Raw genomic sequence first — 115,343 nt, forward strand, 5'->3', positions numbered from 1 at the left:
AGCAGATTTTTAATAATAATTTAGTTGATGAATTGCAGAGTACTAACGATATTGAAGGTGTAAAAAGTTCTAAGGAAGAAATTAGTCAAACTTTTGAACGACTCAAAAAAGTCAAGTCGGCAAGGAACGTTTTTCTGGTTTAGTCAAGCTTTATGCTAATTTTGAGGAAAAGAAATACAACACAATTTCTTCTGTTAAAGATTTCCGAGATATTTGGGACGAGCTAGTTAGTCAAGAAATTAGCACTGAAGATCAACCGGATGGGAAGTTGTTTAGAAAGGCTAATGAGGTTATTCAGACCAGTGAAAAGGTTATTCATCGTGGTGATGAGTCAGAAGAGGAAATTACTAATGATCTAAGTAAGCTTGTAGCTGAAATGAATAATCCGAATATACCTTCGCTGCCAAAGTGTTTTTTGGCCCATTATTATTTTGAATATATTCATCCATTTTACGACGGCAATGGGCGGACAGGGCGCTTTATCGTTTGCTCCTATCTCTCACGTAAGCTAGATCGAATGTCAGCTTTGCAGTTTTCAACGGCAATTGCGAAGAATCGAAACTCTTATTATAAGGCATTCGTTGAGATGTCCAACGTTTATAATCAAGGCGAGGGGACCAAGTTTGTGATCAAAATGATGCAGCTGTTGATCTTTGGGCAATATAACATTATCGATAAATTAGATAATGGAATTAAACTTCTAGAAAATGCGAAGCGATTAATCGCCAAATTAAAGTTGAACTCTAATGAGAAGGAAATTATGTTTGCTTTATGTCAAAAAGCTATATTTGGCCCCTACGTAGGAACAATCACTGATACTGATTTGAGCAATACTTTAAAGATAAGCCGCTATTTGCTAAATAAAGCATTCGAAGTATTAATCGCCAATGATTTCGTTGAGGTCGCTAGTTCCAAGCCGTTGTCGCATGTGATTACAAAAAAAATTCGGGATCAACTATTTTGCCTAGAAACGTTCTTGTAAGATAAACAAGCCTTATCATAAAACTTTAAGGAAGGCCTTTATTTTAAAGATGATAGCGTTTTAATAAAAATTATTTCAACTAAACTAACATTATTTTTGTAAAATTCCGGTTAAGATTCTAGCAAATATCAGCAAATAGTGTTATTATTTTGAGTGGTTGATAGGGCTAAAGATTTTCTAATCGCTTAAGCTTAGGTTCGATAGCATTGGGTTGTTAGCAAATAAACTTTTGAACCCTATATTTAGATATATTTCCTAAGGAGGAACTGTTAAATTATGACAGTAAAAATTGGTATTAACGGATTTGGCCGAATTGGTCGTTTAGCTTTTCGTCGCATTTTAGAATTGGGCGACAAGAGTACAGATATTGAAGTGGTTGCAATTAATGACCTTACTTCTCCTGCACTTTTGGCTCATTTGTTGAAGTATGATTCAACTCATGGCACGTTGAAAGCTGACGTCAGTGCAACAGATGATAGCATTGTTGTAAACGGCAAAAATTATCGTGTATATGCAGAACCTGATGCAAGCAAAATCCCATGGGTAAAAAATGATGGTGTAGACTTTGTTTTGGAATGTACAGGATTCTACACTTCAGAAGAAAAAGCAAAAGCTCATTTAGATGCTGGCGCTAAGAGAGTATTGATCTCAGCTCCTGCTGGTAAGATCAAAACGATCGTTTACAGCGTAAATGATGATACTTTAACTCATGATGATAGAATCGTTTCAGCTGGTTCATGTACTACAAACTGTTTAGCTCCAATGGTTGATGCACTTAACAAAGAATATGGCATCAAAGTTGGTACAATGACTACAGTTCATGCCTTCACTTCTACACAGATGATCCTCGACGGACCAGTGCGTGGTGGCGACAAGCGTGCTGCACGTACTGCTTCAAACAGTACTATTCCTCATTCAACTGGTGCTGCTAAAGCTATCGGTTTAGTTGTTCCTGCAGTTGATGGCAAATTACAAGGTCATGCACAACGTGTACCAGTTATTGACGGTTCATTAACTGAACTTGTTTCAATCTTAGACAAGGGTAACGTTACTGCAGACCAAGTTAACGAAGCAATCCACAAATATGCAAATGACAAGAATGATTCATTTGGCTGGAATGCTGATGAAATTGTTTCTTCTGATGTTATTGGTGATACACACGGTTCATTATTTGATCCAACTCAGACAGAAGTTACTACTGCTCCTGATGGCTCACAATTAGTTAAGACTGTTTCATGGTATGACAATGAATACGGCTTTACTTGCCAGATGGTTCGTACACTTCTCAAATTTGCTACTCTTTAATAGAGTGTGGATTAAGACGGGTAGTTTATTTGGCTATTCGTCTTTTTTTATTGAATAGGAGATTAAAATAAATGGCTAAATTAACAGTTAAAGATCTTGATTTAAAAGACAAAAAAGTTTTGATGCGGGTTGACTTTAACGTTCCTATTAAAGGCGGCGTTATTGGTAACGATAACAGAATCGTTGCAGCACTTCCTACAATCAAATATGTAATGGAACAAGGCGGCAAACTAATTCTTTTGTCTCACTTAGGAAGAATCAAGTCTGACGATGACAAAAAAGAATTAACACTTGCACCAGTTGCTAAACGCCTCAGTGAATTATTGGATAAACCCGTAAAATTCATGCCAGTTAACGAAGGCAAAGAACTCGAAGATGCAGTTAATGAATTAAAAGACGGTGACGTTCTTTTAATGGAAAACACTCGTTTCCAAGACATTGACAATGATTTTGGCAAACGCGAAAGTAAAAACGATCCAAAACTTGGCGAGTATTGGGCAAGTTTAGGTGATGCTTTTGTTAATGACGCATTCGGTACAGCTCATCGTGCCCATGCTTCTAACGTTGGAATTGCTGAAGCAATGAAGAAAGACGGCAAACCAGTAGCAGCTGGTTTCTTAATGGAAAAAGAAATCAAGTTCTTAGGTGACGCAGTTGATAATCCAGTTCATCCATTTGTGACAATCCTTGGCGGTGCTAAAGTATCTGACAAAATTGACGTCATCACTAATTTGATTCCAAAATCTGATTATATTTTAATCGGTGGTGGAATGGCTTATACCTTCCTTGCAGCTCAAGGCAAAAAGATTGGTAAATCATTGTTTGAAGCTGACAAAGTTGAACTTGCTAAAGAATTATTAGCTAAAGCTGGTGACAAAATTGTTTTACCAGTTGATCATGTGGTAGCACCTGAATTTTCAAATGACGCTCCAACAAGTGTTGTTGAAGATAATATCCCAGATGATCAAATGGGTCTTGATATTGGACCTAAATCAATTAAATTATTTGTTTCTAAATTACAAGGCGCTAAGACTGTTGTTTGGAACGGACCAATGGGTGCGTTTGAAATGAGTCACTTTGCTGAAGGTACTTTAGAAATCGGTCGTGCGCTTGGTGATCTTCAAGGTGCAACAACAATTGTTGGTGGTGGCGATTCAACAGCTGCTGCTTTCCAATTGGGAATTGCTGATAAAATCACTCATATTTCTACTGGTGGTGGCGCATCCTTAGAATACCTGGAAGGTAAAACTTTGCCAGGAATTGCTGCAATTTCAGATAAATAGGAGGAAATTATGAGAATACCATTAATCGCTGGTAACTGGAAGATGAATAAGAACCCTGAACAAACTCGCGAGTTTGTTTCAGCTGTTAAATCAAAACTTCCGCAATCAGGTAAAGTTGAAACTGTTATTGGTGCTCCAGCCGTTGATCTGGAAGCTTTAGTTGAATCTTCAGCCGATACCCAATTAAAGCCAGCAGCAGAAAATTGCTATTTTGAAGATGCTGGTGCATTTACAGGTGAAAATAGTCCAAAAGTACTTTCAGAAATGCACATTCCATATGTAATTATTGGACATTCTGAAAGACGTGAATATTTCCACGAAACTGATGAAGATGTAAACAAGAAAGCTCATCAAATTTTTAAAAACCGGATGACTCCAATTCTTTGTGTTGGTGAAAGTCTTGAAATTCGTGAAAAAGGCGAAACTAACAAATGGGTCGAAGATCAGGTTAAAGCTGGTATCAAAGGCTTAACAGAAGATCAAGTATCACGCTTAGTAATCGCTTATGAACCAATTTGGGCAATCGGAACTGGCAAAACTGCAACTTCAGAACAAGCTGAAGAGGTTTGTGCTCATATCCGTAAAGTTGTTGAAAAACTTTATAGTGAAGGCGTTGCTGAAAAAATGCGCGTTCTTTATGGCGGATCTGTTAAACCAGAGAACATTAAAGAGTTGATGGGTAAGAAAAACATTGACGGCGGTCTTGTCGGTGGTGCTTCACTTGAACCTGAAAGCTTTTTGCAATTAGCTAATTATAACGACTAAGCTATATATTTTTAATTCTAATTTAGATAAAATAAGAGTGTCAGATAAATAAAGGAGATATAATTAATGTCTATTATTTCAGATATACTTGCTCGTGAAATTCTTGATTCACGTGGAAATCCTACTGTTGAAGTTGAAGTTTATACTGAAGCTGGTGGCTTCGGTCGTGCTGATGTTCCATCAGGTGCTTCAACTGGTGAACACGAAGCTGTTGAGTTAAGAGACGGTGATGCTAGTCGTTTTGGCGGACAAGGCGTTTTAACAGCAGTTAATAATGTAAATACAAAAATTACAGATGCCATTGTTGGAATGGAAGTTACTGATCAACGTGCAATCGATCAAGCGATGATCGATCTTGACGGTACTCCAAACAAAGGCAAATTAGGCGCTAATGCGATTCTTGGTGTTTCACTTGCTGCTGCTCGTGCTGCTGCAGATGAATTAGGTCAACCATTATATGAATACTTAGGCGGTCCTAACGGACATGTTTTACCAACTCCAATGATGAACGTTATCAATGGTGGCAAGCATGCATCAAACAACGTTGACTTCCAAGAATTTATGATTATGCCAATTGGTGCAAAATCAATTCGTGAAGCTGTTAGAATGGGTGCTGAAACTTTCCATGCACTTCAAAAGATTTTAAAAGGTCGTGGCGATACTACTGCTGTTGGTGATGAAGGTGGATTTGCACCAGATCTTAAAAACAACGAAGAACCATTTGAAGTTTTAGTTGAAGCTATTAAAACTGCTGGTTATAACCCAAGTACTGCTGGTAACCCAGGAGATATTGCTTTAGCATTTGACTGTGCTTCTTCAGAATTCTACAACGCTGAAACTCACAAATATGAAACTAAAGCTGACGGTCGTTCATATTCTGCTGAAGAATTCACAACTTTACTTGAAGGTTTAGTTGACAAATACCCAATTATTTCAATCGAAGATCCTTTGGATGAAAACGAATGGGATGACTGGAAGATGTTAACTGCTCGTCTTGGCAAGAAAGTTCAATTAGTTGGTGATGATCTTTTCGTTACTAACACTTCTTACTTGAAGAAGGGAATTGAAATGGGCGTTGCTAACTCAATCTTAATCAAAGTTAACCAGATCGGTACTTTGACAGAAACTTTTGAAGCGATTGAAATGGCTAAAGAAGCTGGCTATAGTGCAGTTGTTTCTCACCGTTCAGGTGAAACTGAAGATACAACAATTGCTGATCTTGTAGTAGCAACTAATGCTGGTCAGATTAAGACAGGTTCAATGAGCCGTACTGATCGGATTGCTAAATACAACCAATTGATGAGAATTGAAGATCAATTGGAAGGCGCTGCTGAATATAAGGGTGTTAAATCATTCTACAATATTAAAAAATAGTTAGTGCTAGCTAAAAAAGTCTAATCCTTACAGGGTTAGGCTTTTTGTTTTGCAAGGTCTATTGCAATTCTTAACGCAGTTTCTAAATAACTTTTTTGAGTCGGTGTTGCAGGTTGACCCCAAAACTCATAATAATTATCATCTACAGATTTTTTAAGTAAATCTTCAGCCATTATTCCAAGATCATTTCTATGATCATTTTTGTTATTTCCCAAAAGATAATCAATTGAAACGTTTAGTAATTGAGCAATATTAATCAAAATCAAGAAATTGGGTTGCCGTTTGCCAGATTCATATGCAGAATATGCAGCTCTAGTAACACCGATTTCTTTAGCAACATATTCTTGTGTGAAGTGTAGTAGTTTACGTTGACTTCTTAGACGTTCGTTAAACATAAAAATTCCTCCTAAAATCCATAGTAACATTTTGTTACATCAAATAATGTCACATTTCGTTGCAATATATATTGACAAGAAACAAATTGCATCATATTATAGGACAGGAAACTATTAGTTACACGGAAGGAGAAACTAATACTTGCGATATTGGTTAAAAGAATTGAGAAAAGATTTAAATATGTCGCAACTTCAAGTCGCTCAATTGTCGGGAATTCATCGGGTTCACTATACTTTTATTGAGAATGGACGAAGACGTCCTAGCCCTCAAGTTGCCCAAAGAATTGGCAAAGTTTTAAATTTTGATTGGACCCTCTTTTTTATTGACTAATGAAACACTTTTACTTATTGAATAAAAAATATTGATAAATTTTTGTAGTATTTAATTTCGTGAGAATTTTGGATATGTCAAAAGAATAAAGCATCAGCTTTGATACTGTCTGTTGCTGAAGTGTCATGAAATTGAATTTTACAAAAATAGAGAATCCTATTTAGATACTAATAAATACTAAAAGTTTGTTGTTATCAAATATGTATTTTTATTGGTCAAATGACGATGGGCTTACATTTGTACGAACGAACCATATTAGGTTAATCGTTTAACTAGAGTCAGATAACTAAATCAGCAAAAATTTTAGCAAGATTCAAAGCATGGTCACGACCGGAGATACTGTTGCAGCGGAGGCTTTTTATTCATTTAGGGAAGTCCTTGTATACAACAAAAAAATTTTCATTAATTTAAAAAAACCTGTTGTATAATTGGACTCTTAATCAATATTTAAATATTCTTTTGAAATAACTTTCTTATATCGCCATTATTTGATATAATAAAAATCAAAAATAAAAAAGGAATCAGATATGATTAAAAGATTAACCCCAGGTGAAGAAGAAGTAATGTTTATTATTTGGAAGGCGAGTGAACCATTATCAACCAGAGATATTACTAATAGTAAAGATCGCCTCAATCAAAATGTTGTCCAGTCAGTTGTTAGAAGACTCTTGGAAAAGAAATTTATTAAGGTATGCGGGATTGCACATAGTGGACCTTCAATAACTAGACTGTATAAACCAGTAATTCGCGAAGTAGAGTACTTTTCAAATGTTGTTCCTAAGGATACTTTGAAAAAAGTTGTCAGACATTACTTGAGTAAAGTTAATGATGAAGAGGAACTCAATGATTTAAAGCAAATTTTGGTTTGAGTTTTTTATAAGCTGGTAATTAATCAGTAAACCAGAAATCTGATTTGATTTTTTCTTAAAGAGCCATGAACTCCATTTTTGGAGTTTTTTTTCGATTATTCTAGTTACTATCAATTTAATGTTGTATGATTAAGGTATGTTAAAAATTCAAGAACTCTCAACTTGTACTTCTCAAAATAAACTAATCGAATCAGGTGCTGATTTGCTAAATGAAGTAAGTTATGATGATTTGGGAAAATTCTATGCAGTTCATCGCTCGGCTGTTGAAATTGATGAAAATGCCCGTAATTTTATGGTGCCTGAGTTGGTTCCCCAACGAATCCAACGAATGCGAGCATCGGCATTTGCTTATTTTAGGGGTTGCGCTAAATTAATGTCGATGGATCTTTTGGAACAAAAAGATACTGATATTAAAATTGTGGTGTGTGGAGATGCCCATCTCGGTAATTTTGGTTTCTATGCATCACCAGAACGCAATTTGCTTTTTGATTTGAATGATTTCGATGAAGCAGGGTACAAAAATTGGGAATGGGACGTTAGAAGGCTTTTGGTTAGCATTTTCCTCGCTGGAAGTTGCAATGATTTTAAACGCAGTAAGCTTAATTTAATTGCCCAAAATGCTTGTAAATCTTATCGTAATGGTTTAAGAGACATGTTCGAAGGTTCTGCGTTAACTCGATTTTATCGCCAAACCGAATTTAAGACAGCATTCAATCATTTGAAAATTAAAGAAAAAGATGCAGAGCTCTTTCAGTCAATTGTTGCAAAGGCCCGCAATCGAACGGCAGAGCAAGTGCTTGAAAAGTATACTCAAACAGACAAAAAAGGCAATTTACGTTTTAACGAAACACCTCCACGAAGAGTTCATGTCGATCAAGCAGATTATAATCAAATTGTTGAAGGAATGAAAGAATATCTTTTGACAGTTCGTACGGATGTGGCAGTTCTTTTATCTGAATATCAAATCATTGATATCGTTCGTCATAGTGTTGGGATCGGAAGCTATGGGACTCTTTGTTATTTAGTTTTGTTAGTTCATAGTGATGGAAGTCACTTGATTTTGCAAATCAAAGAAGCGCTGCCGACGATCGGTGAAACTAGCCGCGATATTTTGCACTTTAAATCTGACCAATGCGTTAGTGAAGGGCAGAGAATTACTGCTTCTCAGAAAATAATGCAAAGTGCCTTTGATCCATTTCTTGGTTTTTTTGAAATGGGGGGAAATAGTTTCTATGTGCGCCAATTTCGTGATATGAAAGAGTCAATTGATTTAAATAAGTTAAATGTTCGGCAATTTGAGCTTTACACTGAAATTTGTGGCTATCTTCTAGCGGCAGCTCATGCGCAAAGTCCGCTTGCAGCTTGTATTTATGGTTATGCAGGAGGCTCTGACGAATTTGATGAGCAGATGGTTCATTGGGCACAGGCCTATTCCGCTCAAGTTCAAATTGACTATACTCAATTTATGCAGTCAACAAATAAATTTGAAGAAAAATCAAAGAAAAATAAAAAATTTGCGTAATCTATTATGAGGGCATATAATAGAACAAATGTTCTAAATCAACCTCAAAAAAATGGAGAATTTACATATGGAAAATGAAAAAAGGCAAGCAGCCTTAGATGCTGCACTGAAAAAGATTGAAAAGAACTTTGGAAAAGGTTCTGTAATGCGGATGGGAGACAATGCCGACCAGGAAATCAAGACGGTTTCTACTGGATCACTTGCGCTCGATGTTGCTTTGGGTGTTGGTGGTTTCCCGCGCGGAAGAGTAGTTGAAATTTATGGTGCAGAAAGTTCGGGTAAAACAACTCTCGCCCTTCAAGCAGTGGCTGAAGCGCAGAAAGCTGGTGGAGTTGCAGCTTATATTGACGCGGAAAATGCGCTAGATCCTTATTATGCCGAAAAATTAGGAGTTAATACTGATGATTTGCTTTTGTCACAGCCGGATACGGGGGAACAAGGCTTAGAGATCGCTGATGCATTAATCACGAGTGGGGCAATCGATATTGTGGTTGTCGATTCAGTTGCGGCTTTGGTTCCAAGAGCAGAAATTGAAGGTGAGATCGGGGATTCGCATGTCGGCTTGCAGGCGCGTTTAATGTCACAGGCACTGCGTAAACTTTCAGGCTCACTTAGTAAAACAAATACAACGGCAATTTTTATTAATCAGATTCGAGAAAAAGTTGGAATTTTATTTGGTAACCCCGAAACAACGCCTGGTGGACGGGCCTTGAAATTTTATTCTACGATTCGTCTTGAAGTAAGACGTGCTGAGCAGATCAAAAATGGAGCCGAGGTGCTTGGTAATCGGACAAAAATCAAAGTAGTCAAGAATAAGGTTGCTCCTCCTTTTAAAGTTGCTGAAGTTGATATGATTTACGGTGAAGGAATTTCTCAGACTGGTGAACTGATTGATATGGGAGTTGATCAGGATTTAGTCGAAAAGAGTGGATCTTGGTACTCTTATGATGGCGAGCGAATCGGGCAAGGGAAAGAAAATGCTAAGAAATATTTGCTTGAACATCCAGATAAGAAACAAGAATTGAATCAAAAACTTAGAGCAATTTATTTTCCGGGTTCAATAGTTGAGGAAAAACCAAAGAAGGAAAAAGCTAAAAGTAAAAAAGATAAAACACCTGAAAATAACGAAGAAACGGCCGTAACTCCGGATAAACCGATTTAATTAACTCCAAAAAGTGGAAACTCTAGCCTTGACACTTCGCAATTTTCTCCTTACTATTTAATTGGCCTTAAAGTGCCAATTATTTTACAAACGAAGGAGAGATTGGTTATGCAAGTACCACCGCAGCCGCCAGTCTTTGTTATATTATTCACGATATTAATTTCAGCCATTGTTGGCTTAATCGTGGGGGTTTTGGTTAATCGTTATATATCGAATCGAAATCTTGATGATGCTCGCAATAGTGCTGAAGGAATCATCGAAAATGCTAAAAGAGAAGCAGATAGTTTAAAAAAAGAGCTGCTTTTAAATAGCAAAGAAGAAAATAGTAGATATCGTTCTAAGATTGAAGATGAGTTACATTCTCGTCGTGTTGTCCTCGTTGAACAAGAAACGCGTTTAAATAACCGAGAGGAAAAAGTTGACCGGCGTGAGACCTTGCTTGAAAAAAAGGAGGAGCAGTTAGCTCGCCTAGAAGAGCGGGTCGAAGATGAGCAGCAAAAAGTTGTTGAATTGCGAGACGAAGCTAAGAAGTTAGTTGAAGCACAGCAGCATAAGTTCAATGAAATTGCTCAGTTGAGTCCCGACGAAGCAAAAACGATTATTATGACTCGGTTAAAGGATGAGTTGGTGCGAGAACGTGCGCAAATGGTTCGTGAAAGCGAATCACGAACACGGATCGAAGCAAAAAGAATTGCTAAAGAAATTGTAGTTCAAGCAATCGAGAGAAGCGCCGCGGACATTGTAGCTGATGTGACAGTTAGTGTCGTCAACTTGCCAAATGAAGAAATGAAAGGTCGAATCATTGGTCGAGAAGGCCGAAATATTAGGAGTTTTGAGGCTTTGACTGGTGTGGACCTAGTTATTGATGAAACGCCAGAAACGGTAATTTTGAGTAGTTTTGATCCAGTTAGACGTGAAATTGGTCGGATCGCGCTGGAAAAATTAATTATTGATGGGCGGATCCATCCAGGCAAGATTGAAGAAATAGTTGATAAATCGCAAAAAGAATTTGATGATCACTTACGCGAACTGGGAGATCAAACTATTTTCGATTTGGGATTGCATGAAATGCATCCAGAATTGATCAAATTGGTTGGTCGACTTGCATATCGAACAAGTTACGGGCAAAATGTCTTGAGTCATTCGATCCAAGTTGCATTACTCACTGGTACGATGGCAGCTGAATTGGGAGAAGACGAAGTTATGGCTCGCCGGGCCGGTTTACTGCATGATATTGGTAAATCAATTGACCATGAAACTGAAGGATCACATATTGAAATTGGGGTTGAATTGGCTAAACGATTTCATGAACCTGAAGAAGTTATTAATACAATTGCTAGTCATCATGGAGACGTTGAAGCTAAATCAGTAATCGCAGTTTTAGTTGCTGCAGCAGATGCGGTTTCTGCTGCGCGGCCAGGAGCTCGTTCAGAGTCGCTTGATAGTTATATTCGACGCTTAGAAAAATTAGAATCATTGGTAAATGAATTTAAGGGAGTTAAGCAAAGTTACGCGATTCAAGCAGGGCGAGAAATTCGAGTTATTGTTTCACCAGCCCAGGTTGGTGACGACGATACAGTATTGCTTGCCCGTGAAATCAAAGCTAAAATTGAACAAGAATTATCTTATCCAGGACATATTAAAGTTTCCGTTATACGTGAATTTAGGGCGGTAGAAATTGCTAGTTAGAGATGGAAGAAAGTCAGAAGACTTTCGTTTCATCTCTTTTTTGTTTAAAATATAAGGAAATAAATTCGGGAGGTCAAAGGGCCATCATTTTTAAAACTATTTTTTTCCTTTTCGCAACAGGACTCGTTTCGCTGTGCATTACACCGTTTATTAGGAAACTTGCTTTTACCCTAGGTGCGGTAGATAAGCCCAATAAAAGAAGGGTTAATAAAAAAGCAATTCCCACAATCGGAGGATTAGGAATTTTTGTTGCTGTTAATATCTCGATGATGCTTTTTTTGCGTTATAATTTTCCGACTCACACGCTTTTTTCGGTTTTCATTGCTCAATGTGTGATTATTGTGACCGGTATCATTGATGATATTAAAGAACTTAGACCACGTCAGAAATTAGTCGGGATTTTGATTGCAGCCTTAATTGTTTATTACTTAGCAGGAATTCAAATGAATTCCTTGACATTGCCTTTAATTGGGCGAATTCGTTTTGGCTGGTTAAGCATGCCAATTACCATTTTCTGGATTTTAGCCATTACCAATGCAGTGAATTTAATTGACGGGCTGGACGGTTTAGCGACCGGAGTGTCTTTTATTGCGCTTTGTACGATGGGAGTAATTGCGTATTTCTTTTTGAATATTCAAAATCCTAGCATCGCTATTTCAATTTTTATTTTGGCTGCAGCACTGTTAGGTTTTTTACCGTATAACTTTCACCCAGCTCGGATGTTTCTTGGTGATACGGGCGCGCTTTATATTGGATTTATGATCTCAGTTATGTCCTTGCAAGGCTTAAAAAATGTTACTTTTATTACGCTTTTGATTCCGGTCATTATCTTGGGAGTTCCAGTGACCGATACTTTCTATGCCATTGTAAGGCGCTTATTAAACAAGCAGCCAATTTCGCAAGCTGATAAACATCATCTTCATCATCAGCTTTTGCAGATGGGATTTACGGTTCCGCAAACAGTTTTCGCCATTTATGGAATCGCCTTAATTTTTTCTTTTATCTCCTTGATGTACCCACTCTCGTCTCTCATCGCTAATATTTTTCTAACCGTTTTTGTGCTCTTGGGCTTGGAACTTTTTATCGAGGCCATCGGTTTATTAGGCGAAAATCGGCGCCCCTTTTTAAATTTGATTCGAAAATTCGCTCGACGAGTAAATCGAAATCGCCATTAAAATTTTTTTAATTTTTTTCGATTTTTCGCGTAATTTATAGGTATGGCAGATGAAGAATTATTATTTGGTCGGCAACTTTTAGAATTTCAATTGCCGGCTGTAAATCCAGCACAACTATTGAAACGCCCCGCAATGACAACCACGTCGGAGGAGGTAATTTGTATGCGTTGCAATACGCATTTTTCTAAAAATGACGTGGAACTTCCAGATAGGAGCTATTATTGTTCTAACTGTATTGCTTTGGGGCGAGTTACAAGCTCAGATTTTTTGTATCACTTACCTGAACCCCACTGGTTTGAACAAGTGTCCAATCCTTTAGTTTTTGAAGGCCAGCTCACTGATTTACAAAATAAATTGGCTCAGCAAGTAATTGATGTAATCAATACGCATCAGTCGCTTTTACTTTGGGCAGTGACGGGTGCAGGCAAAACCGAGATGATGTTTCCGGGGTTAAATTCAGCATTTAATAAAGGTTTGCGCGTTTGTTGGGCAACGCCAAGAGTTGATGTGGTAATGGAATTGGCTCCGCGGCTGAAAAAAGTTTTTCCGACTGTTTCACTCGCTGTTCTTTACGGCGAAATGACAGCGCCGTATACATATACGCAATTTGTAATTTGTACAACTCATCAGCTTTGGCGATTTTATGAAGCGTTCGATGTTTTAATTATTGATGAGGTTGACTCTTTCCCGTATACAGGGGATGTAAGCTTAGAATTTGGCGCCGATCAGGCTGTTAATAAAGAATCGAGCAGGATTTATTTGTCCGCGACTCCGGCGGATGAACTGACAAAAAAAGTAAAAGTTGCTTACTTGCCTCAAAGGTTTCATGGGCATCCTTTACCCGTTCCAAAAACGGTCTATCTTGAGTGGCGCCCCAAGCTCACTCGTAATCAGCTTGCGCGAAAATTAAAAAAAGAAATAGCAAAAGGCCTTAGAAACCATGAGCGTTACTTGATTTTTGTCAGTGAAATTCGGCTTTTACCTAAGTTTGTCAAGGCTTTTCAACGAGATTTTCCTAATGTTACTTGTCAGGCTGTTGCAGCTAGTGATCCGAAACGGATGCAAAAAGTGCAGGATTTTAGGTCAGGTGAGACCACGGTGTTATTTACGACCACTATTTTAGAACGAGGTGTCACGATTTTTCATATCAACGTGCTCGTGGTTGGTGCTGAAAGTCGGGTATTTAATTGGTCATCTTTGGTACAAATTGCTGGACGGGCTGGCAGAGCAGCCGATCATTACGAAGATCGGGTAATCTTTTATTTTTCGGCGTATACAAAAGAAATTAAAAAAGCGGTTCGTCAAATAAAACATTTGAATCATTTGGCAGGTTTTGATGACTAAATGTTTATTATGCCAGGCAGAAATTGTTCCTCGGGTTGATCTGCAACTTTTGCTGACGTTTAAAAAAATTTATCCGCCTACCATTTGCGATCGTTGTTTAAAGAGTTTTGTACGATTAAATCAGCAGCATTGCCCGCAGTGTGGACGAATTCAAGAAAAATCGGTTCTTTGTTTAGATTGTCAAAAATGGCGTCAAATTTATGGCTCGGATATTGTTGTTAACCAAGCCCTTTTTGCCTATGACACCCAGATGCACGATTATTTTCAAGCTTTCAAAAAAATGGGCGATTATCGACTTCGCAGCGTCTTTTTAGGAGAAATAGCCGAGTGGCTAAGAAAACAACCGCAAGCAGCTAATATTTTGGTCCCAACGGGCAAAAGCCACTTGGCCGAGCGTAAATTTGATCCAGTAATGGCAATTTTTGGTGATTTGATCCCGGTTACCAGCAAAATGGACAACATTCTAGAAGTCGAACACCAGTCTTTAAAAAATCGGCGCCAAAGGTTACAAACAGAACAAACTTTTTATTTTAGCGCGGAAAATGCATCAAAGCTTCAAGATTTTTCATTAATTAGAATTTTTGACGATATTTATACAACTGGCGCAACAATTTATCGAATGCGTGATGCACTTCGCGAGCAAAATATCAAGAAGCCAATCGTCAGTTTTACGCTTGCTCGTTAAAAAAGTAAATATTTACAAAAAATCCGAGCTTTAATTGATCAAATAACTTATAATAAAAGTGGACCAAATAATGAAAGGAGCATCAAAAAATGTTTCGTTACAATATTCGTGGAGAAAACATCGAGGTTACTGAAGCAATCAGGAATTATGTTCAAAAGAGATTAGACAAATTGGATAAGTATTTTACTGATGAGTTGAGTGGCGAGCCGAGTTGCAATGTAAATTTGAAAGTTTACCCTGAAAAGAAGGCTAAAGCCGAGGTAACAATTATAATTCACTCGTTGGTTTTAAGGGCTGAACAAACGACTAATGATCTTTATCAAAGCATCGATTTTGTTTCAGAAAAATTAGAGCGTCAGATTAGAAAGTACAAAACTCGAATTAATCGGCGAAATAGAGCCAAGGGCTTTGTTGAACCAGAACTCATTGTGGATAGTCAACATGATAATTCAGAAGATGAAGCAACACCACTTGTTCGAACGAAACGTCTTTCGCTAAAACCGATGGACGCCGAAGAGGCAATTTTGCAAATGAATTTGTTAGGTCACGATTTCTTCATTTTTGAAGATGCTCAAACCAATGGAACCAGCATCGTTTATCGGCGCCATGATGATAAATATGGTCTAATTGAAACCGATGAATAACTAATAAAAACAAAAGAGATCCTTTCTTAACCGAGGGGTTCTCTCTTTTTTTCGCCAATGCTGACTTTTTAAGCGAAAAATTGTATAATAGTAATTTGTATAAATCCTAGGTTTTTTAGGGAAGGTTAAATGGTTAAAGAAAAAGACGCAACATTAAATAAAGTTAAGGATCCAGAAATGAAGGAAAACACTGTTCGGGCTCAGGCTACGGATACCATTGATATCAATAAACGCCCAGGGGCATTTAATTTTTTAAGACGCTGGGTTGAAAGTGATAAAAGAGAAGTTAATCGGATGGGCAAGATCGCCGATAAGGTGATTGGCTATGAAGATGAGTATAAACAACTCTCAGATGATGAATTAAAATCTAAGACAGAAGAATTTAAGGAACGCTATCAAAAAGGTGAGACGCTTGATCAATTGCTGCCAGAAGCCTTTGCAACGGTGCGAGAAGGCGCTCGTCGGGTGTTAGGGCTCTTCCCTTTTAGAGTTCAAATTATTGGAGGAATTTCCCTACATGAAGGAAATATCTCCGAAATGAAAACTGGTGAAGGAAAGACTTTAACAGCAACAATGCCAGTTTACTTAAATGCTTTGTCTGGTAAAGGGGTTCACGTAGTAACTGTCAATGAATATTTGTCAGAACGTGATGCGACTGAAATGGGTGAGTTGTACAACTGGCTTGGCCTAACGGTTGGACTCAATTTAGCTAGTTTGTCTTCAGATGAAAAACGTTTGGCTTATCTTCAAGATATTACATATTCAACTAATGCTGAACTTGGTTTTGACTACTTAAGAGATAATATGGTGGTCTCTAAAGAGCAAATGGTTCAGCGTGGCTTAAATTTTGCGGTGGTTGATGAGGTGGATTCAATTTTAATTGATGAAGCTAGAACACCGTTGATTATTTCTGGTCAAGCTGAAAAATCAAATGCTTTGTATATTCGGGCTGATCGTTTTGTTAAAACTCTTAAAGAAGAGGATGATTACAAGATTGATTGGTCAACGAAAACAATCAGTTTGACAGAAGCAGGAATGCATCGAGCTGAAGAAAACTTCGGTTTAGATAACTTATACGATATTGAAAATACAGCGTTAACTCACCATTTGGAAGAAGCTCTTCGTGCAAATTACATCATGTTGAAAAACATTGATTACGTAGTTCAAGAAGGTGAAGTTTTAATCGTTGATCCGTTTACTGGTCGAGCCATGGATGGTCGGCGCTGGTCAGATGGCTTGCATCAGGCGGTTGAAGCTAAAGAAGGCGTTGAAATTCAAGATGAATCTCAAACTGTCGCAACAATTACTTATCAGAACTATTTCAGAATGTATTCTAAACTCTCAGGAATGACCGGTACGGCTAAAACTGAGGAAGAAGAATTTATTGAAATTTATAATATGCGGGTTATTGAGGTTCCGACTAACCGACCAATGGTTAGACAAGATCGGCATGACGTTTTGTATGCAACTTTACAAAATAAATTTGCGGCAGTTGTTAATGATATTATCGAACGTCACGAAAAAGGTCAGCCGATCTTAGTTGGTACTGTTGCAGTTGAAACTTCTGAATACCTTTCGCAGCTTTTAAATGAAGCTCATGTTCCACACGTGGTTTTGAACGCTAAACCAGAAAATATTACTCGTGAGTCAGAAATTATCATGAATGCAGGCCAAAAAGGTGCGGTAACGATTGCTACAAATATGGCAGGCCGTGGTACTGATATTAAATTAGGACCTGGTGTAGCTGAATTAGGCGGCTTAATGGTCTTAGGAACTGAGCGGCATGAATCTCGGAGAATTGATAATCAGTTGCGTGGACGTGCAGGGCGTCAGGGTGACCCTGGAGAATCACAATTTTATTTGTCGCTTGAAGATGATTTGATGAGGCGTTTTGGCTCGGAACAGATGAAAAAACGCTTGAAGATGCTCAAGATCAATGATAATGATTTAGTGTTAGAAAGTCGGGTCTTTACGCGTCAGGTTGAAGGAGCTCAAAAACGGGTTGAAGGCCAAAACTATGACGCCCGGAAACAAACGCTTCAATATGATGACGTCATGCGTGAACAGCGCGAAGTCATTTATAAACAGCGTCGCCAGGTAATTGATGAAGAAGAAACGCTCAAACCAGTGTTATTTGGAATGGCTGAACGTTCCATTAACCGAGTTGTTAATGTTCATACTCAAGGTGATGATAAGAGCAAATGGGATCTTGATAAAATTATCGATTATGCTAAGAACTCCTTGGTTGGAGATGATGAAATTAGTACTGATAATTTGAAAGATAAGTCGGCAGATGAAATCAAAACTTATTTGATGGAATTTGTTAAGAAAAATTATGATAGTAAAGCTGAGCAATTAGTAGATCCTGAACAGATGTTAGAGTTTGAAAAGATCGTTATTTTAAGAATTGTTGACGATCGTTGGACTAACCACATTGATGAGATGGATCAGCTGAGAAATTCCATTGGCTTAAGAGGCTATGGGCAGATGAATCCGCTGGTTGAATACCAAGAAGAAGGCTACAATAGCTTTGAGATCATGGTGGCAGATATTGAAGACGGGGTTACAAGACTCTTCATGAAGGCAGAAATTCGTCAGAATGTTGCTCGTTAAGATAAAATCGCTGCGGCGATTTTTTCTGTGTAAAGGAGAATTATGGAACTTGGAACAATCAAAAAGGAACTTGATACCATTGACACCAAAATAAATCATTTCAGGGGGTCTCTTTGACCTTGAAGGTTTAGAAGCACAAATTGCTTTGAATGAAAATGCGATGCAGGCCGCCGATTTTTGGTCTGATTCCAAAAAAGCGCAAGATTTGATTAACGAAAATAATCAGCTAAAGGAAACTTATAATAAATTTAATGAATTAACTGATCAGCTAGCAGAGTTGAAAGTATCTTATGATTTATTATCAGTTGAAGCCGATGAAGAGTTACAAAATGACTTGGAAAATGGGCTTTCTACTTTGCAAGATAATCTAAAGCGTTATGAAATTCAGCAGCTTTTAAGCGGAAAATACGATAAATTGAATGCAATTTTCGAAATTCATCCTGGTGCAGGTGGCACTGAATCGCAAGATTGGGGTGCCATGCTTTATCGAATGTATAATCGATATGCAGCACTCAATGGTTTTGATTTTGAATTAATTGACTACCAAGATGGGGATGAAGCTGGCTTAAAGAGTGCAACGTTTGTCTTGAAAGGATATAATGCATATGGGCTTTCTAAATCCGAAAAAGGAGTTCATCGGTTGGTAAGGATTTCTCCTTTTAACGCACAAGGTAAGCGTCAAACTTCCTTTACTTCGGTCGATGTAATTCCTGAAATTGATAATTCAATTGAAATTGAGATTCGACCAGATGACTTGAAGATCGATGTTTACCGCTCAAGCGGTGCAGGCGGACAGCATATTAATAAAACTTCCAGTGCTGTTAGAATTACTCATCTACCAACGGGGTTGGTAGCAGCTTCGCAGGAACAGCGTTCACAAATTCAAAATCGTGAAATGGCAATGACAATGTTGCGTTCGAAGCTTTACCAGTTGGAAAGAGAGAAAAAAGAGAAAGAGATGGCTCAAATTAAGGGAACACAGCTGGAAAATGCCTGGGGTTCCCAGATTCGTTCATACGTTTTTCATCCTTATAATTTGGTTAAAGATCATCGTACGGGTTATGAAACTAGTGCAGTGACTGGGGTGATGGATGGTAAGATCGAAGGTTTCATTTATGCATACCTACAGTGGAAGATAGATCAAAAAAAGGAACAAGATATTGATTGAATTAAAGAATGTGATAAAAAAATATCCGAATGGAATTGTGGCGTTAAAGGGAATTGACCTCAAAATTGAACAAGGTGAATTTGCCTATATTGTTGGACCTTCGGGGTCTGGTAAATCAACCTTGATTAAGACACTTTACCGCGAAGAACGGGTGACTTCTGGGATCATTAAGGTTAATGAGTATGATTTGATGCGGATGACTCATAAGCAGGTTCCGTATTTACGGCGAGAATTGGGAATCGTTTTTCAGGACTTTCGCTTGTTGCCGCGCTTAACGGCTTATGAGAACGTTGCTTACGCAATGGAAGTAATTGAAAAAAGGCCCGAAGAAATTAAAAGCCGCGTGATGGAAGTTTTGGAAATGGTCGGTCTAAAAGATAAGATCCGTCGTTATCCTAATGAACTTTCCGGCGGGGAACAACAGCGAGTAGCGATTGCACGGGCAATTACTAATAAACCTTCGATTTTAATCGCAGATGAGCCAACGGGTAATCTAGATCCGGATACTTCAAACGAAATTATGGACATTATTGAACGGATTAATCAGCAAAATACGACAGTAATTATGGCAACCCATAATCAGTCGATTGTAAATCAATATGTTCATCGAGTTTTGACCATCCAACAAGGACGTTTGGTGAGTGATCAAGAAGAAGGAGGCTACCGCTATGAAGATTAGAACGGTAAGAAGGCATTTTATTGATAGTTTTCGCAGTATCAAGCGTAATGGCTGGATGACTTTGGCAGCAGTTAGTGCGGTGACGGTTACGCTCTTTATTGTAGGGGTGCTTTTTACAGCAATCTTTAATGTTAGCCACATCTCAAGTCAAATCGAAAAAGATGTCAAAATTCGAGTTGAGGTTGATACAAAAGCGAATAAGTCACAAGAAGCTAAGTTAAAAGAAAAAATTCAAAAACTTGAAGATGTTAATAAAGTTACTTTTTCTAGTAAATCAAAAGAGCTAGCTAAAATCACCAAAACATACAATAATAAATTCAAAATGTTTTCAGGGGATGCCAATCCTTTAAGTGATGTCTTTGTAGTGGAAACTACAAGCCCAAGCAAGACCATTACCGTTGCTAAGAAAATTCGTGATATGAATAATGTTACTCAAGCACAATATGGTGGAGATCAGACCAAAAAACTCTTTAGTTTTATGAACGGAGTTCGTTTTTGGGGCGTAGTTTCAATTGTGATTTTAGTGGCCATTGCGCTGTTTTTAATTTCTAATGTAATTAGATTGACGATTCTTTCTAGAAGTAATGAAATTCAAGCAATGCGTCTTGTTGGTGCAACTAGTTGGTATATTCGCTGGCCGTTTCTTTTAGAAGGGGCTGAAACTGGGATTCTTGGCTCAATTATCCCAATTATTATAATTAATTGGGGCTACAATATTATTTATAGTCAGACAATGCAGAGTTTATCAACGGTTGGATATTCACTCTATGCTCCTGGCGGATTCCTCTTCCAAGTGGATTTATTGTTGATCTTATTAGCAATCGTCATCGGTAGTTTAGGTTCACTTGTTTCCATGCGTCGCTTCTTGAAAATTTAAAATCCTCTACTATCGGGGGAAGGGATAAATTTTGAAGTATAAAAAGTTATTATCACTTTTAGTTCTTCCAATTTTGGCTGTGAGTTTGAGCTCTTGTCGGATAAAAATTAAAGGCGAACAGTTGACAGTGGTTGGCTCAACGGCCTTGCAGCCGTTAGTGGAAGCTGCCTCTGATGAATATATTCAAAGTCTTGATGGAGTTTTTGTCAATGTACAAGGAGGTGGCTCAGGAACAGGTCTTTCGGAGATTCAGCAAGGTGCCGTTGATATTGGGATGAGTGATTTATTTGCTGAGGAAAAAGCAGGGATTGATCCGAAGAAATTAGAAGATCATCGCTTGTTAGTAACAGGAATTGCCCCAGTTGTGAATAAAAAGGTTAAAGTAACTAATTTGACCTCTAAGCAACTTAAAGATATTTTTACTGGCAAAGTGACGAATTGGCGGGATATTACTGGGCAAGATTTACCAATTATTATTGTAAATCGAGCTAACGGCAGTGGAACTCGTTATAATTTTGAGAAAATTGTTTTAAAAGGGCAAGACGCAAAATCGGCTCAAGAGCAAGATTCCAGTGGAATGGCAATTTCGATTGTTAGTTCAACTCCGGGAGCAATTAGCTACGTTTCGTTTTCTTACTTGAAAGATAGTGTTTTACAGCCAAAAGTTGACGGCGTTAAGCCGACTCAGGCTAATGTGAGAAACAATCGCTGGAAGATCTGGTCTTACGAACATCTATATACTCAGAAAAATCCCTCAGCTTTGACTCGTAGTTTTCTAAATTATTTAAAGTCAGATGAAGTTACGGAAATGATCAAATCAATGAAATATATTCCCACCAGTGAAATGGAAGTTTCGCGCGATGTATCAGGTCACGTTAGGGGAGCTAAATAATGGATCCAATTCGAGAGAGTTTACTGAAAACTTCCAAAAAAACTAGACGCGAACGGCGGGGCCGCATTATCACATTTGCATGCATTTTGCTAATTGTTGTGATGGTGGCGGCTTTGTTGTTGTTTGTTACATTTAAAGGGCTAGCTACTTTTTTTGTTAATCATGTTAACCCAATTAGTTTTCTTTTTGGGACTAACTGGAATCCCGGTCAAAAAAATCCGCAGTTAGGAGCTCTGCCAATGTTTTTGGGCTCGATTCTGGTTACGATTTTTTCAGCGATTGTTGCGACCCCTTTTGCGATTGGCGCAGCAACTTTTATGACTGAAATCTCTCCGAGGACGGGGAAGAAATTTCTTCAGCCGGTAATGGAACTTTTAGTCGGGATTCCGTCAGTGGTTTATGGTTTTATTGGACTCACGGTTTTTGTACCATTGATGCGTAATTTATTTGGCGGTTCTGGTTTTGGTATTTTGACGGCAACATTGGTTTTATTTGTAATGGTTTTGCCCACAATTACTTCCATGACAACCGATGCGCTAAATTCGGTGCCGAGAAATTACCGGGAGTCTTCGCTGGCGCTTGGAGCCACAAGATTTCAAACAATTTATAAAGTTGTTTGGCGCTCAGCAACGCCAGGGATTATGACAGCAGTAGTATTCGGAATGTCAAGAGCCTTTGGCGAAGCTCTTGCAGTTCAGATGGTGATTGGAAATGCTGCATTGATGCCCCATAGTTTAATTAGTCCAGCGTCAACGTTGACCTCAATTTTGACAATGGGGATTGGCAATTCAGTGATGGGGACTTTGGAAAATAATGCTTTATGGTCCCTTGCATTACTGTTACTACTGATGTCATTACTGTTTAATATGTTGGTTCGTTGGATTGGTCGTAGGAGTTCATTGAAATGAAAAATGGGAAAAAAGTGCACGACAGCCAGTTGAGTGATCGAATTGCCAATTATGTTTTCTATGCAATTGCACTAGTTATCTGTCTAATTTTAGCTGCTCTTTTGATATACATTCTAGTTGCCGGATTACCGCATGTTTCATGGCATTTTTTAACTTCACCTGCTAAATCATTTCAAGCAGGCGGGGGAATTGGTATTCAGCTTTTTAACTCGTTTTACCTTTTAGTTTTGACGATGATTATTTCGATTCCAATTTCCTTAGGAGCAGGAATTTGGCTCTCTGAATATGCAAAAAAGAATTGGCTCACCGATGTTATTCGGACTTCCATTGAAATTCTGAGTTCGTTGCCTTCAGTCGTTGTCGGACTATTTGGTTTTATCTTGTTTGTTTTAGAGTTTAATCTGGGATTTTCTTTACTTTCAGGGGCGCTTGCCTTAACAATTTTTAGTTTGCCACTGTTAACAACTAACGTAGAAAATGCGCTACAGTCGATTCATTTTACCCAAAGAGAAGCAGGACTGGCGCTAGGATTATCAAGAATCGAGACAGTTTGGAAAATCGTGATCCCAGCAGCGTTACCTAATATTTTAACAGGGATTATTTTGGCTTCCGGTCGGGTTTTTGGCGAGGCGGCAGCTCTTATTTATACTGCTGGTCAAAGTGCACCGCGTTTAAATTTTGGTAATTGGAATATTTTTGATTTATCAAGTCCACTTAGTCCTTTTCGCCCAGCGGAAACCCTTGCGGTACACATCTGGAAAGTAAATTCTGAAGGTCTTGTTCCAGATGCGGCTTTAGTTTCGGCGGGTGCTTCGGCAGTTTTAGTGCTGACAGTATTGATCTTCAATTTTGCAGCGCGTTATCTTGGTAATCGACTATATCAGCGAATGACAGGAGGACAAAATTGATCTCCGATAATTCTCAAACATATTTGCTCGATTTAGCTAGCGACGGTAAAGAAATTGCTTTAAGTACTGATGATTTGCACGTTTGGTATGGTGAGCATGAAGCAATCCACGGGGTAAGTTTAGCCTTTGAGCGTTTCAAAATTTCGGCTTTGATTGGAGCGTCGGGCTCTGGCAAGTCAACGTATTTACGATCTTTAAATCGGATGAATGATAATATCTATGGAACGAAAGTTTTTGGCAAAATAATGTATCGAGGTCTAGATATCAATTCAGATGAGATTGATGTTTATGAAATGCGACGTCATATTGGAATGGTATTTCAGCAGCCGAATCCTTTTGCTAAATCTATTTATGACAATATTACCTTTGCTTTAAAACAGCATGGTGAAAAGGATCAAGAAAAATTAGATGCTGTCGTTGAGAAGACCTTGAAACAAGCGGCTCTTTGGGATCAGGTCAAAGATAAACTCCACACCAGTGCTTTGGCTCTTTCTGGTGGACAAGCTCAAAGGCTCTGTATTGCAAGAGCGATCGCGATGGAGCCAGATATTCTCTTAATGGATGAACCAGCCAGCGCCCTTGATCCAATTTCGACTCAGGCAGTTGAAGATACGATGATGGAGTTAAAGGATCGCTATACGATTATTATAGTTACGCATAACATGCAGCAGGCCGCACGGATTAGCGATTACACAGCGTTTTTCCATCAAGGAGACGTCTACGAATATGATGTGACTAAACATATTTTTATGCAGCCGCGTATTAAGCTGACCGACGATTATGTATCAGGACATTTTGGTTAAAAAGATGGCATTAATAAAATCAACAGATTTAAAACTTTATTATGGTAAATTTGAGGCGCTGCACGGGATTTCCATTGAATTTAAAAAAAATCAGATTTCGGCTCTAATCGGTCCTTCTGGTTGCGGGAAGTCGACTTATTTGCGCACTTTAAATCGCATGAATGATTTAATTCCTAATGTTTCGATAACCGGAGAAACGGTGATTGGAGAAACCGATATTTACGCTCCATCAACGAATGTTACAGAATTAAGAAAGAGAGTGGGGATGGTTTTCCAGCAGCCCAATCCGTTCCCTTTCTCAATTTTTGAAAACGTAGTTTATGGTTTGAAAATTGCCGGAGAAAAAGATAAGGCTAAGTTAGAAGAGGTCTGCGAACGCTCGCTAAAAGAAGCTGCGATTTGGGACGATGTAAAAGATAAATTGCATTCCTCGGCTTTAGGACTTTCTGGTGGTCAGCAGCAAAGAGTTTGTATTGCTAGAGTACTGGCAGTTAAACCAGAAATCATTCTTTTGGATGAACCAACGAGTGCCTTGGATCCGATTTCTACTAATAAGATAGAGGATTTATTGCTTTCGATGAAGGAGCATTATACGATCATCATGGTAACGCACAATATGCATCAAGCATCGCGGGTCGCTGATATGACAGCTTTCTTTTTACAAGGAAATTTGATTGAATTTGATAAAACAACAAAAATGTTTCTCAATCCAGAGCATCAAGAAACACAAGACTATATTTCAGGGCGGTTTGGTTAGAAAGGAATAGAATTCGTGAGACAAACTTTTGATCAAGAATTAGAAAAATTAAATGAAAGTTTTACCTATATGGGAAAATTGGTGAGTAAGCAAGTTGAAAATGGGATCGGCGCTTATTTGAACCAAGATGCAGAACTAGCTAATGAAGTAGTGAAAAATGATCAAGCAGTTAACGATGAACAGATGAAGCTTGAGAAGAAGAGCTTAGAGTTAATTGCTTTACAGCAGCCAGTGACGGCTGATTTAAGATTAATTGTGACAGTTTTAAAAGCCAGTGCGGACTTAGAGCGCATGGGAGATCATGCAGTTAGTGTCGCTAAATATTTTCTCCGTCAACAAAAAATTTCGCGAGTGGTGCCGATTGAACAACTTGTTGCTGAAATGGGCATGGGAGTTAGAAAGATGTTAGAAGATGTTTTGCTGGCTTTTACCAAAGAAGATCAAGCTAAGGCTATTGAAATTGCGCGATCGGATAAGAAAATTAATGAAGATTCGTTGCAGATTTATAAAATGTGTATTAAATGTATGAAAGAAAAACCAGAAGGCATTGAATCAGACACTAACTATATGATGGTTGCTAATACAATTGAGCGGATCGGGGATTACGTTACCAACATTTGTGAATGGATTGTTTATTTAGTTGAAGGAAAACTGGTCGACCTAGATACAGACAATATGTCCTAGGCTGAAGTAAAATCAGCCTCTAGACTTATGATAAAAATCAGTCGATTGGGGATAATAAGAGAGTAAATAAGTTGGAGGTAATAATCCATGGATGAACGTAAAAGAATCATGGAGCTGGTAAAAAAGGGCGTGATCACTTCTGAAGAGGCAATTGTTCTCTTAGAGAAGCTGGGCCAGAAAAGTGCAGAGGGCACAAGTGAAGATACCTCTGATCACGACAAAAAGAGAACCGCTTTTCAAGAAGATGAATCCAGTGACTATGTTGATAAATTAAAAAAACGGATTGAGCAAGTTAAAGAACGTCTAACAGTTTTAAACACCTTGGATGATTTTGAACGTTTATCAGACGAAGAAGCAGATGAACGGGAAGATTTGCAAAGATCTTTAACTGAACTTGAAAACGAACTTGAAAGCGTTGAGTTACAAAGAAAGAGACGCGATAGTTCTAATAATATTTTTGGGATTGACTTTGATTTTGATACTGAGGGACTAGAAGAGCAAGCAAGAAGTTTTGCAGCGAAAGTTAAGGATTCAGTTAAGAGTTTTTCAGATAATTTTGAATTGCGTGATTTTAACGTAAAAGTACCCGGTTTTGCCCGCTCTAAGAAAATAATTAATACTTATGAATATTCAGCTGATGACCTCAAGGTTCTAAATATTAAGAATTATAACGGCAATATCGTAATTAGAAAAAGCGTCGATTCGCGCATTCATGAGCGGATTACATATCGCGTTTATGGAAATGTTAGAAACAGTAGCGCCGAAGATTTCTTTAAAAATAATACAGTTAACGAATTAAGTGGGAACACTTTGAATCTTAAGATGCATCCGCGAATTGAATCTTTAATTGAATTCTCTTTCCCGGCTGGCTTTGATTTAACTAGTGCGCGAATTCACAGTAAAAATGGTAGTTTTGAGTTTAATAATCTTAAAGTTGATGATTTAAGTGTTTCTTCGACTAATGGTTCGGTTGAATTAAAAGATTTAACAATTGATCATTTAGAGATTAATAATGTTAACGGCTCAATTAGAATTGAAGATTCAATTCTTTCAAGTGGCACAATTAATACGGTTAATGGGTCAATTAAGAGTCTTCAAAGTATTAATAATGTAGAATTATCGAGCGTTAACGGAAACATTATTTTAAGTAATATTAGCAAAGATAGTGGTGACGCTGAGGCTCACGTGGTTAACGGTAATATCAAAATGTCATTGCCGCCAGAGCTTGGTTTTTTGATTAAGGCTGAAAGCAAAAATGGGTCAATCAATAACCGTTTAGCTAGCGCTACTGTTAATTCAGTAGACAAGCATCATAAATCCATGGAACTGGAGAATGTTGGTGCAGGGAATGCAAAATTTCAAGTTAGTACGATTTCGGGTTCAGTCTATTTAAAGGATATTAGCCCGGAGGAGGGGCAATAATGCTTAGTTTAATACTTTCGATTTTTGTTATGCTGGTAGTTTTCGGAGTTATTTTCTCAATCCTCGGATTCTTTTTCGGCATTATCTTCAAAGTTTTCGGCGTTTTTGTTGTAATCGCTGTGATTGCATGGTTGATCGATTTACTCACCGGCGGCAGGCTTTTTACAAACAGTCGCCATCATCACTACCGAAATAATCGTCACCATGATTGGTATGTAGTTAATAAGAAGAATCGTCATCGAGATCATGACGAATGGAGTAATTTTTAGTAACTAATATGGCAAAATTTTGTTTAAGAATTGGAACAAATATTATCGTTTTTCTGGCAGCAGCATACCTATTTCCAGGTATGCTTTTTGTTAATTCGATTCAAATCGGGATCATTGCAGGCTTTTTTTTGGCAATTATTAATACGATCATTAAGCCAATTGTTTCCTTTTTTTCTTTTCCGATTACTTTTATGACACTAGGACTTTTTTTGGTGGTGATTAATGCGGGGCTACTAGAACTGAGTGCAACTTGGGTCAATAATTTCATGCATGGGGAATTTATAGCGATCAATGGCTTTGGCAGTGCGCTAGTCTTAGGTCTAATTTTTTCCACGGCAAATTTATTGGTGCAAAACTATTTTCAGCGGCGCGGCTAATTTTAGGTATAATAGAAGATAACTAGGAGGAGTCATGTCAGAATTTGTCACCATTAGTGAAATTGTACAAAAATTAAAATTTACCGTTAAATCAGGAGTGGATTTCATCTCTAAACGGACGATGATCAGTGATTTGTCGCGGCCGGGCCTTGAATTAACCGGCTACTTTGATTTTTACCCAAGCGATCGAATTCAAGTTTTAGGTCGCACGGAAATTAGTTATATTAAGTCGATCAGCCATATGAATCGAATGGCAATTTTTGAGGAAATGTGTCAAAAAGATACCCCAGCTTTCTTAATTACTAGAGATTTAGAGGTGCCGCCAGAATTGATGGCAGTGGCGACTTCTAACGGAATTCCGGTCATCTCAAGCTCAATGCCGACCAGCCAGGTTTCTAGTATGCTTGAGCAGTATTTGAGCGATCGGTTGGCGGAGCGCATCTCTGTTCACGGAGTTTTTGTAGAGATTTATGGCTTGGGAGTCTTGATTACTGGTGAATCGGGAATTGGTAAAAGTGAAACTGCTTTAGAACTTTTAAAACGAGGACATTTACTGGTAGCAGATGATCGAGTGGAAATTCATCAGCTTAATCAGAGTTCTTTGATTGGTGAACCACCAGAAATTCTTCTGCATCTTTTAGAAATCAGAGGCCTTGGGATCATTGATGTGATGAGTCTTTTTGGAGTTGGGGCAGTTCGCGATCGAGCTGATATTAATTTAAAAGTTGAACTTCTAAACTGGGATGATAACAATCGCTATGATCGAATCGGGGCCCAAATTGAAGGTGATCAAATTTTGGGAATCGAAGTTCCACGGGTGAAGGTTCCAGTGAGAGTTGGGCGAGATATTCCCGGGATTATTGAGGCGGCGGCGATGAATTATCGCGCCAAGTTAATGGGTTTTGATGCAGCAAAGAAATTTGACGATAATTTAAGTCGCTTAATTGCTAAAAATTCTGCTCTTGATCAGGAAAATGAAACCGCCGAGCAGCGAAAAAAAGATCATGAAGCGGCTTCAAAAAAATCATGAAATTTAATTTATTAACTTTAAATCCAATTTTTGTTAATTTTTTTGGCATTGAAATTCGCTGGTACGGGGTAATTATTACTGCGGGAATTGTAGTCGCATTTTTGATGTCATTACGTGAAGGTAAACGTCGTGGTCTGCCTGAAGATACATTTTACGATATTCTTTTGTTAGCAGTCCCGCTGTCTTTGGTGGGAGCACGTCTTTATTATGTTGTTTTTGATTGGAAAGATTATCAAGATAATTTGCTGTCAATTTTCGATATCCGCCAAGGTGGCATCGCGATTTATGGCGGATTAATCACCGGTTTATTGGTGATTTATTTGTATTGCCGTCATCAGAGGCTTAACATGTGGCAGATTCTTGATGTTGTGACGCCAGGAGTATTATTGGCCCAGGCAATTGGTCGCTGGGGCAATTTCATGAACCAAGAGGCCCATGGAGAGGCGACAAGTCGGGCATTCCTACAGTCTTTGCATCTTCCAAGTTTTATTATTGATCAAATGAGAATTAATGGAGTTTACTATCAGCCAACTTTTCTTTACGAGTCGGCTTGGAGTTTAATTGGAGTAGTGCTGATTTTAGCGTTTAGGCACCGCAGACATTTGTTTAAAGTAGGAGAGATTGCATTAAGCTATGTGATCTGGTATTCAGTAGGCCGTTTTTTTGTTGAGGGAATGAGGACAGATTCCTTGATGCTTGGACCGCTAAGAATTTCTCAGGCACTGGCGCTAGTTTTGGTCGTAGGCTCACTAATTTTGATGATTTTGCGTCGCCGCAATCCTTCACTTAAATGGTATCTGGAATAACAAAGAGGTAAATATGAGTAAAATTACGGTTTTAGGCACGGGTTCCTGGGGTACGATCTTGGGAAATTTATTAGCAGAAAATGGACATGAAGTTCATCTGTGGGGTAATAATCCAGCGGTTATTGATGAAATAAATCAAAAACATACGAATAATCACTACTTAACTGATTTTACGATCAATCAATCCTTAGTAGCTGATCACGATTTAGCGGCAGCTTTAAAGGACACTGAGGTGGTTCTTTTCGTGGTACCAACTAATGCAATTAGGTCAGTAGCAAAAGAAATTTTGCCTTATTTAACAAAATGTGAGAATCCGCCAATTTTAGTTCATGCCGCTAAGGGAATCGAGTTAAAGACAAAGTTAAGAATTTCTGAAGTTTTAAAAACAATTTTACCGACTGAAAAGTTTGGAGAAGTTGTCGTCATTTCTGGCCCTTCACATGCAGAAGATGTTGCAAAAAGAGATTTGACTGCTTTAACAGCGGCTTCAAAAGATTTGAGTCGCGCTCAAAAAATTCAGCGTCTATTTGGTAATGAATATTTTCGACTCTATACCAACACAGATGTTGTTGGGGTCGAAATCGGTGCGGCCTTAAAAAATGTCATTGCAATCGGGGCAGGAATTGTTCATGGCCTTGGATACGGCGATAACACCAAAGCAGCTTTAATGACACGCGGTCTTGCGGAAATTACCCGTTTTGGTGTTAAATTAGGAGCCGATCCCTTAACTTTTAGCGGATTATCAGGAGTGGGCGATCTAATCGTTACTTGTACAAGCGTTAATTCTCGCAATTGGCGGGCTGGAAATCAACTTGGTCAAGGGCAAAAACTTGCTGATGTGCTCGAACAAATGGGACAGGTGGTCGAAGGGGTAACTACTGCCCAAGCAGTTCATTTTGAAGCAAAAGATTTAGGCGTTTCAGTGCCGATCACCGATAGTATATACGAGATTCTTTATGAAGGACAAGACCTCAAAGAGGGCATTGTTAAGTTAATGAACCGAGATTTGAAAGCAGAATTTAATTAAGTAGCTCAACGTGGTATAATTTGCTTACTTATTGTAAGTGATAAAGGTGGAATAAAGATGGCAGATAAAGAAAATTTTGACGTAATAATTATTGGAGCAGGACCAGCTGGGATGACAACAGCAATTTATGCAGCTCGTTCTAATCTAAAAGTTTTGTTACTTGATCGGGGGATTTATGGCGGTCAAATGAACAATACAGCTGCAATTGAAAATTATCCGGGATATGTCAGCATTCTTGGCCCTGATCTAGCTGAAGAAATGTATCAAAGCGTTAAGAAGTTTGGTGCGGATTATCGTTACGGCACTGTTAAGACGGTTAATGATTTGGGAAGTTTTAAAGAAGTAGTTACTGACGAAGGCACTTATCAGGCCAAGGCGGTTGTTTTGGCAACGGGTGCTGAGCATAAGAAAATGAATATACCTGGAGAAGAAGAATATGGCGGACGCGGCGTTTCTTATTGTGCAGTTTGTGATGGAAACTTCTTTAAAGACCGTGATATTGTGGTGATTGGCGGTGGTGATTCTGCTGTTGAAGAGGGAATCTATTTAGCTAATTTAGGCCGATCAGTAACGATTATCCATCGAAGAGATCAACTAAGAGCTCAGAAAATTTTACAAGATCGTGCATTTGCCAATGACAAGATCCATTTTGTCTGGAATGCCGAGGTTAAGGAAGTTGTAGGCGACGGTGAAGCGGTGACTTCAGTAAAATATCGCGATAAAGTTAACGATGAAATTAAAGAAATTGCTGCCAGCGGTGTTTTTATCTACGTTGGAGTGCTTCCAATGACAGATGCTTTTAAAGAGCTCGATATTCTTGATTCAAACGGCTGGATTATTAGTGATCCAGAGGTGATGACAACTAAGGTTCCGGGTGTTTTTGCGATTGGCGATGCTCGAAAAAAAGAGCTGCGACAAATTGCTAACGCAGTTGGCGAAGGAGCGATTGCGGGTAAAGGGGTTTTTGATTACTTACAGAATCTATGATCGAACGCAACCAAATATTAATATTTTTTTCCCTTCATTAAGATTATAATTTATGATAGATAGTGCAATGTTTGGAGGAAAAAAATGAACTATAAAAGAGAATATAAAAAATGGGCTGAATTTGAAGGTTTAGATGAAGAGTTGAAGACGCAGATGCAAGAGATGTCAGAGGATGAAAAAGCCGAAGCTTTTGGCTATCCAATGGAATTTGGGACTGCAGGGATGCGCGGCTATCTGGGACCTGGCGCTGGTCAAATGAACATTTATACAGTTAAACAGGCAACTGAAGGGCTTGCACGTTTCATAGCTCGAACCGGAGATCCTGCTAGAAGGGACGGAGTTGTAATTAGCTATGATTCTCGCTATCACTCGCGGGACTTTGCTTTTTGTGCTGCAGGAGTTTTGGGCGCTCACGATATTAAAACTTACCTTTTTGATGATATTCGCCCGACACCGGAGCTGTCATTTTCGCTTCGGGAACTTGGTGCTTTTGCAGGTATCATGATTACGGCAAGTCATAATCCTAAGCGTTATAATGGGTACAAAATTTATGGACCTGATGGCGGCCAAATGGGGCCGGATAATGTGTCGATCGTTACTCAGTACATTCGTAAGGCTAAAAAAATTTTTGAAATCCCAGAAAAATCGATCTATAAAATGCGGGACGAACATTTGCTTCAAATGATTGGTTTTGATCTTGATGAGAAATATTTGGCGCAGGTTCAGACCGTGAGTGTTGACCATGAACTAATTGCTAAATGGGCAGATCAGACGAAGATTGTTTATACTCCGCTTTATGGGACTGGCAAGGTTATTGGTTACAAGGCATTAAAAAATGTGGGCTTTACGAATTTTAGAATGGTTGAAAAGCAAGCGATTGCTGATCCCGAATTTCCAGGTGCTCCGACTCCGAATCCTGAATACGAAGAAACTTTTGTAGCTGCCAAAAATATTGGTCATGAGATTGACGCAGATGTCTTAGTTGCAACTGACCCGGATGCCGATCGATTAGGCGTTGAAGTGAAAATGCCTGATGGTAATTATAAGCAAATCACCGGCAATCAGATTGCGGCAATTATTCTTAATTATATATTGACAGCCAAAAAAGCTCAGGATAAATTGCCTTTTAATGCTGTAATGATAGAATCAATCGTCTCAAGTACGTTACCTCAAAAAATTGCAGCTGACTTCAATGTGAGAACTATTCAGGTTGAAACTGGGTTTAAGTTTATTGCTGAGAAAATTCGTAGATTGGAACGTGATTGTAATGGGACTTTTATTTTTGGTTTTGAGGAAAGCTATGGCTTTTTGCTAAAGGGGTTTGTGCGCGATAAAGATGCAATTCAGGCAATTACGATCATGGCTGAGATTGCCGCTTATTATAAGTCGCAAGGCAAGACGATTTATGATGGTCTACAAGAAATTTTTGCCAAGTATGGATATTTCGTTGAAAAGACAATCTCTAAAGAATTCGAAGGAGCTGCTGGTAAAGAACAGATGGAAGCAATCATGACGAGACTAAGAAGCGAACACATTCATGAATTTGCGAGCATTAAAGTGGAATCGATCGAAGATTATGATAATAATTTGCGCACTAACAGTGACGGTTCTGTTGAAGAACTCAATATGCCGAAATCGAACGTTTTGAAATACATTCTAGCAGACGGATCTTGGATTGCAGCCAGACCATCAGGTACTGAACCGAAAATCAAATTTTACTTTGGAACTCAAGGTGAAAGCCAACAGGAAGCACAGGAAAATTTGGATCGCCTAATTAAAAATCTCAATGCGCATATTGAATAGAAAGGAATTTTGTGGGACTTCATCAGTATCTTAGTAGTTTAAACGATTTGGAGAAGATTTACCGGGCTCCGGGATATTTTAAATTTGAGCAGCATTCGGTCGCAGCGCATTCTTTTCGGGTGGCAGAGGTGGCTCAGCTTTTGGGTGACTTGGAGAGTTTGGCGGGCATTTCGGTTGATTGGCGCATGATTTATGAGAAGTCACTTAATCACGATTATACCGAGCGTTTTATTGGAGATATCAAGACGCCAGTTAAGTATGCTTCAAGTGAACTGCGAAAAATGTTGTCGACAGTTGAGTCATCAATGACTGATAACTTTATTGAACACGAAATTCCTTCCCAGCTTCAAGCAACTTTTAGAAGACGTTTGTCAGAGGGCAAGGATGACAGTCTTGAGGGTAAGATTCTTTCGGTGGCTGACAAATTGGATCTGTTGTATGAATCTTTTGGCGAAATTCAAAAAGGGAATCCTGAAGATGTATATTTCTCAATGTTTGAAGAGAGCCTTACGACAATTTTGAAATTTCAAGAACTTTACTCGGTTCGTTACTTTGTTCACAAGATATTGCCAGAATTATTGGCAGAAGATTTTCTTTATCATGAACGTCTAAGCAAAATCGCCACTACAATTATGGATTCAGTAGAGCTTGACGAGCTTTAATTATATGAAATAAGTATGCTCATGGAGATTATTGACCTTTGTGAGCTTTTTACTATTTGCGTAATCTAGAGCAAGAGCATATAATAGAACAAATGTTCTAAGATATACGGAAAGATTGTTAAATAAGCGTTGCAACCGGGAAAACGTCTTAGATCAAAAGAGGTATTTTAATGATTGAAAGAACAACTGATAACAAATTTGATTTAGTGACCGATTATAAGCCAGCAGGCGATCAGCCTCAAGCGATTAAGAAGATTACTGAAGATTTTAAAAAAGGTGTCAAAGAGGAAATTCTCTGGGGAGCAACTGGGACTGGCAAGACTTTTACAATGTCTGAGATCATCGCCAACCTGAATCGGCCGACGTTGGTTTTATCACACAATAAAACCTTAGCAGGTCAGTTGTATGGTGAGTTTAAAGAATTCTTTCCGCACAACGCAGTTGAATATTTTGTGAGTTACTATGATTATTATCAACCTGAAGCGTACGTGCCTTCAAGTGATACATACATCGAAAAAGATGCTTCAATTAATGATGAAATCGATAAATTGCGCCATTCTGCCACTAGTGCGCTCTTAGAACGCAATGATGTAATTGTGGTAGCTTCGGTCTCTAGTATCTTTGGGCTGGGAAGTCCGGCTGAATATCGTGACCATTCGGTTTCGATTCGACCAGGAATGGAAATTTCGCGTAATCAGTTATTAAAAGAATTGGTTGGCATTCAATATGAAAGAAATGATATCGACTTTCAGCGCGGGCGTTTTCGAGTTCGTGGCGACGTAGTGGAAATTTTTCCAGCATCGCAAAGCGAACACGCTATTAGAGTCGATTTCTTCGGTGACGAAGTGGATTCGATCACAGAAGTTGATGCACTTACAGGCGAAGTTTTAGGCAAACGTAATCATATTGTGATTTTTCCGGCATCGCACTTTATGGTTAACGAAAATCAGATGGATATCGCCTTAAAGGGCATTGAAACTGAACTCGACGGACGATTGAAAGAGTTAAAAGATGATAACAAACTCCTAGAAGCCCAACGTCTAGAACAGCGGACCCATTATGATTTAGAAATGCTTAAAGAGATGGGTTATACTTCGGGAATTGAAAATTATTCGCGGCATATGGATGGGCGTCAAGCCGGAGAACCACCGTATACCCTAATTGATTTCTTTCCAAAGGATTTCTTGATCATGGTTGACGAGTCGCATGTGACCATGCCCCAAATTCGCGGGATGTACAATGGAGATCGCGCTCGTAAACAGACTTTGGTAGATTATGGTTTTCGCTTACCATCCGCGCTTGATAATCGACCGTTAAAACTCCCTGAGTTTGAAGGGCACGTCAATCAAATTCTTTACGTTTCGGCAACTCCGGGACCTTACGAGTTAGATCGAACGACAAATATTACCGAACAAATTATTAGACCAACTGGACTTTTAGATCCGATTATTGAGGTTAGGCCAATTATGGGCCAGATTGATGATTTAGTCGGGGAGATCAATAAGCGGATTGAGCGAAATGAGCGGGTTTTTGTCACGACTTTAACGAAGAAAATGGCAGAGGACTTGACAGATTATTTGAAAAACCTGAATATTTCTGTGAGATATCTTCATAGTGATGTCAAAACCCTTGAAAGGACCGAGATTATCCGTGATCTGCGACTGGGTAAGTTCGATGTATTAGTTGGGATTAATTTACTTAGAGAAGGTCTTGATGTGCCGGAAGTATCGCTCGTGGCGATCCTTGATGCTGATAAAGAGGGATTTTTGCGAGCTGAGCGTTCTTTAATCCAAACGATTGGTCGGGCTTCAAGAAATGAGAATGGTCGAGTAATCATGTACGCCGATAAAATCACTGATTCGATGCAAAAGGCGATCGATGAAACGAAGCGGCGACGGACGATCCAAGAGAAATTTAATGAAGAGCATGGGATTACGCCACATACGATCATTAAACCAATTCGGGATAATATTTCGGCGGCGGTTTTAGAGGATGAAGCCAAAAGTCAGACCGATAGCGTCGATTATCAGAAGATGAATAAGGCTGAGCGGAAAAAGGTACTTGAAAATTTGAGAAAACAGATGAAAGAAGCGGCGAAAAAGTTGGATTTCGAAGATGCCGCACAATTGCGTGATTTGATCTTAGAATTGGAGGCGCAAAAATAGGAGGATTAATGGTAAACCGGGAAAATCGTAATATTGTAATTAGAGGAGCGCGGGAAAATAATCTCAAAAATGTTGATTTAACAATTCCCAAAAATGCGTTGGTGGTTTTTACAGGTCTTTCCGGTTCGGGTAAAAGTTCACTCGCTTTCGATACGCTTTATGCTGAGGGGCGAAGAAGATATGTTGAAAGTTTGTCGAGCTATGCCCGACAATTTTTAGGAAAAATTGAAAAGCCGGATGTTGATAGTATTGAAGGCCTTTCACCGGCAATTTCAATCGATCAAAAGACCACTTCGAAAAATCCACGTTCGACGGTTGGAACAGTTACGGAAATCAATGATTACTTGCGGCTTTTGTGGGCCCGAGTTGGGCATCCCATCTGCCCTAATGATGGGACGGAAATTACCAGCCAGTCAGTCGAACAGATGGTTAATCGAATTTTAGGTCTTCCTGAAGGGCAAAGAATTCAGATTCTAAGCCCGATTATTCGGCAAAAACGTGGACAGCACCAGAAAGTTTTCGATCGCATCAAAAGAGAAGGTTACGTTCGTGTGCTTGTAGATGATGAGGTTCACGATATTTCTGATGATTTTGAGCTGAGTAAAAACAAAAAGCACGATATTTCAGTGGTAGTTGACCGGATTGTGGTTAAAGACGGGATTAAAAGTCGACTTTTTGATTCGCTTGAAGCGGCGCTGAGACTGGCTGATGGTTATGCAGATATTGATGTGATTGGATCTGATCCTTTAATTTTCTCTGAACACTATGCTTGTCCGCTTTGTGGGTTTACGGTTGGCGAAATAGAACCTCGGCTACTCTCGTTTAATGCACCTTTTGGGGCGTGTGAAACCTGTGATGGGCTTGGAGTTCAACTTCAAGTAGATGAAGATTTGGTGGTTCCTGATCGAAGAAAGACCCTAAACGAAGGAGCACTAGCTGCATGGAATCCGATATCTAGTAAATATTATCCCGAAATGCTGCGGCAAGCATGTGAGCATTTTGGAATTGATCTGGATACACCGTTTGAGAAATTACCTGCTAAAGATCAAGATTTGGTTCTGCATGGTTCAAAAGGTCAAACTTTTCCGTTTCATTTCGTCAATGATTTTGGCAATATCAGTGATGGAGACTTTGCTTTTGAAGGGGTGATGAATAATATTGATCGGCGCTACCACGAGACCAACAGTGAATTTACACGTTCAGTGATGCATCAATATATGGACGAGATTAAGTGCTCGACGTGTCACGGGGCGCGCTTAAATCGTCAAGCACTAGCGATTAAAGTTAACGGTAAAAATATCGCCGAAATTTGTGAACTCCCGATCAAAAAAGAGCTTGATTTCTTTGAAACTTTAACTTTTACACCGCAAGAAAAGACGATTGCCACGCCGATTTTAAAAGAAGTGAATGATCGGTTAACGTTTTTAGTGAACGTCGGCTTAGATTATTTGTCATTGAGTCGAGCAGCAGGGACACTCTCAGGTGGAGAGGCTCAGCGGATTCGATTGGCAACCCAAATTGGTTCTAATCTTTCAGGAGTTTTGTATATTTTAGATGAGCCTTCGATTGGTCTACATCAGCGTGATAATGATCGTTTAATTGCCTCATTGAAGAATATGCGCGATTTGGGCAACACTTTAATTGTCGTCGAACACGATGAAGAGACGATGCTTGCAGCTGACTATTTAGTGGATATCGGCCCAGGTGCAGGAGATCACGGCGGGAATATTGTAGCTGCTGGGACGCCAGATGAAGTGAAAGCTAACCCGAAATCGCTGACTGGTCAATATCTTTCTGGAGCAAAGAAAATTCCAGTCCCCAAAACAAGACGGCAAGGTGACGGGAAAGAAGTAATTTTAACTGGTGCGAGTGGTCATAATCTAAAAAATGTTGACGTGACAATCCCCCGTGGAGAGCTCGTTTTAGTGACAGGAGTTTCAGGTTCAGGGAAATCGACCTTAGTTAACGGAACGCTTAAAAGAGCAATGCGGCAAAAACTTCGCTTATCGACTAGTAAACCGGAGCCATATCAGAAGATTTCAGGTCTAGAAGGCATTGAAAAGCTCGTTAGTATCGATCAAAGTCCAATTGGCCGGACGCCTCGTTCTAATCCTGCAACGTATACCGGAGTTTTTGACGATATCAGAGATCTTTTTGCCCAGACTAACGATGCTAAGATGCGCGGATATAAGAAAGGTCGATTTAGTTTTAATACTAAGGGTGGCCGTTGTGAGGCGTGTCACGGCGATGGGATTTTAAAAATCGAGATGAATTTTTTGCCGGATGTTTATGTTACTTGTGATGTTTGCCATGGACAGCGTTATAATTCAGAGACCTTAGAGGTTGCATATAAGGGCAAAAATATTTATGATGTGCTAGAGATGCGAATTGAAGAAGCGGTGAACTTCTTTGAAAATCATGCTAAGATTAAACGTAAATTGCAAACGATTGTCGATGTCGGCCTTGGTTATTTGAAGTTGGGGCAAAGTGCGCTTGATCTTTCTGGTGGTGAGGCGCAACGAATGAAATTGGCCTCGGAGCTGCAAAAGAAATCAAGCGGGAAGAATTTTTATATTTTGGATGAGCCGACAACCGGACTTCATACCGATGACATTGCCCGGTTATTAGATGTGTTGAATCGCCTTGTGGATCAGGGAAATACAGTTTTAATCATTGAACATAATTTAGATGTCATTAAGTCGGCGGATTATGTGATCGATCTTGGGCCAGTCGGTGGAGACCGTGGTGGCGAAATTATTGCCCGCGGGACGCCGGAAGAAGTTGCCAAGGTTAAGAAATCATTTACAGGACAGTACTTAGCTCAAGTACTTAAGAAAGGGTAAAACGTGGAAGACGATATTGAAGTAGTAATCATTACCGGCATGAGTGGGGCAGGAAAGACTGTCGCTGCTCAATGCTTTGAGGATATGGGATATTTTTGTGTGGATAATATGCCTCCTGCGCTATTTTCAAAGTTCTGGGAACTAATTATTAAGAATTCTTCAATCAAAAAGATTGCGCTGGTGATTGATTTACGTTCAAATGTATTCTTTGAGCAAGTTACTTCATTTCTAAATTTTCTCGCAACAAAAACCCATCAAGTCAAAATTATGTTTCTTGATGCCACGGACGATATTTTGGTAGCACGTTATAAAGAAACACGCCGTAACCATCCTTTGGCGCCTGAGGGACGGTTAATGGACGGGATTGCTCGTGAGCGTGAATTATTAAGAGAGGTTCGCAAACGTTCCCAGCTTGTGATTGATACAACGAATTTGAAACCGAATGATTTGCGACAACAAATTTTCCACAATTTCAAAGAAGGTCACGAACAGCCCTTCTTTATTGAAATCATTAGTTTTGGTTTCAAATATGGAATTCCAATTGATGCCGATTATGTGATTGATTTGCGTTTCATTAAGAACCCTTTCTATGTTGAAAAATTGAAACCTTTGACGGGCCTTGATGAGCCAGTGCGTGAATATGTGATGGAACAGCCAGAGACAGAATCTTTCTATGAAGGATTTTACAATTTGATGAAACAAATAATTCCGGGTTTTAAGAAACAAGGCAAGCAAAATTTGACCATAGCCGTTGGTTGCACAGGAGGCCAGCACCGTTCGGTCGCCATTGCTCAAAGGCTTCATGATGATTTTGCTAAAGATTATTCAGTAGATATCACTCATCGTGATATTCATAAAGATGTGCGGGTCGACTCAGATGAATAGAGAAAATAAAATTGTTCGGGTCATTAAAGGCCGACGGCCAAATATTGTCGTGATTGGTGGTGGCACTGGCTTACCAGTAGTTTTGCGCGGCTTAAGAGATCTTAATGCTAATTTAACGGCAGTGGTGACAGTCGCTGATAACGGCGGCTCATCTGGCATTATTCGCAATTATATGAATGTTGTTCCGCCTGGAGATATTCGTAATGTGCTGGTTTCGCTATCAGATTTGCCGAAAGAAGAATTGGAAATTTTTCAGTATCGTTTTCAAAGTAATGATTCTTTCTTTTCGGGTCACGCGATTGGCAACTTAATTATTGCAGCACTTTCTGAGATGCGCGGGGGGATTTTTACCGCGATTCAGATTCTTTCCCAGATGATGCAAGTCGATGGGCACGTTTATCCCGCTTGTAATATTCCATTGACCTTGCACGCAGAGTTTACTGACGGGAGCCAGGCAGTCGGCGAAGCAGAGATTGTGAAATCAGGCAAGCAAATTGCTCGGGTGTGGGTTAAAGAAATTAATAGCGATGCTGAGCCTTACGCAGTTGATGACGTGATAGATGCGATCATGAACGCTAAAGTAGTTGTTTTAGGTCCGGGAAGCCTATTTACTAGCATTTTACCTAATCTCATGATTTCTAACTTGGGAGAGGCGCTAGTAAAAACTAAGGCCCAGGTTGTTTATATCTGTAACTTGATGACTCAAAAAGGTGAAACTGAGCATTTCACGGATGCGATGCACATTGAAGTCCTGAATAAGCATTTGAAGCATGATTTTATTGACACTATTTTGGTTAATGACGGCAAAATACCAGAACGTTATTTGAAGCATCCAACAGGTGATGGGTATTTAGAAACAGTGCCTGACGATTTTCAAAAGCTGCGAGATTTAGGTTTGAAAGTTATCATGGATGATTTTCTTGATTTGAGAGAAAATGGGGTTTACCATAATGGGAACAAGATTGCCAAGGAAATAATAGATTTATCACTGTCCAATTGATAGTCAACGAGGTGAAAGATGTCATTTGCCCAAGATGTAAAAAAAGAGTTAACCCTTTGTTCCATTGATGAACCTGCTGCAGATAGTGAGCTGATAGCACTTTTAATGCTGACAGGTTCGATTCATATTATTGATAAAAGGTTGGTTTTGGAATTAAAAACGGAGAATTCAGCGACCTCCCGCCGAATTTATTCGTTGTTTAAAACGATTTTTCAGTTGAAGCCGACGGTAATTGTGACCGAAAAAAATAAGCTGCAGAAAAAACCGCAGTTTATTATTCGGATTATTGAAAACTCTCAACAAGTATTAGAGCGATTTAAATTGTCGCTGGATCATTTTGCGCAGGCAGCGACCACTTTCACCAATACCCCAGAGAAGAAGGCCGGTTTTTTGCGAGGAGCGTTTTTAGCAACCGGTAGTGTTAATAATCCAAAGCAATCCAGTTATCATTTAGAGATTGCAACTCAATATGAAAATCAAGCCCAACAGCTTCAGTATTTGATGAAGAAGCTTGATTTTAATGCGCGGATTACCAGCCGTCGCAATGGCTATATTGTTTATTTGAAAGAGGCTGAAAAAATTAGCGACTTTTTGCAGATTCTTGGCGCCACCGAAGCGATGCTTTATTTTGAAGACGTTCGAATTGTGCGAGATATGCGAAATTCGGTTAATCGGGTGGTCAATTGCGAAACGGCAAATATGAATAAAGTGATTATAGCTGCGCAGCAGCAAATCGATAATATTAAATTAATCTATGAAGTGAAAGGAGAACAATCTTTTCCTGATCGGCTGAGAAGCGTTGCTGAATTGAGGCTTAAATATCCAGAAGCCTCAACTGAACAGTTAAGTAGATTACTTCAAGAAGAGATGGGAGAAGTTGTTAGTAAGTCCGGTATCAATTATCGCTTGCGTAAGATTAATACTTTAGCTCAACAAATCAGAGGTGTACAAAAATAGCACAACTACGATTAAACAAGTCGCAGTCGTGCTATTTTTTATTCAATAACTAGGTTTTGGCTAGTTCCGCTTTGAAGTACTTCATTAAAATTATCATAGCTAATGCTAATCATGTCTTTTAACGCTTCAACGGTGTAAGATCCGATGTGAGGAGTGATAATTACGCGCGGATACAAGGCCGTGAGCTCTCTTAAGGTCGGATCTTTAATCTCGTCAACTTTTTGACCGAGATAATCCTGTTCGTGATCAATGACGTCTGTGGCAAAACCACCAATTTTCTGATTTTTCAAAGCCGAAACAACAGCATCGACATCAACAATCTCTGCTCGAGCAGTGTTGACCAAGATTGCATCTGGCTTCATTTTGGCAATTAATTCAGCATTAATGAAGCGATCATTCTTTCCCGGAAAGTAAGGAACATGCAAGGAGACGATGTCAGCTTGGCTGAATAATTCGCCTTGTTCAACAAACTGAACCACTTCTTTGGCAGCATCAGATTGATAAACATCGTAACCTAAAACCTTAGCACCTAAAGTTTTGTAATTATTTGCTTCGACAACTCCAATTCGACCAGTCCCCACAATCCCGATAGTCAGATCGCGAATTTCGCGACTGAATTCTTCTGGCTTAACCTGAAAATCTTTTTGATAACTATTGAAGCTTGCCAAACTTACATGTCGCGCTAAAGTCAGGCCAAGGGTAAAGGCCAAATCAGCGACGGCATGAGGTGAATAGGACGGAACACGCGCTACTAATTGCTGGTTAGCTTTGGCGGCAGCTAGATCAATGTGATTGTAGCCAACAGTTCTTGTGAAAACGTACTTAATGCCCCATTTCTTCATTAAATTTAAATTTTCGGCATCGGCAATACAGTTTGCCCGCAATAACACAGCATCCATTCCCTTCGCAGTTTCAATGTTTTCGTGATTTAATAATTCGGGCAAAAGCTTCAGCTCATAATTATATTTATTGAGTTTTACAAAATAGGGTTTTTCATTTTCTCGCACCCCATAAGCGACAATTTTAAAAGTCATCATTGATCTCCTAAATTTTTTTAAAATATCCCGGCGGCACCAACGACGCTAATTACGACGATCCAAATTGGAATCATGACTACCGACCCGATTGTTGAAAGGAACGATGCGTTTGAGGTCATTACTGCTTCACGATCGAACCCGATTGCATAAGATGAAACAACCGCAGCAGTTGGGGTAGCCATCATAATAATCATTGTTGCAACAGCTGTTAGGTCAACTGGCATTAGATTAGTTATTTTGAGGACAAATAATAAAACAAAAGTAATCAAAGGAACTACTAAAGTTTTCATAAAAGTATAATACCAAGCAGTTTTGTTGCTGGCAGCATCTTTGATACTGATTTCACCTAAGGTTGCACCGATTGCCAGCCATGCTAATGGTGAAGAGAGACTCGCTAAATAGGTCAAAGGTTTATAAAGCCATGGAGCGGTGACATCAATGCGGTAGAAAGCCACTTCGACGGCTGCCTTAGTAGTCGGGCTAATTCCAGATACTTTAGGCATTGAAGGTTGGATGATCCACAAAATCAAGCCCAAGAAAGTGGCAATCACAACTGGATTGAGAAACATCTGCTTGACGTTTTTCTTGTCCATTTTGAGACCGCTCATCACAATATAAGCGTACGAATACAGAAATATCCGATATCCGATATTGAATATTGAGGCATACATCGTCCCTTTAGGTCCGTAAATGGCCGCAACAATTGGAATTCCAAAGAAAGTGGTTGAGCCAAATGTCGTCAAAACACTAAGAACCGTTTTTTTGTCGCGGTCATAATGAAGATACAGTAACGGAGTTACAAAAATTAAAATGATGTAAATCAAAATCCCGAAAATTAAGACATTGATTCCGTGCTGCAAAGTTTTCTCATCGATGGGGACCATAAATGAGTTAAAGGCAAGTGCTGGTAAAGAAACGGATAAAACAACTTTAGTCATGATCTTGCCGAATTTATTATCGAAAATCCCCCTTTTTCTTAGGATAAACCCCAACAGGATAATGAAAAGAGTCGAAGAAATCGCACTAATAATGTCCATGTTGGTGAAAGTTTTTTGTAAAACTTTCGCTAAATTCATATTTTATCTCCCTTTTTTGCAATTTTAAAAAACCAAGGATTATTATAGCTGATTACTTTGATTAATTAAAGAGAAATAATAGCGAAACCAATTGTTAGATAATTTTTTTTTGTAAAATAGTACGCCATTATGTCATTTACTTTCACAAAAAATATGAAACGGAGCTTCATTTATTTCTCGCTTTAATTTCGAGTTAGCCATTTTCAAAAAATTATTTACCTAAAATTATATAGCCTTTTAATATTAAAATAAGATAAAGAATGCAAAAAGGAATTAATCAGCTATCAGTCTGAAATAATTCATTTTTTTTAATCTTTTTTATAAAAAGCGAGCGAAATTCTATTGTTTATTTGGTATAATGAAAATAAATAAGTTAATACCAACAACAAGAGGAGCTGGTGATGAAAATATTTAAGAAACTGAGCTATATTTTGATAGCTCTGAGCGGAATTTGTGTTTTAACATTTGCTTTAAATTTCAAGCAGAATAGTAGAGCGGCAGATTTTCCACATAATTTGACCAATGAAAACAATGGTAGCGATTTCAGGGGGGGGGGCATTTAGCTAATCCCTTCAAATCTGATTTAAAAGATTCTAGTATCAGTACATTTGATAGCGGCACGACAGTTAGCACAGGCGATTTTAGAATTACTTCGGCTGAAAGTAGTTACAATGGTAATCAGGGTTCAGTCAACTTAAAATGGAATGAAGTTCCATTTTTAATTGATGGCTATGTTGTTCAGAGGTCAGATACAATTAGTACGCCTAACTGGTCAAATCCACCTACCAATTATGGCAAGATTGTTAATATCCTGAATGTCCACACAGCCAATGGGAATCATTTAAAGAATTGGATGGATCAAATTGATCCCAACACTGGTCAGCCAGTTTCGATGAATTTAATCAAGGTTACCTCAGTGTTGTTAAGTGACTTTAACAGCAATGCAAATGCTTATTTAAAAGATGTAAATGGCAAGTATAAATACGACGGAATTTATTTTGGTTCGGAAGATTCTAATGGGGGCTGGACTCCCGGGGTTAATGACTTAACTGCAGCTTCTCAGCCGGTAGTAGCAGCATTTGCCAATACAGGTCGTTCAGTTCTATTGGGACACGATACAGTAGCCCAAGTTCATGTATCTCATGAATATTTCAATCGCTTTGCCCCTAAACTGGGACTTAAGTTTTATGGGGATTTACAGACGGGCGGAGGAACAACAAGTGGCGGTCTCATGGATTGGCGAGGTTCTAATCAAGTAGCATTTACGAACAGAGGAATGTTAACTCAGTATCCCTATGTCCTAGATTCAACAGCGAAATACCAAATTTCACCTTGCCACACTTTGGGACAATATTATATGTACAATGATGGTGGAGTTCGTTGGATGGAGTTCTCAGGTGGAACACCTGTTGTTTCTGACATCACTCATTATGCTTATGATAGCAACGGACAGGTTATTGGAGATGATAATTGGTATTTGGTGACGAAAAACAATTATGCGATGATTCAAACGGGACATTCGAATGGTCAATGTACCCCTGATGAAGCAAAGATTATTGCCAATTTGGTTTACTATACAAGTACCTTAAACACAACGACAGAAGCTAATGATTTTACAGCTAAAGACATAACTGCACCAAACGAACCGACTTCATCTCGTGTGTCAGAAGATCAGAACGGCGCGAAGATTAAAATTGACGCCTCCGATATTGGTACAAACTATTATTACCGAGTTCAAGCCAACACAACAAGTGGCATGAAGTACTCCGACACGGTAAAAGTTCCGATAACAAGCGGCATGAAAGGGTACGTCTATTCAATTGATGACAATCCAAGCGGGACCGTCACAGCGACTAAAGATCCCGTGACAGGAGACGTCAATAATATCAACTTAACGACGACCTCAGATACAGATAGTTCAAATACGATCAATCTGACCCGTAGTGCTCACGCTGGGAAGTATCTTCATATCGTATCTGTTGATAAGGCAAACAATGTGTCGGCCGTGAAGACAATTAGTTTGGCTGAATATTTGTGGTGGAACGTTGATAGCAGTGATGTCTTGACGATTTATCCGCATGAGTTGAATTCTAGTGCCGATTCGAACCCTTTTCCAAATCCTAACAATCCTTATTATCGAGATTGGCCGTGGTATCCTTACCGAGATCATATAACCAAAGCGGTGCTTAAGCCAGGAGTAACAGCAAGGGGAGGGTTATCAGTTTTGTTTCAATGGCAGCCATTACTGACGACCATTGAAGGATTAGAAAGACTAGATACTAGTGAAGTCACTAATATGTATGGAATGTTTTGGGAATGTAAATCGTTAACAAACCTTAATGTGACTAATTTTGATACGAGCTCAGTTACAAATATGAATTCGATGTTTAGTGGATGTAGATCTTTAACAGATATAGATGTCACTCATTTTAATACTAGTAATGTCTATAGTATGCAAGGAATGTTTGAAAATTGTAGTTCATTAACGAGTCTTGATATTACAAACTTTGACACGAGTAAAGTGGAGTATATGTTTGGGGTGTTTAGTGGTTGTAGTTCATTAACAAGTCTCGATCTCACGCACTTTAATACCAGTAGCGCAAAATATATGGGTTCTTTGTTTAGCGATTGCACATCGTTAAGAAGTCTTGATTTAACAGGATTTGATACCAGCAAAGCAGAAGAGATGTATTATATGTTTGATGGTTGCGAACAATTAACAGATGTAGATGTCACGAGTTTTGATACTAGTTCGGTTACTAATATGATGTATATGTTTAGGGGCTGCAAATCCTTAACAAGCCTTGATTTAAGTAGTTTTGATCTGACTAATGTAACTAACACTTCAGATGGCTATGGTCGTATTAATCATGGTTACCATGAAATGTTAAAAGATACCGACAAGCTTTGGAAGTTGACACTTGGACCAAACACCAAATTTCCTGATGTGACTGTTGATGGACTTGAAGTCTCGGTAAAATTGAAAGATCCAACGCCAGGGAAACCAATTAACGATCTCGCTAAACCGGTACCGCCTAATTCGCAATACTTCGCAACTGATGCTCAGTGGCGTGAAGCAAGTACAGATGATTTTCTTCATGAGCCAGACGGAGAGGCGAAGACGGCAGACGAGATTATGAGTGAATCGGCTACAGCTAATCGCAAGCGGACGTACGTTTGGGATCAGCGTGGACGCGTGTTGTTAGAAGCGCCGACTGCGATTGATTTTGGGACTCATCGGGGATCAGTGCGAAGTCACAACTACAAAAGTGAAGATCACAAGTTTAAGGTTACTGACAACCGCAACTCTCGTAAGAATAAGAAGTGGCGAATAGAAGCTGCAATGACGAAACCTCTGACTAAAGGGACTAAACGAATTACGGGCAATCCTTTGCACCATAAGAACGGTTCGGGAGTGGAAACTAATTTGACACCAGTAGCGGTGCAACTAGCTGAGAAGGTAATTCCAGGCGTCATTTATGAAGATACCTGGGAAGAACCGTGGAATATGCTTTTCAAAACGACAGCGAATGAGATTCCCGAGGCAGGCAGTTACAGTGGCGAGGTGACTTACACATTGCTTGATTCGACGCCTTAAACAGTTTTCAAAACTTTATTTACTAAGATCTATATATTTTTAATATAATAAAATAATTTAAAGGAATCGAAAACGAATTAAACAGCTACGTAGATGGGTTAATTCGTTTTTTTTTTAATTTTTTTAAAAATAATGATCAAAATCAGATTATTGATTTGGTACAATTGATACAAATTGATGGCAAATAGGAGATGATGATGAAAGTATTTAGGAAACTGGGCAATATTTTGTTAGTTCTTAGCGGAATCATGGCTTTAATATTTGCGTTAAACTTTAAACAGGACAGTAAAGCGGCAGAGTTTCCTGAAAATGTTTCTATGAAAGGCTTACAAAGCAATCTTGAATTTGGAAATCGCGTTTTTGAACAAATTGAGCAAAATCATCTCCAATCGAGGTCGAAGATTCAACCACAAGAACTTTCGACAATAATTACACCAGGAAATTTTCGTTTGAAAGCTGAAAGTCAGTTTGTTTCAAACCAGAGTTCAGTAAAGTTAAACTGGGATGCTCTACCAAATGTAAAGGAAGGGTACGTTGTCCAGCGGACCACTGATGGGTATTCTTGGACAGTTCCGCCAACGACTTATGGTCAGAGAGTTGAAGTTTTAAATGTCTACCCAGGGACGAGCAACTTCTTAAAGAGGTGGATGGATCAACTCGATCCTAATAGTGGCCAACCAGTTTCAATGGGGTTGATCAATGTTACTCCAGTTTCGATATCAGATTTTAATAGAAATCCTAATTCATATTTAAAAGATTCATTAGGAAACTACAAGTATCACAGTGTGTATTTCGGCTCGGAAGATAGCGGCGGTCAAGATTTAAATTATTCTTCTTATCAAGCAGTAGCAGCTTATGCTGAAACTGGACGCTCTCTTATTTTTGGTCATGATACAATCGCTAGGAGTTTGCACCCATACATGAAACAATTCGCTAGTAAGTTAGGTTTTGTTATTTGGGATGCATTACCTTCAGGAATGACAGTGAGTGGCAGAAATTTAGTAGGAAGTACACAAATTCAAATCACAAAAGATGGTTTTTTAACTCAATATCCTTATCGATTGGATCCTAACGCAACTTATAACATTAAAATGGCTCATACTACGGGGCAATTCTTTGTAAACAATAGCGGTGCGACTCGTTGGATGTCGTTTAAGAATCCATCTTACAATGGAACGATTGTCAATTCTTTGCGTAACAACTATGGGCAAGTTATTGGGGATAACAATCACTATTTGGTGACTAAAGATAACTACGCAATGATTCAAACTGGCCATACGACAGGGGCTTGTACACCAGATGAAGCAAAAGTCATCGCAAACATGATTTACTATATCGGAGCATTAAATACTAATAATTCAGGGGAAGATCATACGGTGTTGGATCAGGCAGCACCTAATTTACCCCAGATTAATCTAACAAATCAAAATTCAAACCAATTAGGATTTGGAGTCAGCACTACTGATAATGCGACTTTTTATCAATACCGAGTAAAAGCTAATACTTCTGCTGGAGTTTCATATTCAGATACGGTTAGAGTCCCGCTTTCTACTGGGATAAAGGGCTATGTTTATTCGTTAGATTCTAATCCAAATGGAACTCCTTCAGTTGTCAAAAATTCTAGTGGTGAAGTAACAAATATTAATTTAAATCCAACGTCTTCTTCAAATCCTTTAGCAACACTGCTAGTTAACCGAAATGGATTAGCAAGTAATTATTTGCATGTTGTAGCAGTTGATGGTGCGAACAATGTTTCTGCTACTAAGACTGTAAAATTAACTGATTATTATCAGTGGTGGGAATATAATTCCGGAACTTTGACAATTTATCCGCATCAGTTAAATTCAAATGTAGATGCAACAATTATTGGTAGTGGGACAGCGACAATCGTCAAGTGGCCTTGGGATCAATATTTAAGCCAAATTAACAATGTAAAAATAAATCCAGGAGTAACTGCAACCGGATCATTGTTCCAATTATTTGCCAGAATGACAGCATTGACTTCTATTCAAGGATTGGCAGGTTTAGATACGAGTTCTGTTATCGATATGAGGGGAATGTTTCAAGATTGCAGTAGTTTGACGACACTTGATCTTTCTGGATTTAACACCGCCAATGTTATTAATTTCTATCGGTTCCTTCGTGGTTGTACAAATCTCACGAATGTTAAATTTGGACCAAATTTTTTAACAAGTAATGTAGTTGATTTTGGTGGCATGTTTGAATTCTGCGGGTCATTAACAAGTCTTGATGTAAGTAAATTTGATACAAGTAACGCAACTCAATTTGAAGCGATGTTTAGTGGCTGTTCCAAATTGACAAAGCTGGAAGTTGACCGTTTTAATACTTCAAAAGCGACTAACATGGATTGGATGTTTCTTAACTGTCATAATTTGACTACCCTAAATATTACGAACTTCAGAACACCCATGTTAACAAGTATGCAATCGACTTTTTCAGAATGTCGGCGTTTGACCACGTTAGATTTAAGTAATTTGAATGTTTCCAAGGTCAACGATTTTTCTTACTTATTTGAAAATAGTTATAGTTTAACTGAACTAGATCTTTCAAATTTTAATATAAAAACCACAGCTGATACCACAAAAATGTTTAATAAAACCAACAGCCTGTGGAAGTTGAAGTTAGGAGCAAATACAAAACTAGGGACGTTGACATTTTTAGGTAATCCAACTCAAGGGACAGTTATTAATGACATTTTTAATCCAACTCCAGTATATTATGCGACAGGAAATACTTGGAGAGAAGTTGCGACGGGGAGTCCTCATCTGCCTAATGGTGCAATTAAGACTGCCGCTCAAATAGCAGGAGAGTCTCAGACAAGATCTGACGATCGAATTTACGTTTGGGATCAAAATGGGATTCAAACGTTAGAGTTTACTCCTGGCAGCATTGATCTTGGAACTTATGCGGGACATTTAAAGAATAAAGAGTACGTTAGTGCGTCTCAAAATTTGAAAATAACTGATAATCGTAATGACCGCAGCGGCAAACAATGGCGCGTGGAGGCAGCAGTGACTAAACCGTTTAAGCATACAACGGATCCGACAAAAGTAATTAGCGGTGATCCGCTTTATCACCACGACGTAAATTCCAACATGAAGATAAATTTGAGTGCAACAGCGCGAACACTTTATAACGGAACAGCAACTAGTGGTTATCAAGAAATCAAAAATTTTCCTTTTCTTATACGTTTCAAGGCAAATCCAAGTGATATTCCTGCAGCTGGAACGTATAAGGCAACAGTAACCTATACATTAGTTAATCCACTACCTTAGAAATGGGGAGCTTTAGCGCAAGTTAAAATAGATAATTATATTTGTATTTAAGCAAGTGGGATTTTTTGTTTAATTCAGCAGGGAAGCTTATAATTTTTAAAATTAGATATTTAATTTTAAGAATCGTAATATTGAAAAGTCAATAAGCTTGTTATAATAGCAATAGAGAATTAAATCAAGAAGGGGTGAACAGTGAAGCTATTGAGAAAGCTTGGATTTGTAGGTATAACCTTAGTTTGTTTTGCGTTTTTTTTGATTAATAATCAGCAAAAGAAATTAAGCAGTCGTGCAGCAGATTTTCCATCACAAATATCATTAATTGGTGATAGCAAAAAAACAATAGCTAATCAGGGTGGATCTGGGTTCAGTGATCCTACCAGATTGTTGAAGATTCAACCCCGCGGCATCTCTCAAGTTAACAATTCTACGACGGTTTCTACAGGAGCTTACCAGATGACAGGGCAAAGTTACTGGAATGATACTGATAATCGTAACGAAGTTGATTTAACTTGGAATCAGGCTCCCAACCTCAGTGGGGGCTATCATGTTGAGCGCGATACCAGCAACTCCTTTACTAGTGCGACTGATATTGGAACCAATTATGGTAAACGTTTTAAAATTTTAAATGTTGCTCCCGGAAATGCTGCTTATTATCAATGGTTTAAATCTTGGATGAAAATGCAGAATGTTGCGGGAACAGGACCAGTGGATCAGGGGCTCTTTGATATTACGACTGTTGATTTTGGAGCTTTTAACAATAATCCGGGAATGCTCAAAAATCCCGATGGCACCTACATTTATGACAGCATTTTTTTTGGCGCGATCGACTGGAATGATAACTATGATTTAAATGAAGCATCCTATCAAGCTACGAAAGCTTTTGGTGACACGGGAAGAGCGGTGACTTTTGGGCACGATACAATTGAAGGTGCTCATTATGATCCAGTGACCTGGTTACCATATCCAGGAGAGCCTTCTCATCCGTACTTTAATCGCTTTGCACCATTGCTGGGATTACAAGTTTCTTCTTCTTATCGACCGATCGGGAGTACTAAGATAAAAGTCGCAACTCCCGGATCATTGACCAAACAGCCATATTTGATGGATCCGACGAAAATTTATGATGTTCCGATGTCGCACAGTTGGTGCTCATATTATATGTATGGTTCAGGTGCGATTCGTTGGCTTAAGTATGATGAAAATTCGCTGAACTGGCGCGATGGGGATACTTTTGTTACCTATCTTAAAGATGGGGCAGGTCAAAACATCGGTGATAACAACTGGTACTTGGTTTCAAAAAATAATTATGCGCAGATTCAGACGGGTCATTCAAGCGGGCAGTGTACTTCTGCCGAAGCTCAGATTATTTTTAATATGATTTACTATACTTCAACTCTTAATACAGGTACGACGGGTAAAGATATTACCGCTACTGATCAGGCAGCTCCCATTGCTCCAACGGTGAGTTCTAGTAATCTGTCGGAGGATAATTTAACGTTAAATATTGATGCGGTAGATAACGGAACTGATTACTATTATCGTAACCGAGCTGATACTTCGAGTGGTTCTCAATATTCAGATATCATCAAAGTCCCGGTGATGAGCGGGATCAAAGGGTATGTCTATAGTGTTGATGATAGTGCTGCAGCGACACCGGCGGTGAACAAGGATCCAGCAACAGGTAATGTAACTAATCTTAATTTGACTCCAGGCACGCCGCTGAATTTTACGCGGCTTGCTCATGCTGGAAAATACCTGCACATTGTGGCGGTTGATAACAATAATAATGTTTCGACAGCAACAAATATTAATTTAAGTGAATACTTGTGGTGGAAGTACGACAGTGGAACCTTAACCATTTACCAGCATGAACTTAGTTATAACGATACAATTGGATATGCCGTGGATGGTAATGTGCCAGAATGGTACTGGCTGTGGCCGTGGAATCAGTATAAGGGAAACATTACCAAAGCTGTCATTAAACCAGGGGTTTCGACGGCTGATCGGCTTGATCACTTTTTCTATGAATTTACTAATTTAGAAACAATTGAGGGCTTAGCAAACCTTGATACGTCCCGTTCGACGAGTTTTATGTCGATGTTTTGTCGTTGTTATAAATTGAAAAGCCTTGACCTAAGTAATTTCAACACGGCAAATGCGACCGATATGAAGTTTATGTTTAACCAGACGACCTCGCTTGAGAGTCTAAACGTTTCAACATTTAATACCAGCAAAGTTCGGAATATGCACGCAATGTTTCAAAGTGCGACCCAAATTCCAGAGCTTGACCTTTCTAATTTTGATACTTCGGCGGTTACGAACATGGGCTATATGTTTTATGGTACGACAGCTCTCTGGCAACTGACCTTGGGGGTCAAGACGAAAATAATTCCTTCAGCTATTTATCCGATTGGCTTAGGGAATCCCAAATCTGGTGCAGTAATTAATGATCCCGCTGATCCAACGGGTGATTACTTTGCGACTGTACCGCTTTGGCAAGAAGTGGGAACAGCACCAGGGGCAACGGTTCACGATCCAAAGGGTCCAACGAAAACTGCTAATGAAATTTTAACCGAATCGCAAACTCGGACTGACCGTCGGACGTATGTTTGGTATCAAAACTGGTGGTACATCGATCCGCAAAAGACCCTGAACATTTATAAACATAATATCGATTTGAATCCGACCGGTCCCGCTGATTGGCCATGGGATTCTAGGCGGACTGAGGTCGAGAAAATCTCAATTAATCCAGATGTGACCACTAAGTCTTTGAGAAATATGTTTAGCGGGATGACGAACTTGAAGACCGTAGCTGGGCTGGAGAATCTTGGGACAGCACAAGCCCAAGACTTTAGCCAGATTTTTCAAAATTGTAGCAACCTAGAAGTTTTGGATTTGAGTAAATTAGATATGCGCACGGCTCTCCAGACACGTTACATTTTAGATGGAGCCACCAAGCTATCTCAGCTAACATTAGGACCGAACACGAGATTTCCAGAAAACATTAGTAATATTATGGATGCACCAGGCAATACTAACGCCAATCCAACGACTAAGTGGCAAGCTGTAGCCAGTGGTACAGTTAGTGCACCACGTGGATCTTCAATTACGGCCAGTGACTTAGTCGATAAATATAAAAATGGTGCACCCCAAGAAACCTATGTGTGGGATACCGTTTGGTGGACTTATGACAGCGGGGTTTTGACAATTTATCCGCATGATCTGGATGCAGCAGGTGATTCAATTGGTACAACAGTTGATGTTTGGAATCATGACCAACAATATAATATCTGGCCATGGTATCAATATCGGGATCAAATTACTAAAACAGTTATTAAACCAGGAGTTGCAATTAAAGGATCTGCTTGTGGTATGTTTGCTGATTGCAATAATTTAGTGGAAATCGAAGGGCTGACGAACTTCGAAACAAGTCAGATGACCAGTATGAAATACATGTTCAGTCATAATACAAGCTTAAAGTCTTTGGATCTTACTAGCTTTGATACTGGGCAAAATACTTCGATGGATGGAACTTTTCTTTTCTGTACATCGATGACGGATTTAAAGTTGGGAGCCAATTTTACCACTAAAAATGTGACTGATTTTACTCGAGCTTTTGAAGCTTGCTTTGTATTAAAAGCTTTGGACCTCACAAATTTTATTACATCAAAAGCGACTTCAATGGAAGCAATGTTTAATAATTGTCGTGCACTCACAAAGCTTGATGTGAGTGGATTTGATACCAGTAACGTTACCAAGATGGATTGGATGTTTGAAGATTGCGAAAAATTAGTCAAAATTGATGTGAGTGGATTTAACACCTCTAAAGTGCAGCGAATATACAGAATGTTTAAAGACTGTTTATCGCTTACAACGCTTGATTTAAGCAGTTTTGATTTGACCCAAGTTCCTGATGTATTATGGGATAGTTATATTGGAAGTGTTGGTAACATGCTGCTAAATACCCCGAAACTTTGGAAGTTAACGCTTGGGCCTAATACGAAGTTAACTTTTAGTTACGGAACCGTGGGGCTAGTTGATCCAGGGGCAGGAACCGAGATCAGTAAACTTGATGATCCCGATAATATCACTAATCCTCAAAAGAACTATTACGCGACTGATACAAAATGGCAAGAAATCGGTTCAGGTGGATCAGCTCATGACCCGAAAGGGGCGGTGAGCTCAGCGAATCAAATAATTGCCGATTCGGCTACCCGCACGGATAAGCGAACTTACGTCTGGTATCAATTAGGCAGACAGACGCTTGCTGCTTCAACTAATATAGATTTTGGAAATCACCGAGGTTCGATTAGAAATCATGAATACAAGAGTCCTAATCAAACGATTAATATTACTGATAATCGTAATGACCGCAGTGGCAAAACTTGGCGACTGGAAGCTAAGGCGGGACCATTAAGCAAAACAGCTTCAACAAAGGTGATTAAGGGAAATCCGCTAATTTATCAAAGCGGGGGGATTAATTATCCTTTGAATGCGACGGCGTGCTCTATATATAGTGGATCAGGTGGCAGTAGCTATCAAGATATTTTGAATTTAAATTGGAATCTTCTTTTTAAAGCTCGAGCGACAGATATCCCTGAAGCTGGACAATATCAGGGAACCGTTACGTTTACGCTTGTTAATTCAATACCTTAAATAAAAAAGTGTTGATCAATTCGATCAGCATTTTTTTATTTAATAAATTTTTGGTACGCAGCGTCTTCTGATGTTTCCTGGACTTTAATCTTCTGGTAATTTGGCAGTTCGAGGTCAAGAATGTGCGTAATCGTGGCGTTTCCGATCAATTCCATCCAGTATTGCTGCTCGTCATTATGCACGCGAGTCTGAACAAAACCGCCCGGATTGGTGATAGTTAGGAGTTTGTTAAAAGCATCATATTCAGGATAGTTCAGTGCAAAAGCTAAGCTAGTCGCTGACATCCCAGTCCCGCATGCGTTCGTAAATCCGACGCCGCGCTCGAAAGTTTGGACGAAAAGGTGCCGTTCATCAATAATTTTGGCAAAATTGACGTTCACACCTTCTGGAAAGTAAGGGTTTGGGCTGTTTAATTTGGTGCCGAGATTTTTCAGCAGGTCGCTATCTAGTATATTTTGATCGACAAAGCTAATTAGATGAGGATTTGGCACGGCGATTGCACTAAATTTAAGATCTGGCGCAAAATCGGTGACCTCGGCATTGATTAGTTGCTCGCAGTCGAGATTATCAAAAGGGAGTGTAGTTCGTTCAAAACTAACTGGGCTAATTTCCACGCTCATGCAATGGACATCAGGTGCCCAGTCAGGTTCCTTTTTGACTTGAAGATCGGCGTTAGCGGTCTCGACTAGAAATTGATCCTCATGAAATTTGTCGGCTAAATAGCGAGCTACAGTGCGCAATCCATTACCGCACATTGAAGCAATGGAACCATCAGCGTTAATTACCTGCATTTTTCCTAAAGCGCCTGGATGAGTGCTGGGACTTACGACAAGGAGACCATCAGCGCCGCCTAGAACATTTCTGGTTAAATCTTTAGCGAGGTCGATTAGTTGAGTTTGTGTTAGTGGTTGCTTGAGGATAGTTTGATCGAGCAGGAAAAAAGAATTTCCTGATCCATGAACTTTTTGGATTTGGACCATATTTTACTCCTTTGATTCAAAAAATTGTTGATAGATTTTCTTAACAGCTGTTGAGGCGTCTGCCTGCTTGGTTCCCAGCATAATTGAGATTCTGGAAGCGCCTTGGTTGATCATGTGAATTCCAATGTTTGCTTGCGCCAGCGGATCGACAATTCGCTTTAAGACGCCGATTTTATTGCGCATGCCTTCGCCAACGACCATGATAATAGCGTAGTCATCGATCCATTCTAGTCGATCGGGACCAAGGGTTGCGCGAATCTCCTCACACATTTGTTCTCGGAGATCTCCATTGAATTGATTTTGATCAAAAATTACTGTCAAATCGTCAATTCCTGAAGGCATGTGTTCGTACGAGATGTTGTATTTGTAGAAAATTTCTAAAAGTTTTAACGTAAAACCGACCTCTTTATTCAACATGTAACGATGAAGGTAAAGTGCTGAAAAGTGCTTAGAACTTGCGACTCCGGTAATGGTGTGCTGAGGCTTAAAATCTTTTTCAGGGACGACGAGGGTGCCCGGTAAATCTGGATGATTGGTATTTTTTACATTGATAGGAATTTGCGCTTCAATTGTCGGGATCAAAGCTTCGTCGTGAAAAACAGAAAAACCGGTATAAGATAGTTCTCTGAGTTCACGGTACGTCATCAACTTGATGGGAATTGGATTTTTGACGAGCTGGGGATTAACTGCAAATACTGCATCCACATCGGTAAAGTTCTCATATAAATCGGCGTGCAGGCCTTTGGCCATGATTGCTCCAGTAATATCAGAGCCACCACGTGAGAAGGTTGCGATTTCCCCGTCCTCACTTCGACCATAGAAGCCAGGAACGACCAAAATTTTATTTGGGTTTTGAAAATCTGCGAGCCGATCATAAGTTTGGGGCAAGACGTGGGCGTCATGCGGATTATTAGTCACGATGAGGCCTGATTTTTCAGGATCGAAAAACTCAGCGGGTTTATTTTGTTCCTGTAAGATGATTGTCAAAAGCTGAGCATTAATTTTCTCACCATGAGCTTTGAATGCCGCGAGTAAGAAATCGCTATTTGAATAATTCTGCTGCGGCAAGTTTTCTAATTCTGATTTTAAAGGTTGCAGAAGTTCTGCGGGAACTTGGAAAAAATCAGCAATTTCTTGATAGCGCGCCCAGATTTCTTCGACAATTGTTTTGCGGTCTGGGTGTTTGGCATATTTAATTAATAAATCTGTCACCTTGGTGTCAGCGTCATTACGCTTTCCCGGAGCAGATACGACGACAACGCGTCGATCAGGATCTGCATTTATGATCTCGATGACTTTTTGAAATTGGGCGCCGGATGCTAACGAACTTCCGCCGAATTTAACAACTTTCATTTAAAACCTCTTCTTAAAATTAATAAAAAAAAGAACCCTTTGAATCGAAAGAGTTCACGCCCGGATTTAAAAATTAATCTGCCCAAAGCGCTCCGCAAAATATTTCTGCGACAGTTCGTAACTTGTTCAATTACGACCCAGCTAATTAATCAGTGCATTGATTAACGCTTCGGCAACCGCCCCTTTGACCTGAATCTAAGCCCTGCACAAGCTCATCAGGTTACTAATGTTGGTTGCAACCTCTTTTGATACCATGAATCATATTATTAATTGAGTTTTAAATCAAGTCCTATTTTAAAATTAAATTGTTTTTTGGTAGGGGCCAAAGCTTGAAATTAGCTTAGTTTCAATTACCCTCTTAGAAATTCGCCACATTTCGTTCAAAATTTTTCGATAAATCGTGGCAGGTAAAAACTGGAGAGAGTCAAAAATGTAGGCAACATCGAATTCGTTATCGGCATAATCTGATAATAAGCCGACCGCATTGATAATCGTTTTGTTGTAAACCTGCTTTTTGTAACGCTTTTCATGAGGATCAACAATAAAAAAAGTATTGAAATTTAGTGATTTAACTTCACAGTCAAGACGGACTCCGAGGGCCAAACTTTTTTGAAAAGGTTCAATTTGTTGATTAATTTCGTTTATTATTTCGTCATTTAAATTAGTATTGAACAAGTAGCATTGAGTTATTTCACTCACGATTTTATCAATCAGAAAAGTGGGATAAAAAAGCGTCAATTCTGTTGCGAAGCTAGGAAATTTCTGGAAAAAAAGTTTTTTGTTACTTGTTGTTGAAGGGCTGTTGACTTGTGAAACGTGAGGAATATGAAGACCAAAAGAATCACGATCGACAACAAATTTTTGGCCCAATTTAAATAATCGAAGAGAGAAATCGGTGTCTTCAATTCCCCAATCAGTAAAATTTTCGTCGAATCCATTTATGGAATTAGCGGTCTCACGATTAACGGATAAGACACTACCCCAAGCAAAAGACCATGGAGTTAAGGACTTGTTTACATCATCTGTATGTAATTCATATTCAGGTTCACGGTAATCAAGTAAATCTTTGCAAGAGAAGTCAAGGTTTTGGAATGGATTAGGTCTTTTAATCAAGGCAGCTAATTCATCGTCATTTTGAACCTTGTAGCCGTACAAATAGTGGATGCCAATGACGTTATCGTCGATTTTTTTCAGAAAGTTTTTCACAAAATCTGGATTGATCATCACATCACAATCTAGGAAAAGGACTTTCTTGCCAATAGCCTTTGAGAGTCCGAGGTTTCTGGCGCGGGAACGGTTAAAATCTTTGGCCTGATCAGTAACAATTGTAGTTTTTATTTTGGATTTGTTATGGTCATCAATCCATTGAAACGTTATTTCCTGGTTATTTAAAACAGAAATGATAACTTCGACGTTGGTTAAAGTTTCATAATCACCATTTTGATGATAAATACTATTTAAACATTTTTTAAGATAATCTTGGCAATTATTACTAATAATGATGATACTTAGATCCATTTTTGGTTCCTCCGATTACATCGCAAAAAAGAAAGCGCTATCAAATTCTTTTAATTGTAACCGAAATAATTTTGTTTGTCAATAACTGAACTATCAAAGCTAATCTGTTAAAGGCTTCAATGGGCGATAAGTTTGATGCTTTGCTTCATATTCACTGACTTTTTTCATTTTTCCATGCTCGAATTCTATGATCGAGACGCCGTCGAAATCGTATTCCGAATCTTCGCGCGCATGAAAATACCATTCAACGACTCTGATTGAATCATTAACTGGCAAAATTCGCTTGATTTTCCAGGCGAGGACAACTTGCCGTTCTTTCATTTTGTTCATCCAGAGCTGAACTTCTTCAAGCCCTTCATACACTGGTCCGTAGCATTCGCGATATTTTATATCGGCGGTGAAATATTTTTCGGCAGGGGCAAATTTGTGTTGCTCCCAAGCGCTAAAATAAGCACGGATTAATTCGTCAGCTTCCATGATTTTATTGTACAGCAAAATAAACTGGCATTAGTTTACAATTGTAGATACAAGAGGTATACTTGAAATAAATCTACAGTTGTAAACAATAGGAGGCGAAGATGATTAAGGTGGCAGTTTTAATTATTTCATTATTGTTAATCGGCTTTATTGGTTGGTGGTTCTTTGCACCTAGAAAAGAGATTGCTGTCAATGCAAAAGAAACAAAGGATCATCTGCAAAACGTTGAAGTGGTAGTTGATGGAGGCTATAAGCCAAGTACGGTTGTGGTTAAACAAGGTGAACCCGCAGAAATCACTTTTAATCGTAAAGATCCTTCAAGTTGTCTAGATCAGGTTGTTTTTCCTGATTGGGGGATTAATGAATTTTTGCCAGAAAATGAAGTTCATGAAGTCAAAATTGATACCAGTAAGCCGGGAGTTTATCAATATACTTGCGGGATGGACATGTTCCACGGCAAAGTTGTAGTTGAGTAGGAGGCTTCAAAATGCAAAAAGCAAAAATTCTTATCAATAAAGGTTATAAACCAGATACAATTGAATTTCATCGAAGTGATCCAGCAGAAATAACTTTCGTTCAAGAAGATTCTTCTGTTTGTTTAAGACAGGTTCAGTCCAAAGATTTAAATTTTCAAATTGATCTGCCCGTTGGGTCTGAAAAGACGATTAACATTAATACTGATCAAACTGGAGAGTTTAATTTTAGCTGTGGGATGGGCATGTTTCACGGGAAAGTCATCGTTAAATGAGTATCAAAAGTCGTTTTATTTTTTCGTTGATTGCGACAATTCCGATGTTGATTAACATGGTTGGAATGCCTTTTGGCTGGATGCTCCCGGGTGGCGATTGGTTATCTTTAGTTTTAACTACGGCAATTATGTTAGTTTCGGCGCGTCCTTTTTTACACAGCGCTTGGGCTGCTTTTAAAAACCATCACGCCAATATGGATACCTTGGTTGCAATTGGAACAGTAGTTGCTTATCTGTATAGTATCTATGCGATGATCAATCATCAGGGCGTCTTCTTTGAGAGTGCTGCTTTTATCATTACTTTCGTTTTGCTGGGACAGGTGTTAGAAGAAAAAATGCGGCATAACGCGTCCAGTGCAGTAGAAAAGTTACTCGATCTTCAAGCAAAATTTGCCACTGTAGTACGTGCTGGACAATTTGTGAAGGTTCCTTTGGCTGAGGTCCAGACCGGTGATATTATTCAGGTTAAGCCGGGACAAAAAATTGCAGTTGATGGGGTGATCACTGAGGGTTCGACCACGATCGATGAATCCATGGTTACCGGCGAAAGCATGCCAGTTACTAAAAATGTTGGGGATCGAGTCATTGGTGCGACAATCAACAAAAATGGTACTTTTTTGTTTCGCGCTGAAAAGGTTGGCAGTGAAACAATGTTGGCTCAGATTGTGGAGACAGTCAAAAAAGCTCAAACAAGCCGGGCACCAATTCAAAAGACAACTGATCAAGTCTCAAATATTTTTGTACCAATAGTTTTGATCTTGGCGATTATTACTTTTGTAGCATGGTACGTTGTAATTGGCAGTCCATTAGAGCGAGCGATGATGTTTGCTGTTTCGGTCGTCGTAATCGCATGTCCTTGCGCCTTGGGGCTTGCAACGCCGACTGCGTTAATGGTTGGAACGGGACGCAGTGCCAAAATGGGTGTTCTAATTAAAAATGGCGAGGTCTTAGAAGCTGCTGATAACATTAAAACAGTAGTTTTTGATAAAACTGGAACGATCACCAATGGTAAGCCGGAGGTCACTGACATAATTGGTTCAACTCAAGAAGTTTTAAGTCTGGCTTCTGCTTTAGAAGCAGATTCTGAACATCCGCTCGCTGACGCAATTATGCAAAAAGCGCAGGAAATGAAAATAAAGAGTCAAGCGGTCACTGATTTTCAAGCAATTGCTGGTGAAGGCGTGATCGGGCACGTGAACGGTGAAATGGTCAAAGTCGGAAATGAAAAACTATTTTCAGATCAGTCTCTTGATTCAGAAATTCAAAACCAAATGAAAAAGCTGCAAGATGAAGCAAAAACGGTTGTTATTGTTGGCACAGAAGCAAAAGTTAAAGGCTTAATTGCAATCCAGGATGCGCCAAAACCAAGTTCAGCGCGGGCAATTAAGGCTTTAAAGAAACAGGGTCTCAAAACGGTGATGTTAACGGGGGACCATCAACGGGTCGCAAATGCAATCGCTAAACAAGTTGGAATTGACCAGGTATTAGCTGATGTAATGCCAGAAGATAAAGCCAAAAAAGTACAAGAGCTTGAGCAGGATGGACCAGTCGCCTTTGTGGGGGACGGAATTAACGATGCACCTGCCTTAACGATCGCTAACGTCGGAATTGCGATGGGCGCAGGAACGGATATTGCTATTGAATCAGGTGGCATTGTCCTGGTTAAAAATGATTTATGGGGCGTTGTTGAAGCTCTTGAACTTAGTAAAAAAACTTTCAACCGAATTAAGCTCAATCTTTTTTGGGCATTTATCTATAATGCAATTGGCATCCCAATTGCTGCTGGTTTTTTTGTTGGGATCGGGTTAACTCTTAGTCCAGAATTAGCAGGTCTGGCAATGGCTTTAAGCTCGATTTCAGTTGTATCCAGTTCCCTGATGTTAAATCGAACTAAGATAATAAGTGAAATTTAAAAGAGAGGAATTTTTCTTTATTTTAAACATTTGTGGAATTTTCGCGTAATTTATTATGCAGGGGTTGATGCCTCGATAATAAATAAGGGAGTTTCATCAATGAAACAAAGATTATTGCCCAAGAATGATAAAATTTTTAAGATCATTTTTGGGCGCAAGGAAAATTCCTGGATTTTTAAGGAATTCGTTCATGACTTGATTGGGATTGAGGTTAACGAGGTTACATATCTCGATCCAACCAAGATTTTTTCAATTCGACATTCAAAAGAAGAAGAGGTCAAGAAAAAAGCTGCATCTAAGACTCGAATAGTTGATATTCTAATGGAAATAAATAATCAGACGATGTTGACTTTGGAGATGCAAGTTCGCAAGACGAACTATTTTCTAGAACGGATCATGCTATACATCTTAGATGTCTACGGTTATAATTACGGTAACAAAGAGAAGATGCGGGAGCCTAACAACAAGTATAGTGGGCTCGAGCCTGCAATTCAGATCTGTATTTTAGATTATAATGAATTTGATGATGACAAAGCGATTCATCAATTTCATCTAACTGGTGAAGATGCGGTTGACGGGGTGAAACGACTCATTACAATTGTGACGTTCGAGTTGCATAAACCGATTATCAATGTCGAAGATCCCGTTAGTAGAGATAATCTAGAAGCTATGAGGAGTATCTATATTGATGGAGTGCTTGACAGTGATGCTCCGAAGTATGTCCAGGCAGTTTATAAGAAATCAAATTATTACAATTTAACGAAGGAGGATCAATTAGAAGTGGATGCAATAGAAAGTGCAATTGACCAAAGAGAAGCAGAGCTTAGTTATGCCAAAATCGAGGGTAAGAACGAAGGTATGATCGAAGAAAAATTTGAGGTCGCCCAGAGTTTACTCGCACAAGGGATCGATCTTAATATAATTATTAAAGCAACAAAACTTAGTGCCGAAGAGATCGAGAAATTGAAATAGTTGGCATTAAATCAGTCTTACGCGTCACCAAATTTTCAGCCATTAATTGGGCTGATTTTTTGTTTTTATACTTATAGATAATTTGCTGTCATTAAATCAAACTTAAATGTTTATTTAACCGTTTTATGTTATCCTTATTTTACTAATTATTAATAAGGAGTTACGGATGAAAACAATCGGATTGCTTGGTGGAATGAGTTGGGAGAGTACAACGGATTATTACCGACTAATTAATGAAACAGTAAAGAAAGAATTAGGCGGGCTTCACTCAGCTAAATGTATTTTATACAGTGTCGATTTTGAAGAAATTGAAAAATACCAATTTGCCAATCAGTGGGATGAAAGCGCCCGTGTTTTAGGCGATGCGTGTCGTTCGTTAGAGCGAGCGGGAGCTGATTATATTGTGATCTGTACGAATACCATGCATAAAATTGTTGATCAAATTCAAGCCCAAGTCAAAATTCCCATTATCCACATTGCTGACGTAACTGCCCAGGAATTAAAAAGGCAAAAGATTGATCGAGTCGGTCTGCTTGGAACTAAATTTACAATGGAAGAAGATTTTTACAAAAATCGACTGATCGAAAAAGGGATTGATGTCATCATACCTAACCACGATGATTGCGAGAAAATTAGTGCAATAATTTATGATGAACTGTGTCTCGGTCAAATTAACGAAGATTCAAAGCAATTTTATCTTAAAGTAGTCGATGAATTGCATCAACAAGGAGCCCAAGGCGTAATTCTGGGCTGTACCGAAATTGGTGAATTGATTCAGCAAAAAGATACCACAGTACCTTTGTTTGATACAACGCGCATTCATGCCGTTAAAGCGGCTGAGATGGCAATTGATAAATAGAAGTTAAATAACCAGCTTTGTGGCTGGTTTTTATTTTGGAATAATTTTCATAATTAGTTCCATCATCTGATCAGGCGGCAGTGGTTCATCACTACTAAGCCAGGTCGCAAGAATATTGCTTAGTCCTCCAAAAACAAAGCTCGCTTGGAATTTATTTTCCAAAGGATCATTAGACTTCCAGGTGGTGTTGTAATCCAAGTAGCGATTAATTGCTTGCTCTTGCCAAACTTCCATAAATTTTTGATAGATTTTTTTTCTCATTAAAAGTTGAATAAATGGTTTTTGTTCCCACCAAAAATTAACAAACAGTTCAAGTGAATGCTCCGCTGTCCTTTCAGTAAGCGGAATTTTTACCATCTCATGAATGAAGTTATCTATAATTTTGAGATAGCCGTATGCCAGAAGCTCATCTTTGTTTTTAAAAGAATTGTAAAAAGTCTTGCGCGTCAAATCAGCGTGTTGAGCAATTTCGGTGATCGTAATCTCGCTGTATTCACTAGTTTTTAATAATTTAAGCAATGATTCCCAAAGCCAAACACGTGATTGTTCGGCGATTTTTTGTTTTCCGTTCATTAATTTCTCCATCGGTGACAAATATCTAAATTTGTATCACTTGTTCAAAAACTATTTTATTTCGTCCTTTTACCAAGTATACTACAAAACGGAATCATAGGTAACAGATGTATAACATTTACTCATCTGGATATGGAGGATAAAATGAAATTTATTGAAGTTAATGAAATGGTTAAAGAGTTTAGAACGGGCCATAGTGTAGTTCGGGCTTTAAATGATGTAAGTTTTTCGATTGATGAAGGAACATTTAATGTCATTTTAGGTCCAAGTGGTTCTGGCAAAACCACGATGTTGAATATGATCGGGGGAATGGATACTTTAACTAGCGGTTCGATGAACATTGATGGTCGTGATGTTTCCAATTTGAGTGATGCGCAACTGACAGATTATCGGCGCAATTATGTTGGTTTTGTTTTTCAATTTTATAACATTATCCCTTCACTTAATGTTTTTGAAAATGTTGATTTAGTTAAAAATTTAGGTGGATCAGATTTTAATACAAAAGAAATAATCGAATCCGTTGGGTTAGGTGATCGTATGTATAATTTTCCTCAAGATCTATCGGGTGGGGAGCTGCAGAGAGTATCGATTGCCAGGGCCATTTGTAAGAATCCTAAAATTTTGCTTTGTGATGAACCTACGGGAGCTCTAGATACGAAAACGGGACAAACGGTATTACAGATCTTATCTTCAATGGCGACTAAATATAAGAAAACTGTCATTGTTGTTACTCATAATTCGAAAATTGAAGCGATGGGTGATCAAGTCATCAAGATAAAGGACGGAAATTTAGAGGACGTTATTCAAAATAAGAATCCTAAAAAAACAACCGAGATTGAGTGGTGATGATTATGTTTAAAATTTTATTACATAAAAACTTAAAAGATTTTAAAAGTAATTTTTCAGAATTTTTTTCGATCTTTATTCTTTCGCTAATTAGTATTTTAGTTTTTGCAGGATTGTATTCGGCGAGTAATGGAATGAAGCATGAATTTAATTCATGGGCTCAAAGCTCTAAGATGGCAGATGAGTGGGTAACGGTTAAAGGCACAAATTCTAATGATATTCACAAATTATTAAAGAAAAAAAGTGTTAATGATGTTCAAAAACAATATGTATTTAACTCTTACACTGGGTCTACAAAATCAAAAAAGATGTTACAAACAGTCGTCATCAACAATAACAAGATTTCTAAGCCCGATATTGTATCGGGAAAGAAGATTTCTTTTGAAACAGAGGGTGTTTGGCTTGACGAGGAGTTTGCAAAATCAAATAAATATCATGTTGGTGATTATATTGAATTAGATTCGGGGAATGGAAAAGAATCTTTTGAAATTAAAGGACTTGTTGTTAGTCCAAATTATATTGGTTATACTGGCCCTAATAATATAATTTCAGATCATAAGAAATATGGTTATGTGATAACTAACACTAAAACAATGCCAGTATCCCCTAAGAAATTTAATCAAGTATTGGTTACAAAAAACAAGGGTTATTCAGAGGAAAGGTTACAAAAAGATACCAGAAATTCTTTGTCAACAAAAGTAATTTCTTTGGTCGACCGAAACTCTTTTAATAATGTGTCTAAATTCATCAACAAGTATAAAAGCATAAAAAAGATGGCAGTAATGTTTAGCCTGATATTATTCATGTTGGTATTAATGGTGACTCAAACAACGATTTCAAGATTGGTCAGTAATCAAAGAAATATTATTGGACTTTTTCGGGCATTAGGACTAAAGAAGATATCGATAGTTGCTCACTATAGTGTTTATGGAGTTATCAGCACTTTTCTTGGTGGACTAGCTGGGGCATTTTTAGGAATGGAATTCATTTCAAAGCTAATTTTAAGTAAACAAGAACCGCTTTTCGGTATTCCTGTGTGGCAGGCGAGAAATAGCAACTTAACATGGATAATCCTAGGGGTCTTAGTTTTAATCAGTTTGATGGCATCAATTTGGAAAGTGATGCAGATTTTAAGAAGCAAGACTGCTGAAATATTGCAAAAAGAAACGATCGCCAGTTCTTCAAAGAATATTTTCGAATATTTTCCAAATTTTTGGAGCAATCTGCGTTGGAATTGGAAATGGGTTTTAAGAGATAAATCAAGGGCAAGATCGAAGGAATTAATTGGAGTGATTGGAATTGTTGGATCTTTGATTCTTTTGATTGCTAGTATTGGCATTCAGCAGTCTTTGAATAAAACTAACCATGAAACCTATACAAATGTTTTTCAATATAAGACAGAATTAAAGGTTTCTCCTCTCAAACATCAAGAAGCTTTTAGAAATTTGAAAAATAAGTTGGGTGATGATTCTCAAGAAATTGAACAAACTGCATTAAATATTCGAACATCGCAGGGAGAAGTTGTGAACTCAGGCAATATAATTTCAAAAGGAATTTATTTAAAACTACCGCTAGAAAGTAATCGAACCGTTGATCTTCAAGCCAAAAAAGGGGTATATGTGACTAATTTTGTAGCAAAAAAATTACATATCAAAACTGGCGATAATATCGAGATTAATAGTGCAGCGATGGGTAACAAAAAAATAGTTCCAATTTTATGAATTATTAAAATCAGTTCACCGCAAGGAATTTATTTAAGTAAAAATTATTGGGAAGATCTTAAACAGCCATTTGTTCCGACCTCAATTTATACAACTCACAACATTACTAAATCGATCAGGAATAATAAATCCGTTGATCAAGTAAAAACTATTGATGAAAATTTAAATGACACTAATAAATTGTTAGATTCATTCAAAAGTATTATAGTATTGTTAATCGTGTTTTCACTATTCTTAAGCTGGTTTGTCTTGTATAACTTAGGAATGTTAACCTTTACTGAAAGGTATCGCGAATATGCAACAATGAGGGTATTGGGCTTTAGATTGAATGAGATTCGGTCAATAATAGTTAAAGATAATTTGTTAACTTGGGTGGAAGGAACTGTAATTGGTATTCCTTTAGGATTAGCATTTTTGAAGGTTTACGTTTCGATTGCGGACAGTGATACAAGTGAATTTTTCTCTTATATAAGTATCGGAGGTCTAGTGATCGCTGGTGGGATTCTATTCGTTAATGTAGTATTAATTGCATGGTTAATTTCACATCACATCAAACAAGTCGACATGGCATCGGCGCTTAAGAGTATTGATTAGATTGTTGTATTTGAGATTTTAATTAAAAAATTATGGTTATTGTTCATATAAAAAAATTAAGTATTCATTCAATTCAGTAAATTTAAGGAATGCTAACTCATCAGTATAAATTCTTCTATTTAGTAGCATTAATAGCATATTTTGTAATGCTTTAGGGGAGGTTTACCAAATGAAAAAAATGAAGTTTGAAGTCTTGATGGAGAAATATCCCACTAAGTACACACCGATAATGAAAATGTATTATTGGTTAACTTTCCCTTTGATGTTTATAGACCTAATAGTAAAAGTTATATCATTAATAAAACTCGATTTATATATTTTTAATGAATTGATGCAGTTTATCAGCGAGATATATCTACTGAGTTATATAGTGATTATAAAATTAGATTGTAATTTACGGAAAAACAAAAACCAAAATTATAAATATTGGGATACGCTTTAATTATGTATAAATAATATTGACTCTCACGAGAGAGCCATTGGGTAAACGAATGAATAAAAAAAATGCAGAACAATCAAAAATTCAGCTTTGGAATTCATTAATTGAACTGTTAGAAACAAATAGTTATGCGGAGCTTACAATTAAAAAAATTGTGCAACATTCCGGTTTTAGTCGAAAGACTTTTTACAAGCATTTCAAAAGAAAAGATGATCTCTTTGATTATGGTTGCCGCAGAATGTTTAATTTATTCATTCAAGATTATACTCAGTCTTTACCTGTTCGACAGGATAGGGATTATTATTTCAAATTGTTAATTGATTTTCATTGGAAACAAAAATTGATTATTCGGCTCTTGATTAAAAGAAAAATCTACCAACGATTTATTGAAATTTTGCAGAACCAAGTTACTGATTTCAACTTAGATTATCAAATCATTAGCAATTCTAGGGACCCGTTGAAAAACAAATTTCGGGTAAGTTTTATTGTTGGAGGAATAAGCGGTACTCTCGTAACATGGCTTAGCGGGATTTTGGTCACGGAGAATTGATCAAAAAAATCGTTTAGTCTACGCCGTGACCTCAGACCGAATTCAAATAATTCAATTGAAATACCATTACTAAACAAAAATCCAGCTGTCAAAGGCTGGATTTTTAAATGCAATATTTATTTAAAAGAATTTTCGTAACCTTTAGGAATTGATTCGCTCCAAGTCTTTCCGCCATCAACCGAGTACATAGTCTTACCGTCTTCGGTTTTAACCCCGATGCTGGATTCGTCTTTCACTTCGGCTGAGTCGTCAGGTTTAGGCGCTTCGCCAGCATTTCCTGTGCTGATTGAAGTGACGCCGCTTTGATCCTTAGTGACTTTAGTTCCGGCAGGCGCTTTGGTGCTCCAGTTTTTCCCGTTGTCGGTGCTATACTTCATTTCGCCTCTGTCGCTGATAGTCCCTTTAAGATCATTAAAACCCGTTGCAGCAAAAACAGTTACGCCACCAACAGAAAGCATAGCAGCACTTATAGTTAAAATTACAATTTTTTTCAAAATATTTTCCTCCATAAAATTTTTATCGATTGATCAATCAATGTAACTAAGATAATTGATGAACCTTTATTCAAACTTTATTAGACCGTTAAATTGCAGTAAATAATTCGTTATGTTAGAATTGCAACCATGTGAATAAATATCAAAAAGTAAATGTTACTGGTAATGCAGGCAAGACTTGATTGACCCCTTAATATTTAACTGGGATTAGAGAATCTTTCCTGTTTTTTTATTAATTAGGTGCGTAGATATTTGATCATTCATAACAACCCAATAAAAGGAGAGAAAATTGAGTTCAAACAAAGAAGTTACCGATCAAATCATGAAATATGTCGGCGGGGTCGAAAATGTTACCAATCTTTATCATTGTGCAACCCGGCTGCGCTTTAATTTGGTCGACAAAAGTAAATTTGATATTAAGGCGCTAGAAAACATACCCGAGGTATTGAGCGCTGTAGATTCAGGCGATGAAGCTCAGATTGTGATTGGCGGCAATGTTGGCGCTTATTACCAAGAAATCATGAAGAATTACCAGATTCAAGAGCATGGCGATAATAACAACGATTCAAAGGAAACAAATATTTTTAAACGAATGCTAAACGCAATCGTCAGTATTATGTCACCAATTATCGTCGCATTAATTGCAGGCGGGATGTTTAAAGTCCTTTTGGCAATTTTGGTTCTTTTTGGCTTAAACAAGGAGAGCGTTAATTATCAGATTTTGAATTTTATGGCCGATGCTGCATTTTATTTTCTGCCATTTATGCTTGCTAGTAGTGCAGCCAAAAGATTCCGGACCAATCAGTACTTGGCAATGATGATTGCTGGGGTGATGCTCCATCCGAGTTTTACAGCAATGGTCACGGCAAAAAATCCAATTGCCCTCTTTGGCATGCCAATTCGGCTTGTGTCATATGGCAGCAGCGTAATTCCGATTATTTTGGTAGTTTGGTTTATGAGTTATGTCGACCGTTTTGCTGAAAAGTATATTCCAAACGTCGTGAAAACGATGCTTAAACCGCTTTTGATCGTTTTAATTACAGCACCGGTTGCACTCATTATTATTGGACCGATCGGAAGCTTGTTGGGCGACGGCTTGTTTGAGATCGTCAACTTCCTTAATAAGTACGCACCGTGGCTGATTCCATTGTTAATGGGAGCATTTAATCCACTGTTAGTAATGGTTGGAATGCATATTTCGCTGCTCCCTATTGCGACGACACAGTTTGCTAAATATGGATATGAAAATATTTCTGGCCCGGGATCACTTGCCAGCAATTTAGCCCAAGCTGGAGCAGCATTGGCAATTTCTTTTAAAGAAAAAAATCTTAAAGCACGGGAAGTGGCAATTTCAGCTACGATAACTGCATTTTCCGGGATCACTGAACCTGCACTTTACGGGATAACTTTAAAGTATAAGCGAGTTTTAGGATGTGTAATGGCAGCTGGTGGGATTGCGGGCTTATATGCTGGAATCACTAAAGTTGTTCGTTATGCTTTTGGCGCTCCGGGCGTCTTTACGTTACCGATCTTTATTGGAAAGAATCCTAATAATTTCCTTAATGCTTGCATTACGGCAGTTATTGCGGTTGTGCTCTCATTTGTTTTTACTTACTTCTTTGCAGTTATAGAAGAACCTGAACATAATCAAGAGTTAAAACCAGTTGTAGAAGGTACGATTATTCCATTGTCTGAAGTTAATGATCAAGTTTTTGCCAGTGAGAGCCTCGGCAGTGGGATTGCAATTGAACCAAGCAGCAGTATAATTACGGCGCCGGTTGCAGCTAAAATCACGATGATTTATCCGACCGGTCATGCGATTGGTCTGACTGATGACAAAGGCCAGGAATTCTTGATTCATGTCGGGATTGATACAACTAAACTCAAAGGTAAGGGTTTTAAAACTTTGGTGAAAGAAAATCAACGAGTTGAAGTCGGTGAACCGCTCATTGAAGTTGATTTTGATTTAATCCGAGAAGAAGGATATGACCCGACGGTCATTCTAATTGCCATCAATACCAAGCATGATCAAATTGTGTTAAATGATCAAAATAAAGTTAGTTTAATCACTGAATAATTGAAAGCCTCGCATCGATGAGGCTTTTTTTTAGGCCTTTAAAGTATAGATGAGAGTTTGACATATTTCTTTTAGTGATAAAGTTTGCACATTCTTACTTTATTCTGTATACTTTAGAGGTAAGCGTTTTATTTAATTGGTTAAGAAGTCTGAACTTTTGACTGGAGGATGCGATGCATTTAATAAATAAGGTTAATAAACTTTTAGAAGAGGGATTTGGGGAAGTAGATTTAATAATTTCTTTCACAGATGGAGAGTCAATCAGCGTAAATGACTTTAGTGAGTTAAAAAAAGTAGGTGATTGGTTAATTTCATCTGGGTCTAGTTTGAGAGTAGAAACCACTTTATCGCCAGAACGATTGAAGAAATTAATAATTGAAACTACTAAAATCAGCGAGAATAATATTTCAATTTGCAACGCTGCTGGATTTTACATCCCGTTTGTTTAATTAAGGAGAACAAAATGAGAAAATTTAAAGGAGCATTAACGAGTTTAATGCTATTAGGAGCGCTGACTACGGCAGTTGGATGTTCATCTAAATCGAGTGCCGAAAGTAAGAGTTCTAGTCAGTCTTCAAGTTCAACTAAGAAGTCTGTCAAAAAGACTTCTTCAAAGAAGAAAAAGGCTGCAGCCAAAAAATCGAGCGAAGTACCCAAGGAAGCGTCTGCAAGTAGCGAGCCAAGTCAAGTTAATCCTAGTGAAGCTCAAACTACTCAGGCTCAAAGTGCTGCGGTCACACAAGTTGCAACTTCGCAGCCAGCAAGTCAACCAGTCCGTGCCACGCCCGTAGAAAAAGCTCAACCTCAAAAATCCAGTGCGCTATGGAGCGACGAGAAAAATCAGCGCCTATCTGCGTTTATGAAGAAATGGCAAGCTGAAATGGGTCAAACTTATGTGGCGACTTACGACGGACAGGAAGTTAATCACTATGGATTCATCTTTCCAGCCGATATTAACAATCAAAACCTGCGGGAAAGAGTAACGTTGAATGGTCAACCGATTAATTTGACTTGGTCGAATAACGGAAACAATGGATCTGAGTATCAAGTGGTTGCAGCAGCGATTAGACAGCCAGTGAGTATGCACATGATTACTTACTTGTTTACGCTTCATAATGGCAAGCCAGCGGTGTATTATACTCCAACAACAAATGGAGGAATCTTGCGTCTTTTTGACACAGAAAATGCAGTACTCCAAAATGGTTTCGCAAATATTATCAACAGTTAATACTTGTTTTTGGATAAATATTCAAAAAAGCGTTGACATTAAGTGCTTTTTATATTAAACTACTAAACATTCAATAAAGTCAGGAGCAAAATTTGATGTTTACTAATGAGCCAAGACAATTGAATAGTTATTTGTACTTTCGTTTCTTGGGGTAGTGTTTGTACTTATCGATTAGGTAGGTGCAAGCACGCCGATGAGTGTTTGACACCTGTAGGAACGAAAGCTTATTTAAATGAGCAATTTAGCCTGACAGGTCCCAGAATTAGAATCTGTTTGGTCACAAGAAAGAATTTAGAAGTAGCCTAACAGATCAAAAACCTGTTAGGCTTTTTAAATTAGAAAAGGAGAGATGCATGAAGTTTATTTTGTTTAGTGTTCGTGATGATGAAGTACCAGCGATTAAGGCTTGGGAAAAACGTCATCCGGGTTCCCAAGTTGATATTAACGAAGGGGAACTTAACATGGAGACAATCGATCAGATCAAAGGATACGATGGAGTTGTCATCCAGCAGCGTGGTGTAATTGAAAGTGGCGTTTATCCCAAGCTCAAGGAGATGGGATTTAAACAGTTGACCACTCGAACAGCGGGCTTTGATAATTTTGATTTGAAGGCTGCGAAAGAGAATGGTTTGAAAGTCACTAACGTGCCAGCTTACTCGCCTCGTTCAGTAGCAGAACTCGCTTTGACCCACACAATGCGCTTAATTCGGCAATTGCAGCAATTTGACGCCCGGATGGCTGAACAAGATTTTCGCTGGGCGGGCTTGCCGTCAACGGAAATTCATTCATTGACTGTTGGTATTATTGGTGCAGGACGGATTGGCGCGACTAGTGCTCAAATGTTTAATGCTTTGGGTGCAAAAGTAATTGCTTACGATGTTAAACCTAACCATAAGTTGGATGATATTTTGACTTTTAAATCCAAAGAGGAAGTTTTGCGGGAATCTGACGTGATTTGCTTGCACGTTGATTTGAATGAAACTTCGAAGAATTTGATTGATGCTGAAGCGTTAAGCATGATGAAACCAACGGCTTATATTGTCAACGAATGCCGCGGACCGGTTATTGATACAGATGCACTTATTAGCGCTTTAGAAAATAAACAAATTGCTGGAGCAGCTCTTGATACGCTGACCGGTGAAGAAAACTTCTTCAATTTTGACTTGCGAGGCAAAGAATTGCCAAGCGAGCAGCTTAAGAAATTGCGCAGCATGGTCAATGTTATTTTGACGCCGCACATTGGTTTTTATACTAATATTGCGGTTCAAAATATGGTGGACATCTCGCTCGATGATGCTTTGAGCATCATCGAAGGCAAAGGGAGCGAACATATCGTTAATTGATTTTCATTAGGGGAAAATTATCATTATCGGGGATTCATGTCTGATTAGCTTAGAGAAACGAAAAATTCAAAGCTTAACTTTAAGGAGTTGAGCTACAAACTGAAAGTCGTGCCTGAAAAAGTGCGGCTTTTTAAATGGAGGGTTGAAAACAATTGGTCAAACATCACCTTTATCAAATGCGCGCTGAACTGTTGGGATTTGAGCCAAAAATCTGGCGCACTTTTACCATTAACGGTGAAAAAACGCTCGCTCAACTCGGATATACTTTAATTGCAATGTTTAAAATGAAGAGCTCCCACTTGTTTGAATTTATGCAGGAAATCGAAGATGCCAAGGCGGGTAAAACGAAATTAAGATATACTTTACAAGAAGATGAGTATCCTGATTTGATGGACGATATCTGCTTGGATGTGTTCACCTGGAAACTCCATAATTGTCTTGATGAAAAGCGCGACCACCTCTTATTTCGCTATGATTTGGGTTGCGATTGGGAAATATTAGTAACTGTTGAAGAAGCATCCTACGAAGAAATGTCAATCAGAGGATTGCCACGGTTGAAGGATGGTGCGGGCTATGGCATCATTGAAGATATTGGCGGAGTTGGTGGATTGGCTGAATATTATCAGGTGTATCAAAATGGGCCCGCTGAAGAACGTGAGTCTTATCGGCGGTGGTTGGGAGAACTACCTGATTTGAATTATTTCTATTTTGCGGAGTGTGATATTTTTTTGTCCGACCAAATCCGGGTTAGCAAACAGGCCTATGAAGAGGGCTTTCTTTAACATCCCTTTGACAAAAACAAATTGGCGTGTTAGATTAAGAAAAAAATCTAGATCAATAAAGCGGTGATGAAGACGAGTACTCACGAAAATAAGTTTAGCGAGTTGAGGATGGTGGAAGCTCAATCAAAGTTTCGTGAGGAAGAACCCTTCGGAGTTTCTAACTGAAAAATGTGTTTAGTAGGCTTAGACGTAACCAAGACGTTACCTGGTAAGAGGATTTGTCCTCTTAATGAGAGGTTTATTTACTAAACAAATTAGGTGGTACCGCGAAAACAGCTTTTCGTCCTATGAATTAGGATGAAAGGCTTTTTATTTATCTAAATAAGGAGTGGAAGATGGAACAAGTAGTGATTAAAGATTTATATGAAAAGAAAGAACATGGTGAGGAGACTGTCACTGTAACGGGCTGGCTCAAGACGATCAGAAGTACGAAACGGTTAAGTTTTATTGAAATGAACGACGGATCGTGTTTACAAAATGTGCAGGTGATTGCTGAAGCTGATCTTGAAAATTACGAAGAAATCTCCAAGTTAACGATCAGCACAACAATTCAAGTTACAGGAACTGTCGTTGATACGCCAAAAGCTCAGCAGCCGTTTGAAATTCATGCCAGCGCCGTTAAAGTTGTTGGTCAATCTGACGAAGACTATCCGTTGCAGAAAAAACAGCATTCTTATGAATATTTGAGAACGATTGCTCATTTGCGACCAAGAACTAAGACTTTTTACGCAGTTTTCAAAATCCGTTCTTTAGTTGCTTTTGCAGTTCATCAATACTTGCAAGAACATGGATTTGTTTACGTTAACACGCCAATTATCACGAGTAGCGACGCCGAAGGTGCGGGCGAAATGTTCCAAGTGACCACATTAGATCTCGATAACGTACCTAAAGATGATCAGGGAAAAGTCGACGAGAGCAAGGACTTCTTCAAGAAAGAAACCAATCTGACGGTTAGTGGTCAATTAACGGGCGAAGCATTTGCGCTCGCATTACGCAATATTTATACTTTTGGTCCAACTTTTCGGGCGGAAGATTCGCATACGACTCGCCACGCTGCTGAGTTTTGGATGATCGAGCCGGAGATGGCTTTTGCGGATCTACATGATGTAATTGAAGTGATTGAAGGATTGTTACAGTCGGTCATTAAATATGTTTTGAAAAATGCACCAGATGAAATTCAATTTCTAAATGATCACGTGGATTCAGAACTAATCAACCGCCTTGAGGCGACAGCGAATAATAAATTCGAAAAAATTACTTATACGCAAGCGGTCGATTATTTGTTGGAATCAAAAGAATCGTTTAAGTATCCAGTGAAGTGGGGCATTGATTTTCAAACAGAACATGAACGCTATTTATGTGAAAAAGTGTTCCAGAAGCCAGTTTTTGTGACGGATTATCCAAAAGAAATCAAAGCATTTTATATGCGCAATAACGATGACGGCAAGACGGTTGCAGCAGTTGATCTCTTGGTTCCCGGCATTGGTGAGTTATTGGGCGGAAGCCAGCGTGAAGAGCGAGTAGCCCAATTAGAACAAAAAATTGCCGATTTTAATTTAGATCCTGAATCTTACAAGTGGTATCTGGAATTAAGAAAATATGGCGAAACGGAGCATTCTGGGTTCGGAATTGGGTTTGAGCGGTTGTTGATGTTTGTCACCGGGATGGAAAATATCCGGGACGTGATTCCTTTCCCTCGGACGCCAGGTAATGCCGAATTCTAAATTATTGAAAGTCCTCATGTGAGGGCTTTTTTTAGTATTATCACAAGTTTAAAATTTATTTGCGGGTTGCATGCTATTTAACAATAACGCTACGGTAACAGCTTAAAAGTAGTTGAGCAACTTTATTTCAAAATCACCTGAAGGGGGTTGCTTATGAGCATAAAAGATCGTTTTGATAGCGCTTCGATAATTTTGATGCGCTAGGGGGATAAATTCCTGTAAGTTTCTGACCTGAAAATAGCTTGATCAACTGCCAATTACCAATAAATATAAATGAACCAATCGCACCTTGCTATTTTGCGGCATTAGCACTTAAAGCTTAATATAGATTCACACCAGTAATTATGTTATCATTAGTATAATATATAGCAGAGATTAAAAGTTCTTTTTTCGTAATGAAAAAGTTATCTAAATGGCACATGCTACGTATATTGGTTATCTTGACGGTCCTCTTGTTCAGAAAAAACATTTTGAAGGCGTCAACTTTGATTAGAGTGGCGTGCTTGCAATTTAACAAGGAGATATTAAATGGCCAATCATTATGTTTACCGGTTTAATTCTAAGCTGGTGGGTTGTAAACCTAAAATATGGCGAAATTTTAGAGTTGATGGCGACAAGCCATTAGATCAATTAGCATATGTAATTATGGCATTGTATGAAATGGATGAAGGCCATTTGTTCAATTTTGAAGATCGGACTGATGGTGAATTAATTAGTTATGAGATGTCTCCAGGAACGCGCGTTGATTTGTGCTCAGATGCTACGAGGTACAGTGTATTTGATCGAAAGATTCGCTCAGTCATTAATGAAGATAACCCTCAATTGATGTTTGTTTATGATTTTGGTTGCAATTGGGAAGTTTTAATAGAATTGCAACATTGTGAAATAGTTGATGATTTAACTCAAGAAATGCCACAAGTTGAAGAAGGTGAGGGATATGGAATCATCGAAGATTTGCAGGGAGTTGAGGGTTTAATGAGGTTCAAACAAATGTTAGAGAGTGCAGACAGTAATGATTATCAGTATTACTGTGATTGGTTTGAAGGACAATTGCCTGATCTTTCGAATTTTGATTTGGCAAAGTGCAACTCTAATTTGCATGATAAGATAACGAAGTTAGAAAATCATTATCGGATCGGAGATTACTAAGTAAAAAGTTTACAGTTTTCTATTTAAAAAAATCTGCAAAAACGGTTTGGGATTGCAAATTGATTTTCTAGGAAATAAAAAAAGACCATAAGGTCTTTTTTTAAGTGTTAATTGATCGTGATAGTCTTTCTAAAAGATACACCACCGGGATTTGAGTTGTTAAGTTCAAAGTACTATTAACTATTTTTGATTCCAATAGATAACAGAAATTCAAATCAGATAAATTAGCGATGGTGTTATTGGAACTGTTGGTGATGCTGACAACTTTTGCTCCTTTGGATTGGAAGCTTGTCATCGGCTCAATAACTTGAGGAGTCTCACCGCTAACGGATAAAACAATTAGTGTTTTACCCTTACAAGATCCATTACTTCTTTGAATGGGGTAAAAAGGGTCATGAATTACAAAAGCGTTTTGTCCGTTATTAGCAAATTGGCGAGCCCCGTAAGATGCTAAGTCAGAAGAACTGCCAATTCCAAAGAAAAGGTAATCAGTACTATGGGCAGCTATTTCTTTAAAATCTTTGATCTGTTGATCGTATTTAGAAATCATTGGTTGGTTGAAATAATACTTAGCTTGGTAAGTAACATCATCCACGACATCGTCTAATTGATTCTCTTTTCTGATCTGAAGACACAGGTCATCATAATGTTCAAATCCCATTTTCTTCATTGTTCTTACGACAGATGCAGGTGCAACCTTCAGCTTGAGCGCTAACTGGCGCAGACTATACGAAATGACTTGTTTTTGATGAGTGAGGATATATTGATAAATTTTCCATTCAGTTCTTGTGAACTCTGTTTTTTCATCCATAGTTAAACTTTCTATTTTTGGGTTCGTTCATGAAGATAAAGTTTAACATTTGAACTGAATAATTCCAAACGTTCGCTAGAAAATTAAAAGCTTTTTAACATTACTAGGCAACAGCAGAAGCCGCTTGTTCTCGTTGATATTTTTCCTTATCAGAACTCTTGAAGAAAGCATAGTAAATCGCAATATCCATAATTATTTCGATGATTTGAAGAACTGCTCCTGAGATATGGTTAGTAGACAAAAAGCCTGAAATAATCGGTGGAGTTGTCCAAGGAACATAGACGCCAGATGTTTTAGCAACGAGGCCAAACTTCATCGTTGAATAAGCTAAAGTGATGTTTGCTAGCGGGGTCAAAATAAATGGAATTGCCATCTTGTAATTCAAGACAATTGGTAAACCAAAGACGATTGGCTCATTAATGTTAAACACTGCAGGTCCAATAATTAATTCTCCCAAAGTCTTGAACTCTTTACTCTTAGAAGCAAAAACAATCAAAATTGCGAGTCCTAAAGTAGCACCACAGCCACCAATTCTGACGAAATTGTCAAAGAATGGCTTAGTAACGATGTTTGGCAAAGATTTACCAGCAGCATGAGCTGCGGCATTTTGAGCCATTGTTGCGTATAAAATTGGATCAACAACGCCAGAGATCGCATTTGCTCCATGGATCCCGAAGAGCCATAAAATACAAACAACCAATTCAATAACAAACGCACCAGCTAAGGTATTACTTACATGACCTAATGGACCTGCAAGGAAGAAGGTGATAACGTTTGGAATACTCTTCATTGGAGTTGCTTCAACACCTAATCTAATAACCCAGACTAAAAGTAAGGCGATTGCTCCGGGGAAAAGAGCTGCAAATGAGTTACTGACAGCAGGTGGAACGGTGTCGGGCATTTTGATTGTTAGATTCTTGTGGATCAGCCATACGTATAGATCTGTAATGAATAATCCAACAATCATTGCGATAAACAAACCAGCAGAATCTAATTGGTTTAAAGGAACCCAAAGGGCACCAGCTTTATCAGTCTTTAAAGGAATTGTTAAAATAAATGCAGCAATTCCCACGATCATTGCAGAGAATGCGTCGACCTTATAACTTTTAGCCAAGTTATAAGAAATTCCAGCAACTGCAATTAAACCCATAATATGAAAAGATGCATTTGTTGGGTATTGAACGATTGTTGCCCAATTTTTACCGAAAGTATTTGCCATGAAATCTTGGTAACCTTGAATCGGAAATTGAGCAATGATCATGAAAACAGAACCGATAATAATCATCGGAACTGCAGCGGTCATTCCATCGCGTAATGCTACTAGATGTCTAGAAGCAGCAATTTTACTAAAGAATGGAATTAACTTTTGATTTAAAAAATTATTTGATTTTTCAGACATATTATTAACCTACTATAAATTTTCGCCGTTTGAGCTGATCACTTTTTTGAACCAGTCGAACGAATCTTTCTTTGAGCGTTCCATTGTTCCGTGACCTTCATCGTCTTTGTCGACGTAGATGAATCCGTAACGCTTAGACATTTGGCCAGTTCCCGCTGAAACTAAATCGATGCAGCCCCATGGAGTGTAGCCGATCAGATCAACACCATCTTCTTCAACTGCAAGTTTCATCTGTTCAATGTGTGATTTCAGATAATCAATGCGATATTGATCATGGACACTGCCGTCAGCTTCTTTTTTGTCAACAGCACCGAAGCCATTTTCAACGATGAACTGAGGAATATCATAGCGATCTTTGAACCAATTCATCGAATAACGTAAGCCCTCAGGGTCAATTTGCCAGCCCCATTCCGAAGCTTTGACATATTTGTTAGGGACGCTATCTTCCTCTTCACGGTAATGATAGTTTAACGGTTCGTTGTCTTGAGCTTGAACACAGCGAGACATGTAATAACTGAATCCAATGTAGTCGACAGTTCCTTGAGCTAAATCTGACATGTCCTCTTTAGTGATGTCCATTTCCCAATCTTGATCTTCTTGATATTTAGTCAGCCAAGCTGGATATTTACCAGTCGAATGAACATCTTGGAACCAATAACGGCTCTGCATTGCGCGTTCAGCTTTCATGATGTCAGCTGGTTTTGGTGAAGCTGGATAGAGCGGAACCATTGCAATCATTGAGCCAATTTGGAAATCAGGATTGATTTCGTGACCGATTTTTACGGCTTTTGCACTCGCAACTAACTCATAATGAGCAGCTTGGTACATTGTTTTCTCAATATTTTCACCAGGCTTTGGTACAAGACCCGAATTAGTGAAAATTGCAAAACTATTTTTGTAATCGGTTTGGTTGTTGATCTCGTTAAAAGTCATCCAATATTTAACTTTATTTTTGTAACGTTTGAAAACGACTTCTGCAAAATTTACAAAGAAATCAATTAACTTACGGTTACGCCAGCCACCATAATTTTCAACTAAATAATATGGCATTTCAAAGTGCGATAAAGTGATTACAGGCTCAATGTTATATTTGAGACATTCATCAAAAAGATCATCGTAAAACTGGAGACCTTCTTCATTGGGTGTTGCTTCGTCGCCTTTTGGAAAAATTCTAGTCCAGGCAATTGAAGTTCTAAAGCACTTAAATCCCATCTCCGCGAAAAGCTTAATGTCTTCAGGGTAGTGATGATAAAAATCAATCGCTTCGTGGTTGGGGTAGTTTAAGCCCGGTTTGACACCGTCAGTGATTTGACGTTCAACACCGTTTGCTCCGGCAGTCATCACATCAGCAACACTGATTCCTTTGCCCCCTTCTTGCCAAGCGCCTTCTAACTGGTGAGCAGCAACTGCGCCTCCCCATAAAAAGTCACTTCGTAAACCTTTTTTTTGGTTCATGTTTTCCCTCCTTGGTATCGGTTTCATTCTTAATTTATCATAATTTGTCGACGTTTCAACCAAGCTGCAGTGATATGCGTTTCAGAAAAAGAAACACTTTTTTTCAAGAAAAATAAGTGATACTCTTTTGAGATCAACCGTATCAGGTAATTTCAAAGGGTTTGTAGAGAACAAAATTTATGAAAAAATATGAAATCTATGCAAAAATATAAATGCAAAAATCTGCGAAAAATTGGTTTTGAAACAGAAAATTCTTTTTTAGAAACACTAAACCAGGGTTTTGACTCCAAAGGATAACGGTGTTATCCTGTTGTGCGGGAGGTATCCATGGCTGGAAAAACTAATTATACTAAATGCAAAATTGTTGAAACGACAATTATCGAATTGCAAAACGCTGATTATCACGATCTATCGTTAAGGAAGCTAGCTGGTAAGGTTGGATTAACGACAGGAGCTTTTTATAAGCATTTTAAAAGTCGCGATGAGCTTTTTACAGAGGTAACGGCGGTTATTTCAAATCGAATTGACCAAAATATTGAACAGGCAATAAGAGAAAATAGTTCTACTTCTGCAAAAGAAAAAATTTTGATCTTTGCTAATCAATTATTGCAATCTTTTGCTGATCAACCTCACCTGATGAATTTCTTATTCTTTAACCCCATAGCGAGTAAAGCTTTAAGTTTTTCGCCAGATGAAGTTGAACGGTTTCCGCTGTTAGCGTTAATTACCAATTTAATTCATGAATTAGCTTTATCAACAAATTTAGAACATGACGAAAATTTTTTATTCGTTCAGTTTTGGGCTTTTATTCAGGGGTATGCAGTTTTGCTTGATCGAAAAATAACTAAATACGAACCTGAAGTGTTGCGATGCACTTTAAATCAATTCCTTTTGGAATCATCAAAATGATTGACTATTTGATTATTTATTGCCATCCTTTCAAAGGTAGCTTTAATCACGCTATTTTAGAGCGAGTTATCCAAAATCTTGAAAATAATCATCGTTCTTATGAAGTCATCGATCTTTACCAAGATCATTTTATGCCTGTCTATGACGAGGAAGAGCTCCACCTTTTTAAAGAAGGAAAAACGCAAGATCCACTTGTTCTTAAATATTTAAATTTATTTCAAAGTGTGCGGCAAGTGATTTTTATTACGCCGATTTGGTGGAATGACGTGCCAGGGATGTTAAAGGGATTTATTGACAAAGTCATGAAAGAGGGGCCAGGGCTAAGTCATACGGTAACATCAAAGGGAGTGAAGGGGGAGTTAACTCAAATAAAACAGGCAATAGTTTTTACAACTTCGACTTCTCCGACCCTTTATTACCGATTTCTGTGTGGTAATGGGATCAAAAAAATCTTTATTAACAAAACTTTAAAACAATTAGGAATTAAGAAGGGGCGTTGGATCAATTTCGGAAACATTACTCATTCTTCTAGAGAACAGCGCATCCATTTTTTGAACCAAATTTCTAAAATGAAACTTTAAAAAACGCTGACGAAAATTCATCAGCGCTTTTTCTATTTATTTAGCTTGGTGTCTTGGGCAATTGTTGCGTCAACGCCTTTAATAACAGCGGTTTGAAAATTGTTTGCTTGCATTTCCAGTAGGCCAGCAACTGTCGTGCCGCCAGGAGATGAAACGTCATCGATTAAATCCCACGGATTCTTACCAGTTTCCTGCATTAATTTTGCACTACCAAAAACGGCTTGGGCTGCGATTTTGTCCGCCAGTTTCTTAGGCAAACCGTACTTGACCCCAGCACGCGCAAGGGAGTCGATATAAAGAAAAGTAAAAGCCGGCGAGCTGCCGGAAATTGCTGTAAATAAGCCAAACTTATCTTCTGGTAAATCAAAAAGTTCGCCAGAGCTTTCAAGTAGCCTGTGGGCAGTTGCTAGTTGTTCTTCATTAACACGATTGTTATGGCAAATGGCGATGGCAGCTTCCCCAACTGTCGCGTTTAGGTTTGGCATTACACGAACTATTGAAGTATCAGGGTTAACTGAGCTTTGTAAATGAGTTAAGTCGAGTCCTGCGGCAATTGAGATAATTAGTTGATCTTTAATTTGAGATTTAACTGAATTTAAAATTGACAAGACAACGTTAGGTTTAACAGCAAGAACAATAATTTCGCTTTGACTAACGACTTGAGCACTATTTTGGGTGACATTAACTCCCAATTTCTCTTTGATTGTACTCAATGCGTCTGAATTTAAATCTGAGACGGTGATGTCACTTGCTGCGACAGTTTTTGTTTTAACAATTCCAGTTAATAGCGCAGTTGCCATTTTTCCAGCGCCAATAAATCCTAATTTCATTTCTGATCGTCCTTCCTTTTTTTGTTTTTCTTTACTATACTAAAATCAATCATTATATTAATTGGTTTTTCTTAAACAAAAAATGGGCAAATTTAATGCAGACGATTAATCTTATTGAATCATTTCCTTTTTTGCGCGAGCTGGATTGTTATATTTCGGATGCAACTAGTTCAAAGCAACAGGTAAGTGATTTCTATTACAACCCCAAGCGTTTAATTAGCGGATTTTACTACCGGAATTGTCCGCAGGCGCAAATTGAAAATCATGTCGTGGCGCTTATTTATGTTATCAAAGGCTCAATTGAACTCGGCAAAATTAAGTTAACAAGTAATCAAGTGTGGTTATCTAATGGTCCAATTCAGTTAGTAAATGGTCAGCATGGTGAGTTTATTTGCTTTCTATTTAAGACTAATTACTTTATTTCTCGCGCTCTCGCACTTACTAATGATGATTTAGTTTTTGCGCTTTTAAAGAACTCAGCTGAACCACTTGATTATGCTTTTGATTTTGATACGGAACCGACGATTGGAATTTTAGCATTTTTACTGTTGCGCCAAATTGTCAAAATGAGCTATCAGAAAAATGAGATCACCAACTCAGCTTGTGCATTATTGTTGGATGAATTAGCAACCAATCAGGATAAAATATCTTATCAAAGCCGCCAAGAAGATTATTCTTTGAAAGCCGTTAATATTTTGAACTATTGTCAAAATCATCTATCTAGTTGTTCTTTGGATCAATTGGCCAATCACTTCCATGTTCATCCAAACTATATCTCAATGTTGGTCAAAAAAGAGACCGGCGATAATTTAAGCACGATTCTTAAACGTTACCGTTTTAATTTGGCACGGAGATTGCTACGTGAAAGTGATTTGACGATTGAAAATATCGCACAGTTTCTCGGTTATAACGATCTTTCACATTTTTATAAGACGTTTAAACAAGAAACCGGCTTAACGCCAAAGCAATATCGAAAAAGTTAGCATTTTCTTGAAATATATAAGAAAGTCGAGCAGAATATAATAGGAATTGTTTTTGAAAATGAAAGGGGTTAAATAATTGAATTTAACAACGGAACAACTTGCTAAGTATTTAGATCATACCAATTTACAGCCAAATGCAACGCAAAGAGATATTGAACAGACTTGCATGGAAGCTATTAAATACAATACTGCTTCAGTTTGTGTTAATGCCCATTGGATACATTTAGTTCAGAAACTTTTGGCAGGATCTTCGGTGAAGCCGATTGCAGTCGTTGGTTTTCCACTAGGAGCAACTACGACGTCAGCTAAAGTCTTTGAGGCAAAAGAAGCAATTACAGCTGGGGCCCAAGAGATTGATATGGTAATAAATATTGGTGAATTAGTTGGTGGTAATTCTCAGTTTGTGGAATCTGATATCAAAGCGGTTGCAGAAGAAGTCCACCGTGAGAATAAATTGTTGAAGGTTATTATTGAAACTTCATTTTTAAATCGGGAACAAATTGTTACTGCCTGTCAATTGGCGGTGGCAGCTGGTGCCGACTACGTCAAAACTTCCACAGGATTTAGTTCGAGCGGAGCTAAAGTAGAAGACGTAGCTTTAATGAGGCAAACTGTGGGCAAGGATCTTGGAGTTAAAGCATCAGGCGGAATTCACAGTCGTAAAGAAGCGCTCGCGATGATTGAAGCAGGTGCGAGTCGACTTGGAGTTAGTGCAACCGTGAAAATTTTGACAGAGGAATAATAGAATGACAAAATATCAAAGAATTTTTGTGATCGTAATGGATTCAGTTGGAACCGGTGCTGCACCTGATGCAGATAAGTTTGATGATGTCGGTTCAGATACACTAGGTCATCTAGGAGAAGCTCTTAAAGGTGAGCTCAAGCTTCCTAATTTAGGCAAACTGGGACTTTCCAACTTGCGGGATAACCCAATCAAGGGAGTTTTAAACGCTGAAGCACCGCTTGGTTATTATGGAAAAATGGCTGAGATTTCAGCGGGTAAAGACAGTATGGACGGACATTGGGAAATGATGGAGTTACCAGTGACTAAACCACTGGATTATTTTCCTAACGGCTTTCCAGAAGAATTGTTAGCTAAAATTGAAAAGTTTTCGGGCCGAAAAATCATCGGTAATCGACCGGCTTCAGGGACGAAAATTCTCGAAGAATTAGGTGAAGAACAGATGAAGACAGGCGATCTAATTGTTTATACTTCTGGCGATTCGGTCCTGCAAATTGCTGCTCATGAGGAAATAATCCCTGTTAAAGAATTGTATCGAATTTGTGAATATGCGCGCTCTTTAGTCAATGGGCCTGAGTATTTAATCGGGCGGGTGATCGCTCGTCCTTATATTGGTCCTGATAAAGATCATTTCACTCGGACTGCTAATCGGCACGACTTTTCTTTGGAGCCTGATGGGAAGACAGTTTTAGATTATTTACAGGAACATCAGCTTCATACAGTTGGCATCGGCAAAATTAATGATATTTTTTCTGGTCAAGGCATTGATGAAGGATATCATAATGAAAGCAATATGGATGGGATGGATCATCTTGATCACGTCTTAACTGAGGATTTTAAAGGATTTTGCTTTGTTAATCTTGTTGATTTTGATGCGATGTATGGTCATCGCCGTAATCCAACAGGATATGCGAAGGCTTTAATGGAGCTTGATGAGCGAATCGGTCAAGTTCTTGCAGTTTTAAAAGATGATGATTTGTTGATGATTACCGCTGATCATGGTAACGATCCGACGTTTAGAGGAACCGATCATACACGGGAGTTTGTGCCGCTTTTGGCATTTTCACCAAGCATGAAAGAGACAGGCTCTCTTGGAATCCGCAAAACTTTTGCAGATTTGGGAGCAACGATTTTAGATAATTTTGAGGTCAAAGGAAGCGATGTTGGAACAAGCTTTTTGGCGGATTTGAAATAGGAGAACGCAAGATGAGAATGGTCGATGTAATTCATAAAAAACGTAACGGCGGAGAACTGACTGACAAAGAAATCGATTTTTTTGTTTCGGGTTTTGTTGACGGCAGTATTCCTGCTTATCAGATCAGCGCGCTTTTAATGGCGATTTATTATAAAAATATGACTGATCGTGAGCGGACAAATTTGACGATGAAGATGCTCAATTCGGGCGAGCGGTTAGACTTATCAGCAATTCCTGGTATCAAGGTTGATAAGCACTCAACTGGCGGAATCGGCGACAAAGTTAGTATTCCGCTGGCACCGATCGTGGCAGCGGCCGGAATTCCTGATCCGATGATTTCAGGGCGAGGTTTGGGAAATACTGGCGGAACTTTGGATAAATTAGAAGCCATTCCAGGATATCAAGTTGAACAAACAAAAGAACAGTTTATTGAGCAAGTTAAAGATATTGGACTTGCCATTGTCGGGACGACGGGCAATATTGCCCCAGCTGATAAAAAAATTTACGCTTTGCGTGATGTGACTGATACGGTGGACTCGATTCCGCTTATTTCGAGTTCAATTATGAGTAAGAAAATTGCTTCGGGCACTGATGCGCTCGTTATTGATGTTAAAACCGGTTCGGGCGCATTTATGAAAACTTTGGCAGAAGCGCAAGAGTTGGCTCACGCTTTGGTGGAAATCGGTAGAGGCGTTGGAATGAAATGTATCGCCGTCATTACTGATATGAGTCAGCCGCTAGGCAATAAAGTTGGCAATTCGCTAGAAATTGAAGAATCGATTGATTTACTCAAAGGAGAAGGTCCCGAGGATCTCAAAGAGATCACGCTAACTCTCGGCAGTTATATGGCAATTTTGGGCCAAAAAGCGACTAATTTTAATGAAGCTTACGCAATGTTAGAAAAAACTATCGAGGATGGGAGCGCCTTGGAGAAGTTTCGTGCAATGCTTAAAGCTCAAGGTGCCGATGAGCGAGTTATTGATGATTACTCAATTATGCCGCAGGCCAAATATCACATTGAACTTCCAGCTAAACAAAGCGGTTTGTTGACCAAACTTAGCGCAGATGAAGTTGGGATTGCTAGTATGATGTTAGGTGGCGGACGACAGAGAGTTGATGATCAGCTAGACTATTCAGTCGGAATTGATCTTCATAAGAAGGTTGGGGATCCCGTCCAAGAAGGTGAGTCGTTAATGACAATCTATAGTAACCGAGAAGATATTGACGACGTTTTAGAGCTTCTCTACGATCATCTTGAAATTGGAACGGAAGTAAATCCGCCAAAGATGATTTATGAAATAATTGAATAAAATTTAGGAGGTGGTAATATTGCGAGTAGCTTTAGCACAAATGGATATCAAATTAGCTGATCCCGATTTTAATTTCAGATTTGTTGAAAAAGTGATTGAAAAATCGGCGCAAGAAGGATCCGATGTGGTAGTCTTGCCTGAGATGTGGAACACGGGCTATGCTTTAGATCATTTAAATGAATTGGCAGATCCGCTTGGTCAAAGAACTAAGACTGAATTAGGCAAATTGGCGAAAGCTTATCACCTTAACATAGTAGGCGGTTCGGTGGCATTAGCTCGTGACAACAATTTCTACAATGAAATGATGATTTTTAATCGAGCAGGAGAATTGATCGGAAGCTATGACAAAGTTCACCGTTTTGGCTTAATGGCCGAAGATCGATATATTATGGCAGGTTCGAAGGAAAATATATTTTCCGTTGATGGAGTACTTTCAACGGGAGTGATTTGTTATGATATTCGGTTCCCTGAGTGGTTGCGTAAAATGGCAGCCAAAGGGGCGCAAATTATTTTTGTGAGTGCTGAGTGGCCCACAGCGAGAATTAAACAGTGGCGCCTTTTGCTCCAAGCCAGGGCGATTGAAAATCAAGCATTTGTTGTTGCTGTTAATCGAGTCGGAAGTGACATGGATAATGAATTTGGCGGGGATTCACTGATTGTCGATCCGTTAGGTGAAATTATCGCCGAGGCGGGCGAAGAAGAACAGCTGATGATCTGTGAATTTGATGAATCTACAGTTAAACAAGTACGGGGACAAATGCCAGTTTTTGCTGATCGGAGAACCGAACTTTACTATTAAAAAAAACCAAGCGGATTATGCTTGGCTTTTTTGTTAGCTTTGGAGTTCGGCTTGTTTCTTCATGACCCTTTCGCTGATAAGCATAAATGGAAGATAGAAGAAGACGCCAATTACAATAATTAAGATCTGAATTAGTACTGCACGCCAATCTCCGCCGGTACAAAGGTAAGCGTTAAGTAACGGTGGAGTTGTCCATGGAGTCATGACGACGACTCGATTCATCAGTCCAATCGAAGTGCAGAAATAAGCAATTAAATTACCGATCACTGGCATCAAAACAAACGGGATCATCATTGGAATGTTAAACACAATTGGATATCCGAAAATGACGGGTTCGTTGATATTGAAAATTCCGGGAGCTAAAGCCAAGCTGGCAATTTCTTTGTTGGCTTTTACTTTTGAGAAAATGAAAATAGCAATTAAAAGACAAAGTGTTGACCCAGTTCCACCAATCATCCCAAAGACATCACGGAAAGTTGTGGTCAAAATATAGGGAACCGGCTTATGAGCGGCAAAAGCTGCCATATTTTTGTTCATATTAATTAAGAGCAATGGATCTAAGAGAGTGCCGTTAATAACAGACTGGTGAATTCCTAAGGTAAATAGAAAGTTACCGGCACTATAAATGATTAACATTCCTGGTAAACTAGTCGTCAGTCCGCGCAAAGGTTCTTGGATTAGATTAGTAATGAGATCAATTAAATTAGTATGGGCAAAAACGCTTAGTAAGGCGGCAATTAGAGCGAAAATACTCAAGGTCAACATTGATGGAATTAAATCATTAAATGAAGCAGAAACAGCAGGCGGAATATTATCGCCCAAATTGATTTTTAAGTGCTTCATTTTTGAGAACCAAATAAATAATTCAGTAGCTAAAAGCCCGATGATAATACCGGAAAACATCCCGGTGGTTCCTAAGTTAGCAAATGATAGCCCGCCAGTAACACTTACAGGTTTAGCGTCTTTGACGGTATTTAAACTAATACTTCCAGGCATCATAATGATGAGGCTAGCTAAAGAAATGATTGCTGGTAAAATCCCGTTTTTAAATTGCTTATTAGTTGATAGAATATATCCAATCACGGGAGCTAAGGCGAGACCCGCAATATTTAAAGTTCCGTTAGTGATATTGGTACCCCACACTTGCAGATCAGCCAAAGTCTTGCCGTGAGCAAATAGCGGAAAGATGACGTTATTAGCCAGCACTCCCAATCCAGCAAGAATAAATAGAGGCATAGTGGTGGCAAACGCATCACGGAGCGATCTTAAGTGAACTTGGTTACCAATCTTTACTGAGACTGCAGTAAATTTATCTAAAAATCTTTTGCCAAAACTTGATTTGTTGCTTTCATCCATTTCAAAATCTCCTTTAACACAATTCTGCACCATTCGATTTAATTACTTTTTTAAGCCAATGATAACTTGCTTTGGGAACCCGTGCTAAATCTTTAAGATCATGATTAGTACGGTTAACATAAACCACGCCGTAACGCTTGTCGACGTTACCTTGAGAGCTTGGAATATCGATTAAACCCCAACCGAGATATCCAATCACGTTAGCTCCGTCGCGCACAGCATTTTGTAAAGCCTCAAGGTGACTACGGTGATACTCAATCCGGTAAGAGTCGTTGATTTCATTTTTGCCGTCCCACACTTCTCTGACTCCAACTCCATTTTCAATTGGGAAAATCGGGAGGTGAGTTCGGCTGTAAAGGTCCATTAAAACACCATAAAAACCTGTCGGATCGATTTGCCAATTCCATTCGTTTGTTTCTAGGTAAGGATTGTGAGCAGCTCCGGCGACTGCAAAATCATTAGGGATAGTGCCAAGCGGGATCTTACTGTTGTCAATGCAGGTGGTAGCGTAGTAACTAAAACTAATGAAGTCGCTGCGAGTTTTGGCAATTTCCGCCAAATCCTCAGGTGCGAGAATATCGGATAAATGTTGCTCTTTCATAAATGCCACAACTTCGTCGGAATATTTACCTTCAACGAAAATTCTTAGAAGATTGTAGTCATTAAATTCCTTACATTTTCTAACTGCCTCGATGTCGCGTGGATTAGGTGTTGCCGGATAAACTTCTTGGAAAGCTTCCATTCCCCCGATGAGGAGGTCAGGATAATTTTCGTGAAGATAATTAGTAACCAAGGCGTGAGCTAACGCGACATTATGTTGGATTTGATAGAGATCTCGCACCGTTTGATCACCTTTTAAATAACCGCTGCACTTAAAAGCTTCTCCATAGCCGTAAAGATTTTGCTCATTAAAAGTAATCCAATATTTAACCTGATCACCATATTCGTCGATCATTTTTTTGCCGTAAGCAGCAAAGTGCTCCACCACGGTTTTGTTAATAAATCCGTTATAGTTCTCTGCTTGGTATAACGGCATATCAAAATGGTATAAACAAATCATCGGCTGAATTCCGTTGGCTAAAAGTTCATCAATTAAGTCGTGATAGAACTTAATGCCTTCTGGGTTGAATTCTCCTTCGCCTTTTGGTTGTACGCGGCTCCAGGAAATTTGGAAACGATAGAAATTCATCCCCAAATCTTTCATCAAAGCGATATCTTCAGGGTATCGATGATACTCATCGATCGCTACTTTCCAATCTGAGGTGTTCTCGCTAGCTTCACGGACATCATAGACCGACTGCCCTTTTCCTCCTTCGTTATAAGCACCTTCTGTTTGCATACTGGAAGTGGAATTCCCCCAAAAAAAATCTGGTTTTAAAACTGACATTCATTTTCTCCTTGTAATCGTTATCATTTAAAAGTATATACATTTAATTTAAAAAGTAAATGTTTTTGGGGAAATTTCTTTAATTTTGAAATCATTTATAATATAGATATGCCGAAATATCTAGAAATTGAGAAGGTTCTTAGAAGCAGAATTCAAAAGGGAATTTACCCGCCAGGGGCTATTTTGCCGAAACAAGAACAGTTAGCAAAAGAATTTCATACTAGCCGAATTACAATCCGCAAGGCCTTGGATTATTTAATCAAGATGGGGTTGATTTATACCCAACGAGGAGCGGGGACTTTTGTCCGTTCGAATGCACAAGAAACCTCGCAAGTTAATACCGACATTAATCAATACGTTGGGACTACTGAACTTTTGGGCCAAAATCATCAAATTGAAAGTAGAATTATTAATTTTGAGATCCGCTATGCAACTGGCAGTGAGCAAGAATCTTTAAGTTTAATAAATCATGATTTGGTATATGACATTAAAAGGCTGCGAATCGTCGATAATTTTCCGCATGCTTTAGAATATACGATCATGCCAGTTAAAGTGATCCCAGGGATTGATGAATCGATTTTGCAAAAATCCATTTATTCTTATATCGAAGATCATTTAAATCAAAAAATTGGTCCAGCTTTTCGTAAAGTTAGTGCTGCTAAACCGAGCGCAGATGACCAACTTTATTTAAAATGCGCAATGGATGATCCGATTTTAAAAATGGAACAGATAGTTTCTTTGGAAAACAATGTGCCATTTGAATTGTCGGAGACTCATCATCGATACGATCACGAAAAAATATTGGTTTATTTGCCTGGAAATGGGCGTTAGAATTTAACTATATTTTTTAATATATTAAAGAAAAACGAATCATTTTTAAATAATTAAAATTATTTTGCTGATTTTCTTGACAAAGCAAAGAAAAATAGATATACTCGTGTAAGCGCTTAATCATCACGCCACTTCCTTTAATAAATATAAATTTAACGGAGAGAATGTATGCAAGAAAAATCTTTTCTAGATAAATTTGGCGAAAAATTAATGCCGATCGCAAATAAGTTGAATTCAAATCGATATTTAGCAGCAATTCGTGATGGATTCTTTGCTTCAATGTCAATTATCATTGTTGGATCAGTATTTCTTATTTTTCCAAATTTCCCTTACCAAGGTTTTATCAATTTTATGAATGGAATTTTTGGTAGCGGGTGGGTCGACTTTTGTAATCGTGCTTATGATATGTCGGTCAATGTAATGACGATTTACGTAGTAATTGGTATTTCCCGAAGTTTAGCACGTCACTATAAAATAGCCACGATTAGTGCAGTTGTTCCCGCCTTGATGTCATTTCTGCTTTTGACACCAGAGATTCATGAAAGTGCAAAAGTATCGGGGTTACCACTTAAGAATTTCGGGGCAAGTGGGCTATTTTTGGGAATGTTTTGTGCGATTTTTTCAGTCGAAATTACGCGTTTTGTTCTGAAACGTGGTTGGAAAATCAAAATGCCTGAGACAGTTCCCAGTAATGTTTCAGCTTCTTTTGAATCACTAATCCCGGTTGTATTCATATTTTTGATTTATCTCTTTATTTTCCAAGGATTCAAAATGACTTCTTTTGGAAGTGCACAGAATTTTATCTTCGGAATTTTACAAAAACCATTACAAGCTTTAGGCTCTTCAATCGGAGCAACAGTTTTAATTGAGGTCATAGCGACACTGCTATTTTCCTTTGGATTGCACGGACCAAATATTGTTGGTGCAATAACTACACCAATTTGGACGGCTTTAACGGTAGAAAATTCAGATGCTTATCGTTTGCATAAAGCTCTACCAAACATTGTTAATAGTCAATTTGATTCTAGCTTTGTAAAACTTGGTGGTTGTGGTGCAACAATTGGATTAGTTATTTTACTTGTTTTTGTAGCAAAGTCGGATCAGTTTAAATCACTTGGTAAGTTATCTATTGGGCCAGCGATTTTCAATATTAATGAGCCAGTTATTTTTGGCGCACCGATTGTGTTAAATCCGATTTTGATGATTCCTTTTATTTTGTCACCAATAATTTTTGCAACCTTAAGTTGGATTGTGATGAGAGTAGGTCTTGTACCAATTACTAATGGAATTAATTTGCCTTGGACGATGCCGCTAGTTTTCTCAGGCTTTTTGCTTAGTGGATGGCGTGGAGCTCTCTGGCAAATAATTGAAATTTTTCTTTCAATTGCTTGGTATTATCCATTCTTCAAGATTGCTGATAAACAAGCTTATAAGATCGAAATGGATGGAGCTAAAGCTGAATCTTAATTTAAGTTAAACGTCTTGTAACAATTTCTACCCGTTTTTGTTTCAGACAAATAAGACATCTCATTTAATTGAGGTGTTTTTTTTGCAAAAAAAAACCAACCATGAGAGGCTAGTTCTAGAATAGGCGGATTACTTTTCCAAGTTTAAATTGTTGGTCTTCAAATTGATAAACAAAAATCGATCCGTTAGAAAATCCTTTGTTTAATTCCTCGGTTGGATCTTGAATCATTCTGAGAAAATTAAAGCTAGATCCAGCGTGCGAGACAACTAAGACGTTTTGATTATCTGGTTGACTCATTAAATCGGTTAAACATTCAAGCATTCGCTTTCCGACCGTGTTAGATGACTCGCCGCCATAAGGCAAGAAAAATGTCTGATATGCCTTGGGACCTTTGGGGTTAATTCGCTCGGTTTCTCCTTCTAAAATCCCGAAATTCATTTCTTTTAGTGCTTTTAGACGTTGGTATGGAAGTCTTTCTTGCAAAATCAGTTCCATCGTATCACAGCATCGCTCCGAGGTAGAACTGTAGGCGTGATCAAGTGGAATATCTTCAAAATATTTGCCAACTTGTTTAGCTTGCTCAATTCCTTTTTCGGTTAAGGGGGAATCACTCCACCCCTGGATGCGGTGTTGAACATTAAACATCGTTTCTCCGTGACGGACAACATATAAAGTTTTCAAATTTTGTGCTCCTTTTTTAATAATAATTATATCAGTTGCTGAAAAAAATCGTTTCTTACGACCGAGTTTTTTAAAAGTTAAAGTAATTTCAAGAAGATTGAAGCGATTATAACTGATGCCAACGAAACAGTTGCAAATCCACCCACAAGCATTTTTGGCATCATATTAGCTAGAAGATAAGCCTCTTCAGACTCATTATTTGCTACTTCCCGTGAAACTTCAGAAGTTAAAATGTAATCGGTTGGGAAACCGAATAGAGAAGTTAAGGCGCATGAGTAAGCCATTTGCCAGCTCATTTTAAATGGCTTAGCTAAGATATAGGAAGCAATGAACATTCCGATTAATCCTAAAACAATTAAAACTAGAATTTGTACAATGATTGTCGCCATTTGTTGAGGAGTAGTTAGTCCCAGTTGAGAGAAGGCATAAGCCAGTAGTCCATACATCAACCAGTTGAAAACGCCCGCTTTATTTAGCGACTGGGTTTCGATGAAGCCAACCTGATGAGCAAGAACTCCGAGAATTAAACCAATAATATTGGAGTTAATTGTTCCGTTGGTTAAATTGGCCAAGAAATTACTTATCAAAGCAATAAAGGCAATTTTGACCAAAATAAAAGATGGAGTGTTGTATTGTTTCGGTAATTTATCAAACATTTTAGTCTTGCCGCTGTTTTTCTCATCATCAGATAAAATAGCTTTTTTCTGCTCTTCTTTGGGCATTTTATTGAATTGCTTGACTAAACGATTGCCCTCTTGTTTTAAAAGCCAAGAAGTTAAAGGGTAGCCTACCAATGAATGAAAAACTAACATTGCAACAGGTAAGGAAACTAAATGAGTCAGGTTGTGCGTTTTTAACCCGTCAGTCATTAATAAGGCTGAGACAATTCCTCCTGTTAAGGAGGGAACAGCTGCCAGAACAGTGTGCCAATCGAAGATCAAAGTTCCAAGAGTTAAAGTTAAAATTAAAGTTCCAACAACACCCAGAATGGCTATACAAGCGGCGCGCCATTGCTGGAGCAGTTCTTTTAAACTCATCAAAGTGCCAAGATTAATTAATAACAAATTCATACAGATTGTACTAAAATTAGGGCCAAAAGATGCTGAGGTGGCAATGTTTTTTGGCAAGATCGTCCAAAATCCAATGATAAACAGTAAAGCTGTTGCAAAAACTGAAGGAATTAGAGCATGAGTGGCTGAAGAAACCCATTCCCCAATCATGATGAACAACATGATAATTAAGAAGGCGCTGATATATGTCATGTAACTTTCTCCCTGCTAATATTTATACAATAAATTGTAATTAGAATAATACAGATTTTTGGTCGAATAGTCAAATGTTGCTTAATCACAATAAATTATTAATTGAGATCAAACATCTCATTTTTGATAATTTGAAACATTGCTCCAAATAAAGGATAATAAAAAGAACAAAAGTTCTGATGAATTACCTAATGGAGGAAAATATTGAACAACATTCAAATGTCTGATTATTTTTACATATCATCACAATTTAAGGGTAATCCCAATTATTCGTATTTTGAGTGGTTGGCTAACTTAGATACCATTCCCAGATCATATAGAGATCATCCAATTGAAAGCGAAGAGCAATTAAAGGAAATAAAACAAGATTTTCAAAAAGAATTGGGATTTTCGTTGGGTAGATATATTCGAATCAAAAATGCATTTGCTTTGTTAAATGAACCTGGAAGCGGGTCGCTCGAATACAATTTGATAGATACTCCGTTGGGAGATATGATCAGCGCATTTACCGAGCGAGGATTGTGTCTGCTTGAATTTATTGATCGAAAAAGTTTGATCACAGAGCTTATAAAAATCAAAAAAGTAACAAATGGATCGTTCGTGCAAAAGGAATCTCAACGTTCGTCGTTTCTCGCTGCTGAGTTGAAAAGTTACTTTGCAGGAGAACTGAAAAAATTTTCAACGTTGCTGGATCCGATGGGTACGGAGTTTCAACAAAAAGTGTGGGCGATTTTGCAAGAAATACCTTACGGACAAACAATAAGTTATTTTGAAGAAGCAGAGCGCATGGCAAATCCCAAAGCAATTAGGGCGATTGCAACAGCCAATGGCGCTAACAAAATCTCGATAGTAATACCTTGCCATCGAGTTATCGGTAAAGACGGCAAACTTGTCGGTTATGGCGGTGGACTTGAGCGCAAACGCTATCTTCTGGATTTAGAAAATGCTTAACCAAGCTGAGGCGTTAGAGATCGCTAGTTGGCATTATCTGGCACCGTATTCATTTTATGATTTTAATGAGGAACTCATTACGCCTGAATTACATCAAAATAATTATTTTAAAGCGAGTTGATTATTTTTTCAATGTGGAAATAAATGAGAAACGCGCAGAAATCGGCCTAGGATTAAAGCCAAGTTTAACCGGTCAAGGTCGCGGGACCAAATTTTGCCAAGCAATTATTGATCATATATTACAACGTAATCCAGGTCTTGGGCTTTTGCAATTAGACGTCGTTGCATTTAATGAATGGGCAATTCATACTTATGAATTATTAGATTTTAAAAAAGTTCGGCGGCATCTGTAAGAAACTAATGGGTCTATTTTTGATTTCTGGTTGATGAAAAAATCTTTCTAGTGCTTTATCTCGTATAAGAAAACGGTTAAAATGAGGTTATATTTTAAAAACGGGGGGTAAAATTTGGAGCCACTTGAGGTTAAACAGGTAAAAGATCAGATTGAGTGCAAAATAGCATCTGGGAATCAGGGAGCTGGCATTCTTGCAATCTATGATAATAAAGATCTAAAGACTCCGATTAAAGAAATTGAAGTTAATTTAGTGGATGGAAAATTCGAGCTTCCAGCTCATTTTACGAATCGACGTTTTTTTCTCAAATTAACGATTGGTAATAAGACCTACTTTGGGGCGCTTAGGCATCTTGAACTGACAGGCCTTTATAACTTGCGTGATTTAGGAGGATATCAAGGACAATTCGGGTCAGTAAAATGGGGTTTGTTGTATCGCAGTGATGCATTAGATGGGCTTAATCAGGCTGATTTAGTATGGATGAAGAATTTGGCGGTGGAAACGGTCATTGACTTACGTTCGCAGCAGGAAATTGAGCGCAATCCCGATCAGGAAATTGGGGCGAGAGAGCGTTATGAAATAGATCCCAGTGCTTTTGTTGCTGCATCAGCAAGTGCAATGCCGGATGAAAAGACTCACGATCAAAAAAGAGTGGCTAGTTTGCAATATTTGGCTCAAAGTCCTGCAGGGCGAGAAAAGCTTGAAGCTATGAAAGGGCAAATGATTGTTCAAATGCATGATATGGTTGCTAAACCAGTCTCGCAAACGGCTTACGCCAAATTTCTTACGGTCGTTTTAAATGCCAAAATTCCGATTCTTTTTCATTGTCAGGGTGGCAAAGACCGGACTGGTTGGGGCGCTGCGCTTTTGTTGGGACTTTTAGGTATTGATGAAGAAACAATTATGCAAGATTATCTGCTCACTAAACAATACAATGTTTTTAGAAATTCGAAAAGGATGGCCAGTTACGCTAAATATACTGATAATGAGCTGGTTTTAGACTATTTGCATTCGCTTCAACAGACTAAATCGGAGTATTTAAATTCTTCATTTAAAGCGTTAAAGGAATTAGCCCCTTCATTTGAAGTGTATGCTGAAAAATATCTCAATTTTTCAGCTGATAAAGTTAAAGAATTGCGTCATAAATTCTTAAGTGAAGATTAGTTTTCGAATAAAAAGGAGGCCAAGATAATCAAAGAGACAAACTTATTTCCCCCAAGTTTCTTATGGGGAGGAGCAATTTCAGCAAACCAATCAGAAGGCGCTTGGAATCGGGATGGTAAAGGGGCATCAGTTGCTGATATTATGAAGCAAACAGAGAAGTCTAATGAATATTCTCCTGAACAAATTAAGGAATTATTAGCTGTTAAAGATGATCATAAATTCCCTAAACGAAATGGCATTGATTTTTATGACACTTATCCAAGTGATTTATCTTTACTGAGTAAAATGCATTTGAACGCATTTCGTACTTCAATTGCTTGGAGTCGTTTATTTCCAACTGGTCTGGAAGATGAGCCGAATCCCAAAGGTGTTGAGTTTTATCGTAATTTGTTTGAAACAATGCGCCAAAATAATTTGGAACCGATTGTGACTATTTCGCATTATGAAATGCCGATTGCTTTAGTGCTTGAACAAGGCGGTTGGCAAAATCATAAGGTAAAGGATGCATTTGTTCATTTTGGTAAAACTGTTATTGATTTATTTCATGATTTAGTTAAATACTGGATTCCTTTTAATGAAGTTGATAGTGTTGTCCGGCACCCGTTTGTTAGTGCAGGTTTATTAGCAAATGAATTTTCAATGAAAAATGAATTTCAAGCCATGCATAACCAATATGTTGCCAGTGCCCAAATTGTTAAATTTGGGCATGATAAAGATTCGAGCTTGCAGTTTGGTTGTATGTTGACGGGTTTGACAGTATATCCTTATTCTTGTCGCCCGGAAGATAATCTTAAGGCCCAAAAACTTCGCCATTACTCTTATTTGGCGGGAGATGTGCAAATAAAAGGACATTACCCTAAATCATCTTATCAAATGCTGCATGATGATTTACAAATTGAAATTACTAAAGACGATTTAGCTGTGCTTGCTGAGGGAACTTGTGATTTTCTAGCATTTAGTTACTATATGTCTGTTACTGTCGGTGAAGAAGACGTTAAAGAGACTGACGGAAACACAATTAAAAGTTTGAAAAATCCTTATTTACAAACTAGTGATTGGGGTTGGCAAATCGATCCGCTTGGTCTGAGAATTTTATGTCAGGATTTATATAATCGTTTTGAAGTACCATTGTTTATTGTAGAAAATGGATTTGGCGCTCATGATGAACTTAAAGATGGAGTTATTGACGATTCGTACCGCATTGATTATCATCGGCAACATTTACTACAGTTGATGAAAGCGCTTAATAAAGATCATATTGAAATTATGGGTTATTTAGTTTGGGGGTTAATCGATATTGTAAGTTCATCATCTGCTGAAATGAGCAAACGTTATGGATTTATCTATGTTGATCAAGATAATGCAGGTCAAGGGTCGAAAAAAAGAATTCCTAAGAAAAGTTATTTTTGGTACCGTGAAGTTATTGATTCAAATGGTGCATGTTTAGAACATGAAAGGACAAATGATGAATGAGAAGGAACTTGCTAAAACACTGCTGCCACTAGTTGGAGGCGCGCAAAATATTGAAAAATCATGGCATTGTGCAACTCGTTTACGGGTAGTGCCCAGAAATTTTGATTTAGTTCAACAAGAAAAGATTAAAGAAGTAGCTGGTGTAATCGGTTTGGTAATTCAAGGAGAACAAGTACAAATTGTGATCGGGAACCAAGTTGATGGAGTTACTAAAGAATTTCAGAATTTAATTGAAGGAATTGATGCACCATCTAAAGAGTCAGCTCCAGCCAAAAAGCAAAATGTGATCTCTCGAATTTTAAGTGCGATTGTTGGTTGTATCACTCCTTTAATTCCCGTCTTGGTTGCAGGTGGGATGGGAAAATGTGTTATTTTATTGACTAAAATGCTGCATCTCTTATCAGATAAGTCGGTGACATATCAAATTTTATTAATGATTTTTGATTCAGCTTTTTACTTTTTGCCAGTTTTTGTTGCTTTGGCAGCTGCTAAACAATTCAAAACAAATTCCTATTTAGCTGCAATGGTCGGTTGTGCATTGTTAAATCCCACTTTTATTAAATTGGTTGCTAGTGGTAAGCCGTTAGATATTTTGGGCTTGCCAGTCGCTTCGGTGTCTTATGGGAGCACAATTATTCCAGCAATCATGGCAATCTGGATTATGTCCTATATCGAGCGTTTTTTGGAAAAATATTTATGGAAGCCGATTAAACCTTTCATGGCGCCCTTGCTTACCATAATTGTGATTGTTCCACTAACTTTAACGGTTATTGGCCCTGCGATGACTGCTGTTTCTGTTGCGTTATCTAAGGTGGTGTTTTTCTTAAGTGGTAAATTGGGCCCACTTTCCTTAGCCTTGCTGGCGCTGGTGTATCCATGGATTGTTACAACTGGAATGCATTCGGCCCTTGCGATTGCAGGATTAGATGCAATTAACAAAAAAGGTGTTGATCCTCTGACCCGGGCGTTAACCTTGATGCATAATATTACTCAGGCTTCAGCAACCTTAGCCGTGGCTTTTAAAACCAAAAATTCTCAGTTACGGGGCACAGCGATCTCGGCAGGGTTAACAGCGCTATTTGCCGGGATCACTGAGCCATGTCTTTATGGAGTTACTTTAAGATTGCGTAAGCCAATGTATGCTTGTATGGCGGGCGGATTTGCTGGGGGTCTATTTGCAGGATTTCGAGGATTAAATGCTTATGTATTCATGACTCCAGGATTAATTACTTTGCCAATGTGGATTGATCCCAAGACGCCAGGAAATCTAAATAATCTATGGACTGCAATTTTTGCCATGCTCATCGCAGCAACCGTAACATTTGTGATCACTTTAGCTTTGGGATTTGATGATATTAAAGAAAAAAATAATCAAGAAACATAATTTGAAGAAAATATTTTCAGCGATCTGCTAAATATCGTATACTAAGGGGGAGGAGAAATTACTAATGAAGAAAAATCTAAAGATTCCAATGGGTTTTGTTAAGCAAACCAATGATGGTCGAACTGTGATTACTTATGGTAAGGGGCAGCAGCTTTTTTCGATTTTTATTCCCCTGCTTGATGTGGTTGATTGGAGCAATCCAACTTACCGAGAAATTAATTTCGATCCCGACCAAAAGTATGACGTTGTAATCGGTGATTCTGCGATAGGAGCTCAACCGATGAGCGGCTCCGTTAAAGGAGATGTCATTGAAGATGATCTAAATCGTTTGATTAACAATTAGTCGGACGGTTTTTTATTTTTTAGGGTTCGAAATGAATAACATTAGCGGTAAGATGAAATAGCCAATTATCATCGCGCTGATAGCAAAAATATTTGGCACCAAATGTCCGTCAGCCGCTGTAATAGTAAATTGAGCCACCCAATCGAATTTAATCAAAAGCAAGATTGTCATTATAAGAGCAATGATTGGGCAGATTACATCTGTAATGAAGCTTTTTTTGACGTTAGGGAGGGTCGCTTCTTTACTCTTGCCGTAAAAGAAGATAATCACACAAAGTGGCACGATTAAGAATTGGATGAAGCGAGAAATCGAGCTTAAAATAATAATGCTGGTCATTTGGTAATTAAAAGACAGTGGTAAAATAATTGCAATCAAGGCAGTCGTTACAAAAGCTCTTAGCGGAAATCCGTGGTTGCTGCGTTTAGCAAACCAAGCGGGGACTTGCTTTTCCTGGGCCATGGCTTCTAAAATTCGCGGTGTACTAAAAGACGCTGCAACGTTAACCCCAAACATTGAGATTAAAGCACCGACCAGAATTATATTTTGAACGCTGCGATTTTTAAAAATCGCTGCTAATGCAACGACTTCTTTTGTCTTAATTAGCGCTTGGGGATTAATCATCATTGATACAATAATGATTCCAATGTAAATTAAGGCGACAGAAATGATGGCAAAAGGAATTGCTCGTGGCAGATTTTTCTCTGGCTGGTCCATGTCATCAGAACCACTTGCGACACTTTCAAAGCCGGTAAAAGCATAGAAAGCGGCAATTGAAGCCATCACAAAACGTGAAAGGGTTAAAGGCGGAGTGGATTGATTGATGCTGCTAAAATGGTTAGCGCCAGTTGTTATAATTATGAAAACACCAGCGATGATCGTTGTGATTAGGGCAAGTAATTTGCCAATTGTCGATAAATTATTGATTAATTCAAAGAGCCTGGGACCAAAGAAGTTCACAAGCAAAAGAACGATCATTAAAATTCCAAAACAGCTGGTGATTAGTAGTGAGTTTGAATTATTTCCTCCGCCAAGGGAGATAATGGTTTTGATGACAGCAGTCGCCATGACACCCCAAGCAATACTTCCTGCGATATAGCGGGTAATCCCAATGTAAAATCCTACATTTTGGCCAAAAGCCGCTTTTGCGTAAGCGTAAGCAGCACCACTATGTGCTACATACTTGGCAGCAGCGGCAAAAACGATCCCGAGTAGTGCAGCAAAAATCGCTGCACTTAAGTAAACAAGTGGCGCGAATGTGCCAGCTTGGGTGACTACTGAGCCAGGAGAAAGAAATATTCCCGATCCAATAATCGAATTGATCGTTAATAAAACAATTGACCAAAAACCTAATTTTTTCTTCATTATTCTAACCTTTCAACTCAAATTTTTTGCGGATTTTCAAAAAAATGTTAACATGGAAACAACGTTTTGTTCAAAAGGAAAAAATTGTGGAAAAACCTTCTCGAAAATATTCAGAAAAACGTCCTCGTAAAGGGCATTATGTACTCAAAGTTTTACTTTTAATTGTAGTAGTTTTGCTGGGCGGAACCAGTCTTTTTGCGAGTAAGACTTATTTAGATACACGTCATGCGATCAATAAGACCTATCATGGTAAGCCTAATCGCAAAGCTGACAAGCGAATCAAAGAGCGAGATAATTTAAGCATTTTGATTCTTGGAATTGATACTGGCGAGGAAGGCAGAATTGATCGTGGAAATTCAGATACGATGATTGTTGCTACATTAAATCCGAATAAGAAAAAGATGCAAATGGTCAGTATTCCGCGGGATACCGCTGCCCAAATTATGGGGGCTAATGAATTTAAAATGACCAAAATTAACTCAGCTTATAATTTGGGAGGATCTGAAATGGCCAAAGATTCCGTGGCCAGTCTTCTAAATATTCCGGTGAATTATTATCTGACCCTTGATATGAAGGGATTGGAGAAGGTTGTTGATGCTGTTGGTGGTGTTGATGTTGATGTGCCTTTTACTTTTACCAGTGAAGCCACAGGAGGCCAGACGTTCTACGAAGGTAAACGGCATTTAGATGGGAATATGGCGCTAGCTTATGCTCGGATGCGTCATGAGGACCCTGAAGGCGATTATGGACGGCAAAAGAGACAACAACAAGTTATTAAAGCAATTCTTAGTAAAGCAATGTCATTTACTGGTGTGCAGCATTTATCGGATCTTTTAAATTCGCTTTCTGAAAGTATGGCGACTGACATAAGTTTTGATAACATGGTGGGGCTTTTTAACAATTATCGCTCAGCAGCTGATAAAATTTCATCAGATTCACTGAAAGGTCAGACTGCTTGGATTCAAACTCCTGATTATGATTTTCCGCTTTCATTTCAGGTGGTTTCTGATGAAGAGTTGCAGCGGATTTCTGATCTTTTAAGAGACGAACTCGGATTAGAGAAAGAAACTATTAGTAACGCAGAAACTAAGGAAAATGCCCTTAACCCCGAATTTAAATTCGGGGTCGACTACGATCAAAATTATGTGATCCAAGATTTAAATTAAAAAACTTGCCAAGCGCAAGTTTTTTTAGTTTTCTGCCCGCATAATTGAATCGATGATTTCATCAGACTTAAAAGTTTGTTTGAGAAATTCTTGATCATCAGTTGGCAAGTGGAGATTAAAATTAGAAAATTGTTGAAGAAATAATTCCCCTTCATTTAGTTCAAGATCTAAGACGTGTCCACCAATGCTATGATCATCACTTAGAAAATGAAGATGGAATCCGGGCGAAACAGCTCCGGCATAAAGATCAGGTGAGAAGTAGCCGATCAAAGTCCCGCTAACATCCTCTTTTTGATACTCGCGTTGTTTGGCTGCCGTTTCAGTCAGAGTTGGATAAGGCTTTTCTTGCGGAAGAACAGCCCGAGTGTGGATTGATTTAAATTTGCCGACGACGCGCACGGAATAGAAAAGATTAGTGGTATTCATCTTTTGGATGACAGCTCGTTTGAACATGTCGAAATTTAACTGAGCTAAATTGCCAGCGCTTTGATCAGCCAGAAAATGAACATTAGCAAACGGAACCTGCTCATTAGCCTCAACTGTGCGGATTTCGCCGGTTGCTGCAAATTGATACACCTCGTGATTTAGAATAATCAGTTCTCCGTCGAGCCCCGTTAAAGTTCCAATTCCGGTATCGCCGTGAGTTAACAAATCGGCAACAGATTGCGTGCCTTGAAAGAGTCCAGGCACTAGTTGAGCGAGAGTTCCGTGTTGATAGAGAGTTTGATAATCTTTCATTATTTCTCCTTTTTAATAGAATTGATCAGGTAGCATTGCTTGGCCAAGTTCTTCGTTGTCCGAATAATCGACTGGCACATCGACAATTACCGGTCCAGTTTGTTTAAAAGCTTGATCTAAGACAGTATCGAGTTCGCTAGGATCGTTGACGCGAAATCCTTTGGCACCAAAACTTTCGGCATATTTAACAAAATCGACTGGACCAAATTCGACGCCCGCGCTTTGATGATATTTCATTTCCTCTTGGAATTTCACCATATCGTAATACCCATCACGCCAAATAATGTGGACAAGATTAATTTTGAGGCGGACTGCTGTTTCCAATTCCATGGAAGAAAATAAGAAGCCACCGTCGCCTGAAACTGAAACTATCTTAGTCTGAGGTCGCATTAATCCGGCCGCAATTCCCCAAGGCAAAGCAACGCCCAGAGTTTGCATTCCGTTTGAGAATAATAAATGCCGTGGTTCGTAAGAGCGAAAATGTCTTGCCATCCAAATGTAGTGGCTTCCGACGTCAACAGTGACCGTCATCTCGTCAGTTACGTGTTTTTGCAGACTTTGAATAATTGCTAAAGGGTGACTAAATTTACCGTTCATTACTGGCGGGACGTCACGTTTTTGCAATTTATCCTGAAGTCCTTCGAGATAACTCATCGCATCAGGTGCCACTTTATAGCCGCGCAAAAGCGGATTTAGTACCGCAAGCGTTTGAGCAATATCGCCGATCAATTCAGTTTCTGGCTGATAATTTTGGTCGATTTCTGAGGGCACTTCATCAATCACAATAATTTGTGCATCGCGTTCAGCGTTCCAGTTGCGTGGCTCGTATTCAACGGCGTCGTAACCAATGGCAATGACAAGATCGCTCTTTTTTAAAAGCATATCTCCAGGTTGATTGCGAAACAGTCCAACGCGACCAAAGAAGTTCTTCTCTTGCTGATGCGAAATAATTCCTGCACCCTGGAAAGTTTCGACAACTGGCAGTTCGGTGACATCAAGAAGTTCTCGAATGGCTTTAGTAACAGGCTCTGAGGACGCTCTCATCCCTAAAAGAAGCACTGGCAGCTTGGCTTCTTTAATCCGACGGGAAAGGTAAGTGAGGTCTTCGTGACTTGCTGGACCAAGTTTTGGATCTTGGAGCGGTTTGACAACACGACTTTCGATGGGACTGTCTACGACGTCTTGAGGAATGGAGACGAAGCTGGCGCCTTGTTTGCCAGAAGTGGCTGCACGAAAAGCGTTCGCAATGATTTCAGAAATGTTATTAGGATCTTGTACTTCGGCTGAGAATTTAGTGATCGGTTCAAAAAGTGCAGCATTTTGCATGCTTTGGTGCGTAAGACGCAAAAGGTCAGCACGTTGAACTTGTCCAGAAATTGCAACAACGGGATCGCCTTCCGCGTTAGCAGTGACGAGGCCAGTTGCGAGATTCGATGCCCCTGGTCCACTGGTGGTTAAAACTACTCCCGGATGCCCGGTAATTCTGCCAACAGCCGCCGCCATAAAAGCAGCATTTTGTTCGTGGCGAGCCACAATTAATTGCGGCTTGCGAGAATTTTCAGAATAGGTGAGAGTTTCGAAAACTCGATCGATTTTGGCTCCCGGGATCCCAAAAACATAAGGAACATCGTGATTAGCTAGGCTATCCACGACGATATCAGCTCCATAACGCTTATCTGTCATATTTTTGCTCCTTTAATTTATAACTAAATCCATTTTACCATTTTCGGAAATTTTGGCGTCTTTTTTTGACGACTTGGCGGTTAAATTTAACCACTGGTCTTAAAATCACCCTAAAATCTCATGGTGACGCTATAGTAGAAGACATTCAAAAGGAGGCAAGATGGAAATTTTAGAAACAAAAAATTTAAGTAAGGTATACGGCAGCAAAATTGCGGTGAAACAGATTAACCTCCAAGTGCAACAAAGGAGTTTAACGGCATTTCTGGGACCTAATGGCGCTGGAAAATCCACAACGATAAAGATGCTGACAGGGTTATTGAACCCAAGCGGTGGTTCGATTTTATTTGAGGGTCGTCCAACTAATCAAGTAAATTTCTTAAGACAGATCGGCTTGGTTTTTCAAGAGAGCCTGCTTGATGAGCGGCTTAGCGTTAAAGAGAACTTAGTAACACGTGCTCAAATTTATGAAGACGTAAAAAGGCAACGAGTTGATCAATTAATTGAGTTAGTTGATGCCAAGAGTTTTGAAAATCAATTGTATGGGTCATTGTCGGGCGGACAAAAAAGGCGGGTTGATATTGCCCGAGCGCTTCTCAATCAACCAAAAATTTTGTTTTTGGACGAACCTACAACAGGACTTGATATCCAGACTAGATCTTTGATTTGGCAATTATTAGAGCGCTTGCAGCAAGAAGAGAACTTGACCATTTTTCTAACCACTCATTATTTAGAGGAGGCTGATCAGGCGGATCAAATTTATATTTTAGACCACGGAGAAATCATAGCGGCGGGCAGTGCTAATGAATTAAAGCAGCAATATGCGCAAAATAAACTGGTCGTCTGGGCGCATGATTCGAAACAACTTCAAAAATATTTAACAGCGCAACATCTGCATTGGCAAGGCGATGAATTTTTTAAAATTATGATTTCCAGTCCAAAAAGTGCGTTAGAAATTTTGCGGGACCAGGCAGATAATATTGCTGATTTCACGTATCAAAAAGGAACAATGGATGATGTTTTTCTCAATTTAACCGGTAAGGAGATTCGTTAATGATTAGTTTAATCAAAAGAAATTTGAAGATGTTTTTTCGCAGCCCGTCAACTTTGATTCTCTCAATTTTGGGCGCAATGATTTCATTTATTTTGTATCTAGTTTTTCTAAGGCAGACGATCAGTAGTAATTGGAGCAACATTGCAGGCAAACAACAGTTGCTTGATTTGTGGTTGATGGGCGGCACGTTAGCGATCACAGCTTTAACAACGACTCTTTCAGCGTTAGATCAGCTGGTTAACGATAAAGAAAAGAAAACGATCAAAGATTTTTATATCACAGGCTTAAAGCCGTTCGATTTGGCGGCTTCGTACTTTGTCAGCGCAGGCATAATTGGCTTTGTAATGCAGGTTCTGATGTTTTTGGTGATGACAATTTATTTCATGATTTGTGATCAAATCACAATTTCTGTGGCCGCCCTGGTTAAAATCAACATCATGATGCTGTTGGCAGCGTTTTTCAGCAGCGCATTTAACTACGTCTTTGTTCAGCTAATAAATTACATCTCCACGCTTGCCAAAATCGAGGCGACGCTTGGGACGTTGACGGGATTTCTGATTGGCGTGTATCTGCCGATTGGCTTGCTTCCAAATTTTGCTCAAACGATCATTAAATTGTATCCGGGCGCTTATCTGGCTTCGATCAATCGACATATTTTGATTCAGAGCAATCTGCCAGCGAACTTTAAAAAACAAATGGGAATTGGTTATAATTGGCATGGATTAACTACAGCAGGACAGGATTTGGCAATTTGTTTCGGGTTCTTTATCGCTTGCCTAATTTTGATCTGGTTGGTACCAAAAATAAAAAAGGGGTCGGCAGTTTGAAAATCCAACTATCCTTGGATCCGCGCCGAGAAGACGCTGAGGTCGAGCTTGTGGTCAAAGCCCAAGAATATGATGAAGATATTAAGCAGTTGATGGCGTATTTAAAGCAGTATGCGTCTGCAAATCGAGCGACAATTGCGATTAACACGGCAGATGGGATTTCCCTTGTAAAAATTAAGGAAATCGTCTCGGTCGAAGTCAACAAAAATGAAACGACAATCCATACTTTAACGAAGGACTACGTCACGCATGAACGCCTTTATAAATTGTTGGAGCTGCTTCAAGGGAGCGAAATAATTCAAATCTCAAAAAGCGTGGCAATTAATCTGGATCATTTGATTGAACTAAGTGCAGGATTTTCGGGTACGATGGTAGCTAGTCTCACCAATCGCCAAGAATATGTCAGCCGCTCTTTTATTGCGGCATTAAAAAAGAGGTTAGGATTATGAAGAAAATTTGTGCAAAAATTTTGCGGTATCTGTTAATTGGCACGGGGTTTGGTTCAGTTAGCTACCTTTTGATCATCACTTTTCGAATTCAGCCCGATTTACCGACGGTCAAAAATACTTTGAGTATATTGGTGATGAGCATGTTGATAGGACTAGTGAGCTTGATTTTTGAAGTTGATCGAATCTCGTTTCTTCTGGAATTATTGGTCCACTTTTGTGCGACGCTCACCTTAGTCATTGCAATGGTTATCTTCAATGGTTGGGGCGACTACATTTTTCCGCGACCAGGTTTCTGGCTGCTGTTCTTAGGAATTTACGGGGCAGTTTGGTTCGTAATTTCTTTAAATCTGCGGATTAATGCGCAGGAGATGAACGAACAATTACGCAAAAAAAGATCTAATGATTTTTAAATTTATCAACGAGATAAGCTAGCACAACGCCAAAGAATGCAAAGAAAGTTATGAAATAAAGTAAGTACTTCAAAACGAGCGGCATTTCAAAATAGTTGTTAATACTAGATGCGCCCAGAGCAACGAGTACGCAGACGATCAGGTAGAATTTTGGATTTTTGGTCATCATTTGGCGGATATTTTGGTTGGTCGCGCCTTTAATCCAGTATTCACGATCTTGTCGAATCAGAAGACAAAAGTAGATCTCACGCGCGGTTAATCGAGCACCGAGAAAAATTAGCACGATTGCGATAATCAAAGCGCCCACCGTAAATATATTTTGCCGAAAACTGGGAGCAACGAAGGCAACGCCAGCGATGATAGTCAGAATCAATGCTAGATAGGACGTCTTGGGGCTAAAACTGAGCAGAATAAAAGAGCCGTAAACGATTAGAAAGAAAGACATTACAAGATAGAGCGGCTCGTTTTCGTTAATTGGTTCAAGCGGCAAGCCGTTTTGGATCAAGGCATAACTTATAAGCATTGCACCGACGGTGAAGGCAACAGAGGCGACGAGTAACCAAAGCGTCCAGAGGAATTGGTGCTTTAAAAAAGTCGCTTTGACAAAGTCTAACTTGTCGACGAAAATAGTCGCAAACGAAATCCCGCCGACCAAATAGTCAAGCATGCGGGACCATCCATGCGCAGGAGTGTATGAAACAGCGAAAATGGCAAGCACCAAGGAGAACCACGCCAGAATAGTGATGCGACTTCCTTCGTCGTTAAAAATCAGGCGGACAGCGGATTTATTTTGCTTGAGATCATTCATCTTCAATGCTCCTGTTCGTAGGCTTTTAAATATTATACTAAACTTTTACTTTTGATGTGTGTGAGGTAGAATTGTAGTAAATACGAAGGAGATATTATGAAGCAAATACCCCGGATTCAAGACGATTTATATGGCGCCATCAATGGCAAGTGGCAACAAGTTACTGAGATCAAGCCAGACCGCAACACGGCTGGCGCATCGACCGATTTGGAGATCGAGATCGAGCAGCATTTGATTGCTGATTTAAAGGAAACTCTGCCGAAAGTTGGCGATCAGCCGACAGATAATTTCTCTAAGGCAGCTAAATTATTTGATAAGGCGAGAGATTTCAAACGCCGCAATGCTGAGGGGATTAAGCCAGTCTTGGCACGGTTATCTCGGGTACTTGCAATAAAAAATCTGTCAGAGTTTAACGAGCAGCTGCCGAAATTGATGCTTGAAGGTTATGCGATTCCGCTTGAAATCGGGGTGATGCCAGATCTGAGTGATGCGACACGCCACCAGGTGATAGCGATGTCACCGGGAATTATTTTGCCGGATGTCACGACTTACGATGATCCTGAGCAAAGCAGGCCGCTTCTGGCAGTGTATCAGAAGATGATCACCGAACTTGTGGCTTTGACGCCGCTTAGTGCAAAGCAACAAGAGCAGTTTGTCAAAGACACGCTGGCATTTGACCGTTTGATTGTGCCGTTTCATTTGAGTAATGAAGAAATGGCGGAGGTGAAAAATCTTGATCACCCGATGCCTGCGAGCGAATTAGTGAACAAAGTTGCGGAGATTAATCTGCAATCGGTCTTTGAGCAAGTCTTTCCAATTGAGCCGACGATGGTCAACGTTTTTGATTTGAAATTTTTCGATCATTTTGCAGAAGTATTCAATGAAGAAACTTTCACTCTCTGGCAGCATTGGGCGTATGTCAACGAGCTGTGCGCTCACGCAGGATCGCTAAGCCAAGAAATCCGGGAGATCGGTGCGCAGTACAGCATGGCAATTTCAGGGCAGCAGGAGTTATCGCCAGCAGAGCGGCATGCGTATTATGTTGCAAATTCTATTTTTGATGAACCAATCGGAATTTATTACGGCAAGAAATATTTTGGTCCAGACGCTAAGGCTGACGTCACCCAAATGGTCCAAAATTTAATTCAAGTTTACGTCCAACAAATTGAGCGCAACTCATGGCTCAGCGATTCCACGAAGAAAATGGCGATCAAAAAACTTTCGACAATGGAGATCAAGATGGGTTACCCTGATCGTGCTCTGCCGTTGTACGATCAATTTCAAATCAAGTCAGATTTGTCATTGAGTGAAACGCTTGATGAATGCGGTATTCAGTCGATCAAGTACTCTTTGGATCGGCTCGATCAGCCCGTTGACCGCAGTGAATGGGGCATGTCGGGGCAGGTGGTTAATGCCCAATATGATGATTCGTTAAACGATATCACTTTCCCAGCTGCGATTTTACAGCCGCCGTATTATTCAGTTGACGCTTCTTTGAGCGCTAATTTAGGCGGTGCGGGCGCAACGATTGGTCATGAAATCAGTCACGCTTTTGATAATAATGGCGCGCTCTTTGATGAGCTTGGGAACAAGAAAGATTGGTGGCAGCCTGCCGATTATGAGAATTTTGAGAAATACACGCAGGCGATGGTTGAGCAGTTTGACGGCATTCCTTACGCTGGCGGCAAGATTAATGGGAAGCTGGTGGTCAGCGAGAATATTGCCGACAATGCAGGGATCAACGCTGCACTGCAGGTGCTGCACGCCTCAGATAATCCAGATTTTGCAGAATTCTTTAAAAATTACGCCATGTCTTGGCGCACCAAGATTCGACCTGAGCTGGCTCAGATGCTGCTCTCGGTTGATGTGCACGCACCGGCTGAGCTGAGAACGAACGTTCCGGTGCCGAATTTCCCTGAATGGTATGAGGCATTTGACGTCAAGCCAACGGATCGGTTGTATCGTAAACCGGAAGATCGATTAATTATTTGGTAAGTTAAAAGCCCGTCGTGGGCTTTTTTACTTGGTCAAACAATCGTCTATTAAATTTCTGATATCAACGCCAGCAGCATCAAGTCCGTAAGTGGAAAAAATTTGAGTTTCTGCTATCAAGTTCTGATATCTTGCTTCATCGAATTCAAAGACAAGGTCACGCAGCTTAGTAAAAATGGAATACATAATTCGATCATTTAGTGACTCTGGGGAAGCCGTCAGAAATTCGCGATAAGTGTCTAAGTAGAAGTCTAGATCGGCCCAGTTATGGCGTTCGAAAGCCAACAAGACTGAATTATTAGCATAATGAATTTGTAAATTATGTTTTTGTGCTCTTCCCAGAAAGAATCGATCCAAAGAACGAAGAATCGTTCGATGGTGAGTTTTGATAAATTCATTGTCGAAAATAAATAACAAATTTGTGTATAAAATTATGTCATTAATAAACCAAGAATTGAATTGTAGCAGATGATTTTTGATTTCGTTAGTAATTTCTTTGGAATTTTCCAGTGGAAGATCGTGAACTTTGCTGTAAGCAGCTTTCAGACTCAAGGCATTGATTTTATGCTTTGGAAAGCCAGTTTTTCTATATAATTCCATCTCGTTTTTAATTAATTCGTCTGCTTTTTCTTTTTGAAAAATAGAGTTTTCCCGTTGATTTAAAAAGGTGTGAGGGACTGTAACGTTTTCTTCACCGGCTAGCATAAAGAACTCAATAAGATAAATATCAAGTCGATTGAGAAATTTTAATAGTAAATCTGAAGGAATATTGCCTGAAGCTTCCATTCTTGAGAGAGCCGCCTGGGACGAAATTCCGTCAGCTAGTTGTTGTTGCGTAATGCCTCGTCCGATTCGTAAATCTTTAAGTAATTGTCCGTGATTCATTGTCGTTCCTCTTTATTCTATATAACAATTGTAATCTATTTTGAGAAAATATTGACAAATATCCGATATCGTATAAAAAATTAATTCCGATTTGATTTAGTATAAAATCCATTTAAATGAGCATTTATAAATGGAATTTTGGATCAATGTAAACTTATCCCAGACATAGTTGATATGGGATCACATACAACTGGTAGAGGCATAGGCGTCAATTGCCTTATAACAAGGAGGAATGAAGAGTGATTAAATTCACTCCTTATTTTAAAATCATGAAGAAAATCACAAAAATCTGTCTATTATTCGCACTTGTTTTCGCATTGTTGATCACAGTAAACATTTTTCAGACGAGAGATGAAATTGAGCTTGAACAAGCGGAGAAGACAAGTAATTCATTTCAGATGCAATTTAAAGATTCCCGTTTAACCAGCGATCAGGTGCTAAAAATTTTTAATCAAGAAAGCCGTAAATATGGTCTATCTTTTATTAAGGATACGCAAGATTCTAAAAACGGACAAGTTAAATCGGTAATTTTCAACCAAAAAAGTTTCCCCAATGCTCATTTTCGTTTGCCAGAGGGAAATCTATTTAAAGACGGTCGAGAGGTATACGCCAGCTATCCTGTGAATAATCGGACGCGGCAGATCCCAACATTTTCTAAAGCTAACAGGATTAAGATTCAAAGCTTGACCAAATTTTTTGAAGATAAATCTCTTTCAGTAAATGGTACCTACACAGTAATTTTACCGAATGATTTAAACCAGACGAAAATTAAAAAAATTATTGCAGCAGATTTAGGCGAAGAGAGTTCAGCACTCTATGCTAAGCAAAGCGGTAAAGTCGTGGGCTACGTTAATCGAAATCTGATGCTGTTGGTGGGATTGGTCGTTTTGACCCTTTTGGTTTTGGGAATGACAATCATCTATCTGCCGCTATCTGACTTGAAAACTATCGGTGTCAAAAAACTCAATGGTTATAGCAATATGGCAATTCTTTGGGATTACTTGCGGTTTAACGTTATTATGATGTTAGTAGTAATTATTGTAACGATGGTTGGTTCGATTGGTTATTTTTCCTATCTGCCGTCAAATTTTCTTCCGAGCCTCATTGCTGTTCAGCTTCTGATGCTTCTATTTTATTTATCATTGAATATAATCACTTATTTAGTAATTACTCAAGTAACAATCGGACGGCTGTTAAAAGATTTCTTAGATTTTAAATTCGGTAATTATTTGAGCTACGTTGTTAAATTTGTTTTTATGATTTTTACGACCTTTGTTTTGTTGCAAACAGGACAACAATATAAAAATTTGCAGAATCAATTGAAAACCGAACGAGATCTTGAAAAATACGGAAACGTATTGACCGTAGATCTTTTGTTGGAAACAGGTCTTGCGGGAGAGGAGGGGCTGAGCAATAGTCCGCATTATTTGGCTGAAACTCATCGCTTTTTCAAAAAATTAGAAACAAAAACTCAAGCCCAATATTTTAATGCTAAGACGATTAAGCCGCACTTAGAATTTGCTGCAGATAAATCCTTATTTAAGGAGAATGAAGAATTTTCTTACATCTCAGTTAATCAAAATTATTTAAAAACCTTATCTAGTCCAATTGCTAAAGAAACTGCAACTTCAAAGGAACGATTGTTTTTGGTGCCGCAAGAACTGGCAAATGATCGGCGAGTTAAAGTAATTTGCCAAAATATTATGAATATTCTTACGGATAATCAAGCTAAAGATTCTAAAGTGATTATCAAACCGTATTCTGAGCCACTTCAATTGATTAATTTTAATCCTACATTTCCTAGAAATTTACAAAATCCAATAATTGGAGTATTCAATGATCAAAACATGACGATGATTGAAAAATCTTTCTTAAGCGGGACGGGAGTGAATTCCTCTCCCTACCGCATAAAGAATACTCCCGAAAATTTGCGCAAAATTGAGCAAGCAATCAAAGAGTTGAATTATTCAGGATTTAATTTGAAATTCTCGACGGTAAATTCAATTCTTAGTGATAACACTGCAGGTGCGCTTGGGTCTTTGCACATAGTCCTCGGGATCATAATTGTGACGTTTGTTTTTGGAGTTTTAGCTTCCATCTTGCTACTAGCTTGTTATCTGCAGACTGCCAAGAAACAAATCGCGGTTAGAAAACTTTTGGGTTGGAAATTGTTTGATAGCTATAAAGATCCGTGTATTTTACTTGGAATAATTTATGTAATCCAAGTGTTTATTCTGATTGTTTTTCAAAAGTCT

104 protein-coding genes, 1 riboswitch and 1 other annotated feature (2 of these 106 only partly in view) are annotated in these 115,343 nt (G+C 38.7%); of the genes, 82 read left to right on the forward strand and 22 right to left on the reverse strand.

Translation table 11 applies throughout. The annotated features are described in order from the left end of the window. The 6 genes from R8495_RS01790 to eno all read left to right on the forward strand — a co-directional run. Window positions 1-143, forward strand: the final stretch of a protein-coding gene (locus R8495_RS01790) for a hypothetical protein (RefSeq protein WP_317635856.1). 283 nt of this gene lie to the left of the window's left edge; the window shows 143 of its 426 coding nt (coding positions 284-426); its start codon lies beyond the left edge, outside the window; it ends in the stop codon at window positions 141-143. 95 nt (window positions 144-238) lie between these two features. After that, window positions 239-982, forward strand: coding sequence for a Fic family protein (locus R8495_RS01795; protein WP_425613281.1), 744 nt, complete (start codon window positions 239-241; stop codon window positions 980-982). Window positions 983-1,258: 276 nt separating this feature from the next. Beyond that, on the forward strand, window positions 1,259-2,287 hold the full coding sequence (gene gap / locus R8495_RS01800) for a type I glyceraldehyde-3-phosphate dehydrogenase (RefSeq protein WP_317635857.1): 1,029 nt from the start codon (window positions 1,259-1,261) through the stop codon (window positions 2,285-2,287). Window positions 2,288-2,358: 71 nt separating this feature from the next. Further along, on the forward strand, window positions 2,359-3,570 hold the full coding sequence (locus R8495_RS01805; protein ID WP_317635858.1) for a phosphoglycerate kinase: 1,212 nt from the start codon (window positions 2,359-2,361) through the stop codon (window positions 3,568-3,570). Window positions 3,571-3,579: 9 nt separating this feature from the next. Then, the gene (gene tpiA, locus R8495_RS01810) at window positions 3,580-4,335 is read left to right on the forward strand and encodes a triose-phosphate isomerase (protein ID WP_317635859.1); all 756 of its coding nucleotides are present in this window, start codon (window positions 3,580-3,582) and stop codon (window positions 4,333-4,335) included. A 66-nt stretch (window positions 4,336-4,401) separates the two neighbouring features. Then, window positions 4,402-5,709, forward strand: coding sequence for a phosphopyruvate hydratase (gene eno, locus R8495_RS01815; RefSeq protein ID WP_317635860.1), 1,308 nt, complete (start codon window positions 4,402-4,404; stop codon window positions 5,707-5,709). Between the two features lie 35 nt (window positions 5,710-5,744). On the opposite strand, the gene R8495_RS01820 is transcribed toward eno, so the two are convergent. Next, window positions 5,745-6,104: a helix-turn-helix domain-containing protein gene (locus R8495_RS01820; protein ID WP_317635861.1), complete on the reverse strand. Its 360-nt coding sequence runs from the start codon at window positions 6,102-6,104 to the stop codon at window positions 5,745-5,747. 142 nt (window positions 6,105-6,246) lie between these two features. On the opposite strand from R8495_RS01820, the gene R8495_RS01825 reads away from it, so the two are divergent. The 33 genes from R8495_RS01825 (at window position 6,247) to whiA (ending at window position 42,047) form a co-directional block, all read left to right on the forward strand. After that, entirely contained in the window at window positions 6,247-6,435 is a 189-nt protein-coding gene (locus R8495_RS01825; RefSeq protein WP_317635862.1) for a helix-turn-helix transcriptional regulator, read from the forward strand. Between the two features lie 527 nt (window positions 6,436-6,962). Further along, on the forward strand, window positions 6,963-7,304 hold the full coding sequence (locus R8495_RS01830) for a BlaI/MecI/CopY family transcriptional regulator (RefSeq protein WP_317635863.1): 342 nt from the start codon (window positions 6,963-6,965) through the stop codon (window positions 7,302-7,304). 136 nt (window positions 7,305-7,440) lie between these two features. Next, on the forward strand, window positions 7,441-8,826 hold the full coding sequence (locus R8495_RS01835) for a DUF2252 domain-containing protein (RefSeq protein ID WP_317635864.1): 1,386 nt from the start codon (window positions 7,441-7,443) through the stop codon (window positions 8,824-8,826). 67 nt (window positions 8,827-8,893) lie between these two features. Further along, window positions 8,894-9,988 (forward strand): recombinase RecA, encoded by a 1,095-nt coding sequence (recA, locus tag R8495_RS01840; RefSeq protein ID WP_317635865.1) that lies wholly within the window; start codon window positions 8,894-8,896, stop codon window positions 9,986-9,988. Window positions 9,989-10,096: 108 nt separating this feature from the next. Continuing rightward, window positions 10,097-11,677 carry a ribonuclease Y gene (gene rny, locus R8495_RS01845; RefSeq protein ID WP_317635866.1) on the forward strand — a complete coding sequence of 527 codons (1,581 nt, stop codon included), beginning with the start codon at window positions 10,097-10,099 and terminating at the stop codon, window positions 11,675-11,677. Between the two features lie 86 nt (window positions 11,678-11,763). Next, complete coding sequence (locus tag R8495_RS01850; RefSeq protein ID WP_317636651.1) at window positions 11,764-12,852, forward strand: glycosyltransferase family 4 protein; 1,089 nt, start codon at window positions 11,764-11,766, stop codon at window positions 12,850-12,852. Window positions 12,853-13,014: 162 nt separating this feature from the next. Next, on the forward strand, window positions 13,015-14,196 hold the full coding sequence (locus R8495_RS01855; protein WP_317635867.1) for an ATP-dependent helicase ComFA: 1,182 nt from the start codon (window positions 13,015-13,017) through the stop codon (window positions 14,194-14,196). Then, window positions 14,189-14,881 (forward strand): ComF family protein, encoded by a 693-nt coding sequence (locus R8495_RS01860; protein ID WP_317635868.1) that lies wholly within the window; start codon window positions 14,189-14,191, stop codon window positions 14,879-14,881. The genes R8495_RS01855 and R8495_RS01860 overlap by 8 nt, the downstream gene beginning before the upstream one ends. 89 nt (window positions 14,882-14,970) lie before the next feature. Next, on the forward strand, window positions 14,971-15,525 hold the full coding sequence (gene hpf, locus R8495_RS01865; RefSeq protein WP_317635869.1) for a ribosome hibernation-promoting factor, HPF/YfiA family: 555 nt from the start codon (window positions 14,971-14,973) through the stop codon (window positions 15,523-15,525). A gap of 129 nt (window positions 15,526-15,654) precedes the next feature. Then, window positions 15,655-18,138 carry a preprotein translocase subunit SecA gene (gene secA, locus R8495_RS01870; RefSeq protein ID WP_317635870.1) on the forward strand — a complete coding sequence of 828 codons (2,484 nt, stop codon included), beginning with the start codon at window positions 15,655-15,657 and terminating at the stop codon, window positions 18,136-18,138. Between the two features lie 42 nt (window positions 18,139-18,180). Then, window positions 18,181-19,306, forward strand: a protein-coding gene (gene prfB / locus R8495_RS01875) for a peptide chain release factor 2 (protein ID WP_317635871.1) whose coding sequence is annotated in 2 segments (ribosomal slippage) — window positions 18,181-18,252 and window positions 18,254-19,306 — 1,125 coding nt in all. Because the reading frame shifts where the segments join, the coding sequence is not laid out codon by codon here. Then, window positions 19,299-19,985: a cell division ATP-binding protein FtsE gene (ftsE, locus tag R8495_RS01880; protein WP_317635872.1), complete on the forward strand. Its 687-nt coding sequence runs from the start codon at window positions 19,299-19,301 to the stop codon at window positions 19,983-19,985. Before prfB ends, ftsE begins: the two co-directional genes overlap by 8 nt. After that, window positions 19,975-20,862, forward strand: a complete 888-nt coding sequence (gene ftsX, locus R8495_RS01885; RefSeq protein ID WP_317635873.1) for a permease-like cell division protein FtsX — start codon at window positions 19,975-19,977, stop codon at window positions 20,860-20,862. Before ftsE ends, ftsX begins: the two co-directional genes overlap by 11 nt. A gap of 31 nt (window positions 20,863-20,893) precedes the next feature. Then, window positions 20,894-21,754, forward strand: coding sequence for a phosphate ABC transporter substrate-binding protein (locus tag R8495_RS01890; RefSeq protein ID WP_317635874.1), 861 nt, complete (start codon window positions 20,894-20,896; stop codon window positions 21,752-21,754). Beyond that, window positions 21,754-22,662, forward strand: coding sequence for a phosphate ABC transporter permease subunit PstC (gene pstC / locus R8495_RS01895; protein ID WP_317635875.1), 909 nt, complete (start codon window positions 21,754-21,756; stop codon window positions 22,660-22,662). Before R8495_RS01890 ends, pstC begins: the two co-directional genes overlap by 1 nt. Continuing rightward, window positions 22,659-23,570 (forward strand): phosphate ABC transporter permease PstA, encoded by a 912-nt coding sequence (pstA, locus tag R8495_RS01900; RefSeq protein ID WP_317635876.1) that lies wholly within the window; start codon window positions 22,659-22,661, stop codon window positions 23,568-23,570. The genes pstC and pstA overlap by 4 nt, the downstream gene beginning before the upstream one ends. After that, complete coding sequence (gene pstB / locus R8495_RS01905) at window positions 23,570-24,373, forward strand: phosphate ABC transporter ATP-binding protein PstB (protein WP_425613282.1); 804 nt, start codon at window positions 23,570-23,572, stop codon at window positions 24,371-24,373. The genes pstA and pstB (R8495_RS01905) overlap by 1 nt, the downstream gene beginning before the upstream one ends. Beyond that, window positions 24,351-25,130 carry a phosphate ABC transporter ATP-binding protein PstB gene (pstB, locus tag R8495_RS01910; protein WP_425613251.1) on the forward strand — a complete coding sequence of 260 codons (780 nt, stop codon included), beginning with the start codon at window positions 24,351-24,353 and terminating at the stop codon, window positions 25,128-25,130. The genes pstB (R8495_RS01905) and pstB (R8495_RS01910) overlap by 23 nt, the downstream gene beginning before the upstream one ends. Before the next feature lie 15 nt (window positions 25,131-25,145). Further along, window positions 25,146-25,814 carry a phosphate signaling complex protein PhoU gene (phoU, locus tag R8495_RS01915; RefSeq protein ID WP_317635879.1) on the forward strand — a complete coding sequence of 223 codons (669 nt, stop codon included), beginning with the start codon at window positions 25,146-25,148 and terminating at the stop codon, window positions 25,812-25,814. Between the two features lie 87 nt (window positions 25,815-25,901). Further along, the gene (locus R8495_RS01920) at window positions 25,902-27,236 is read left to right on the forward strand and encodes a DUF4097 family beta strand repeat-containing protein (protein ID WP_317635880.1); all 1,335 of its coding nucleotides are present in this window, start codon (window positions 25,902-25,904) and stop codon (window positions 27,234-27,236) included. Continuing rightward, window positions 27,236-27,505, forward strand: coding sequence for a hypothetical protein (locus tag R8495_RS01925; protein ID WP_317635881.1), 270 nt, complete (start codon window positions 27,236-27,238; stop codon window positions 27,503-27,505). The genes R8495_RS01920 and R8495_RS01925 overlap by 1 nt, the downstream gene beginning before the upstream one ends. Window positions 27,506-27,513: 8 nt before the next feature. Then, window positions 27,514-27,882 carry a phage holin family protein gene (locus R8495_RS01930; protein ID WP_317635882.1) on the forward strand — a complete coding sequence of 123 codons (369 nt, stop codon included), beginning with the start codon at window positions 27,514-27,516 and terminating at the stop codon, window positions 27,880-27,882. 34 nt (window positions 27,883-27,916) lie between these two features. Further along, on the forward strand, window positions 27,917-28,912 hold the full coding sequence (gene hprK / locus R8495_RS01935) for an HPr(Ser) kinase/phosphatase (protein WP_317635883.1): 996 nt from the start codon (window positions 27,917-27,919) through the stop codon (window positions 28,910-28,912). Further along, window positions 28,909-29,718 carry a prolipoprotein diacylglyceryl transferase gene (gene lgt, locus R8495_RS01940; protein ID WP_317635884.1) on the forward strand — a complete coding sequence of 270 codons (810 nt, stop codon included), beginning with the start codon at window positions 28,909-28,911 and terminating at the stop codon, window positions 29,716-29,718. Before hprK ends, lgt begins: the two co-directional genes overlap by 4 nt. Window positions 29,719-29,731: 13 nt before the next feature. Then, on the forward strand, window positions 29,732-30,745 hold the full coding sequence (locus R8495_RS01945) for an NAD(P)H-dependent glycerol-3-phosphate dehydrogenase (protein ID WP_317635885.1): 1,014 nt from the start codon (window positions 29,732-29,734) through the stop codon (window positions 30,743-30,745). A gap of 57 nt (window positions 30,746-30,802) precedes the next feature. Continuing rightward, window positions 30,803-31,732 carry a thioredoxin-disulfide reductase gene (trxB, locus tag R8495_RS01950; RefSeq protein WP_317635886.1) on the forward strand — a complete coding sequence of 310 codons (930 nt, stop codon included), beginning with the start codon at window positions 30,803-30,805 and terminating at the stop codon, window positions 31,730-31,732. 84 nt (window positions 31,733-31,816) lie between these two features. Beyond that, window positions 31,817-33,535: a phospho-sugar mutase gene (locus R8495_RS01955; protein WP_317635887.1), complete on the forward strand. Its 1,719-nt coding sequence runs from the start codon at window positions 31,817-31,819 to the stop codon at window positions 33,533-33,535. 11 nt (window positions 33,536-33,546) lie between these two features. Next, entirely contained in the window at window positions 33,547-34,197 is a 651-nt protein-coding gene (locus R8495_RS01960) for a YfbR-like 5'-deoxynucleotidase (RefSeq protein ID WP_317635888.1), read from the forward strand. A gap of 170 nt (window positions 34,198-34,367) precedes the next feature. After that, complete coding sequence (uvrB, locus tag R8495_RS01965) at window positions 34,368-36,362, forward strand: excinuclease ABC subunit UvrB (RefSeq protein ID WP_317635889.1); 1,995 nt, start codon at window positions 34,368-34,370, stop codon at window positions 36,360-36,362. An 8-nt stretch (window positions 36,363-36,370) separates the two neighbouring features. Continuing rightward, window positions 36,371-39,205, forward strand: a complete 2,835-nt coding sequence (gene uvrA / locus R8495_RS01970; protein ID WP_317635890.1) for an excinuclease ABC subunit UvrA — start codon at window positions 36,371-36,373, stop codon at window positions 39,203-39,205. Between the two features lie 3 nt (window positions 39,206-39,208). Then, the gene (gene rapZ, locus R8495_RS01975) at window positions 39,209-40,090 is read left to right on the forward strand and encodes an RNase adapter RapZ (protein ID WP_317635891.1); all 882 of its coding nucleotides are present in this window, start codon (window positions 39,209-39,211) and stop codon (window positions 40,088-40,090) included. Further along, on the forward strand, window positions 40,083-41,090 hold the full coding sequence (locus tag R8495_RS01980; protein WP_317635892.1) for a gluconeogenesis factor YvcK family protein: 1,008 nt from the start codon (window positions 40,083-40,085) through the stop codon (window positions 41,088-41,090). Before rapZ ends, R8495_RS01980 begins: the two co-directional genes overlap by 8 nt. An 18-nt stretch (window positions 41,091-41,108) precedes the next feature. Further along, window positions 41,109-42,047 carry a DNA-binding protein WhiA gene (gene whiA / locus R8495_RS01985; RefSeq protein WP_317635893.1) on the forward strand — a complete coding sequence of 313 codons (939 nt, stop codon included), beginning with the start codon at window positions 41,109-41,111 and terminating at the stop codon, window positions 42,045-42,047. A gap of 38 nt (window positions 42,048-42,085) precedes the next feature. Here the strand turns inward: whiA and R8495_RS01990 are convergent, their stop codons facing one another. Both R8495_RS01990 and R8495_RS01995 read right to left on the reverse strand, forming a co-directional pair. Then, window positions 42,086-43,081 (reverse strand): NAD(P)-dependent oxidoreductase, encoded by a 996-nt coding sequence (locus R8495_RS01990; protein ID WP_317636652.1) that lies wholly within the window; start codon window positions 43,079-43,081, stop codon window positions 42,086-42,088. A 20-nt stretch (window positions 43,082-43,101) separates the two neighbouring features. Beyond that, window positions 43,102-44,160, reverse strand: a complete 1,059-nt coding sequence (locus tag R8495_RS01995) for an AEC family transporter (protein WP_317635894.1) — start codon at window positions 44,158-44,160, stop codon at window positions 43,102-43,104. A 401-nt stretch (window positions 44,161-44,561) separates the two neighbouring features. Here R8495_RS01995 and R8495_RS02000 point away from each other — a divergent pair, with 401 nt between their 5' ends. The 4 genes from R8495_RS02000 to R8495_RS02015 all read left to right on the forward strand — a co-directional run bounded on the left by R8495_RS02000 (window position 44,562) and on the right by R8495_RS02015 (window position 55,710). After that, window positions 44,562-44,723, forward strand: a complete 162-nt coding sequence (locus R8495_RS02000; RefSeq protein WP_317635895.1) for a hypothetical protein — start codon at window positions 44,562-44,564, stop codon at window positions 44,721-44,723. A 290-nt stretch (window positions 44,724-45,013) separates the two neighbouring features. Further along, window positions 45,014-47,758 (forward strand): BspA family leucine-rich repeat surface protein, encoded by a 2,745-nt coding sequence (locus R8495_RS02005; protein WP_317635896.1) that lies wholly within the window; start codon window positions 45,014-45,016, stop codon window positions 47,756-47,758. A gap of 197 nt (window positions 47,759-47,955) precedes the next feature. Next, entirely contained in the window at window positions 47,956-51,054 is a 3,099-nt protein-coding gene (locus R8495_RS02010) for a BspA family leucine-rich repeat surface protein (protein WP_317635897.1), read from the forward strand. 192 nt (window positions 51,055-51,246) lie between these two features. Next, a complete protein-coding gene (locus R8495_RS02015; RefSeq protein WP_317635898.1) occupies window positions 51,247-55,710 on the forward strand; it encodes a BspA family leucine-rich repeat surface protein in 4,464 nt (1,487 codons plus the stop codon). A gap of 35 nt (window positions 55,711-55,745) precedes the next feature. Here R8495_RS02015 and dapF read toward each other — a convergent pair whose 3' ends face one another. The 4 genes from dapF to R8495_RS02035 form a co-directional block, all read right to left on the reverse strand. Beyond that, window positions 55,746-56,690: a diaminopimelate epimerase gene (dapF, locus tag R8495_RS02020; RefSeq protein ID WP_317635899.1), complete on the reverse strand. Its 945-nt coding sequence runs from the start codon at window positions 56,688-56,690 to the stop codon at window positions 55,746-55,748. A 3-nt stretch (window positions 56,691-56,693) separates the two neighbouring features. Further along, a complete protein-coding gene (locus tag R8495_RS02025) occupies window positions 56,694-58,043 on the reverse strand; it encodes an aspartate kinase (protein ID WP_317635900.1) in 1,350 nt (449 codons plus the stop codon). Window positions 58,044-58,120: 77 nt separating this feature from the next. Then, window positions 58,121-58,296, reverse strand: a riboswitch (Lysine riboswitch). A 47-nt stretch (window positions 58,297-58,343) separates the two neighbouring features. Beyond that, complete coding sequence (locus R8495_RS02030; protein WP_317635901.1) at window positions 58,344-59,561, reverse strand: glycosyltransferase family 2 protein; 1,218 nt, start codon at window positions 59,559-59,561, stop codon at window positions 58,344-58,346. Window positions 59,562-59,660: 99 nt separating this feature from the next. Beyond that, window positions 59,661-60,056, reverse strand: coding sequence for a nuclear transport factor 2 family protein (locus R8495_RS02035; RefSeq protein WP_317635902.1), 396 nt, complete (start codon window positions 60,054-60,056; stop codon window positions 59,661-59,663). A gap of 83 nt (window positions 60,057-60,139) precedes the next feature. Between R8495_RS02035 and R8495_RS02040 the strand changes: the two genes are divergently transcribed. The 5 genes from R8495_RS02040 to R8495_RS02060 all read left to right on the forward strand — a co-directional run bounded on the left by R8495_RS02040 (window position 60,140) and on the right by R8495_RS02060 (window position 64,530). Further along, on the forward strand, window positions 60,140-60,514 hold the full coding sequence (locus tag R8495_RS02040; RefSeq protein WP_317635903.1) for a cupredoxin domain-containing protein: 375 nt from the start codon (window positions 60,140-60,142) through the stop codon (window positions 60,512-60,514). Window positions 60,515-60,525: 11 nt separating this feature from the next. Further along, a complete protein-coding gene (locus tag R8495_RS02045; RefSeq protein ID WP_317635904.1) occupies window positions 60,526-60,786 on the forward strand; it encodes a cupredoxin domain-containing protein in 261 nt (86 codons plus the stop codon). Next, window positions 60,783-62,699 carry a copper-translocating P-type ATPase gene (locus R8495_RS02050; protein WP_317635905.1) on the forward strand — a complete coding sequence of 639 codons (1,917 nt, stop codon included), beginning with the start codon at window positions 60,783-60,785 and terminating at the stop codon, window positions 62,697-62,699. The genes R8495_RS02045 and R8495_RS02050 overlap by 4 nt, the downstream gene beginning before the upstream one ends. A gap of 99 nt (window positions 62,700-62,798) precedes the next feature. Beyond that, window positions 62,799-63,671: an Rpn family recombination-promoting nuclease/putative transposase gene (locus R8495_RS02055; RefSeq protein WP_317635906.1), complete on the forward strand. Its 873-nt coding sequence runs from the start codon at window positions 62,799-62,801 to the stop codon at window positions 63,669-63,671. A 166-nt stretch (window positions 63,672-63,837) separates the two neighbouring features. Continuing rightward, the gene (locus R8495_RS02060; RefSeq protein ID WP_317635907.1) at window positions 63,838-64,530 is read left to right on the forward strand and encodes an aspartate/glutamate racemase family protein; all 693 of its coding nucleotides are present in this window, start codon (window positions 63,838-63,840) and stop codon (window positions 64,528-64,530) included. Window positions 64,531-64,560: 30 nt separating this feature from the next. Here R8495_RS02060 and R8495_RS02065 read toward each other — a convergent pair whose 3' ends face one another. Beyond that, window positions 64,561-65,103, reverse strand: coding sequence for a TetR/AcrR family transcriptional regulator (locus R8495_RS02065; protein ID WP_317635908.1), 543 nt, complete (start codon window positions 65,101-65,103; stop codon window positions 64,561-64,563). A 144-nt stretch (window positions 65,104-65,247) separates the two neighbouring features. On the opposite strand from R8495_RS02065, the gene R8495_RS02070 reads away from it, so the two are divergent. The 5 genes from R8495_RS02070 (at window position 65,248) to R8495_RS02090 (ending at window position 69,326) form a co-directional block, all read left to right on the forward strand. Next, window positions 65,248-65,949, forward strand: a complete 702-nt coding sequence (locus R8495_RS02070) for an ABC transporter ATP-binding protein (protein WP_317635909.1) — start codon at window positions 65,248-65,250, stop codon at window positions 65,947-65,949. 5 nt (window positions 65,950-65,954) lie between these two features. Beyond that, entirely contained in the window at window positions 65,955-67,670 is a 1,716-nt protein-coding gene (locus R8495_RS02075; protein WP_317635910.1) for an ABC transporter permease, read from the forward strand. 219 nt (window positions 67,671-67,889) lie between these two features. After that, window positions 67,890-68,264: an FtsX-like permease family protein gene (locus R8495_RS02080; protein ID WP_317636568.1), complete on the forward strand. Its 375-nt coding sequence runs from the start codon at window positions 67,890-67,892 to the stop codon at window positions 68,262-68,264. A 491-nt stretch (window positions 68,265-68,755) separates the two neighbouring features. Continuing rightward, complete coding sequence (locus R8495_RS02085) at window positions 68,756-69,253, forward strand: TetR/AcrR family transcriptional regulator (RefSeq protein ID WP_317635911.1); 498 nt, start codon at window positions 68,756-68,758, stop codon at window positions 69,251-69,253. Beyond that, window positions 69,249-69,326, forward strand: a complete 78-nt coding sequence (locus R8495_RS02090) for a type II toxin-antitoxin system YoeB family toxin (protein WP_317636569.1) — start codon at window positions 69,249-69,251, stop codon at window positions 69,324-69,326. Before R8495_RS02085 ends, R8495_RS02090 begins: the two co-directional genes overlap by 5 nt. A 43-nt stretch (window positions 69,327-69,369) precedes the next feature. On the opposite strand, the gene R8495_RS02095 is transcribed toward R8495_RS02090, so the two are convergent. Further along, complete coding sequence (locus tag R8495_RS02095; RefSeq protein ID WP_317635912.1) at window positions 69,370-69,747, reverse strand: hypothetical protein; 378 nt, start codon at window positions 69,745-69,747, stop codon at window positions 69,370-69,372. Between the two features lie 289 nt (window positions 69,748-70,036). Here R8495_RS02095 and R8495_RS02100 point away from each other — a divergent pair, with 289 nt between their 5' ends. From R8495_RS02100 to R8495_RS02130, 7 genes are all read left to right on the forward strand, one after another. Then, complete coding sequence (locus R8495_RS02100; RefSeq protein ID WP_317635913.1) at window positions 70,037-71,824, forward strand: beta-glucoside-specific PTS transporter subunit IIABC; 1,788 nt, start codon at window positions 70,037-70,039, stop codon at window positions 71,822-71,824. A 173-nt stretch (window positions 71,825-71,997) separates the two neighbouring features. After that, complete coding sequence (locus R8495_RS02105; protein WP_317635914.1) at window positions 71,998-72,273, forward strand: hypothetical protein; 276 nt, start codon at window positions 71,998-72,000, stop codon at window positions 72,271-72,273. A gap of 14 nt (window positions 72,274-72,287) precedes the next feature. Then, window positions 72,288-73,052: a DUF4767 domain-containing protein gene (locus R8495_RS02110; RefSeq protein ID WP_317635915.1), complete on the forward strand. Its 765-nt coding sequence runs from the start codon at window positions 72,288-72,290 to the stop codon at window positions 73,050-73,052. A 353-nt stretch (window positions 73,053-73,405) separates the two neighbouring features. After that, complete coding sequence (locus R8495_RS02115) at window positions 73,406-74,395, forward strand: D-2-hydroxyacid dehydrogenase (RefSeq protein WP_317635916.1); 990 nt, start codon at window positions 73,406-73,408, stop codon at window positions 74,393-74,395. A gap of 152 nt (window positions 74,396-74,547) precedes the next feature. Beyond that, window positions 74,548-75,177, forward strand: coding sequence for a plasmid pRiA4b ORF-3 family protein (locus tag R8495_RS02120; protein WP_317635917.1), 630 nt, complete (start codon window positions 74,548-74,550; stop codon window positions 75,175-75,177). Window positions 75,178-75,231: 54 nt separating this feature from the next. Next, window positions 75,232-75,468 (forward strand) — a binding site (T-box leader). 44 nt (window positions 75,469-75,512) lie between these two features. Continuing rightward, a complete protein-coding gene (gene asnS, locus R8495_RS02125; RefSeq protein ID WP_317635918.1) occupies window positions 75,513-76,901 on the forward strand; it encodes an asparagine--tRNA ligase in 1,389 nt (462 codons plus the stop codon). A 528-nt stretch (window positions 76,902-77,429) separates the two neighbouring features. Next, entirely contained in the window at window positions 77,430-78,050 is a 621-nt protein-coding gene (locus R8495_RS02130; RefSeq protein WP_317635919.1) for a plasmid pRiA4b ORF-3 family protein, read from the forward strand. A 100-nt stretch (window positions 78,051-78,150) separates the two neighbouring features. Here the strand turns inward: R8495_RS02130 and R8495_RS02135 are convergent, their stop codons facing one another. The 3 genes from R8495_RS02135 to R8495_RS02145 all read right to left on the reverse strand — a co-directional run bounded on the left by R8495_RS02135 (window position 78,151) and on the right by R8495_RS02145 (window position 81,715). Next, a complete protein-coding gene (locus tag R8495_RS02135) occupies window positions 78,151-78,861 on the reverse strand; it encodes a MurR/RpiR family transcriptional regulator (RefSeq protein ID WP_317635920.1) in 711 nt (236 codons plus the stop codon). Between the two features lie 103 nt (window positions 78,862-78,964). After that, window positions 78,965-80,260 (reverse strand): PTS cellobiose transporter subunit IIC, encoded by a 1,296-nt coding sequence (gene celB / locus R8495_RS02140; protein WP_317635921.1) that lies wholly within the window; start codon window positions 80,258-80,260, stop codon window positions 78,965-78,967. Window positions 80,261-80,272: 12 nt separating this feature from the next. After that, a complete protein-coding gene (locus tag R8495_RS02145) occupies window positions 80,273-81,715 on the reverse strand; it encodes a 6-phospho-beta-glucosidase (protein WP_317635922.1) in 1,443 nt (480 codons plus the stop codon). Between the two features lie 327 nt (window positions 81,716-82,042). Between R8495_RS02145 and R8495_RS02150 the strand changes: the two genes are divergently transcribed. Beyond that, a complete protein-coding gene (locus R8495_RS02150) occupies window positions 82,043-82,624 on the forward strand; it encodes a TetR/AcrR family transcriptional regulator (RefSeq protein ID WP_317635923.1) in 582 nt (193 codons plus the stop codon). Continuing rightward, window positions 82,585-83,205 carry an NAD(P)H-dependent oxidoreductase gene (locus R8495_RS02155; protein WP_317635924.1) on the forward strand — a complete coding sequence of 207 codons (621 nt, stop codon included), beginning with the start codon at window positions 82,585-82,587 and terminating at the stop codon, window positions 83,203-83,205. The genes R8495_RS02150 and R8495_RS02155 overlap by 40 nt, the downstream gene beginning before the upstream one ends. A 32-nt stretch (window positions 83,206-83,237) precedes the next feature. On the opposite strand, the gene proC is transcribed toward R8495_RS02155, so the two are convergent. Beyond that, the gene (proC, locus tag R8495_RS02160; protein WP_317635925.1) at window positions 83,238-84,035 is read right to left on the reverse strand and encodes a pyrroline-5-carboxylate reductase; all 798 of its coding nucleotides are present in this window, start codon (window positions 84,033-84,035) and stop codon (window positions 83,238-83,240) included. Between the two features lie 95 nt (window positions 84,036-84,130). Between proC and R8495_RS02165 the strand changes: the two genes are divergently transcribed. The 5 genes from R8495_RS02165 to R8495_RS02185 all read left to right on the forward strand — a co-directional run bounded on the left by R8495_RS02165 (window position 84,131) and on the right by R8495_RS02185 (window position 89,064). Beyond that, a complete protein-coding gene (locus R8495_RS02165) occupies window positions 84,131-85,018 on the forward strand; it encodes a helix-turn-helix domain-containing protein (protein WP_317635926.1) in 888 nt (295 codons plus the stop codon). A 76-nt stretch (window positions 85,019-85,094) separates the two neighbouring features. Next, on the forward strand, window positions 85,095-85,760 hold the full coding sequence (deoC, locus tag R8495_RS02170) for a deoxyribose-phosphate aldolase (RefSeq protein WP_317635927.1): 666 nt from the start codon (window positions 85,095-85,097) through the stop codon (window positions 85,758-85,760). 4 nt (window positions 85,761-85,764) lie between these two features. After that, window positions 85,765-86,955 carry a phosphopentomutase gene (locus R8495_RS02175; protein WP_317635928.1) on the forward strand — a complete coding sequence of 397 codons (1,191 nt, stop codon included), beginning with the start codon at window positions 85,765-85,767 and terminating at the stop codon, window positions 86,953-86,955. An 11-nt stretch (window positions 86,956-86,966) separates the two neighbouring features. After that, entirely contained in the window at window positions 86,967-88,265 is a 1,299-nt protein-coding gene (locus tag R8495_RS02180) for a pyrimidine-nucleoside phosphorylase (protein WP_317635929.1), read from the forward strand. 19 nt (window positions 88,266-88,284) lie between these two features. Beyond that, window positions 88,285-89,064, forward strand: coding sequence for a carbon-nitrogen family hydrolase (locus R8495_RS02185; RefSeq protein ID WP_317635930.1), 780 nt, complete (start codon window positions 88,285-88,287; stop codon window positions 89,062-89,064). Between the two features lie 33 nt (window positions 89,065-89,097). Here R8495_RS02185 and R8495_RS02190 read toward each other — a convergent pair whose 3' ends face one another. Beyond that, entirely contained in the window at window positions 89,098-90,420 is a 1,323-nt protein-coding gene (locus R8495_RS02190) for a PTS sugar transporter subunit IIC (RefSeq protein WP_317635931.1), read from the reverse strand. Between the two features lie 13 nt (window positions 90,421-90,433). After that, the gene (locus R8495_RS02195; RefSeq protein ID WP_317635932.1) at window positions 90,434-91,807 is read right to left on the reverse strand and encodes a glycoside hydrolase family 1 protein; all 1,374 of its coding nucleotides are present in this window, start codon (window positions 91,805-91,807) and stop codon (window positions 90,434-90,436) included. A gap of 108 nt (window positions 91,808-91,915) precedes the next feature. Between R8495_RS02195 and R8495_RS02200 the strand changes: the two genes are divergently transcribed. Together R8495_RS02200 and R8495_RS02205 are read left to right on the forward strand one after the other, a co-directional pair. Further along, window positions 91,916-92,638 carry a GntR family transcriptional regulator gene (locus R8495_RS02200; protein ID WP_317635933.1) on the forward strand — a complete coding sequence of 241 codons (723 nt, stop codon included), beginning with the start codon at window positions 91,916-91,918 and terminating at the stop codon, window positions 92,636-92,638. A gap of 168 nt (window positions 92,639-92,806) precedes the next feature. Then, window positions 92,807-94,105, forward strand: coding sequence for a PTS sugar transporter subunit IIC (locus R8495_RS02205; RefSeq protein WP_317635934.1), 1,299 nt, complete (start codon window positions 92,807-92,809; stop codon window positions 94,103-94,105). A gap of 115 nt (window positions 94,106-94,220) precedes the next feature. On the opposite strand, the gene R8495_RS02210 is transcribed toward R8495_RS02205, so the two are convergent. Beyond that, complete coding sequence (locus R8495_RS02210) at window positions 94,221-94,787, reverse strand: histidine phosphatase family protein (protein ID WP_317635935.1); 567 nt, start codon at window positions 94,785-94,787, stop codon at window positions 94,221-94,223. A 77-nt stretch (window positions 94,788-94,864) separates the two neighbouring features. Then, a complete protein-coding gene (locus tag R8495_RS02215) occupies window positions 94,865-96,049 on the reverse strand; it encodes a hypothetical protein (RefSeq protein WP_317635936.1) in 1,185 nt (394 codons plus the stop codon). Window positions 96,050-96,253: 204 nt separating this feature from the next. Here R8495_RS02215 and R8495_RS02220 point away from each other — a divergent pair, with 204 nt between their 5' ends. The 6 genes from R8495_RS02220 (at window position 96,254) to R8495_RS02245 (ending at window position 101,717) form a co-directional block, all read left to right on the forward strand. Further along, window positions 96,254-97,000: a methylated-DNA--[protein]-cysteine S-methyltransferase gene (locus R8495_RS02220; RefSeq protein ID WP_317635937.1), complete on the forward strand. Its 747-nt coding sequence runs from the start codon at window positions 96,254-96,256 to the stop codon at window positions 96,998-97,000. A 65-nt stretch (window positions 97,001-97,065) separates the two neighbouring features. Next, a complete protein-coding gene (locus R8495_RS02225) occupies window positions 97,066-97,353 on the forward strand; it encodes a GNAT family N-acetyltransferase (protein ID WP_317635938.1) in 288 nt (95 codons plus the stop codon). A gap of 114 nt (window positions 97,354-97,467) precedes the next feature. Then, window positions 97,468-98,517, forward strand: coding sequence for a tyrosine-protein phosphatase (locus R8495_RS02230; RefSeq protein WP_317635939.1), 1,050 nt, complete (start codon window positions 97,468-97,470; stop codon window positions 98,515-98,517). A gap of 27 nt (window positions 98,518-98,544) precedes the next feature. After that, a complete protein-coding gene (locus R8495_RS02235) occupies window positions 98,545-99,990 on the forward strand; it encodes a glycoside hydrolase family 1 protein (RefSeq protein ID WP_317636570.1) in 1,446 nt (481 codons plus the stop codon). Continuing rightward, window positions 99,980-101,374 carry a PTS transporter subunit EIIC gene (locus R8495_RS02240; RefSeq protein ID WP_317635940.1) on the forward strand — a complete coding sequence of 465 codons (1,395 nt, stop codon included), beginning with the start codon at window positions 99,980-99,982 and terminating at the stop codon, window positions 101,372-101,374. The genes R8495_RS02235 and R8495_RS02240 overlap by 11 nt, the downstream gene beginning before the upstream one ends. 64 nt (window positions 101,375-101,438) lie before the next feature. Beyond that, window positions 101,439-101,717 carry a hypothetical protein gene (locus R8495_RS02245; RefSeq protein WP_317635941.1) on the forward strand — a complete coding sequence of 93 codons (279 nt, stop codon included), beginning with the start codon at window positions 101,439-101,441 and terminating at the stop codon, window positions 101,715-101,717. Between the two features lie 12 nt (window positions 101,718-101,729). Here the strand turns inward: R8495_RS02245 and R8495_RS02250 are convergent, their stop codons facing one another. Then, entirely contained in the window at window positions 101,730-103,079 is a 1,350-nt protein-coding gene (locus R8495_RS02250; RefSeq protein ID WP_317635942.1) for an APC family permease, read from the reverse strand. An 83-nt stretch (window positions 103,080-103,162) separates the two neighbouring features. Here R8495_RS02250 and R8495_RS02255 point away from each other — a divergent pair, with 83 nt between their 5' ends. Then, on the forward strand, window positions 103,163-104,245 hold the full coding sequence (locus R8495_RS02255; protein ID WP_317636571.1) for an LCP family protein: 1,083 nt from the start codon (window positions 103,163-103,165) through the stop codon (window positions 104,243-104,245). A gap of 24 nt (window positions 104,246-104,269) precedes the next feature. On the opposite strand, the gene budA is transcribed toward R8495_RS02255, so the two are convergent. Next, window positions 104,270-104,983 (reverse strand): acetolactate decarboxylase, encoded by a 714-nt coding sequence (gene budA, locus R8495_RS02260; protein ID WP_317635943.1) that lies wholly within the window; start codon window positions 104,981-104,983, stop codon window positions 104,270-104,272. Between the two features lie 12 nt (window positions 104,984-104,995). Further along, entirely contained in the window at window positions 104,996-106,666 is a 1,671-nt protein-coding gene (gene alsS, locus R8495_RS02265; protein ID WP_317635944.1) for an acetolactate synthase AlsS, read from the reverse strand. A gap of 160 nt (window positions 106,667-106,826) precedes the next feature. Here alsS and R8495_RS02270 point away from each other — a divergent pair, with 160 nt between their 5' ends. Genes R8495_RS02270 through R8495_RS02285 form a run of 4 tightly spaced genes read left to right on the forward strand, consistent with a single transcriptional unit; the run spans window position 106,827 to window position 109,403 of the window. Next, the gene (locus tag R8495_RS02270; RefSeq protein WP_317635945.1) at window positions 106,827-107,717 is read left to right on the forward strand and encodes an ABC transporter ATP-binding protein; all 891 of its coding nucleotides are present in this window, start codon (window positions 106,827-106,829) and stop codon (window positions 107,715-107,717) included. Further along, window positions 107,717-108,544, forward strand: a complete 828-nt coding sequence (locus R8495_RS02275; protein WP_317635946.1) for an ABC transporter permease — start codon at window positions 107,717-107,719, stop codon at window positions 108,542-108,544. Before R8495_RS02270 ends, R8495_RS02275 begins: the two co-directional genes overlap by 1 nt. After that, the gene (locus tag R8495_RS02280; protein ID WP_317635947.1) at window positions 108,541-108,993 is read left to right on the forward strand and encodes a LytTR family DNA-binding domain-containing protein; all 453 of its coding nucleotides are present in this window, start codon (window positions 108,541-108,543) and stop codon (window positions 108,991-108,993) included. The genes R8495_RS02275 and R8495_RS02280 overlap by 4 nt, the downstream gene beginning before the upstream one ends. Further along, window positions 108,990-109,403 carry a DUF3021 domain-containing protein gene (locus R8495_RS02285; protein WP_317635948.1) on the forward strand — a complete coding sequence of 138 codons (414 nt, stop codon included), beginning with the start codon at window positions 108,990-108,992 and terminating at the stop codon, window positions 109,401-109,403. The genes R8495_RS02280 and R8495_RS02285 overlap by 4 nt, the downstream gene beginning before the upstream one ends. On the opposite strand, the gene R8495_RS02290 is transcribed toward R8495_RS02285, so the two are convergent. Beyond that, entirely contained in the window at window positions 109,390-110,211 is an 822-nt protein-coding gene (locus R8495_RS02290; protein ID WP_317635949.1) for a hypothetical protein, read from the reverse strand. The genes R8495_RS02285 and R8495_RS02290 overlap by 14 nt on opposite strands. A gap of 96 nt (window positions 110,212-110,307) precedes the next feature. Between R8495_RS02290 and R8495_RS02295 the strand changes: the two genes are divergently transcribed. Continuing rightward, window positions 110,308-112,206, forward strand: coding sequence for a M13 family metallopeptidase (locus R8495_RS02295; protein WP_317635950.1), 1,899 nt, complete (start codon window positions 110,308-110,310; stop codon window positions 112,204-112,206). A 24-nt stretch (window positions 112,207-112,230) separates the two neighbouring features. On the opposite strand, the gene R8495_RS02300 is transcribed toward R8495_RS02295, so the two are convergent. After that, window positions 112,231-113,088 (reverse strand): helix-turn-helix domain-containing protein, encoded by an 858-nt coding sequence (locus R8495_RS02300; RefSeq protein ID WP_317635951.1) that lies wholly within the window; start codon window positions 113,086-113,088, stop codon window positions 112,231-112,233. Between the two features lie 239 nt (window positions 113,089-113,327). Between R8495_RS02300 and R8495_RS02305 the strand changes: the two genes are divergently transcribed. Beyond that, window positions 113,328-115,343: the 5' portion of a DUF1430 domain-containing protein gene (locus R8495_RS02305; protein WP_317635952.1), read on the forward strand. The gene runs 117 nt beyond the window's last position; only the first 2,016 of its 2,133 coding nucleotides appear in the window; the start codon lies at window positions 113,328-113,330; its stop codon lies beyond the right edge, outside the window.

The sequence above is a fragment of the Xylocopilactobacillus apicola genome (assembly GCF_033095985.1).
GTDB lineage: Bacteria > Bacillota > Bacilli > Lactobacillales > Lactobacillaceae > Xylocopilactobacillus > Xylocopilactobacillus apicola.

Coding starts and splice junctions, on each gene's coding strand:
- R8495_RS02045 (WP_317635904.1), top strand. CDS start 60,526: ATGCAAAAAGCAAAAATTCTTATCAATAAAGGTTATAAACCAGATACA.
- budA (WP_317635943.1), bottom strand. CDS start 104,983: ATGAAAGATTATCAAACTCTCTATCAACACGGAACTCTCGCTCAACTA.
- R8495_RS01835 (WP_317635864.1), top strand. CDS start 7,441: ATGTTAAAAATTCAAGAACTCTCAACTTGTACTTCTCAAAATAAACTA.
- R8495_RS02155 (WP_317635924.1), top strand. CDS start 82,585: ATGCACTTTAAATCAATTCCTTTTGGAATCATCAAAATGATTGACTAT.
- R8495_RS01945 (WP_317635885.1), top strand. CDS start 29,732: ATGAGTAAAATTACGGTTTTAGGCACGGGTTCCTGGGGTACGATCTTG.
- R8495_RS02240 (WP_317635940.1), top strand. CDS start 99,980: ATGATGAATGAGAAGGAACTTGCTAAAACACTGCTGCCACTAGTTGGA.
- R8495_RS02200 (WP_317635933.1), top strand. CDS start 91,916: ATGCCGAAATATCTAGAAATTGAGAAGGTTCTTAGAAGCAGAATTCAA.
- R8495_RS02270 (WP_317635945.1), top strand. CDS start 106,827: ATGGAAATTTTAGAAACAAAAAATTTAAGTAAGGTATACGGCAGCAAA.
- recA (WP_317635865.1), top strand. CDS start 8,894: ATGGAAAATGAAAAAAGGCAAGCAGCCTTAGATGCTGCACTGAAAAAG.
- R8495_RS01930 (WP_317635882.1), top strand. CDS start 27,514: ATGGCAAAATTTTGTTTAAGAATTGGAACAAATATTATCGTTTTTCTG.
- R8495_RS02005 (WP_317635896.1), top strand. CDS start 45,014: ATGGATCAAATTGATCCCAACACTGGTCAGCCAGTTTCGATGAATTTA.
- R8495_RS01820 (WP_317635861.1), bottom strand. CDS start 6,104: ATGTTTAACGAACGTCTAAGAAGTCAACGTAAACTACTACACTTCACA.
- R8495_RS02110 (WP_317635915.1), top strand. CDS start 72,288: ATGAGAAAATTTAAAGGAGCATTAACGAGTTTAATGCTATTAGGAGCG.
- secA (WP_317635870.1), top strand. CDS start 15,655: ATGGTTAAAGAAAAAGACGCAACATTAAATAAAGTTAAGGATCCAGAA.
- R8495_RS02025 (WP_317635900.1), bottom strand. CDS start 58,043: ATGAAAGTTGTTAAATTCGGCGGAAGTTCGTTAGCATCCGGCGCCCAA.
- R8495_RS02215 (WP_317635936.1), bottom strand. CDS start 96,049: ATGACATATATCAGCGCCTTCTTAATTATCATGTTGTTCATCATGATT.
- R8495_RS01920 (WP_317635880.1), top strand. CDS start 25,902: ATGGATGAACGTAAAAGAATCATGGAGCTGGTAAAAAAGGGCGTGATC.
- dapF (WP_317635899.1), bottom strand. CDS start 56,690: ATGGTCCAAATCCAAAAAGTTCATGGATCAGGAAATTCTTTTTTCCTG.
- R8495_RS02010 (WP_317635897.1), top strand. CDS start 47,956: ATGAAAGTATTTAGGAAACTGGGCAATATTTTGTTAGTTCTTAGCGGA.
- R8495_RS02115 (WP_317635916.1), top strand. CDS start 73,406: ATGAAGTTTATTTTGTTTAGTGTTCGTGATGATGAAGTACCAGCGATT.
- eno (WP_317635860.1), top strand. CDS start 4,402: ATGTCTATTATTTCAGATATACTTGCTCGTGAAATTCTTGATTCACGT.
- R8495_RS02300 (WP_317635951.1), bottom strand. CDS start 113,088: ATGAATCACGGACAATTACTTAAAGATTTACGAATCGGACGAGGCATT.
- proC (WP_317635925.1), bottom strand. CDS start 84,035: ATGAAATTAGGATTTATTGGCGCTGGAAAAATGGCAACTGCGCTATTA.
- R8495_RS02085 (WP_317635911.1), top strand. CDS start 68,756: ATGAATAAAAAAAATGCAGAACAATCAAAAATTCAGCTTTGGAATTCA.
- R8495_RS02175 (WP_317635928.1), top strand. CDS start 85,765: ATGACAAAATATCAAAGAATTTTTGTGATCGTAATGGATTCAGTTGGA.
- R8495_RS02290 (WP_317635949.1), bottom strand. CDS start 110,211: ATGAATGATCTCAAGCAAAATAAATCCGCTGTCCGCCTGATTTTTAAC.
- R8495_RS02165 (WP_317635926.1), top strand. CDS start 84,131: ATGCAGACGATTAATCTTATTGAATCATTTCCTTTTTTGCGCGAGCTG.
- R8495_RS01980 (WP_317635892.1), top strand. CDS start 40,083: ATGAATAGAGAAAATAAAATTGTTCGGGTCATTAAAGGCCGACGGCCA.
- R8495_RS01860 (WP_317635868.1), top strand. CDS start 14,189: ATGACTAAATGTTTATTATGCCAGGCAGAAATTGTTCCTCGGGTTGAT.
- pstC (WP_317635875.1), top strand. CDS start 21,754: ATGGATCCAATTCGAGAGAGTTTACTGAAAACTTCCAAAAAAACTAGA.
- R8495_RS02250 (WP_317635942.1), bottom strand. CDS start 103,079: ATGAAGAAAAAATTAGGTTTTTGGTCAATTGTTTTATTAACGATCAAT.
- alsS (WP_317635944.1), bottom strand. CDS start 106,666: ATGACAGATAAGCGTTATGGAGCTGATATCGTCGTGGATAGCCTAGCT.
- R8495_RS02135 (WP_317635920.1), bottom strand. CDS start 78,861: ATGGATGAAAAAACAGAGTTCACAAGAACTGAATGGAAAATTTATCAA.
- R8495_RS02065 (WP_317635908.1), bottom strand. CDS start 65,103: ATGAACGGAAAACAAAAAATCGCCGAACAATCACGTGTTTGGCTTTGG.
- R8495_RS01805 (WP_317635858.1), top strand. CDS start 2,359: ATGGCTAAATTAACAGTTAAAGATCTTGATTTAAAAGACAAAAAAGTT.
- gap (WP_317635857.1), top strand. CDS start 1,259: ATGACAGTAAAAATTGGTATTAACGGATTTGGCCGAATTGGTCGTTTA.
- R8495_RS02225 (WP_317635938.1), top strand. CDS start 97,066: ATGAGGAACTCATTACGCCTGAATTACATCAAAATAATTATTTTAAAG.
- hprK (WP_317635883.1), top strand. CDS start 27,917: ATGTCAGAATTTGTCACCATTAGTGAAATTGTACAAAAATTAAAATTT.
- R8495_RS02060 (WP_317635907.1), top strand. CDS start 63,838: ATGAAAACAATCGGATTGCTTGGTGGAATGAGTTGGGAGAGTACAACG.
- R8495_RS02130 (WP_317635919.1), top strand. CDS start 77,430: ATGGCCAATCATTATGTTTACCGGTTTAATTCTAAGCTGGTGGGTTGT.
- whiA (WP_317635893.1), top strand. CDS start 41,109: ATGTCATTTGCCCAAGATGTAAAAAAAGAGTTAACCCTTTGTTCCATT.
- R8495_RS02150 (WP_317635923.1), top strand. CDS start 82,043: ATGGCTGGAAAAACTAATTATACTAAATGCAAAATTGTTGAAACGACA.
- R8495_RS02050 (WP_317635905.1), top strand. CDS start 60,783: ATGAGTATCAAAAGTCGTTTTATTTTTTCGTTGATTGCGACAATTCCG.
- R8495_RS02070 (WP_317635909.1), top strand. CDS start 65,248: ATGAAATTTATTGAAGTTAATGAAATGGTTAAAGAGTTTAGAACGGGC.
- pstB (WP_425613251.1), top strand. CDS start 24,351: ATGTATCAGGACATTTTGGTTAAAAAGATGGCATTAATAAAATCAACA.
- uvrB (WP_317635889.1), top strand. CDS start 34,368: ATGATTGAAAGAACAACTGATAACAAATTTGATTTAGTGACCGATTAT.
- R8495_RS02275 (WP_317635946.1), top strand. CDS start 107,717: ATGATTAGTTTAATCAAAAGAAATTTGAAGATGTTTTTTCGCAGCCCG.
- R8495_RS01855 (WP_317635867.1), top strand. CDS start 13,015: ATGCGTTGCAATACGCATTTTTCTAAAAATGACGTGGAACTTCCAGAT.
- R8495_RS02055 (WP_317635906.1), top strand. CDS start 62,799: ATGAAACAAAGATTATTGCCCAAGAATGATAAAATTTTTAAGATCATT.
- ftsX (WP_317635873.1), top strand. CDS start 19,975: ATGAAGATTAGAACGGTAAGAAGGCATTTTATTGATAGTTTTCGCAGT.
- R8495_RS02245 (WP_317635941.1), top strand. CDS start 101,439: ATGAAGAAAAATCTAAAGATTCCAATGGGTTTTGTTAAGCAAACCAAT.
- rny (WP_317635866.1), top strand. CDS start 10,097: ATGCAAGTACCACCGCAGCCGCCAGTCTTTGTTATATTATTCACGATA.
- R8495_RS02295 (WP_317635950.1), top strand. CDS start 110,308: ATGAAGCAAATACCCCGGATTCAAGACGATTTATATGGCGCCATCAAT.
- uvrA (WP_317635890.1), top strand. CDS start 36,371: ATGGTAAACCGGGAAAATCGTAATATTGTAATTAGAGGAGCGCGGGAA.
- R8495_RS02205 (WP_317635934.1), top strand. CDS start 92,807: ATGCAAGAAAAATCTTTTCTAGATAAATTTGGCGAAAAATTAATGCCG.
- celB (WP_317635921.1), bottom strand. CDS start 80,260: ATGTCTGAAAAATCAAATAATTTTTTAAATCAAAAGTTAATTCCATTC.
- R8495_RS01925 (WP_317635881.1), top strand. CDS start 27,236: ATGCTTAGTTTAATACTTTCGATTTTTGTTATGCTGGTAGTTTTCGGA.
- R8495_RS02285 (WP_317635948.1), top strand. CDS start 108,990: ATGAAGAAAATTTGTGCAAAAATTTTGCGGTATCTGTTAATTGGCACG.
- lgt (WP_317635884.1), top strand. CDS start 28,909: ATGAAATTTAATTTATTAACTTTAAATCCAATTTTTGTTAATTTTTTT.
- R8495_RS02145 (WP_317635922.1), bottom strand. CDS start 81,715: ATGAACCAAAAAAAAGGTTTACGAAGTGACTTTTTATGGGGAGGCGCA.
- R8495_RS02000 (WP_317635895.1), top strand. CDS start 44,562: ATGAAAATATTTAAGAAACTGAGCTATATTTTGATAGCTCTGAGCGGA.
- R8495_RS01990 (WP_317636652.1), bottom strand. CDS start 43,081: ATGACTTTTAAAATTGTCGCTTATGGGGTGCGAGAAAATGAAAAACCC.
- R8495_RS02040 (WP_317635903.1), top strand. CDS start 60,140: ATGATTAAGGTGGCAGTTTTAATTATTTCATTATTGTTAATCGGCTTT.
- asnS (WP_317635918.1), top strand. CDS start 75,513: ATGGAACAAGTAGTGATTAAAGATTTATATGAAAAGAAAGAACATGGT.
- pstA (WP_317635876.1), top strand. CDS start 22,659: ATGAAAAATGGGAAAAAAGTGCACGACAGCCAGTTGAGTGATCGAATT.
- R8495_RS02075 (WP_317635910.1), top strand. CDS start 65,955: ATGTTTAAAATTTTATTACATAAAAACTTAAAAGATTTTAAAAGTAAT.
- R8495_RS01830 (WP_317635863.1), top strand. CDS start 6,963: ATGATTAAAAGATTAACCCCAGGTGAAGAAGAAGTAATGTTTATTATT.
- R8495_RS01995 (WP_317635894.1), bottom strand. CDS start 44,160: ATGAATTTAGCGAAAGTTTTACAAAAAACTTTCACCAACATGGACATT.
- trxB (WP_317635886.1), top strand. CDS start 30,803: ATGGCAGATAAAGAAAATTTTGACGTAATAATTATTGGAGCAGGACCA.
- R8495_RS02105 (WP_317635914.1), top strand. CDS start 71,998: ATGCATTTAATAAATAAGGTTAATAAACTTTTAGAAGAGGGATTTGGG.
- hpf (WP_317635869.1), top strand. CDS start 14,971: ATGTTTCGTTACAATATTCGTGGAGAAAACATCGAGGTTACTGAAGCA.
- R8495_RS02030 (WP_317635901.1), bottom strand. CDS start 59,561: ATGGATCTAAGTATCATCATTATTAGTAATAATTGCCAAGATTATCTT.
- tpiA (WP_317635859.1), top strand. CDS start 3,580: ATGAGAATACCATTAATCGCTGGTAACTGGAAGATGAATAAGAACCCT.
- R8495_RS02190 (WP_317635931.1), bottom strand. CDS start 90,420: ATGGATGAAAGCAACAAATCAAGTTTTGGCAAAAGATTTTTAGATAAA.
- R8495_RS01955 (WP_317635887.1), top strand. CDS start 31,817: ATGAACTATAAAAGAGAATATAAAAAATGGGCTGAATTTGAAGGTTTA.
- R8495_RS02180 (WP_317635929.1), top strand. CDS start 86,967: ATGAGAATGGTCGATGTAATTCATAAAAAACGTAACGGCGGAGAACTG.
- R8495_RS02195 (WP_317635932.1), bottom strand. CDS start 91,807: ATGTCAGTTTTAAAACCAGATTTTTTTTGGGGGAATTCCACTTCCAGT.